This is a genomic window from Sinorhizobium fredii USDA 257 (genome assembly GCF_000265205.3).
Lineage (GTDB): Bacteria > Pseudomonadota > Alphaproteobacteria > Rhizobiales > Rhizobiaceae > Sinorhizobium > Sinorhizobium fredii_B.
On record NC_018000.1, the window covers coordinates 514043 to 629385 of the forward strand.

104 protein-coding genes, 1 tRNA gene and 2 pseudogenes (1 of these 107 cut by a window edge) are annotated in these 115343 nt (G+C 63.3%); 67 read left to right on the plus strand and 40 right to left on the minus strand.

Annotated features, from left to right (window positions below):
* Positions 1–40: 40 nt before the first annotated feature.
* Positions 41–114: transfer RNA gene (locus tag USDA257_RS02295), tRNA-Gln, on the minus strand.
* A 248-nt stretch (positions 115–362) separates the two neighbouring features.
* Here USDA257_RS02295 and USDA257_RS02300 point away from each other — a divergent pair.
* Genes USDA257_RS02300 through USDA257_RS02310 form a run of 3 tightly spaced genes read left to right on the plus strand, consistent with a single transcriptional unit; the run spans position 363 to position 3059 of the window.
* On the plus strand, positions 363–1937 hold the full coding sequence (locus USDA257_RS02300) for a Ppx/GppA phosphatase family protein (RefSeq protein ID WP_041413852.1): 1575 nt from the start codon (positions 363–365) through the stop codon (positions 1935–1937).
* Positions 1934–2671 carry an RlmE family RNA methyltransferase gene (locus tag USDA257_RS02305; protein WP_014761260.1) on the plus strand — a complete coding sequence of 246 codons (738 nt, stop codon included), beginning with the start codon at positions 1934–1936 and terminating at the stop codon, positions 2669–2671. The genes USDA257_RS02300 and USDA257_RS02305 overlap by 4 nt, the downstream gene beginning before the upstream one ends.
* A 4-nt stretch (positions 2672–2675) precedes the next feature.
* On the plus strand, positions 2676–3059 hold the full coding sequence (locus USDA257_RS02310) for a VOC family protein (protein WP_014761261.1): 384 nt from the start codon (positions 2676–2678) through the stop codon (positions 3057–3059).
* Positions 3060–3075: 16 nt separating this feature from the next.
* Here the strand turns inward: USDA257_RS02310 and USDA257_RS02315 are convergent, their stop codons facing one another.
* The gene (locus USDA257_RS02315; protein WP_014761262.1) at positions 3076–4485 is read right to left on the minus strand and encodes a DHA2 family efflux MFS transporter permease subunit; all 1410 of its coding nucleotides are present in this window, start codon (positions 4483–4485) and stop codon (positions 3076–3078) included.
* A gap of 196 nt (positions 4486–4681) precedes the next feature.
* Between USDA257_RS02315 and USDA257_RS02320 the strand changes: the two genes are divergently transcribed.
* The 4 genes from USDA257_RS02320 (at position 4682) to USDA257_RS02335 (ending at position 8877) form a co-directional block, all read left to right on the plus strand.
* A complete protein-coding gene (locus tag USDA257_RS02320; protein ID WP_014761263.1) occupies positions 4682–5665 on the plus strand; it encodes an MBL fold metallo-hydrolase in 984 nt (327 codons plus the stop codon).
* Between the two features lie 189 nt (positions 5666–5854).
* Entirely contained in the window at positions 5855–7357 is a 1503-nt protein-coding gene (guaB, locus tag USDA257_RS02325) for an IMP dehydrogenase (RefSeq protein ID WP_014761264.1), read from the plus strand.
* 70 nt (positions 7358–7427) lie between these two features.
* Positions 7428–7844: an MAPEG family protein gene (locus tag USDA257_RS02330; RefSeq protein ID WP_014761265.1), complete on the plus strand. Its 417-nt coding sequence runs from the start codon at positions 7428–7430 to the stop codon at positions 7842–7844.
* Positions 7845–8001: 157 nt separating this feature from the next.
* Positions 8002–8877: a dienelactone hydrolase family protein gene (locus tag USDA257_RS02335; protein ID WP_014761266.1), complete on the plus strand. Its 876-nt coding sequence runs from the start codon at positions 8002–8004 to the stop codon at positions 8875–8877.
* Between the two features lie 38 nt (positions 8878–8915).
* Here the strand turns inward: USDA257_RS02335 and oxyR are convergent, their stop codons facing one another.
* Positions 8916–9833: a hydrogen peroxide-inducible genes activator OxyR gene (gene oxyR / locus USDA257_RS02340; RefSeq protein ID WP_014761267.1), complete on the minus strand. Its 918-nt coding sequence runs from the start codon at positions 9831–9833 to the stop codon at positions 8916–8918.
* Between the two features lie 113 nt (positions 9834–9946).
* Positions 9947–10897, minus strand: coding sequence for a LysR substrate-binding domain-containing protein (locus USDA257_RS02345; RefSeq protein WP_014761268.1), 951 nt, complete (start codon positions 10895–10897; stop codon positions 9947–9949).
* Positions 10898–11103: 206 nt separating this feature from the next.
* Between USDA257_RS02345 and USDA257_RS02350 the strand changes: the two genes are divergently transcribed.
* Complete coding sequence (locus USDA257_RS02350) at positions 11104–11400, plus strand: DUF1127 domain-containing protein (RefSeq protein WP_014761269.1); 297 nt, start codon at positions 11104–11106, stop codon at positions 11398–11400.
* 296 nt (positions 11401–11696) lie between these two features.
* Here USDA257_RS02350 and USDA257_RS02355 read toward each other — a convergent pair whose 3' ends face one another.
* The 6 genes from USDA257_RS02355 to USDA257_RS02380 form a co-directional block, all read right to left on the minus strand.
* Entirely contained in the window at positions 11697–12515 is an 819-nt protein-coding gene (locus USDA257_RS02355) for a DUF937 domain-containing protein (protein WP_014761270.1), read from the minus strand.
* Between the two features lie 100 nt (positions 12516–12615).
* Positions 12616–13989, minus strand: coding sequence for a glutamate--cysteine ligase (locus tag USDA257_RS02360; protein ID WP_014761271.1), 1374 nt, complete (start codon positions 13987–13989; stop codon positions 12616–12618).
* Between the two features lie 178 nt (positions 13990–14167).
* Positions 14168–14905, minus strand: a complete 738-nt coding sequence (locus USDA257_RS02365; RefSeq protein WP_014761273.1) for a 16S rRNA (uracil(1498)-N(3))-methyltransferase — start codon at positions 14903–14905, stop codon at positions 14168–14170.
* A gap of 11 nt (positions 14906–14916) precedes the next feature.
* On the minus strand, positions 14917–16419 hold the full coding sequence (locus USDA257_RS02370) for an inorganic phosphate transporter (RefSeq protein ID WP_014761274.1): 1503 nt from the start codon (positions 16417–16419) through the stop codon (positions 14917–14919).
* A gap of 114 nt (positions 16420–16533) precedes the next feature.
* Positions 16534–17040, minus strand: a complete 507-nt coding sequence (locus USDA257_RS02375) for an NUDIX hydrolase (RefSeq protein ID WP_041413856.1) — start codon at positions 17038–17040, stop codon at positions 16534–16536.
* Positions 17041–17294: 254 nt separating this feature from the next.
* Entirely contained in the window at positions 17295–18086 is a 792-nt protein-coding gene (locus USDA257_RS02380; protein WP_080605737.1) for a FadR/GntR family transcriptional regulator, read from the minus strand.
* Between the two features lie 210 nt (positions 18087–18296).
* Here USDA257_RS02380 and USDA257_RS02385 point away from each other — a divergent pair, with 210 nt between their 5' ends.
* Positions 18297–19571: a DUF3422 family protein gene (locus tag USDA257_RS02385; RefSeq protein ID WP_014761277.1), complete on the plus strand. Its 1275-nt coding sequence runs from the start codon at positions 18297–18299 to the stop codon at positions 19569–19571.
* Positions 19572–19583: 12 nt separating this feature from the next.
* Here the strand turns inward: USDA257_RS02385 and USDA257_RS02390 are convergent, their stop codons facing one another.
* The gene (locus USDA257_RS02390) at positions 19584–20480 is read right to left on the minus strand and encodes a LysR family transcriptional regulator (RefSeq protein ID WP_014761278.1); all 897 of its coding nucleotides are present in this window, start codon (positions 20478–20480) and stop codon (positions 19584–19586) included.
* A gap of 235 nt (positions 20481–20715) precedes the next feature.
* On the opposite strand from USDA257_RS02390, the gene USDA257_RS02395 reads away from it, so the two are divergent.
* The 4 genes from USDA257_RS02395 to glcF all read left to right on the plus strand — a co-directional run bounded on the left by USDA257_RS02395 (position 20716) and on the right by glcF (position 25145).
* Positions 20716–22155: an FAD-binding oxidoreductase gene (locus USDA257_RS02395; protein ID WP_014761279.1), complete on the plus strand. Its 1440-nt coding sequence runs from the start codon at positions 20716–20718 to the stop codon at positions 22153–22155.
* A complete protein-coding gene (gene glcE / locus USDA257_RS02400; RefSeq protein ID WP_014761280.1) occupies positions 22152–23363 on the plus strand; it encodes a glycolate oxidase subunit GlcE in 1212 nt (403 codons plus the stop codon). The genes USDA257_RS02395 and glcE overlap by 4 nt, the downstream gene beginning before the upstream one ends.
* 44 nt (positions 23364–23407) lie before the next feature.
* Positions 23408–23788, plus strand: a complete 381-nt coding sequence (locus USDA257_RS02405) for a DUF4870 family protein (protein ID WP_014761281.1) — start codon at positions 23408–23410, stop codon at positions 23786–23788.
* 61 nt (positions 23789–23849) lie between these two features.
* A complete protein-coding gene (gene glcF / locus USDA257_RS02410; protein WP_014761282.1) occupies positions 23850–25145 on the plus strand; it encodes a glycolate oxidase subunit GlcF in 1296 nt (431 codons plus the stop codon).
* A 165-nt stretch (positions 25146–25310) separates the two neighbouring features.
* Here glcF and USDA257_RS02415 read toward each other — a convergent pair whose 3' ends face one another.
* The gene (locus tag USDA257_RS02415; protein WP_014761283.1) at positions 25311–26006 is read right to left on the minus strand and encodes a L,D-transpeptidase; all 696 of its coding nucleotides are present in this window, start codon (positions 26004–26006) and stop codon (positions 25311–25313) included.
* A 183-nt stretch (positions 26007–26189) separates the two neighbouring features.
* Positions 26190–26933 (minus strand): L,D-transpeptidase, encoded by a 744-nt coding sequence (locus USDA257_RS02420; protein WP_014761284.1) that lies wholly within the window; start codon positions 26931–26933, stop codon positions 26190–26192.
* Positions 26934–27154: 221 nt separating this feature from the next.
* Here USDA257_RS02420 and USDA257_RS02425 point away from each other — a divergent pair, with 221 nt between their 5' ends.
* Positions 27155–27790 (plus strand): DNA-3-methyladenine glycosylase I, encoded by a 636-nt coding sequence (locus USDA257_RS02425; protein ID WP_014761285.1) that lies wholly within the window; start codon positions 27155–27157, stop codon positions 27788–27790.
* Positions 27791–27838: 48 nt separating this feature from the next.
* Here USDA257_RS02425 and copM read toward each other — a convergent pair whose 3' ends face one another.
* Complete coding sequence (gene copM, locus USDA257_RS02430; RefSeq protein ID WP_014761286.1) at positions 27839–28204, minus strand: CopM family metallochaperone; 366 nt, start codon at positions 28202–28204, stop codon at positions 27839–27841.
* A 304-nt stretch (positions 28205–28508) separates the two neighbouring features.
* Here copM and USDA257_RS35820 point away from each other — a divergent pair, with 304 nt between their 5' ends.
* On the plus strand, positions 28509–28721 hold the full coding sequence (locus tag USDA257_RS35820; protein WP_144051889.1) for a hypothetical protein: 213 nt from the start codon (positions 28509–28511) through the stop codon (positions 28719–28721).
* A 10-nt stretch (positions 28722–28731) separates the two neighbouring features.
* Here USDA257_RS35820 and USDA257_RS02440 read toward each other — a convergent pair whose 3' ends face one another.
* Complete coding sequence (locus tag USDA257_RS02440; protein WP_014761288.1) at positions 28732–29157, minus strand: hypothetical protein; 426 nt, start codon at positions 29155–29157, stop codon at positions 28732–28734.
* 241 nt (positions 29158–29398) lie between these two features.
* On the opposite strand from USDA257_RS02440, the gene hisS reads away from it, so the two are divergent.
* From hisS to USDA257_RS02470, 6 genes and pseudogenes are all read left to right on the plus strand, one after another.
* The gene (gene hisS / locus USDA257_RS02445; protein WP_041414917.1) at positions 29399–30913 is read left to right on the plus strand and encodes a histidine--tRNA ligase; all 1515 of its coding nucleotides are present in this window, start codon (positions 29399–29401) and stop codon (positions 30911–30913) included.
* Positions 30913–32052: an ATP phosphoribosyltransferase regulatory subunit gene (locus USDA257_RS02450; protein WP_014761291.1), complete on the plus strand. Its 1140-nt coding sequence runs from the start codon at positions 30913–30915 to the stop codon at positions 32050–32052. Before hisS ends, USDA257_RS02450 begins: the two co-directional genes overlap by 1 nt.
* A pseudogene (hisG, locus tag USDA257_RS02455) lies at positions 32053–32747 on the plus strand (ATP phosphoribosyltransferase).
* A 109-nt stretch (positions 32748–32856) separates the two neighbouring features.
* Positions 32857–33564, plus strand: a complete 708-nt coding sequence (locus tag USDA257_RS02460) for a glutathione binding-like protein (protein WP_014761292.1) — start codon at positions 32857–32859, stop codon at positions 33562–33564.
* A 144-nt stretch (positions 33565–33708) separates the two neighbouring features.
* The gene (locus USDA257_RS02465; protein ID WP_014761293.1) at positions 33709–34926 is read left to right on the plus strand and encodes an NAD(P)/FAD-dependent oxidoreductase; all 1218 of its coding nucleotides are present in this window, start codon (positions 33709–33711) and stop codon (positions 34924–34926) included.
* Positions 34927–35151: 225 nt separating this feature from the next.
* A complete protein-coding gene (locus USDA257_RS02470) occupies positions 35152–37944 on the plus strand; it encodes a bifunctional diguanylate cyclase/phosphodiesterase (protein ID WP_041413859.1) in 2793 nt (930 codons plus the stop codon).
* A 209-nt stretch (positions 37945–38153) separates the two neighbouring features.
* Here the strand turns inward: USDA257_RS02470 and groL are convergent, their stop codons facing one another.
* Positions 38154–39791: a chaperonin GroEL gene (groL, locus tag USDA257_RS02475; RefSeq protein ID WP_014761295.1), complete on the minus strand. Its 1638-nt coding sequence runs from the start codon at positions 39789–39791 to the stop codon at positions 38154–38156.
* Positions 39792–39856: 65 nt separating this feature from the next.
* Entirely contained in the window at positions 39857–40153 is a 297-nt protein-coding gene (gene groES / locus USDA257_RS02480; protein WP_012706990.1) for a co-chaperone GroES, read from the minus strand.
* Positions 40154–40416: 263 nt separating this feature from the next.
* On the opposite strand from groES, the gene USDA257_RS02485 reads away from it, so the two are divergent.
* The 7 genes from USDA257_RS02485 (at position 40417) to USDA257_RS02515 (ending at position 48990) form a co-directional block, all read left to right on the plus strand.
* Positions 40417–41244 (plus strand): chromate resistance protein ChrB domain-containing protein, encoded by an 828-nt coding sequence (locus USDA257_RS02485; RefSeq protein WP_041413860.1) that lies wholly within the window; start codon positions 40417–40419, stop codon positions 41242–41244.
* A gap of 79 nt (positions 41245–41323) precedes the next feature.
* Positions 41324–42598 (plus strand): chromate efflux transporter, encoded by a 1275-nt coding sequence (gene chrA, locus USDA257_RS02490; protein WP_014761297.1) that lies wholly within the window; start codon positions 41324–41326, stop codon positions 42596–42598.
* A gap of 117 nt (positions 42599–42715) precedes the next feature.
* The gene (locus USDA257_RS02495) at positions 42716–43564 is read left to right on the plus strand and encodes a TIGR01459 family HAD-type hydrolase (protein ID WP_014761298.1); all 849 of its coding nucleotides are present in this window, start codon (positions 42716–42718) and stop codon (positions 43562–43564) included.
* 13 nt (positions 43565–43577) lie between these two features.
* A complete protein-coding gene (locus USDA257_RS02500) occupies positions 43578–44561 on the plus strand; it encodes a bifunctional riboflavin kinase/FAD synthetase (protein ID WP_014761299.1) in 984 nt (327 codons plus the stop codon).
* A 279-nt stretch (positions 44562–44840) separates the two neighbouring features.
* A complete protein-coding gene (gene ileS, locus USDA257_RS02505; protein ID WP_041414918.1) occupies positions 44841–47750 on the plus strand; it encodes an isoleucine--tRNA ligase in 2910 nt (969 codons plus the stop codon).
* Positions 47751–47886: 136 nt separating this feature from the next.
* Positions 47887–48507, plus strand: a complete 621-nt coding sequence (locus tag USDA257_RS02510; protein ID WP_041413861.1) for a hypothetical protein — start codon at positions 47887–47889, stop codon at positions 48505–48507.
* Positions 48508–48510: 3 nt separating this feature from the next.
* Positions 48511–48990 carry a GNAT family N-acetyltransferase gene (locus USDA257_RS02515; protein WP_014761302.1) on the plus strand — a complete coding sequence of 160 codons (480 nt, stop codon included), beginning with the start codon at positions 48511–48513 and terminating at the stop codon, positions 48988–48990.
* 10 nt (positions 48991–49000) lie between these two features.
* On the opposite strand, the gene USDA257_RS02520 is transcribed toward USDA257_RS02515, so the two are convergent.
* Positions 49001–49450, minus strand: coding sequence for a nucleoside deaminase (locus USDA257_RS02520; protein ID WP_041413862.1), 450 nt, complete (start codon positions 49448–49450; stop codon positions 49001–49003).
* Between the two features lie 72 nt (positions 49451–49522).
* Between USDA257_RS02520 and USDA257_RS02525 the strand changes: the two genes are divergently transcribed.
* The 3 genes from USDA257_RS02525 to USDA257_RS02535 all read left to right on the plus strand — a co-directional run bounded on the left by USDA257_RS02525 (position 49523) and on the right by USDA257_RS02535 (position 52907).
* Positions 49523–51364 carry a pseudouridine synthase gene (locus USDA257_RS02525; protein WP_014761303.1) on the plus strand — a complete coding sequence of 614 codons (1842 nt, stop codon included), beginning with the start codon at positions 49523–49525 and terminating at the stop codon, positions 51362–51364.
* 6 nt (positions 51365–51370) lie between these two features.
* A complete protein-coding gene (gene rsmD, locus USDA257_RS02530; protein ID WP_014761304.1) occupies positions 51371–51931 on the plus strand; it encodes a 16S rRNA (guanine(966)-N(2))-methyltransferase RsmD in 561 nt (186 codons plus the stop codon).
* 91 nt (positions 51932–52022) lie between these two features.
* On the plus strand, positions 52023–52907 hold the full coding sequence (locus USDA257_RS02535) for a patatin-like phospholipase family protein (RefSeq protein ID WP_014761305.1): 885 nt from the start codon (positions 52023–52025) through the stop codon (positions 52905–52907).
* Positions 52908–52934: 27 nt separating this feature from the next.
* Here USDA257_RS02535 and USDA257_RS02540 read toward each other — a convergent pair whose 3' ends face one another.
* Positions 52935–54794: a monovalent cation:proton antiporter-2 (CPA2) family protein gene (locus tag USDA257_RS02540; protein WP_041413863.1), complete on the minus strand. Its 1860-nt coding sequence runs from the start codon at positions 54792–54794 to the stop codon at positions 52935–52937.
* Between the two features lie 150 nt (positions 54795–54944).
* On the opposite strand from USDA257_RS02540, the gene USDA257_RS02545 reads away from it, so the two are divergent.
* The 6 genes from USDA257_RS02545 to lpxK all read left to right on the plus strand — a co-directional run bounded on the left by USDA257_RS02545 (position 54945) and on the right by lpxK (position 60716).
* The gene (locus tag USDA257_RS02545; RefSeq protein WP_041413864.1) at positions 54945–56291 is read left to right on the plus strand and encodes a TldD/PmbA family protein; all 1347 of its coding nucleotides are present in this window, start codon (positions 54945–54947) and stop codon (positions 56289–56291) included.
* A gap of 63 nt (positions 56292–56354) precedes the next feature.
* A complete protein-coding gene (locus USDA257_RS02550; protein ID WP_014761308.1) occupies positions 56355–57173 on the plus strand; it encodes a 3'(2'),5'-bisphosphate nucleotidase CysQ in 819 nt (272 codons plus the stop codon).
* 58 nt (positions 57174–57231) lie between these two features.
* Entirely contained in the window at positions 57232–57468 is a 237-nt protein-coding gene (locus tag USDA257_RS02555) for a DUF4170 domain-containing protein (protein ID WP_014761309.1), read from the plus strand.
* A 33-nt stretch (positions 57469–57501) separates the two neighbouring features.
* Positions 57502–58815, plus strand: a complete 1314-nt coding sequence (waaA, locus tag USDA257_RS02560; protein ID WP_014761310.1) for a lipid IV(A) 3-deoxy-D-manno-octulosonic acid transferase — start codon at positions 57502–57504, stop codon at positions 58813–58815.
* Between the two features lie 19 nt (positions 58816–58834).
* Positions 58835–59539, plus strand: a complete 705-nt coding sequence (locus USDA257_RS02565; RefSeq protein ID WP_014761311.1) for an HAD family hydrolase — start codon at positions 58835–58837, stop codon at positions 59537–59539.
* A gap of 136 nt (positions 59540–59675) precedes the next feature.
* Positions 59676–60716: a tetraacyldisaccharide 4'-kinase gene (gene lpxK, locus USDA257_RS02570; protein WP_014761312.1), complete on the plus strand. Its 1041-nt coding sequence runs from the start codon at positions 59676–59678 to the stop codon at positions 60714–60716.
* A gap of 27 nt (positions 60717–60743) precedes the next feature.
* On the opposite strand, the gene USDA257_RS02575 is transcribed toward lpxK, so the two are convergent.
* Complete coding sequence (locus USDA257_RS02575; protein ID WP_014761313.1) at positions 60744–60977, minus strand: DUF2093 domain-containing protein; 234 nt, start codon at positions 60975–60977, stop codon at positions 60744–60746.
* Positions 60978–61114: 137 nt separating this feature from the next.
* Positions 61115–62932, minus strand: a complete 1818-nt coding sequence (mutL, locus tag USDA257_RS02580) for a DNA mismatch repair endonuclease MutL (RefSeq protein ID WP_014761314.1) — start codon at positions 62930–62932, stop codon at positions 61115–61117.
* Positions 62933–63278: 346 nt separating this feature from the next.
* Here mutL and USDA257_RS02585 point away from each other — a divergent pair, with 346 nt between their 5' ends.
* A complete protein-coding gene (locus tag USDA257_RS02585; protein WP_014761315.1) occupies positions 63279–65003 on the plus strand; it encodes a response regulator in 1725 nt (574 codons plus the stop codon).
* Between the two features lie 303 nt (positions 65004–65306).
* The gene (locus tag USDA257_RS02590) at positions 65307–66647 is read left to right on the plus strand and encodes a putative bifunctional diguanylate cyclase/phosphodiesterase (RefSeq protein ID WP_014761316.1); all 1341 of its coding nucleotides are present in this window, start codon (positions 65307–65309) and stop codon (positions 66645–66647) included.
* Here USDA257_RS02590 and USDA257_RS02595 read toward each other — a convergent pair.
* On the minus strand, positions 66620–67588 hold the full coding sequence (locus USDA257_RS02595) for a LysR substrate-binding domain-containing protein (protein WP_014761317.1): 969 nt from the start codon (positions 67586–67588) through the stop codon (positions 66620–66622). The genes USDA257_RS02590 and USDA257_RS02595 overlap by 28 nt on opposite strands.
* Positions 67589–67678: 90 nt before the next feature.
* On the opposite strand from USDA257_RS02595, the gene USDA257_RS02600 reads away from it, so the two are divergent.
* Positions 67679–69229: a trimethylamine methyltransferase family protein gene (locus USDA257_RS02600; RefSeq protein WP_014761318.1), complete on the plus strand. Its 1551-nt coding sequence runs from the start codon at positions 67679–67681 to the stop codon at positions 69227–69229.
* 171 nt (positions 69230–69400) lie between these two features.
* On the opposite strand, the gene USDA257_RS02605 is transcribed toward USDA257_RS02600, so the two are convergent.
* The 6 genes from USDA257_RS02605 to USDA257_RS02630 all read right to left on the minus strand — a co-directional run bounded on the left by USDA257_RS02605 (position 69401) and on the right by USDA257_RS02630 (position 75404).
* Positions 69401–70039, minus strand: coding sequence for a PRC-barrel domain-containing protein (locus USDA257_RS02605; RefSeq protein ID WP_041414920.1), 639 nt, complete (start codon positions 70037–70039; stop codon positions 69401–69403).
* A gap of 291 nt (positions 70040–70330) precedes the next feature.
* Complete coding sequence (locus tag USDA257_RS02610) at positions 70331–72055, minus strand: IlvD/Edd family dehydratase (protein WP_014761320.1); 1725 nt, start codon at positions 72053–72055, stop codon at positions 70331–70333.
* Positions 72056–72184: 129 nt separating this feature from the next.
* Positions 72185–73069, minus strand: coding sequence for an SMP-30/gluconolactonase/LRE family protein (locus tag USDA257_RS02615; protein WP_014761321.1), 885 nt, complete (start codon positions 73067–73069; stop codon positions 72185–72187).
* Entirely contained in the window at positions 73066–73704 is a 639-nt protein-coding gene (locus tag USDA257_RS02620) for a 2-dehydro-3-deoxy-6-phosphogalactonate aldolase (protein ID WP_041413865.1), read from the minus strand. Before USDA257_RS02620 ends, USDA257_RS02615 begins: the two co-directional genes overlap by 4 nt.
* A 12-nt stretch (positions 73705–73716) precedes the next feature.
* Positions 73717–74634: a 2-dehydro-3-deoxygalactonokinase gene (locus USDA257_RS02625; RefSeq protein WP_014761323.1), complete on the minus strand. Its 918-nt coding sequence runs from the start codon at positions 74632–74634 to the stop codon at positions 73717–73719.
* Positions 74634–75404, minus strand: coding sequence for an SDR family NAD(P)-dependent oxidoreductase (locus USDA257_RS02630; RefSeq protein ID WP_014761324.1), 771 nt, complete (start codon positions 75402–75404; stop codon positions 74634–74636). Before USDA257_RS02630 ends, USDA257_RS02625 begins: the two co-directional genes overlap by 1 nt.
* A 128-nt stretch (positions 75405–75532) precedes the next feature.
* On the opposite strand from USDA257_RS02630, the gene USDA257_RS02635 reads away from it, so the two are divergent.
* The 12 genes from USDA257_RS02635 to USDA257_RS02690 all read left to right on the plus strand — a co-directional run bounded on the left by USDA257_RS02635 (position 75533) and on the right by USDA257_RS02690 (position 87406).
* On the plus strand, positions 75533–76345 hold the full coding sequence (locus USDA257_RS02635) for an IclR family transcriptional regulator (protein WP_041414921.1): 813 nt from the start codon (positions 75533–75535) through the stop codon (positions 76343–76345).
* Between the two features lie 202 nt (positions 76346–76547).
* Positions 76548–77288 (plus strand): helix-turn-helix transcriptional regulator, encoded by a 741-nt coding sequence (locus tag USDA257_RS02640; protein ID WP_041413866.1) that lies wholly within the window; start codon positions 76548–76550, stop codon positions 77286–77288.
* A gap of 137 nt (positions 77289–77425) precedes the next feature.
* A complete protein-coding gene (locus USDA257_RS02645; protein ID WP_014761327.1) occupies positions 77426–78199 on the plus strand; it encodes a helix-turn-helix transcriptional regulator in 774 nt (257 codons plus the stop codon).
* A gap of 462 nt (positions 78200–78661) precedes the next feature.
* Positions 78662–79813 (plus strand): iron-sulfur cluster carrier protein ApbC, encoded by a 1152-nt coding sequence (gene apbC, locus USDA257_RS02650; protein WP_041414923.1) that lies wholly within the window; start codon positions 78662–78664, stop codon positions 79811–79813.
* A 360-nt stretch (positions 79814–80173) separates the two neighbouring features.
* Positions 80174–81151 carry a magnesium transporter CorA family protein gene (locus USDA257_RS02655; protein ID WP_041413867.1) on the plus strand — a complete coding sequence of 326 codons (978 nt, stop codon included), beginning with the start codon at positions 80174–80176 and terminating at the stop codon, positions 81149–81151.
* Between the two features lie 16 nt (positions 81152–81167).
* Positions 81168–83069: a potassium transporter Kup gene (locus USDA257_RS02660; protein WP_014761330.1), complete on the plus strand. Its 1902-nt coding sequence runs from the start codon at positions 81168–81170 to the stop codon at positions 83067–83069.
* A gap of 191 nt (positions 83070–83260) precedes the next feature.
* Positions 83261–84445 carry a cell wall hydrolase gene (locus USDA257_RS02665; RefSeq protein WP_080605509.1) on the plus strand — a complete coding sequence of 395 codons (1185 nt, stop codon included), beginning with the start codon at positions 83261–83263 and terminating at the stop codon, positions 84443–84445.
* Between the two features lie 284 nt (positions 84446–84729).
* Positions 84730–85089 (plus strand): AtpZ/AtpI family protein, encoded by a 360-nt coding sequence (locus USDA257_RS02670; RefSeq protein ID WP_041413868.1) that lies wholly within the window; start codon positions 84730–84732, stop codon positions 85087–85089.
* Between the two features lie 60 nt (positions 85090–85149).
* Entirely contained in the window at positions 85150–85902 is a 753-nt protein-coding gene (locus USDA257_RS02675) for a F0F1 ATP synthase subunit A (protein WP_014761333.1), read from the plus strand.
* An 84-nt stretch (positions 85903–85986) separates the two neighbouring features.
* On the plus strand, positions 85987–86214 hold the full coding sequence (locus USDA257_RS02680; protein WP_012707029.1) for a F0F1 ATP synthase subunit C: 228 nt from the start codon (positions 85987–85989) through the stop codon (positions 86212–86214).
* A 75-nt stretch (positions 86215–86289) separates the two neighbouring features.
* The gene (locus USDA257_RS02685) at positions 86290–86907 is read left to right on the plus strand and encodes a F0F1 ATP synthase subunit B (RefSeq protein WP_014761334.1); all 618 of its coding nucleotides are present in this window, start codon (positions 86290–86292) and stop codon (positions 86905–86907) included.
* A 13-nt stretch (positions 86908–86920) separates the two neighbouring features.
* Complete coding sequence (locus USDA257_RS02690) at positions 86921–87406, plus strand: F0F1 ATP synthase subunit B (protein ID WP_014761335.1); 486 nt, start codon at positions 86921–86923, stop codon at positions 87404–87406.
* A gap of 369 nt (positions 87407–87775) precedes the next feature.
* Here USDA257_RS02690 and USDA257_RS02695 read toward each other — a convergent pair whose 3' ends face one another.
* Positions 87776–88474, minus strand: coding sequence for a ribonuclease HII (locus tag USDA257_RS02695; protein WP_014761336.1), 699 nt, complete (start codon positions 88472–88474; stop codon positions 87776–87778).
* 138 nt (positions 88475–88612) lie between these two features.
* A complete protein-coding gene (locus tag USDA257_RS02700; protein ID WP_014761337.1) occupies positions 88613–89770 on the minus strand; it encodes a PA0069 family radical SAM protein in 1158 nt (385 codons plus the stop codon).
* A gap of 175 nt (positions 89771–89945) precedes the next feature.
* Between USDA257_RS02700 and USDA257_RS02705 the strand changes: the two genes are divergently transcribed.
* Positions 89946–90482 carry a glycosyl transferase gene (locus tag USDA257_RS02705; protein ID WP_014761338.1) on the plus strand — a complete coding sequence of 179 codons (537 nt, stop codon included), beginning with the start codon at positions 89946–89948 and terminating at the stop codon, positions 90480–90482.
* Positions 90483–90784: 302 nt separating this feature from the next.
* Here USDA257_RS02705 and moaB read toward each other — a convergent pair whose 3' ends face one another.
* The 4 genes and pseudogenes from moaB to USDA257_RS02725 all read right to left on the minus strand — a co-directional run bounded on the left by moaB (position 90785) and on the right by USDA257_RS02725 (position 95260).
* On the minus strand, positions 90785–91327 hold the full coding sequence (moaB, locus tag USDA257_RS02710) for a molybdenum cofactor biosynthesis protein B (RefSeq protein WP_014761339.1): 543 nt from the start codon (positions 91325–91327) through the stop codon (positions 90785–90787).
* Positions 91328–91330: 3 nt separating this feature from the next.
* Positions 91331–92242, minus strand: coding sequence for a 4-(cytidine 5'-diphospho)-2-C-methyl-D-erythritol kinase (locus tag USDA257_RS02715; protein ID WP_014761340.1), 912 nt, complete (start codon positions 92240–92242; stop codon positions 91331–91333).
* Between the two features lie 4 nt (positions 92243–92246).
* Positions 92247–94079 carry a tetratricopeptide repeat protein gene (locus USDA257_RS02720; RefSeq protein WP_014761341.1) on the minus strand — a complete coding sequence of 611 codons (1833 nt, stop codon included), beginning with the start codon at positions 94077–94079 and terminating at the stop codon, positions 92247–92249.
* A gap of 165 nt (positions 94080–94244) precedes the next feature.
* Positions 94245–95260 (minus strand): annotated as a pseudogene (locus tag USDA257_RS02725) (polyprenyl synthetase family protein).
* Between the two features lie 110 nt (positions 95261–95370).
* Between USDA257_RS02725 and USDA257_RS02730 the strand changes: the two are divergent.
* The 5 genes from USDA257_RS02730 to USDA257_RS02750 all read left to right on the plus strand — a co-directional run bounded on the left by USDA257_RS02730 (position 95371) and on the right by USDA257_RS02750 (position 98751).
* Positions 95371–95592, plus strand: a complete 222-nt coding sequence (locus tag USDA257_RS02730; protein WP_014761343.1) for a putative signal transducing protein — start codon at positions 95371–95373, stop codon at positions 95590–95592.
* Positions 95593–95644: 52 nt separating this feature from the next.
* Positions 95645–96418: a tRNA1(Val) (adenine(37)-N6)-methyltransferase gene (locus USDA257_RS02735; RefSeq protein ID WP_014761344.1), complete on the plus strand. Its 774-nt coding sequence runs from the start codon at positions 95645–95647 to the stop codon at positions 96416–96418.
* Positions 96419–96492: 74 nt separating this feature from the next.
* Entirely contained in the window at positions 96493–97359 is an 867-nt protein-coding gene (locus tag USDA257_RS02740; protein ID WP_014761345.1) for a S49 family peptidase, read from the plus strand.
* A 129-nt stretch (positions 97360–97488) separates the two neighbouring features.
* A complete protein-coding gene (locus tag USDA257_RS02745; protein WP_014761346.1) occupies positions 97489–97680 on the plus strand; it encodes a hypothetical protein in 192 nt (63 codons plus the stop codon).
* A 108-nt stretch (positions 97681–97788) separates the two neighbouring features.
* The gene (locus USDA257_RS02750) at positions 97789–98751 is read left to right on the plus strand and encodes a glycine--tRNA ligase subunit alpha (RefSeq protein WP_014761347.1); all 963 of its coding nucleotides are present in this window, start codon (positions 97789–97791) and stop codon (positions 98749–98751) included.
* Here USDA257_RS02750 and USDA257_RS02755 read toward each other — a convergent pair whose 3' ends face one another.
* Positions 98752–99033 (minus strand): hypothetical protein, encoded by a 282-nt coding sequence (locus USDA257_RS02755; protein ID WP_041413869.1) that lies wholly within the window; start codon positions 99031–99033, stop codon positions 98752–98754.
* 292 nt (positions 99034–99325) lie between these two features.
* Between USDA257_RS02755 and USDA257_RS02760 the strand changes: the two genes are divergently transcribed.
* From USDA257_RS02760 to USDA257_RS02790, 7 genes are all read left to right on the plus strand, one after another.
* Positions 99326–99874 carry a LemA family protein gene (locus USDA257_RS02760; protein ID WP_014761349.1) on the plus strand — a complete coding sequence of 183 codons (549 nt, stop codon included), beginning with the start codon at positions 99326–99328 and terminating at the stop codon, positions 99872–99874.
* Between the two features lie 24 nt (positions 99875–99898).
* The gene (locus tag USDA257_RS02765) at positions 99899–101836 is read left to right on the plus strand and encodes a DUF2207 domain-containing protein (RefSeq protein WP_014761350.1); all 1938 of its coding nucleotides are present in this window, start codon (positions 99899–99901) and stop codon (positions 101834–101836) included.
* A gap of 94 nt (positions 101837–101930) precedes the next feature.
* Positions 101931–104096, plus strand: a complete 2166-nt coding sequence (gene glyS, locus USDA257_RS02770; RefSeq protein WP_014761351.1) for a glycine--tRNA ligase subunit beta — start codon at positions 101931–101933, stop codon at positions 104094–104096.
* Between the two features lie 47 nt (positions 104097–104143).
* Positions 104144–105025: an AraC family transcriptional regulator gene (locus USDA257_RS02775; protein ID WP_014761352.1), complete on the plus strand. Its 882-nt coding sequence runs from the start codon at positions 104144–104146 to the stop codon at positions 105023–105025.
* Between the two features lie 123 nt (positions 105026–105148).
* Positions 105149–105529, plus strand: a complete 381-nt coding sequence (locus USDA257_RS02780) for a cupin domain-containing protein (RefSeq protein WP_014761353.1) — start codon at positions 105149–105151, stop codon at positions 105527–105529.
* Positions 105530–105544: 15 nt separating this feature from the next.
* Positions 105545–106141, plus strand: coding sequence for a LysE family translocator (locus USDA257_RS02785; RefSeq protein ID WP_014761354.1), 597 nt, complete (start codon positions 105545–105547; stop codon positions 106139–106141).
* A gap of 47 nt (positions 106142–106188) precedes the next feature.
* Positions 106189–106695: a DUF523 domain-containing protein gene (locus tag USDA257_RS02790; protein WP_014761355.1), complete on the plus strand. Its 507-nt coding sequence runs from the start codon at positions 106189–106191 to the stop codon at positions 106693–106695.
* A gap of 110 nt (positions 106696–106805) precedes the next feature.
* On the opposite strand, the gene USDA257_RS02795 is transcribed toward USDA257_RS02790, so the two are convergent.
* From USDA257_RS02795 to USDA257_RS02815, 5 genes are all read right to left on the minus strand, one after another.
* Complete coding sequence (locus tag USDA257_RS02795) at positions 106806–107303, minus strand: plant virulence effector HPE1-like domain-containing protein (RefSeq protein ID WP_014761356.1); 498 nt, start codon at positions 107301–107303, stop codon at positions 106806–106808.
* A gap of 101 nt (positions 107304–107404) precedes the next feature.
* On the minus strand, positions 107405–108676 hold the full coding sequence (purD, locus tag USDA257_RS02800; RefSeq protein ID WP_014761357.1) for a phosphoribosylamine--glycine ligase: 1272 nt from the start codon (positions 108674–108676) through the stop codon (positions 107405–107407).
* A gap of 89 nt (positions 108677–108765) precedes the next feature.
* The gene (locus tag USDA257_RS02805; RefSeq protein WP_014761358.1) at positions 108766–111156 is read right to left on the minus strand and encodes a putative bifunctional diguanylate cyclase/phosphodiesterase; all 2391 of its coding nucleotides are present in this window, start codon (positions 111154–111156) and stop codon (positions 108766–108768) included.
* Positions 111153–112193, minus strand: coding sequence for a polyamine ABC transporter substrate-binding protein (locus USDA257_RS02810; protein WP_014761359.1), 1041 nt, complete (start codon positions 112191–112193; stop codon positions 111153–111155). Before USDA257_RS02810 ends, USDA257_RS02805 begins: the two co-directional genes overlap by 4 nt.
* A 178-nt stretch (positions 112194–112371) precedes the next feature.
* Positions 112372–113580 carry an MFS transporter gene (locus USDA257_RS02815; protein ID WP_014761360.1) on the minus strand — a complete coding sequence of 403 codons (1209 nt, stop codon included), beginning with the start codon at positions 113578–113580 and terminating at the stop codon, positions 112372–112374.
* A 109-nt stretch (positions 113581–113689) separates the two neighbouring features.
* Here USDA257_RS02815 and USDA257_RS02820 point away from each other — a divergent pair, with 109 nt between their 5' ends.
* The gene (locus USDA257_RS02820; RefSeq protein ID WP_041413870.1) at positions 113690–114502 is read left to right on the plus strand and encodes an AraC family transcriptional regulator; all 813 of its coding nucleotides are present in this window, start codon (positions 113690–113692) and stop codon (positions 114500–114502) included.
* Between the two features lie 55 nt (positions 114503–114557).
* A protein-coding gene (ubiA, locus tag USDA257_RS02825) for a 4-hydroxybenzoate octaprenyltransferase (protein ID WP_014761362.1) crosses the window boundary here: on the plus strand, positions 114558–115343 show its 5' portion. 174 nt of this gene lie beyond the right edge of the window; only the first 786 of its 960 coding nucleotides appear in the window; it begins with the start codon at positions 114558–114560; its stop codon lies off the right edge, out of view.

The window sequence follows — 115343 nt, forward strand, 5'->3', positions numbered from 1 at the left end:
AACAGATGGGCTAATGGCTTGAATTTTTTGGAGAAAGTGTTGGCTGGGGAACCTGGATTCGAACCAGGACTAACGGAGTCAGAGTCCGCTGGTCTACCGTTAACCTATTCCCCAACTCCTGCTGGCGGTATGGCCGCCCGCGTCGGTGTGGCGGGCTTATAAACAAAAGAACCGCCGATGCAAATACCCTTTGGCAAAAAAATGCGGCCGGGCTGTGGTGAAGGGGCGCAAATGCGGACCGATCCGGCGCCTTAAAAAAAGTTTGGCGAAAAAGGGCGGCGCTGGTACAGTCGCGCCAACGCAAAATCGAGAGAGCGCCTTGAGCGGCCGGAAGGCTTCGCGCGGCGCGATGGTTGAGACAAGTGAAAGACCCCGAACACGGCGCAAAGCCGTCTGAATCCGGGGCGTCGGCAGCAGATCGTGGCGAGGCGCATAAGCTTGTGCCGCGCGGCGGCAAGGGCAAGCGGAGGCGGCGCAAGCCGACCGGTTTGTCGTCTGCAATTGCCAGCCGATCCGGGCTTCCCGGAGAAGCAGGGCGTCCCGCAGCACTGAACGAGGCGGAGCCGGCGCGCAAGCGCAAGCGGCGCCGACGTTCGAAGGCCGCAAGGCCGCAGGGCCAGGCTCCCGCCGCCGTTTCCGGCGCAGCTGCGGCCCACGAGACACCGATCACTGACAAGAAGGGCCAGAAGCGCGGCAAGAAGGCGCGCCATCGGCGCGGCCTGCAGGGGCGGCCGCTGGCAACCGGCGGCAAGCCGTTGGCCGCCGAGCGGCCCGCCGAAACGCAGCGACCGCGCGACGTGTCCGCCGCGCCTCAGCAGTCGCGCAAGGATGAGTTGCGGGCCCCCTATGTCGCGCCGAGCGAACCGCCGGCGCCGCTTTATGCGGCGCTCGACCTCGGCACCAACAATTGCCGCCTTCTGGTCGCCCAGCCGACCCGGCCGGGACAGTTCCGCGTCGTCGATGCCTTCTCGCGGATCGTCCGGCTCGGCGAGGGCTTGGGCGCCAGCGGCAGGCTTTCCGACGGTGCGATGGAGCGGTCCGTAGAGGCGCTGAAGATTTGCGCCGGCAAGCTCAATGCCCGCTCGATCCGCCGTCGCCGGCTGATCGCCACCGAGGCGGCGCGCGCCGCCGAAAATGGCGAGACTTTCCTGCAGCGCGTTGCCGAGGAAACCGGACTCGATCTCGAAATCATCGATCGCGAGACCGAGGCGCGGCTCGCCGTATCCGGCTGCTCGTCGCTCGTCGACCGCGAGACCAAGTCGGTCGTCCTCTTCGACATCGGCGGCGGCTCGTCGGAAATCGCGGTGATCCGCATCGGCGACAACCGCTCGAGCCGGCTCGCCAACCACATCACCCATTGGACCTCGCTGCCGGTCGGCGTCGTCACGCTTTCCGAACGGCACGGCGGCGAGCACGTGACGCCGCAGAGCTTCGAGACGATGGTGCGCGAGGTCGAGGGCATGCTCGACCGGTTCGACGGCCCGTCGGTCGAAACGCTCGATAACGCCGCCGGCAGCGGCTTCCATCTGATCGGCACGTCGGGGACCGTGACGACGCTGGCCGGCGTCCATCTCGACCTGCCGCGCTACGATCGCCGCCGGGTGGACGGGCTGTGGCTTTCCGACGACGAGGTTTCGGCCATGCAGGCGCGCCTGCTCTCCTGGGATTTCGCCGCCCGCGCCGCCAATCCATGCATCGGCCCGGACCGGGCCGATCTGGTGCTCGCCGGCTGCGCAATCCTCGAGGCGATCCGCCGCCGCTGGCCGTCGACGCGGATGCGCGTCGCCGACCGGGGTCTTCGGGAGGGTCTGCTGACCGACATGATGGCCGATGACGGTGCCTGGCGCCGGGCGCGTCCGCGCCGTTATCAGCGCGGCCCCGGCCACGCGCCGGCAGGCGAGGAGCGGCAAAGGCCCCATGAAGGGAACAAGGCATGACGAAATCCCCGATCGGCGGCAACCGCAGCGGCCGCAAGCTCGGTCAGAAGGTCAAGAAGGGCAAGCTCAAGGCGTCCTCGCGCCGCTGGCTGGAACGGCACATCAACGACCCTTACGTGCAGCGCGCCCAGCTCGAGGGCTATCGCGCCCGGGCGGCCTTCAAGCTCCTGGAAATCGACGAGAAGCACAAGATTCTATCGGGCGCCCGACGCATCATCGATCTCGGTGCCGCACCCGGAAGCTGGTCGCAGATCGCCGCCAAGGTGACGAACTCGACCGATGCGGACCCGCGCGTGGCGGCAATCGACTTTCTCGAAATGGACCCGATCCCGGGCGTCCGCTTCCTGCAGATGGATTTTTTGGATCCGCAGTCGCCGGAAAAACTGAAAGAAGCGATCGGCGGCACCCCCGATCTCGTTCTGTCCGACATGGCGGCGCCGACCACCGGTCACCGCCAGACCGATCATCTGCGCACGATGCATCTCTGCGAGGTGGCGGCGTATTTCGCCGTCGACGTGCTGGCGAAAGGCGGGCACTTCCTGGCAAAGACCTTCCAGGGCGGCACCGAGCGCGATCTTCTCAACATGCTGAAGCAGAATTTCCGCCAGGTCATCCATGTGAAGCCGGCCTCGTCGCGCGCCGAATCGGTCGAGATGTTCCTGCTTGCCAAGGGTTTCAAGGGCCGACAGGCGGCCGCGAGCGAAGAGGCGTCGGAGGACGCCGCGGCGGAATAGGACCATGCTGCTTTACGTGACCCTCGGTACGAACGACCTTCGACGGGCCGGCGCCTTCTACGACAAGACCCTTGCGACGCTCGGTCTCAAACGTCGCAAGGAAGATGAGGTCGAGATCGGCTATGGAGCTGAGGACGACTTTCGCTGCCGCCTCTGGCTGGTGACGCCCTTTAACCGCAAGGCAGCGACCATCGGCAACGGTTCGATGGTGGCGCTCGAAGTCGAGAGCCGCGCCGCCGTCGATGCGTTTTACGCCGCGGCACTCGCCAGTGGCGGTACGGATGAGGGCGCCCCGGGCTTGCGGCCGTTCCACCCGAATTTCTACGCGGCCTATGTCCGCGATCCCGACGGCAACAAGCTCTCGGCGGTCTGCGAGCGGCCTGAATAGCTCTACATGAATAGCCCTACTTGCCGGCCGTCGCTTCGGCTTCCCGAATAGCCTTTCGATGGCCGGATACGGAAGCGCCGGCATTCTTCGCCATGGTCAGGAAGGGGATCGCCGCCAGCAGATTGGCGACGGCGATGATCATGAAGGCGATGTGGAAGTCGTCGAGCGCCAGCGGTCCGCCGCTGATCGACGTTTCGATCTCCAGGATGGCGCCGGCCACCGCCACGCCCAAGGCGAGACTGATCTGCTGCAGCACGGCGCTCATCGATGTCGCCTTGCTGGCATCCTCGTCCTCGATATCGGCGAAGGAAAGCGCATTGACGCTGGTAAAGAAGAAGGAGCGGGCGAAACCCGCGACGAGCAGAATGAGCAGCATGGCAAGATAAGGCGTCGCCGGCGTGAAGAAGCCGTTCGCGAAGGTGGTGACGGCGGCGATCGCGGCTGCAACGATCAGGGTCGTGCGGAAGCCGGCAAAGGCGAGCACGCGGCGGGCAAGGAACTTGGTGGTGATGGCGCCGACTGCGCCGATGAAGGTGATCAGCCCCGACTGGAATGGATTGAGGCCGAAGCCGATCTGCAGCATCAGCGGCATCAGGAAGGGAACGGCGCCGACTGAAATGCGGAAGATCGTGCCGCCGATCGAGGCGACGCGGAAAGCGCTGTCGCGAAACAGCCGCAGGTCGAGCACCGGTGCCGGATGCCGGCGCGCGTGGAAAATGTAAAGGAACGTCGCTGCCACGCCGGTCGAGACGGACGCGATGCCGATCGCCGGCGGCAGCGCCGGCAGGCTGATGACCGACAGGCCGAAGACGATGCCCGACGCGGCGATGCCGCCGAGCAGGAAGCCGAGGATATCGACCGGCGGCGGGTTTCGGCGCTCCATCTCCGGCAGGTAGATGCCGGAAAGCACATAGCCGGCGATGCCGACCGGCACATTGATCAGGAAGATCCAGTGCCAGGAGAAATAGGTGGTGATGAAGCCGCCGAGCGGCGGACCCGCCAATGGGCCGACAAGGGCCGGGATGGTGAGCAGCGCCATGGCCGAGACGAGTTCGCTGCGCGGCGTGCCGCGCACCAGGACGAGGCGGGCGACCGGCGTCATCATCGCGCCGCCCATGCCCTGCAGGAAGCGCGACAGCACGAAGGCGACGAGGCTGTCGGCGACGGCGCAGAACACCGACCCGACGATAAAGACGAGGATCGCTGCGCGGAAGATGCGCTTGGCGCCGAAGCGGTCCGCCATCCAGCCGCTCAACGGAATGAAGATCGCCAGCGCCACCATGTAGGCGGTGAGCGCCAGCTTCAGCGTGATCGGCCCGACGCCGATGTCATGCGCGATCGCCGGCAGCGACGTTGAGATGACGGTGGAATCCATCTGCTCCATGAAGAGAGCGACGGCAAGAATGATCGGGACGATGCGATTCATGAAGGGGAGCCTTGGCGTGATCGTCTAGTTGGACGCGTGGCCGTAGAGGTCGCGCCGATAGAGAGTTGCGATGGCTTTGTAAGGGCCAAGGGTGCGGTTGCAGATCAAAAGCCTGTGATGTGGCTGATCTTTTCTGTCAAGACCGCTACTTCTTGCTTGTCGGCGAGTAGGGCAGCGCCAATCAACAGGAGCGATCATGATCAGACATAGTTTGAAGCGCCGAACTTTGTTCGGGGCAGGGGCGGCTGCCTTGGCGGCGCCAGGGCTCCTGGCTGGAATCGCAAATGCTCAGGAAAATGCAGAAAACGGCGCCTTGACGAAGGACTCGGCTTTCAAGACGTTCAAGCTCGGCACCTTCAAGGTGACGGTGATCAGCGACGGCACGCGCGCCTCGGAAAATCCGCACGAGACCTACGGCACCAATCAGCCGGCAGACGCGGTCTCCGCATTGCTCGAACAGAACTTCTTGCCGACCAGTGGTTTCATCAACGGCTTTTCCCCGGTTCTCGTCGATACCGGCTCGCACGTCGTGCTGTTCGACACCGGGCTCGGCGAAGCCGGACGGGAGACGGGGACCGGAAAACTCGCTGAAGGCATCCGCGCCGCCGGCTACGGGCCCGAGCAGGTCTCGGTCGTCGTTATCACCCATATGCACGGAGATCATATCGGCGGTCTCATGGAGGGCGGCAAGCCGGCCTTTCCAAGCGCCCGCTATGTGACCGGCCAGATGGAATTCGATTTCTGGAAGGATGGGGCTCGCGTCGGAACGCCGGCCGAGAACGGCCACAAGGCGGTGCTGCAGAACGTCGTGCCGCTGGAGGAAAAGACTACTTTCATAGCGGACGGTGCCGAGGTCGTATCGGGAATTACCGCCATCGCCGCTTTCGGCCACTCTCCCGGGCACATGATCTACAGGCTCGAATCCGAGGGCAAGGCGCTGATCCTGACCGCGGACACGGCCAATCACTACGTCCTGTCGCTGCAGCGGCCGGATTGGGAGGTCCGCTTCGACATGGACAAGGCTGCGGCCGGCGCGACACGGCGAAAGGTGTTCGACATGATCGCCACCGACCGGCTGCCCTTCATCGGCTATCACATGCCGTTCCCGGCGGTCGGCTTCGTCGAGCGGCAGGACCAAGGCTACCGGTTCGTGCCGGTAACCTACCAGTTCGACATTTGAATTCAGGGCTTTGTTGCTCTGCAACAACAAATATGCGGGCCCGGGAGATTTCCGGGCCTTAACTATTTCCATTCTGACATATCCGTGTTACGAGCCCTCGCCAACTTCCAAGACAAGCTTTGAAGTCACCCGGTGGACAAGTCGCTGATCGTCCCCGGGGATTTTCGTATATTCGAAGAGGAACTGGCCATGGCGCGCATCATCGAAACGGCAACCGGTCTGGAGGCTCTGACCTTCGACGACGTCCTGCTCCAGCCGGGACATTCCGAGGTGATGCCGGGCCAGACGAACATCGCCACCCGCATCGCGCAGGATATCGATCTCAACTTGCCGATCCTTTCCGCCGCCATGGACACGGTCACCGAGGCGCGCCTGGCGATCGCCATGGCCCAGGCCGGCGGCATCGGCGTCATCCACCGTAACCTGACGCCCGCCGAGCAGGCCGAAGAGGTGCGCCAGGTGAAGAAGTTCGAAAGCGGCATGGTCGTCAATCCGGTGACGATCGGACCGGACGCGACGCTTGCCGATGCGCTGGGCCTGATGAAGGCGCACGGCATTTCCGGCATCCCGGTCGTCGAAAACGGCGGCAGCGGGGGCCAGAAACAGGGCCGCCTCGTCGGCATCCTCACCAACCGCGACGTCCGCTTCGCTTCCGATCCGGCACAGAAGATCTACGAGCTGATGACGCGGGAGAACCTGATCACGGTCAAGGAGAACGTCGACCAGCAGGAGGCCAAGCGCCTGCTGCACAAGCACCGGATCGAGAAGCTGCTGGTCGTCGATCCGGAAGGCCGCTGCGTCGGCCTCATCACGGTCAAGGACATCGAGAAGTCGCAACTGAACCCGAACGCCTCCAAGGACTCGCAGGGGCGGCTTCGCGCCGCCGCGGCTGTCAGTGTCGGTGACGACGGCTTCGAGCGCGCCGAGCGGCTGATCGATGCCGGCGTCGACCTGATCGTCGTCGATACCGCTCACGGTCATTCGCAGCGCGTGCTCGACGCGGTCGGCCGTGTGAAGAAGCTGTCGAATTCGGTCCGCATCATGGCGGGCAACGTCGCGACGGCGGATGGCACCAAGGCGCTGATCGACGCTGGCGCCGATGCGGTCAAGGTCGGCATCGGTCCCGGCTCCATCTGCACGACGCGCATCGTCGCCGGTGTCGGCGTACCGCAGCTTGCCGCGATCATGGCGGCGGTCGAGGCGGGGCAGGCGCTCGACATCCCGATCATCGCTGATGGCGGCATCAAGTATTCCGGCGACCTTGCCAAGGCGATCGCCGCCGGGGCGTCAGCCGTCATGGTCGGCTCACTGCTCGCCGGCACCGAGGAAAGCCCCGGCGAGGTCTTCCTCTATCAAGGTCGCTCCTTCAAGGCCTATCGCGGCATGGGGTCGGTCGGCGCCATGGCGCGCGGTTCGGCAGACCGCTATTTCCAGGCGGAAGTCCGCGACACGCTGAAGCTTGTGCCGGAAGGCATCGAGGGCCAGGTTCCCTACAAGGGGGCCGTTGGCGGCGTCCTGCATCAGCTCGCCGGCGGCCTCAGGGCGTCGATGGGCTATGTCGGCGGCGCGACCATCAAGGACTATCAGGAACGCGCTACCTTCGTGCGCATCTCCGGAGCCGGCCTTCGCGAAAGCCACGCGCATGACGTGACGATCACCCGCGAGAGCCCGAACTATCCGGGCGCCGCCTGATCTCTTCGTGGGACGCCGCCCGGCGTCCCACTCACCGCTTTCCCATCCGAGAATTTGAAGCGGAGCACCGATGACGGGGTTTGAGATATTCTGGCCCGTGGTCGCCCACGTCGCACTGGTCTTCATGCTCTATGCGCTTCTGTCGATGCGCCGGTCTGCGGTCGTCCGCGCCGGCAAGGCGCAGGCGTCGCAGTTTCGCGAAAACCGTCAGGAGCCGAGCGAGAGCCTGGTGGTGCGCAACAGCATCGCCAACCAGTTCGAGCTGCCGGTGCTCTTCCATGCGTGCTGCGTCCTGCTCTACGTCACGGAGGCTGACAACCTTCTGTCCGTCGGCCTCGCCTGGCTTTTCGTCGCGCTCCGGTATGCCCACGCCTTCGTCCACGTGACGAGCAACCGGCTCCGCCATCGCGGTCCTCTCTTCCTGGCCGGCTTTGTGACGCTCGCAGCAATGTGGGCGTGGCTGTCCCTCTGGATGGCGATGAACTGACGATCGCCGTCTGCCGGCTCCTCGATTTGAACCGCGGGCCCGAGATCACGACAAGTAACGCAGTTTTGACGTGTGCCCGCCGCCTGCTGACCTATTCTGTCGGCGGGCGGTGTGGCCATCGCTGCGCCGCCTTCGGAAAACGCCGAAGGAGTGCGTCATGAACAAGCCTGTGATCACCCAGGCAATGATCGATGCCTATGACGAATACACGCATCTGACACTGGATCGCCGCCGCTTCATGGAGAGGCTGACGGCGCTTGCCGGTACGGCGGCGGCCGCCGCGGCAATCGCCCCGATGCTGGCCGCCAACAGCGCCAAGGCGGAAATGGTCGCCGCGACGGACGAACGGATCAAAGGAGAGGATATCACCTATCCGGGTGCCGATGGCGAGATGAAGGGCTATCTGGTCAAACCCGCCAACGCGTCCGGAAAGCTCCCGGCAGTCATCATCATCCATGAGAATCGCGGCCTCAATCCGCACATCAAGGACGTCGCGCGTCGCGCCGCCCTCGACGGATTCCTCGCACTCGCTCCGGATTTCCTGTCGCCAGACGGCGGAACGCCCGCCGACGAGGACAAGGCGCGCGAGATGATCGGCGCGCTCGACGCGGGTAAAGCCAATTCCAATGCGGTGGCGACCGTGACCTTCCTCAAGGGGCACGCGGAAAGTACCGGCAATATCGGCGCGATCGGCTTCTGCTGGGGTGGCGGCATGGTCAATCGCCTTGCCGTCAATTCTCCGGACCTCAAGGCCGGCGTCGCCTATTACGGCTCCCAGCCGAAGGCCGAGGATGTGCCGAAGATCAAGGCCGCGATGCTTCTCCACTATGCCGGCCTCGACGTGCGCATCAATGCCGGCATCGACGCTTACCGCAAGGCGCTGACGGAGAACGGCAAGGACGCCACGATCTATGTCTACGACGGCGTGAACCATGCATTCAACAACGATACCTCGGCCGCCCGCTACGACAAGGCTGCAGCCGATCTCGCCTGGGGACGGACCATCGAATTCCTGAAGACGAAGCTTGCCTGACGCGCGACGAATTTGGGTAGGGACCGCGGCGCGTTCTCCTATCCCGTAGCGTCAGTCTCCTTGGATATCGAGCGGGCACAATCGACGATCGCTTCGGCCAGCGCGTCCATATCGCGCCGGCGCGGATTGCTGCGCCGCCAGATGAGCCCGATCTCGCGTGCCGGCCCCGGGGCGGCAAAGGGTACGATGCGGATGGCATTGCGTGCCGCTTCGCTCGGAATGGCGATCTCGGGAATGAGCGTCATGCCCATGCCGTTCGCCACCATCTGCAGAAGTGTCGCCATGGAGGTGGCGCCGAAGCTCATCAGTTGCCGCTTGCCGGCGGTATTGCAGACGGCCAGCGCCTGATCGCGCAGGCAATGGCCCTCCTCGAGCAGGAGCAGTTGCGAGATATCGACCTGCGCCTCGGTCAGCGGCGACATCAGCACGTTCCGGTCGTTGTCTGCGACCGCCATGTAAAAACGGTCCGAAAACAGCGGGCGCGTGGTGATGCCATCGGCATCGATCGGCAACGCGGCGACGATTGCGTCGAGCCGACCGTCGCCAAGATCGGCGACCAGCCTGTCGGTCAGCGACTCCTTGAGCTCGATTTCGATCCCTGCGTATCGGGCGCGCAGATAGGGAATGAGCTGCGGCACCAGGTAAGGCGCCAGCGTCGGAATGATACCAAGGCGAACGCGCCCTTCGAGCGTTCCGGAGTTCGCCCGGGCACTCTCCTCAAGCCTGTCGACATCGGACAGGATGGCCCGCACCCTCGCCAGGACGTCTTCGCCCTTGCCGGTCAGAAACACGCCGCCGCGGCTTCTCTCGACCAGCTTGACCCCGAGATGCCCTTCCATCTCCATGATCTGCGCCGAAAGCGCCGGCTGGCTGACATGGGCGAGCTCGGCCGCGCGGCCGAAATGGCGGGCGGTCGCGAGAGCATCGAAATAGCGCATCTGTCGAAGCGTCAGCATGATAGGAAATGCTTATTGAAAAAAAGACATGAGCACAATTGCAGATTATCAAAATAGAATATGGCCACGCCTGGCAAAAGGCGTGGCCTTCGTCCAATTGCCTGTGAGGCGGCTTACCAGCCCGGCAACATATGGCTCTGCCTGAGACGCGGGTAGCGCGGATAGCCCTTGATATCGTTGTCGAGGTCGTCGTTGACCGCAATCGGCGTGATGTTGTCGAGGCAGGCGGTGATGTGGCTGGTGATCGCGTTCGACAGCGACGGCGAAAGGCCGGGCCGCTTCATGATGCCGATCTGTACGGGCGCGAGCGCCGGGAACCCGTCCGCGAGCGTCAGCACCTTCATGCCGGGACGGAGAGCGGACTCCGGCAGCACGGAGACGGCCATGCCGGCGAGCACCGCGGCGGCGACGACGGTCGATGACCAGCTTGTGAACAGGATCTGATACTCGCGGCCCGTCGCATCGAGCGCGGCACAGGCAGCCTGCCGCCACAGACAGTCGCGGCGTCCGACGGCGAGCGGGATCGGCGCATTTTCCGGAAGCGGATGGTTGATCGAACTGACCCAGCAGAGCGGTTCGGTCCTGACCACGTCCGATGCCCGCGCCCGCGGGTTGTGAGTAACGAGCGCGATGTCGAGGTCGCCCTTCGCCATCTTCTCGGCGAGATCCGCCGAAGGCTCGCAGACGATGTAGAGTTCGACATTTGGATGCGTTTTCGCGAAGCGGACGATGATCTCGGGCATGTAGCGATCGGCATAGTCGTCGGGTGTGCCGATCCGAAGCGTACCTTCGAGCCTGTTGTCGTCGAAGGAGGCGATCGCCTCGTTGTTGAGGCGGAGCATCCGCCGGGCGAAATTCAACAGCCTGTCGCCCTCGACGGTCAACCGGTTGCCGCGCCCGTCTTTGATGAACAGCGGCTTGCCGATGCGTTCCTCCAGGCGGCGCATCTGCATCGACACCGCCGACTGGGTCTTGAAGACGCGGTCGGCGGCCTTGGTGAAGCTGCCCGTATCGGCAATGGCGACGAATGTTTGCAACTGATCGATATCGAGCGGTGCGGACATGGCCGAATACCCATAAAATTGTTTGATGAATATCATTAGAAACATTCGTTGGACTGATCAATAAGCATTTGCGATTCATAGCGTGCAAATCACGTCAATCTTCCCGGCGACGTCACCGCCGACCAGCCAAACCGTTCCCGCCTACCCCTGCGTCTGACCTCCCCGCAGGGGGCGGGCATCTTCGTGCCTGAAAAAGGAGTACCGTCATGCGCACGACCCAACACGCCCTCGATCTCGACCTCGCTGCAGGCAAGCCGTCGCTTGCGTCCCGCACGGCAGGTGTCATCGGCGTGCTGACGGCTGTCTGGCGCCTGTACCGAAACCGCTGTCAGATTGCGCGTCTCCACGATCTCGACGATCGGCAACTGCTCGACATGGGGCTGAAACGGGAAGATCTGCACGAGGCCATGACCTCGTCCTTCTTCGAGAATCCGGGCAGCTTCCTGACGCGCGCGTCGCGAAATCGGGCATGCCTCTTCTACAGGGGTGTCCGCCACGATTGATGAGCCCATGGCGCGTCCCCCCGCCTCGGATGCGTCATTTGCGGCATGATCCGGCGAAAGCCTGCCGCCATCGCGCGGATCATGCCGCGAAATTCCAGTTACGGTGGTGCTTATCACCGATCCGTTCCCCGCAGGGTATAAGCCAATAGACCCTGCCGCTTGCCCGGTACATGCCAAGACATGTACCGGGCTTTTTTCTGGCGGCTTCACCGAGGGGCACAAGACTGCATACAGGGACGGTCCCCCTCATACCGCTCCCTTCTCTCCGCGCTCGGCGAGAGGACTAGGTGGCAAATTCAAGCCTTGTCTTCGGAGCCCTTCGTGTAGCTCTCGAAAAGGGCATCGATATTCTTCTGGTATTCCTTCTGCATCTCCAGACCCGTGTCGAACATGCTGTTCATCATCTGCGAGAACTGCGCGAAGGCAGGGTTTTCCTGAGGCGGCTTCTCGGCCGCCGAACTGCTGCTGCGCATCATGTCCTGATACGCCTTGAAGAAGGGATTGTCGGCGAAAAGGTCAGGCGTTTTTGCTTTTTCTTGTGTCTTGCCGGCACTGAAAAACCCCTGCATCGCCTGGGTGAAAGGGTTGTCGAACGGGTTCGGAATAGGCTCGGGCTTCTTGGCGAAGCCGGTCGCCTCCATCCATTGCCGCATCAGCGTCATCATCGGATTGTTGGCGAGCGCTTCGTTCACCTGGCTGGTCGTCTCCTTGAAGAGACCGCCCATGAGTGTGGTCGCCATCACCGGCAGCATCTGCTTGTAGACTTCCTGGCCGATGCCGGTCATCTGCGCCGCCTGCGCCGCGATCGCCCGCGACATCTCCTTCGAGCCGAATAGCTGGCCGAGGATGTCGTTGCCGTCCGCCACCCCCTGAGGTGTGAAGGCCTGCCTCATATCCTCGAAATACTTCACATAATTGCCGGTCGAGAGTGCCGTGAGCAGCGCCCCGAAATCATAGGGATTGGCGGTGTTGCGCTTGAAACCCGTGGAAAAGGCCGGCATCAGCGCCGCGGTCGCCTTCGCCATCTGCTCCTGGGCCAAGCCGAATTGCTTCGCCATCAGATCGATCGCCTGGCCATTCTGCGCTTGTGCGAACATGTCAAAAAGCGGTGCCATGGCGATTCCTTCCCGGGCGAGTGACGCATGTCATTGCACTATAACGGGAATCGAGGCTCTGGAAACGCTTTTTGTTCGGGGGCTGGGCGTGTTCCTCTGCTTAGTATTGGTATTCCGTGAAGACCGGATCGACGGAGCGGTTCCAGCGGCCGTTGTAGAGCGCCAGCAGGTCCTCGGCGAGCGTCGCCTTCTTCGCCAGAACCTCGTCGAGCGGTTCCAGGAAATGACTCTCGTTAATGCCGTCGCCATTCAGGCGGTTGCGTCGTCTCAGCCCGGCGCGCGAAATCGCCAGCACCTCGCGGGCGATGTCGAGCAGCGACGCCGTTCTGAACTTCGCGGCCAGCCCCTCAGCGGGGACTGCGTCCCTCAGCGCCTGAACCTCGTCGTAGCTCCAGTCACGGGTCAGCGCCTCGGCATCGGCCAACGCCTGCTCGTCATAGAGCAGGCCCACCCAGAAGGCAGGCAGCGCACAGATGCGCCGCCATGGTCCGCCGTCGGCGCCGCGCATCTCGAGGAAGCGCTTCAGCCGGACGTCGGGGAAGAGGGTCGAAAGATGATTCGTCCAGTCGCCCATGGTTGGCTGCCAATCGGCGATCTCACCCTTCAACGCCCCATTCATGAACTGGCGGAAGGTAACATGGGTACAGTCATGATAATGGCCGTCGCGTACGACGAAATACATTGGCACGTCGAGCGCCCATTCGACGTAATCGGCGAAGCCGAAGTCCGGCCTGAAGGACGCCGGCAGGAGACCGGCGCGGCGGTTGTCGGTGTCGCGCCAGATCTCTCCCCGCCACGAGAGCAGTCCGTTCGGCTTGCCCTCGGTAAACGGCGAGCTGGCGAAGAGGGCGGTGGCGAGCGACTGCAGCTTCATCGAGACCTGCATCTTGCGTCGCATGTCCTCCTCGGAGGAGAAATCGAGATTCACCTGGATCGTGCAGGTGCGGTACATCATGTCGAGGCCCTGGGTTCCGACCTTCGGCATGTAGCGCGTCATGATCGCGTAGCGCGACTTCGGCATGCGCGGCGTCTCTTCAAAGGTCCACTTGGGGCTGCCGCCGATGCCGAGGAAGCGGATGCCGAGCGGCTCGGCGATTTCGCGGAGCACGGCAAGGTGCTGGTTCGATTCCTTACAGGTTTGATGCAGGTTCTCGAGCGGCGCCCCGGAAAGCTCGAACTGGCCGCCGGGCTCCAGCGAGATAGCGCCATTGCCCTCGCGTTCGGCAAGGCCGATGATGTTGCCCTCGTCGACGATCGGCTCCCAGCCGTTCCTTTCAGCCATGCCCTTCAAGAGGGCCTGGATGCTGGCCTCGCCGAAATAGGGCACCGGGCTGTTGTCCGCCTTGAAGAAGGCGAATTTCTCGTGCTCCGTGCCGATCCGAAACCTCTCCTTCGGCTTCGATCCGGACGCGAGGTAGGCGGTCAGGTCGGCAACAGAGGTGACCGGCGTCTGATCGGTGGTGTCTCGGGCCATATTCGTCTTCTTCGTATGTGCGGGATCCCGCCGGCAGCAGGACTGGATGGAGGGTGCTTGAACCGTAATCAAGTGCGGTGCAAGTCAATTTCTTTCAAGATGCCCTCAAAAAAACTCCGCGCAAGCCCTCCGCCGTCGCACGCCCTGTGAGACGGCCAAAGCTCCCAGCATCGGGGCTTCATTTCCAGTCGCCAAGCGTTGCCTGGATGAGCGCCAGCGCGGCCACCGCCGCCGTATCGGCGCGCAGGATTCGCGGTCCAAGCGGGATGGCGGTGACGAAATCGAGGCTGCGCAAGAGCACCCGCTCTGCTTCCGAGAAACCGCCCTCCGGGCCGATCAGCAGGGCGAGCCGACGCTCGCTGATCCCGCCCAAGATCGGCAGCGGGTTCTGGCTCTCGTTGCTCTCGTCGCAGAAGATGATGCGCCGATCGCGCGGCCAGTTCGCCAGGAGCTCTTCGAGCTTTCGCGGCGTCTCCACCTCGGGAATGCCGAGAACCCCGCATTGCTCCGCGGCCTCGATGACATTGGCGCGAAGCCGGTCGAGATTGCCGAGCTTGCCCTGCACATGCTGGGTCATCACCGGCTGCAGCACCCCGGCGCCCATCTCGACAGCCTTCTGAACAAGGTAGTCGAGCCGGCCCACCTTGAGCGGAGCAAACAGATAGGCGAGGTCTGAGGGGGCGGGCTGCGGACGCGTCTGCTCGGTTGCGGTGAGAACCAGGTGCTTTCGGGACGGCAGGGACAATTCCGCACGCCACTCGCCGTCTCGTCCGTTGAAGAGCAGGATCGACGAGCTCTCGTCGAGGCGCAGTACGTTGACGAGATAGTTGAACTGCTCCTTGGTGGCCTCGTGCCTTGCTCCCGTGTGAAGCGGGCTTCCGACGAACAGTCGCTGCATGCGAAAATTGGCGCGCATTTCGATTGCCCTCACAGAAACAGGCCGGCGAGGAGGCGATAGAAGAGCGCCGAGAGCAGTGCGGAGGCGGGAAGCGTGATCACCCAGGCGGCGACGATCGTCAGAAAGTAGGAGCGGCGCACCAGCCGGCGGCGGCGCACTTCGGCAAAATTCGTTTCGATCGCCTCTTCCATGAAGTCGCTTTTCCCGGACTTCCGCCGGACATGTTGCAGCCGGCGTCGGGAATGGCGCGTGTACCATTCGCGGAAGAAGCCGACGCCGAAGACGGCGCCGACCGCCGTATGGGTGGAACTGATCGGCAAGCCCAGAGCCGATGCCAGGAGGACGGTGACCGCCGTCGCCAGTGCGACGCAGAAGGCGCGCATCGGATTGAGGCGGGTGATCTCCTCGCCGACGACGCGGATCAGGATCGGGCCGTAGAGGAGCAAGCCCAGCGCAATGCCGAAAGCGCCAATAAGCAGCACCCAGAAGGGTGCCAACGAGCGCGCCGTCGACATCGTGCCGTTCACCGCCGAGACGATTGCCGACAGGGGCCCGATGGCATTCGATACGTCATTGGCTCCGTGGGCGAAGGAAAGCAGCGCGGCGGAGAAGATGAGCGGCAGGCGGAACAGCTTGCGAAGCGACTGGTTGCGGTTCTCGAGCCCCTCGGACTGGCGATGAATCCACGGCTTGCACAGCCCGTAACAGGCAATGCCGGCGAAGGCGCCGATAAGGAGACCCGTCCGGAGCGAAATCACCTGCAGATGGGCAAGCCCGAAGGTCGCCACATAGGCGGTGAAAGCCCCTGCCGTGACGCCGAGCACGATCGGCATCCAAAGCCGTGCCGCCTCGATCTTGTCGTCGCGGTAGATGATGAATTCCTTGAGGAATGCAAGGAAGAGGGCGGCGATGGTGCCACCGAGCAGGGGAGAGACCGACCAGCTCGCGGTGATCCCGGCGATCGTCCACCATTTGACGCTGGCAAAGCCCTCCGCCGCCAGGCCGGCGCCGATGATGCCGCCGACGATGGAGTGGGTGGTCGAGACCGGGGCGCGGGCGTAGGTGGCGATGTTGATCCAGACTGCCGCAGACAGCAGCGCCGCCATCATCACCCAGACCAGGATCTCGGGGCTGAGTAACCGTGCTCCGTCGATGATGCCGGCCTCGATGGTGAGCGTCACCTTGCGCCCGGCGATCACGGCTCCGGCAATTTCGAAGACGGCGGCTATGCCGAGCGCCGTCGCCATCGTCATGGCCTTCGCGCCGACCGCGGCTCCGACATTGTTGGTTACGTCGTTGGCGCCGATGTTCATCGCCATATAGGCGGCGACAGCGGCCCCCGCCACGACAATGGCCGTGCCGGACGCGCCTGTGAAATAGCTCGCGGCGAATGCCATGCTGAGGATCAGGAAGAGCAGCCCGAAGCCGGGGGCGGCAAGCCCGCGCATCACAAACTGCGACGCCTCCTCGGCAAGGCTGACTTTGTCGAGATCCTTGTCGAGCGTCAGCTTTTCGAGGCGCGGCCTGGCCACAAATATTTCTCCATTGTCATATTCGCCAGTAGCTGTCCGCGACGGCGCATTCAAGCGGTTTTGAAAAGGTTTGTGGCGGAAAGGCGGACCAGGTGGGCATTGGCCGCCGGGCCGTCAGTCTTCGGATGCGGCGGGTTGTGGCGGCCGGGCGGCGGCCATTCGCTTTCCGAAGCCGAGTATAAGTTCCTTCAGCGAAGGTTCGGCGACGCGCCTGGCCGCCTCCTCGTAGTCGACCCACTCGAGCTTTCGCTCGCCCTTCTCGGGAAAATTCTTGCAAAGATTGTCGACTTCGAGGGCGTGGACCTGAACCTTGCAGGGAATCTTCAGCCCATGGTCCATACGCTTCTGGTAAACATAGGAGCCGATCGCGGCCTTCTGCACCGTCCCCTTGACGCCGGCCTCTTCATAGGCCTCGCGTTCGGCGACTTCATGCGCCCATTTGCCCTGCATCGGCCAACCCTTGGGAATGACCCAACGGCCCGTGTCGCGACTGGTGAGCAGGAGAATTTCCGGAGACTTCGTCTTCTTGCGAATGCGGTAGCACAGCGCGGCATATTGCATGCGCGCAGGTCGACGTAGCATCAAATGCACATCAGAAGCTAGCCGGTGCAAGAGGTTCAAGGGAATCGATACTCCTCTACGAATCACATTTCTCAAAATCAGCCATTCGAAATTATGGCGCGTCTGACTTGCGTGTAAATGACGTCCGCCGATCAATAACCGATAACAAGCGTTGTGGTTCCGTGAGCGGAACCTCGTTGCGAATACATGTAATGCTTCTCCGCGCCGCTTGCCAGAAAGCGACATCGTCGGTCGTATTCATTTCCAATGGAGTCTAGGAACGTTGGGGCGGGCGCTCCCGGGGGATCCTGAGCCTATGAGCCGGCGCGGTCGCGCTGCTTGAGGCGCAGCCGCGCGATGCGGGCCCATTCGCCGCTGCGCTCCGCCTCGCGCGCCGCGGCGGCGACGAAGTCGATATGGCTTTGTGCTGCCGCCTTGGCGGCATCGGGGTCGCGCGCCATGATGGCGGTGTAGATCGCCTCGTGCTGCGCAAGCAGCCGGTCGCGCGCGCCCGGTGCGCCGAAGACCGAGCTGCGATGAAAGAAGATGCCTTGGGTCAGGAGCCGATAGCAGGCCCTCAGCGTGTGCAGCAGAATGATGTTGTGGGCGCTTTCGCCGATCGCGTTGTGCAGTTCGACGTCCGCTTCGAGCTCGTCGTCGAAATTGCCGCTCGCGTGCGCCTCGCGCATGCGCTCGATGAGGCGGGTGAGAAGGTCGCGGTCGAAGTCCGTGGCGCGCGTCGCGGCGAGTTCCGCCGTCAGGCCCTCGAGCTCGCGCCGGTATTCGAGATAATCCTGTGTCGCCTTGTGATGACGGCCGATGAGCTCGATCAGCGGTTTCGAGAAGATCTGGCCGACCACGTCGGCGACGAAGGTGCCCCCACCGTGGCGGCTCTCGACCAGCCCGCGCGCTTCCAGTTCCTTCAGCGCCTCACGCAGGATCGGCCGCGATACGTCGAGCCTTTTCGACAGGTCCCGTTCGCCCGGCAGCCGGTCCCCGTCGCGCAGCACACCCTCCAGGATCAGAAGCTCGATCTGCTGGACGACCTCGTCCGCCGTGCGGCTGTGGCTGATACGCGCATAGAGGTCGCTCTGGTCTTCGGTCACGGCAAATTCTCCCACGGACGGAACGCGCATGGCCCCACCTGTTCCCGTCACCGGCAGCAATCTAGCAGGACCTATCAAGTGGTCAAATTGATTGCCCACTTGGCGAGCCGCCGCTGACAAAAGTCAAACTGCGTCAATGCGTCCTGTTCTTTTTGCTCCCCCGGTTGATAAGTAAACGGTTATGAACGCGTGAGGGGGATGAAACGCTTCATGGCGAAGGCAAGTTTTGGATTTCCAGCGGCGCCCCTGCGCGCCCAGGCGCTCGGCGAAATTCATTCGCGGCCCTATGCGCTGGTGACGACGCCACGCGTCATCTTTCAACTCGCCTTCATCACCGAAGGCGGCTCCACCGTCGACCATGCCGTGCTCGCGGAACTGTCGCGCTCGCGCGGCATCGCCCCGCCCGGTCGCGATGCAAACCACCACGCCATGCCCTGGGGGCAGGGGACGTTGCGCTGGGAACGGCACACCGAGTTCTCCACCTATTTCTGGGACGCGCCAGCGCCGGAACGCTTCGGCGGCGAGGTGCCGATCCACCCCTTCGGCGACGGCTTCTCTCCGCCGGGTCTGCTGATTGCCGGAATTCGCCTCGAAATCCGTCCCGATACGCCTGAAACCCGCGAAGCGATCAAGGCCTTCGATCCGACGAGCCTCTGTTACAGCGAGACCAAGAACGGCCAGGCCGTGCTGCTGACCGACTTCCGGCAGAACGGCGATGGTCTCACCCAAATCCTCATCATCGACCGGGGCATGACGGAGGCGGGCACGGGTGCCCTGGTCCAGCGCCTGCTCGACATCGAGACCTATCGCACGCTGGCCATGCTCGGCCTGCCGCTGGCGCAATCGCTGTCGCCGGCAATCCGCCGGACCGAGGATGGCCTGACCGCCGTCACCCAGCGCATGAAGGAGAATGTCCGCGAGGAAGCGGACGAGATGCTGGCGGAAATCACCCGGCTTGCCGCCGACCTCGAAGCCGGCGCTGCGCTCAGCCTCTATCGCTTCGGAGCGAGCCGCGCCTATTACGGCATCGTCCAGGAACGCATCCGCACGCTCTCCGAAATGCCGGTACCCGGTTACGAGACGATCGGCACCTTTCTCGAACGCAGACTGGCGCCGGCGATGCGAACCTGCCAGTCGGTCGAGGAGCGGCAGGCCAATCTTTCACGCAAGCTCGCCCGTGCAACGGCGCTGCTGAGAAGCTGGATCGACGTCGAACTCGAACGGCAGAACAGTGCCCTGCTCAACTCGATGGACCGGCGGGCGAAACTGCAGTTGCGCCTGCAGCAGACGGTCGAGGGCCTCTCCGTTGCCGCGATCTCCTACTATGTCATTGGGCTGTTCGGCTATCTCGCCAAGGCGGTGAGCCACGAGATTCCAGTCGATCCTGGCGTGCTGACCGGCCTTGCGGTGCCTTTTGTGGTCACCGGTGTCTGGCTCATCGTCCGCCGTATTCGCCGCCATCACGAGGAAAGCGCGCAGAAATAGCGGCTCGCCGGACTACTGCTCCCAATAGGGAACGGGGCCATAGAGGGCCGCAAGATAGTCGACGAAGAGCCGCACCTTGGCGGGCAGAAACTGCCGGCTCGGATAGATGGCCGAGAGCGTCAGTCCGTGTGATCCTTCCCATTCCGGCAGCACCTGGACCAGGCGCCCGTCGCGCAGTTCCGTGCTGATGTCCCAGGTCGAGCGGAGCGCGATGCCCGCTCCGGCGATCACCGCGGCGCGGATGATCTCCGACGAATTGGTGACGAGCGGCCCCTCCGGGCGGTAGGCGAGCGAACCGCCCGGACCTTCCAGTTTCCAATTCTCGTTGTTGTGGGCCGGCAGGCAGATATGCTGCGCCAGGTCGCCGATTTCCTTGGGCGCGCCGTGCCGGGCGAGATAGTCCGGTGCCGCGCAGAGCAGGCGACGGACCGGCGCGAGCTTGCGGGCGACGAGGCTCGAATCGGTGAGCTCGCCAATCCGAATGGCAATGTCGTACCCCTCGGCGACAATATCGCTGAACGCGTCGCTGAGCACGATATGGAGCTTCAGGTCGGGATGGTCCTTCATGAAATCGGTCAGATGCGGCGCGATGTGCATGCGACCGAAGGAGGTGGGCGCCGTGATGCGCAGGGTGCCCTGAGCCTGCGACGAACGCCCGGACGCATAGGCCTCCGCTTCCTCTATGCCGGTGAGGACGCCAAGGACACGGTCGTAGAAGCCCTGTCCGGCTTCCGTCAGGGAGACCTGCCGTGTCGTGCGCTGCAGAAGACGCGTGCCGAGCCTCTCCTCGAGCCGCTTGACGCGCTTGGAGATCACCGCCGCGGAAAGGTCGAGCGCGCGTGCCGCCGCCGACATGCTGCCGGTCGCAACGACTCGCGCAAAGACTTCGAGATCGCCAAGGTTCGTCATCAATCGTGACCATTGTTTCCGGAAAGGAAAGGATGAATAGCAGTTGGCCAATGCCTCTACCAGCGTATCCTGCTTTCACAAAGCGGACGAAATGCTCTAGATTCAAATCATAAACGTGATCGATTCTGAGAGGTTGCGGCGAAGGATACGGGCGGAAGCGACTTGCACTGTTCCTTGCGTCGCTCCAGTGGTAAACAAAAAAGACCACTGGTGACGCATTTGGTTGGAGGAGATCATGACGGAGACGATCGGATTCCTGAAACCCAGGCAGGCCGTCCTCGACCGCCGCGGGGAGATCATCGCCGACCTCGCCGACCTCTTGCCGGAAGGCTGCCTGATCAGCGACGAGCGGGGGCTGAAGCCCTTCGAGACGGACGCTTTTCTCGCCTATCGCCGCCTGCCGCTCGCCGTCGTCCTGCCGGAGACGACCGAGCACGTCTCCGCCATCCTCAAATATTGCAGCCGCTACGGGATCCCGGTCGTGCCGCGCGGCGCCGGCACCTCGCTCTCCGGAGGCGCCATCCCGCAGGAGGACGCGATCGTCGTCGGCCTCTCGAAGATGTCGCGCATTCTCGATGTCGACCTCTTCAACCGCACGGCCACGGTTCAGGCGGGCGTCACCAATCTCAACATTTCCGAGGCGGTGAGTGCCGACGGCTTCTTCTATGCGCCCGATCCGAGCTCGCAGCTTGCCTGCACGATCGGCGGCAACATCGGCATGAATTCCGGCGGCGCCCATTGCCTGAAATACGGAGTCACGACCAACAACCTGCTGGGCGCCAAGATGGTGCTCTTCGACGGCACGGTGATCGAGCTCGGCGGCAGGGCGCTCGATGCACCCGGCTACGATCTGCTTGGTCTCGTCTGCGGCTCGGAGGGCCAGCTCGGCATCGTCACGGAGGCGACGGTCCGGCTGATCGCCAAGCCGGAAGGCGCGCGCCCCGTCTTGTTCGGCTTCGCCTCGTCGGAGGCGGCCGGTTCCTGTGTGGCCGATATAATCGGGTCGGGCATCATCCCGGTGGCGATCGAATTCATGGACAGGCCGGCGATCGAGATCTGCGAGGCCTTTGCCCATGCCGGCTACCCGCTCGATGTCGAGGCCCTGCTGATCGTCGAGGTCGAGGGCTCCGAGGCGGAGATGGACGCGATGCTTCAGAGCATTATCGAGATCGCCCGGCGTCACAGCGTCATGACGATCAAGGAATCGCAATCGGCGCTCGAGGCGGCGCTGATCTGGAAGGGCCGGAAATCCGCCTTCGGCGCCACCGGCCGGGTCGCGGACTATATCTGCATGGACGGCACGGTTCCGCTGAGCCAACTTTCTCACGTATTGCGCAGGACCGGCGAGATCGTCGCGAGCTACGGGCTCCGCGTCGCCAATGTGTTCCATGCCGGCGACGGTAACATGCATCCGCTGATCCTCTATAACATCAACGATCCGGCGGATGCGGCGCGCGCCGAGGCGGCCGGCAATGACATCCTGAAGCTCTGCGTCGAGGCGGGCGGCTGTCTGACGGGCGAGCACGGGGTCGGCATCGAGAAGCGGGACCTGATGCGGTATCAGTACAACAAGGCCGATCTCGACCAGCAGATGGCGGTGCGTGCGGCCTTCGATCCGCAATGGCTTCTGAATCCGTCGAAAGTATTTCCGCTCGAAGGACGGCCTGCCGCATGATCGTTCATTTCGAACCGGCAAGCGAGGAGGGGATCGCCTCCGTGGTGCGCTCGGCAGCGGCAGAGCGCGTCACGCTTGCCATTGTCGGCGGCGGGACGCGCTCGGGGCTCGGAAATCCCGTGCGGGCGGACCGGACGCTTTCGACGCGGCGTCTTTCCGGCATCGTCACCTACAATCCGGCGGAGATGACCATGAGCGCACTCGCCGGGACGCCGCTTGCGGAAGTCGAGGCGGCGCTCGCGGCCAATGGCCAGATGCTGTCATTCGAACCAATGGATCATCGCCCGATTTTCGGAACGACCGGCGACCCAACGATCGGCGGTGTCTTCGCGGCCAATATCTCCGGTCCCCGCCGCTATGTTGCCGGGGCCGCCCGCGACAACCTGCTCGGCGTGCGTTTCGTCAATGGCCGCGGCGAGCTGATCAAGGCCGGCGGCCGCGTCATGAAAAACGTCACCGGGCTCGATCTCGTCAAGCTGATGGCGGGCTCCTACGGGACGCTCGGCATCCTGACGGAAGTTACCTTCAAGGTGCTGCCAGTACCGCCGGCGGCCGGCACTGTCGTTGTCTCGGGTCTGAACGATGCGGAAGCAGCCGCCGTCATGGCCGAGGCGATGGCTCAGCCAGTGGAGGTGTCGGGCGCGGCGCATCTGCCCGAAAGCGTGCGCGGCCGCTTCATCGATGGCGTGTTGCCCGAGGGAGCGGCGACCGTGCTGAGGCTCGAAGGCTTGGCGGCGTCGGTAGAGATGCGCTCCGAAAAGCTCGTCGCGGCGCTGTCGCGTTTCGGTCCCGGCTCGCAGCTCGATGCCAGCCAGACGAAGGCCCTCTGGACCGAGATCCGCGACGTGAAGCCTTATGCGGACGGTACCGCAAGGCCTCTGTGGCGTGTCTCGGTCGCCCCGTCCGCCGGGCACCAGCTCGTTGCCACACTGCGTCTTCAGACGGGTGTGGATGCATTCTACGATTGGCAGGGCGGTCTTGTCTGGCTGCGCATGGAAGCCGAGCCCGAAGCCGAACTCGTTCGCCGCTACGTCCGAGCCTTGGGCGGTGGACATGCGATGCTTGTCCGCGCCGAAGGCGGAGCGCGGGCCGGGATACCGGCCTTCGAACCGCAGGCTGCAGCGGTGGCGCAACTGAGCGAACGCGTTCGTGCCTCGCTCGATCCGGCGCGGATTTTCAATCCGGGGCGGCTGGCGGCCGTCGCCTGATCGCAGGCGGGTCGCAATTCGCGTCAAGGCGAAAGGAGAATTCGATGAGTGATCCGGGTCCGCAGACGCCGCTTTCCCGTGACACCGATCGCTGGCTGGAGCCGGGCAAGGTCAATATCCAGATCATCTACCTGCTTTATCTGGTCGGTTTCGCCATTGGTATTACCCCGCTCGTCGGCATCGTGCTCGCCTATCTCAACCGCGACAAGGCTGAAGGCTGGGCGAGGACGCACTATATCTGGGCGATCCGCACCTTCTGGATCGCCTTGCTGTTCGCCGTCATCTCGGCGCTTCTGTCGGTGTTGCTCATCGGCGTGCTCGGTTTCGTCGCGACGGCGGTCTGGATCGTCGTGCGCTGTGTCATCGGTCTTCAGAAGGCGGCTCGCGAGGAGCCGATCACCGATCCCGAAAGCTGGCTGGTCTAGAGCATTGCGGCTCTGCCCCGGCAAGAAGCGCCGCCTTGAGAATTGAGAGTGGAGTATTCGGTTGCAGACAAATTTCTCCCCAGAGCAACTCGCCGACCCGCATGTCGCCGAATCGGAAAAGATCCTGCGCAAATGCGTCCACTGCGGCTTCTGCACCGCCACCTGTCCGACCTATGTGTTGCTCGGCGACGAGCTCGACAGTCCGCGCGGGCGGATCTACCTGATCAAGGACATGTTGGAGAACGGCCGCGCCGCCGATACCGAAACCGTTACCCATATCGACCGATGTCTCTCCTGCCTTTCCTGCATGACCACCTGTCCATCGGGTGTCGATTACATGCATCTCGTCGATCATGCCCGTATCCACATCGAGGAGACGTATAAGCGGCCGCTCAAGGACCGTTTCGCCCGCGCCGTCATCGCCGCGACCCTACCCTATCCTTCACGCTTTCGGCTGGCGCTCCGGGCGGCGCGGCTTGCCCGCCCCCTCGCGGGCCTGCTGAAGCGCATTTCATCGCTGAAGACCTTCGGCGTCATGCTCGATCTCGCACCGCGCGCGGTGCCGGCGGCATCGGACGGGGCGAGGCCGGCCGTTTATGCGGCCAAGGGCACGCCCCGCGGCCGCGTGGCGCTGCTCGCCGGCTGCGCTCAGCCGGTGCTGAGACCGGAGATCAACGAGGCGACCATCCGGCTGCTCACCGGACAAGGGGTCGAGGTCGTCGTTTCTGCGGGCGAGGGCTGTTGCGGCGCGCTGGTCCATCACATGGGGCGCGAGGAGCAGGCGCTGGCCTCTGCCCGGCACAACGTCGACATCTGGCTGAAGGTCGCGGAGGAGGATGGTCTCGACGCGATCGTCATCACCGCATCCGGCTGCGGAACGACGATCAAGGACTACGGCCACATGCTGCGGCTGGACCCGGTCTATGCCGAGAAGGCGGCGAAGGTGTCCGCGCTTGCTAAGGACGTAACCGAATATCTCGCGGGACTCGACCTCCCCGAGCGGGGGGCGCGCGGCCTGACCGTCGCCTATCACTCCGCCTGCTCGATGCAGCACGGGCAGAAGATCACGCTCGCGCCGAAGCAACTGCTGAAGCGGGCAGGCTTTGCGGTTCGCGAACCGGCGGAAGGCCATCTCTGTTGCGGCTCGGCCGGAACCTACAACATCCTGCAGCCGGAGATATCGGCGAAACTCAAGGCTCGCAAGGTGAGGAACATCGAGGCAACCAAGCCGAACGTGATCGCAACCGGCAATATCGGCTGCATCACCCAGATTGCCAGCGGGACGAATATCCCGATCCTGCACACTGTCGAGCTGCTCGACTGGGCCTATGGTGGGCCGAAGCCGGCGAGGCTGTGAGCGGTAAGCGCCGGCCCCTCAACCAGCCTGCCGGCCACCTTCTCCCCGCAGGCGGGGCGAAGGTGACGCGCGGTGGCGTCTTGCCCGCACGCAGCATTCAGGGATGCCCCCTCGCCCCGCTTGCGGGGAGAGGGCTAGGATGAGGGGGCAACGCTTCCCGACTCGTCAGCCGCCGAAGATATGGCGGAAGATGTCGACGCCGCGGTCGTCGTAGCTGACGTCGCCCTGCTTGTTGCCCGGGCCGATCACGATGACCTTGGTGCCGATCGGCGCCCGGTCATAGAGGTGCTCGACGTCCTCGTTCATCATCCGGATGCAGCCGGACGACATGTTCTGGCCGATGGTCCAGGGCAGGTTCGTTCCATGGATGCGGAAAATCGTGTCGCGGCCGCCCTTGTAGAGGTAGAGGGCGCGGGCGCCGAGCGGATTGTCGATGCCGCCCTCCTGGGTGATCGGCAAGATGCGCCCCTTTGCCCTTTCGCGCTGGCGCATCTCCGCCGGCGGTGTCCAGCTTGGCCACTCGGCTTTGCGGCCTACCTTGACGACGCCGGACCAGCCGAAGCCCTCGCGGCCGACGCCGATACCATAGCGCGTCGCGCGGTTCGGGCCGTCAATGTAATAGAGATACTTGTTGTTGGTATCGACAATGACCGTGCCGGGCGCCTCGTTCGTGCGGAACCGTACCTTGGTGCGCCAATATCTTTGCGGCGGCTTTTTCGGCTGGGCAGCCAGCACGACGTCGGAGCGCTTGACCTTTGCGCCGACCATGTCGGCCGGCGAGAAGGCGGACGCGTTTGCGGCAGCCAGAAAAGCAGCGGCCGCGACGGTGAGCGCGGCCAGCCTGGTGGCGTGAAGTCTCATTTATGATTCCCTCTGAACCCTCGTTGCGGGCAAGCTATGTATTTTTACCGCAAGTGCAAGCCCGTGAAACATCCCATAGAACAAGGCGAGGGCCGGAACTTGCATCGAAGGGAACAGCTGTTGCTCTTAGATCACGATCCGGCACAAGCAAGTGCTCGAAAAGTACTTTATGGGCGGCTGCCGCTATATAACGATAACCTTGGTGCCGACTTTGACGCGCTCGTAAAGATCGACGACATCCTCGTTGCGCATGCGGATGCAGCCGGACGAAACGCCATAGCCGATCGTCCAGGGCGCATTGGTGCCATGAATGCGATAGAGCGTGGAGCCGAGATACATGGCGCGGGCGCCGAGCGGGTTCTGAGGACCGCCGTCCATGCGGGCCGGCAGATAATGACCCTTGGCCGCTTCGCGCGCGATCATCTCCTCAGGCGGCGTCCAGTTCGGCCACTCGGCCTTGCGGGTAATCTTGTGCGCGCCGGCCCATTCGAAGCCTGGCTTGCCGACGCCGACGCCGTAGCGCCGCGCTTGTCCGTCACCGGTGACGAGATAGAGGAAGCGATTATTGGTGTCGATCACGATCGTGCCTGGCTTCTCGCCTGTCTCGTAGGTCACCATCTGCGGCAGGAATTGCGGGTCCAACTGCGACTTCGCCGGCCTTTGCGCGCGAGCGGCGGCGGGCTGCAAGGCCGCCGTTTCCAGCCGGCGCTTCATTTGGCGGCGCTCCACCTGTTTTCGGGTGGCAGCCGGGGCCTGCGGCCGGTAGACGGCCGGACGCACCCCTTCGCCGGTCAACTGCATCACCCAGGGAGCGGTGAGATCCGGGCTGACGATGACCGGCGGGCGGTTCCGATATCGATCTCGCGCGCCGGCGCCGGTGGGGAGTGTGCAGACAAGGCACGTGGCAAGCAAAAGGAACTTCTTCATCGAACGGACTCGCTACCTAACGCCGAACAAACTTCTGGGGCAGCGCGGCAGCTGCACCTCAACGGCGCGATGCTCTCACTCCTCCGCCACCGAACAGTAAACGCCGGTTCGATAAAATGCTGCGATGTGGATAAAGCTTTGGGTAGGGTTATTCCCCGCTTTATGAATCTGGTTTGCAAATGGTAAATGGAACAAAAGAGAAACGAGGCGAGGGAGCGGTGATGTCGGCAAGAGGCTTGATTACGGGCGATGACGGGCTGCAGCGTTGTGCCTGGCACGGCAATCTCGAAGACTACCGCCGCTATCACGACGAAGAATGGGGCCGCCCGGTCACCGACGATCGCCGGCTGTTCGAGAAGATCTGCCTGGAGGGCTTCCAGTCGGGCCTCTCCTGGCTGACGATTCTAAGGAAACGCGAGGCGTTCCGGTCAGCCTTCGCCGGCTTCGACGTCGATCTGGTTGCCGAATTCGGCGACGCCGACATCGAGCGCTGCCTTGCCGATCCCGGCATCGTCCGCCACCGCGGCAAGATCGTTTCGACGATCAACAATGCACGGCGGGCAAAGGAATTGCGTTCGGAATTCGGCTCGCTCGCCGCCTATTTCTGGGCGCACGAACCGGACGGCAGCGAGCGCCCGAAGGTCATGGACTATGAAACACTGATCGCCAATCCGACGACGCCGGCCTCGGTCCGGATTTCGAAGGACCTGAAGAAACGCGGCTGGACCTTCGTCGGTCCGACGACCGTCTATGCCTTCATGCAGGCCATGGGGCTCGTCAACGATCATCTGGAAGGCTGTTTCTGCCGTGCCGGGATCGAGGAGATGCGGCGGCAATTCGCAAGGCCCGCTGTATGACTATTCGAGCGGGCCTCCCCGATTCTGAGGCGGGGAGGGCGGTCTCATTTAGCCGCCGTGCTCGGATAGCCAGTCCTTCATCATTGTGATCTCGGCCTCCTGGGCCTTGATGATGTCTTCCGCCAGCTTACGGATCGCTTCGTCCTTGCCGTGCTCGAGCTCAACCTTCGCCATGTCGATTGCCCCCTGGTGGTGAGCGATCATGCCACGCACGAAATCGATGTCTGCATTGCCGGTGAAGACGATGTCCATATCCTTGTGCATCTTGGCGCTCGCTTCGGCGAAGGCCTTGCTCGACGGTGCCGACGCGGCCGCCGTCGAATCGTGATGCATCTTTTGATGTTCCTGGGCGAGTGCGGGGATGCCGACCGATGCGGCCAGCATCAAAGCTGCGGTGATCCTTTTCAGGGTCATAATGCGTACCTTTCCATTCTATGGGAGTCGATGCGGCGCGCGGCGTCTTCGTGTCCGGTCGGAGGCGCCAGCACTAGATGGAAACGTTGCGTCTGGGCGGTGGGCACGGGGGTTCGATGACCTGATCGAGCAGCGCCGCATGATGCTGCGGCGAAAGCCGCGTCGAGCGCCCCGCGGATCGCGTGAGCCCAATGGGCGCTGCATGGATCGCGACGCAGGCCGAGCAGAGCAACGGGTGGTCCGATTTTGCCGGGCCCGGACAATGGGCCCGCTGCGCACAATGGCTGTCACGGCCCGAGGACGCGTGCTGCATGGTATCGGAGATCACCATGTCGTGCTGGTGTGTGCTCACTGTCTTCGCCGCGAGATCGCGCGCCTGCGCAATCGCGGGAAGGGCTCCGCCGAGCGGAGCCGACAGAAGCAGAAGGATGATGGCGAGCCAACGCAGCATGCGGGCAAGATAGGCTACTCGATCTCGAAGAAGAAGGGGCGATACGAAAACACCGCCGAGTCGTGATCACCTTGCATCAGCCCGGCAATGCCGCTCCGCTTCCGGGAACGGCGAACACGCCCTGCAGGGAACCTCCCGCACCCTCGTCGATCGTCGAATTTCCGATGCAGCAAAGCTGGTGTGAGCTTCCGCCTGGCCGGCGGACCATCGCAGAAAAACAGAAGGACGAGGACGCCGCCGTCGCCTGTTCCAGGATACTCAGGATTGTCGCCCGGTCTTCTTCATCATAGGCCCGCACGAGGTCTATGACGCCGCAGGGATTGTGCCTCAGGCCCAGAAGCGACAGGGTCCGGTGGCCGACCACAAAGGCGCCACTGTCGACGTCACAACGCCACGGGTCGATCACATAGCCTGCCTTCGCGAGCACGCGCGTCCAGGCCCCGTGGGCTTCCGGATTGAGCGGCCTTATCGCTGCCGCCCCGGGCGTCATGACAGTCAGCATTTTGCGAAAGTCTCCGTTGAAGCCCTTGTCTCGATCGCCCTAACTTATAAGGGTAACAAGAGCAATTTACAATCACGGCGTTGTGATCGTAACTGAAAGCGGAACGCTTTTGCGCGCGGCCTGGTTCCGCGACCTTTCCGGATGCGGGCTGTCGGCCCTTTGTCGGCCGCTGCCCTTGCCGCCCTTGGCCTGATCCGGTAGGGAAGGCACCGACCAAGCTTCACAGCCCGGAATGCCTTCCATGAACGACAAACCGAAGAAACAGCAGAAGCTCAAGGCGCGCCTGCCGCGCGGCTTCGTCGATCGTTCGGCCGCGGATATCCGTGCCGTCGACGAGATGATCGCGAAGATCCGCGAGGTCTATGAGCGCTACGGTTTCGATCCCGTCGAAACGCCGCTGTTCGAATATACCGATGCGCTTGGCAAGTTCCTCCCCGACAGCGACCGCCCCAATGAAGGCGTGTTCTCGCTGACGGACGACGACGAGCAATGGATGAGCCTGCGCTACGATTTGACGGCGCCGCTTGCTCGCCATGTGGCGGAGAACTTCAACGAGATCCAGCTTCCCTACCGCACCTATCGCGCCGGTTATGTTTTCCGCAACGAAAAACCGGGACCGGGGCGCTTCAGGCAGTTCATGCAGTTCGATGCCGACACCGTCGGCGCCGCCGGCGTCCAGGCCGATGCCGAGATGTGCATGATGATGGCCGACACGATGCAGGCGCTCGGGATTGCACGCGGCGACTATGTGATCCGGGTCAACAACCGCAAGGTCCTGGACGGCGTGCTTGAGGCGATCGGTCTCGGGGGCGACGGCCAGGCGAACGCGCGGCTGACGGTCCTGCGCGCCATTGACAAGCTTGACAAGTTCGGGCCGGAGGGCGTGCGCCTGCTGCTTGGCGAGGGGCGCAAGGATGAGAGCGGCGACTTCACCAAAGGCGCCGGGCTCGATGAGGAGCAGATCCGCAGGATCCTCTTCTTCGTCGGCATCACCGACTACGCGAAGAGCGCCGATGAGCTCGCCGAACTCGTCGCCGGCACCAGCAGGGGTGCGGAAGGCGTCCAGGAACTCAACACGATCCGGAGCCTCGTGCTCAGCGCCGGCTATGAAACGGATCGCATCAAGATCGACCCGTCGGTCGTGCGCGGTCTCGAATATTACACCGGCCCGGTTTTCGAGGCCGAACTGCAATTTTCCGTCACCAACGAGAAGGGCGAGAAGGTCGTCTTCGGATCGGTGGGGGGAGGCGGCCGCTATGACGGCCTCGTCTCGCGCTTCATGGGCCAGCCGGTGCCGGCAACGGGCTTCTCGATCGGCGTGTCGCGGCTGATGACGGCGCTGAAGAACCTCGGCAAGCTCGGTGTCGAAGAGGTGGTGGCACCGGTCGTCATCTGCGTCATGGACCGCGACATCGACAGCATGGGCCGCTACCAGCGCTTCGTCCAGCAACTGCGCCATGCCGGCATCCGTGCCGAAATGTATCAGGGCAACAAGAAGAATTTCGGCGACCAGCTCAAATATGCCGACCGGCGCGGCTCGCCGATTGCCATCATTCAGGGCGGCGACGAGCGCGCATCCGGTACCCTCCAGATCAAGGACCTGATCGAGGGCAAGCGGCTCTCCGGCGAGATCGAGGACAACGTCGCCTGGCGCGAGGCACGCGTCGCCCAGGTTTCCGTTCCGGAAGGTGAACTCGTCGCAAAAGTCCGTGAGATTCTGGCAGAGCAGACCGAGGACCGGAAAAGGGCAGGCTGATGCCTCTGATCAACCTTCCCGCCTTTGCCGGTGATCTGCTTGCCGATTTCGAGCGGCTGAAGACGCTGCGCGTCGACACGCCGGTCATCCAGCCGGCCGAGCCTTTCCTCGACATGGCTGGGGAAGACCTGCGCCGGCGAATCTTTATGACGGAAAGCGAGACCGGCCAGAGCCTCTGCCTGCGTCCGGAATTCACCATTCCGGTCTGTCTCCGCCACATCGAGACCGCCACAGGGACGCCGCAACGCTACGCCTATCTCGGCGAGGTGTTCCGGCAGCGCCGTGAGGGCGCGAGCGAATTCTACCAGGCGGGTATCGAGGATCTCGGCGACGTCGACACGGCCGGCGCCGACGCGCGGGCGATCGGCGACGCGATGCTTGTGCTTGCCAACCGATTGCCGGGCCAGCGGCTAAAGGTAACGCTCGGCGACCAGTCCGTCTTCGAGGCAGTCATTGCCGTCTGCGGATTGCCGGCCGGCTGGCAGAAGCGACTGATCCACGCCTTCGGAGACCAGAAGCAGTTGCAGAAGCTCCTCGGTGAGTTGGCCGACCCCAAGTCCCCTGGCGTCTTCGGTCACGAAGTCGAGCGGCTCGCCATCATGGGCATACTCGACGACGAGGAGCGGCTCGTCGCCCGAATTGGCGAGACGATGGAGGCGACCGGCTATTCCACCAATGCCAGCCGTTCGCCCCGCGACATCGCCCGCCGGCTCAAGGAAAAGATGGAGCTTGCGACAACGCGGCTCGACAAGGCGGCGCTCACCGTCATGCGTGAATTCCTCGCGTTCGACCTGCCGCTTTCCGAAGCTCCAGCGGCACTGCACGCTTTCGCCAAGAAGTCGAAGCTGAAGATTGACGATGCTTTCGCGCTCTTCGATGCGCGCGTCGCGGCGCTCGCGAAAGCGGGCGCCGATCCCGACCTCATACGCTATCGGGCCGCTTTCGGCCGTCCGCTCGATTACTATACGGGCCTCGTCTTTGAGATCGAGGTTGAGGGAGAGCCGGCGGTCCTGGCCGGCGGCGGCCGCTTCGATCGCCTGCTGACGCTGCTCGGCGCTCGCGAGCACATTCCGGCGGTCGGTTTCTCTCTCTGGCTCGACCGGATCGAACGGGCCGTCGCTACCGGAGGGGGCGCTTAAATGACGATTACCATTGCGCTTCCCTCCAAGGGTCGGATGAAGGACGATGCCTCGGCAATCTTCGAGCGCGCCGGGATGAAGATCGTCGCCGTCGGCAACGACCGCTCCTATCGCGGCCGCGTCGAAGGTTGGGACGACGTCGAGGTCGCCTTTCTGTCGGCCTCTGAAATCTCCCGCGAGGTCGGCAGCGCCGCCGTCGATTTCGGCGTGACCGGCGAAGACCTGGTGCGCGAAGGCATCGCCGACGCTGACGCGCGTGTCGAGTTCGCGGCCCGTCTCGGCTTCGGCCATGCCGAAGTCGTCGTAGCGGTGCCGGAGGTCTGGTACGACGTCGATACCATGGCGGACCTCGGCGATGTGGCCGCCGACTTCCGCGCCCGCCATGGCCGCCGGCTCGCCATCGCCACCAAATACTGGCGGCTCACCCAGCAGTTCTTCTCGGGCAGCCACGGCATCCAGCTCTATCGCATCGTCGAGAGCCTGGGCGCAACCGAGGGGCGCCCGCCTCCGGCTCGGCCGATATCGTCGTCGACATCACTTCGACCGGCTCGACCTTGAAGGCAAACCATCTGAAGATCCTGTCGGATGGTGTGATCCTGAGATCCGAGGCCTGCCTCGTCCGTGCCCGCAACGCGGCGCACGAGGGTAACCCCACCATCGATCGGATCATGTCTTCCGTGCGCTCGGTTCTCTGAAGCCGGCGGATCGGAAATTTCGTCCCGGGTCTGACAAATGCAACCGGAGCCACCTATCTAGGGACGGCAGACAACTCATCTTCCCATTATCCCACCTCGAGGCATCCTTATGGCTGATCTTTCCTCCTTCCCGATCACGAGCCGCTGGCCGGCGAAGAATCCCGACATCATCCAGCTCTACTCGCTGCCGACGCCGAACGGCGTGAAGATCTCGATTGCTCTGGAAGAACTTGGGCTGCCCTATGAGGCGCACCGCATTGCCTTCGATACGAACGAGCAGAAGTCGCCCGAATTCGTGTCGCTCAACCCGAACGGCCGTATCCCGGCCATCATCGATCCGAACGGACCGGACGGCAAACCGATCGGCCTGTTCGAATCCGGTGCGATCCTCGTCTACCTCGCGGAAAAGACCGGCAAGCTCATTCCGGCCGATGCGGCCGGCCGCTACGAGACGCTGTGCTGGGTGATGTTCCAGATGGGCGGCGTCGGGCCGATGTTCGGCCAGTTCGGCCATTTCTTCAAATTCGCGGCCGACAAGGTCGCCAACAATCCCTATCCGGTTGAGCGCTATCGCGACGAAGCGAAACGCCTGCTCGGCGTTCTCGAAGCGCGCCTCGAAGGCCGTGAGTGGCTGATGGGCGACGAATACACCATCGCGGATATCGCCACCTATCCGTGGGTCGAAGGCGCCCGCAAGTTTTATGGCGGCGCCGAGGTGCTCGAGTACAACAACTTCCCGAACGTCATGACTTGGGTGGAGCGCGGCTTGGCGCGCCCGGCCGCGCAGAAGGGCATCGAGATTCCGCGCAAGGAATGATCCGGGCGATGCGCCGGCCCGAGTTGACGAGACTCGGGCCGGGAGGCTACGGGTAGCAGAGCCAGATGAGGAAAGGTGTGGTGCGACTTTCCGCCCGCACCCGCTCCTGGCTTATGGAATAGACGGTCCAAACGGGTGGAAAAGGTGTCGGGAAGACTTGTTGTTGTCGGTGGCGGTCAGGCCGCCTTCGCTTTGATCGCCAAGCTTCGCGCGCTCCAGGACGAGCGTCCGATCACCGTCATCGCCGCGGAAGCGAGCCTGCCCTACCAGCGGCCGCCGCTTTCCAAGAAATACCTGCTGCGCGAACTCACTCTCGATCGGCTGCTCTATCGGCCCGAGGCCTGGTACGCGGAACACGGGATCGACATTCGCCTGTCGACCAAGGTCACCCGGGTGGAACGCCGCGCAAGAGAGGTCATGCTCAGCGACGGCTCGAGGCTGGATTATGAAACGCTGGCCTTCGCAACCGGTGCCACGCCGCGCCGCCTGCCGGCTGCGATCGGCGGCGATCTCGCAGGCGTCTATGTGGTGCGCGACTTCAGGGATGCCGACCGGCTTGCCGAGGAGATGAAGCCGGGGCGCCGGGTATTGGTGATCGGCGGCGGCTATATCGGCCTGGAGGCGGCGGCGGTCGCACGCACTTGCGGGCTCGAGGTCACTGTGATCGAGATGGCGGACCGCATCCTGCAGCGTGTGGCTTCCGCCGCGACCTCTGCGATCGTCCGTGAGATACACCGCTCGCATGGGGTCGATATCCGCGAACGCATGGGCATTCATCGGCTGATCGGGGAGGACGGGCGGGTGACGGCCGCGGAGCTCGCCGACGGCTCGATCATTCCGGTCGACGTCGTGATCGTCGGCATCGGCGTAGCGGCGAATGATGCCCTGGCGCATGATGCGGGCATCGAAACCTCCAACGGCATCCTCGTCGACAGCTACGGCAGGACTTCCGATCCGGCGATGTTTGCGATCGGCGACTGCGCGGTCCTGCCCTGGCAGGGAATGCGTATCCGCCTTGAATCAGTCCAGAACGCCGTGGACCAGGCAGAAGCGGTCGCTGCCATTCTTGCCGGCGGTTCCGCTCCCTATGATCCCAAACCTTGGTTCTGGTCGGACCAGTATGACGTCAAGCTGCAGATCGCCGGCTTCGGGCTTGGCCACGACGAAACCCTGGTCCGCCCGGGCCAGCGCGAAGGCAGCGTTTCGGTCTGGTATTTCCGCCAGGGCAAGTTGATCGCCGTCGATGCCGTCAATGACGCCAAGGCTTACGTGACGGGCAAGAAACTGCTCGAAGCGGGCGTGACGCCCGAGCCAGCGCTCCTGGCCGATCCCCAGGTCGATCTCAAATCCTTGCTGGCATAGCGGCTGCACCGCATCGGCGAGGACGAGAGCGGAACCGGTCGAGGGCGGCGGCGTCCCTCGCAATTTTAGCTCGCGTGACTCGGCAATTCATTAACACTGTCCGCTTGGAAACAGCGGTCGATGGCTGATTTTTCATCCTTCCTTAAAGGGCGCAAAGCGAACTGCTAGCGACCCGGCATGCGGACAAGCGCGTGCGGGGCTGTGCGTTTATTTGGGCGACCTCCGATGTTCAAGATACTCTCGTGCCTCGTCGTGGAACATGATCTGCGGTTGGTTGCGCTGGCAGCGGTGATTTGCGCCCTGTCCAGCTATGGCGCAGTGACACTGCTTCAGCGCGCACGGCTTTCCCGCGGCAGGCCCCGGGCGATCTGGCTGGCGGCGGCAGGCATCGCCAGCGGCTTCGGCATCTGGGCGACCCATTTCATTGCCATGCTCGCCTATGACCCCGGTGTCGTGCTCGGTTATCAGGCAGGCTTCACGACATTATCCCTGGTTGTCTCGATCCTGCTGACGACGTCGGCCCTGGCGATCGCCACCTATGCGACAGGCCGCCCCGCATGGGTGCTGGGCGGCCTGGTGCTGGGCGCCGGGGTGGGCTGCATGCATTTCCTCGGGATGGCCGCGCTCGAGGTGCCCGGCTCCATTCGCTGGGATTCGACGCTCGTCGTCGCTTCGATCTTGGCCGGGGTGCTCTTCGACATGGTTGCGATCTTTACGATCAATCGGAGCGGCCACACGCCGAAGGCTCATTTGGTCGCGACAGTGGCGATGACGCTCGGCATCGTCGTGCTGCACTTCACCGCGATGGGCGCAGTTGCGGTCGAAGTCGAGTTCGCGACCGGGATCCAGGAAGGCATGATCCAGCCGAATTTTCTGGCCTTCGTCCTTGCCGGCACTGCCTTCTTTCTTCTGTCCGCCGTGCTGATTGCCGCCGGCTTTGCGCGCCAGGGCGAAATCCTCGCCGTCGCTTCGGAAAAGGAGTTTTCGCGTTTCGTCCGCAGCGTCAAGGACTACGCCATCTGCATGCTCGATGTCGACGGCCGCGTGGCGAGTTGGAACGCGGGGGCAGAAGCCAACAAGGGTTATGTGGCCGAGGAGATCGTCGGCGAGAACTTCGCCTGCTTCTATTCGCCGGAGGAGCAGGCAGCCGGCCTGCCGCAGCAGGCGCTCAACACGGCGCTTGCCGAGGGAAGATACGAAACCGAAGGCTGGCGTTACCGCAAGGACGGCACCCGGCTGTGGGCGAATGTCGTCATCGATCCGCTTATCGATGATGTGGGGCGCCATGCGGGCTTCATCACGATCGTCAAGGACATCACCAAGCGAAAAGAGGATGCCGATTGCATCGCCGAAGTCAGCAAGAATCTCGACATTGCGCTTGAGAACATGACGCAGGGCATATGCCTGTTCGACCACGCCGATCGCTTGCTGATTTCAAACCGCCGCTGCCTCGAGATCTTCGAACTTCCTGACTCGCTTGCCGGCATGGGACTGACCTTTCGCGAAGTTCTCGATCGCATGTTTGCCCGCACCTACTCGGATCCGGCGATCGCGGAAGCGAAGGCGGAAGAGGCCTACCGCAAACACAGGCTTGATATCGCCGCCAAGGGCGGCGGCGACTTTGTCGAGAAATTGTCGAATGGCCGCTCGATCCTGGTCAAGCATCGCACACTTCCCGATGGCGGCTGGGTCTCCACCTACGAGGATATCACCGAGCGGCTCGACTCCGAGGAGCAGATTTCCTTCCTTGCGCGCCACGACAGCCTGACGGGGCTGCCGAACCGGTTGCAGTTCAACAGCTACCTCGACGACGAGCTCGATGCGGCCGCCTGGTTCTCGCGCAAGGTGGCGGTGGTCGGGATCGATCTCGACAGGTTCAAGGAAGTCAACGACCTGCACGGCCATGCGGCCGGCGACTTCGTGCTGGTCACGATCGCGCAGCGGATGAAGGAACATCTTCAGGAGGGCGAATTCATCGCCCGCTTCGGGGGCGACGAGTTCGCTGCAGTCAAACGCTTCGAGGAACTCGCCGAGGTCCACGACTTCCTGCGACGGATCGAGAGCTGCCTGCAAGAGGAGATGCGCTTCGGCGATTTCGAGTTGAAATCCGGCGGCAGCATGGGGGTGGCCATCTATCCGCAGGACGCCGAAACCGCCGACGCGTTGATCAACAACGCCGACCTCGCAATGTATCGCGCAAAAGCGGCGCTCAACCAGACAATCTGCTTCTACGAGGTTTCGATGGATGAGGCCGCGCGCGGCCGCAGGGCGCTCGCGAACGATCTCTGGGAGGCGGTGGAGAAGAACCAACTGGCTCTGCACTATCAGGTCCAGAAATCGGTCGCGACGGGAGACGTGATCGGCTACGAAGTCCTGCTGCGCTGGAACCATCCGGAACGCGGTATGGTACCGCCGAACGAATTCGTTCCGCTCGCCGAGGAATGCGGCGCCATCCTGCCGATCGGCGAATGGGTGCTGCGCGAGGCCTGCCGTGAAGCGGCAGCCTGGGACCGTCAGTACAAGATCGCCGTAAACCTGTCGCCGGTGCAACTGGCGAACGGCGACCTTGTCAGCCTCGTCAACGCGATCCTCGTCGAAACCGGGCTCGACCCGAAACGGCTCGAGCTCGAGATTACCGAATCGACGATCATCGACGACAAGGAGCGGGCGCTATTGACGCTTCGCGAGATCAAGGCGCTCGGCGTCACGATCGCCATCGATGATTTCGGCACCGGCTATTCCTCGCTCGAGACGTTGCGGTCGTTCCCCTTCGACAAGATCAAGCTCGACAAGAGCTTCATGTCGGAAGTCGAAGGCAGCCCGCAAGCAAAGGCGATCATCCGCGCCATCCTCGCCCTCGGCCAGAGCTTGCACGTTCCGGTTCTCGCCGAAGGGGTCGAAACGCAGACGCAGCTCGACATTCTCCAGGCGGAAGGCTGCGACGAGGCGCAGGGCTACCTTCTTGGCCGGCCGGCGCCGATGGGGTCGGTGATCGGTATCCGAACCCAGGCCGCCTGAGGCGGTCCGGAGGGCCCACCCATCGCGCTATTCGTCGCTGGCGTCGTGATGGCGGCGGCCTTTGCCGCCCAGCGTGAAGGTCCGGCGGAAAGATCGCCTCATCAGCACGCGGAAAAGGCGCATGGCTTCACCTCGAACAACAAAAAGGGCGGCCCGAAAGCCGCCCTTCAGATCCGGATGGATCTAGCTGTGCTAAGGCTGACGCCTTATCACATCATGTCCATTCCACCCATGCCGCCCATGCCGCCAGGCATTGCCGGAGCGTCCTTCTTCGGCAGTTCGGCGATCATGGCTTCGGTCGTGACGAGAAGGCCGGCAACCGAGGCTGCGTCCTGGAGCGCGGTGCGAACGACCTTGACCGGGTCGATGATGCCCATGGCGATCATGTCGCCGTATTCACCGGTCTGCGCGTTGTAGCCGAAGTCGTCGGTGTTCTTCTCGAGGATCTTGCCGACAACGATGGAGGCTTCGTCACCAGCGTTTTCAACGATCTGGCGGGCCGGAGCCTGCAGAGCGCGGCGAACGATGTTAATGCCGGCTTCCTGATCGTCGTTTTCGCCCTTGACGGTGATCTTGACAGAAGAGCGCAGCAGGGCAACGCCGCCGCCCGGTACGATGCCTTCCTGAACTGCAGCGCGCGTCGCATTGAGAGCGTCGTCGATGCGGTCCTTCTTTTCCTTCACTTCGACTTCGGTCGAACCGCCGACGCGGATGACGGCAACACCGCCAGCGAGCTTGGCAAGACGTTCCTGCAGCTTTTCGCGATCGTAGTCCGAGGTGGTTTCTTCGATCTGCGCCTTGATCTGGGAAACGCGGCCTTCGATGTCCGACTTCTGGCCGGCACCGTCGACGATCGTGGTGTTTTCCTTGGAGATCGAGACCTTCTTCGCACGGCCGAGCATGTCGAGCGTGACGCTTTCGAGCTTGATGCCGAGGTCTTCGGAGATCACCGTGCCGCCCGTCAGGATGGCGATGTCTTCGAGCATGGCCTTGCGGCGGTCGCCGAAGCCCGGAGCCTTGACAGCGGCGATCTTCAGGCCGCCACGCAGTTTGTTGACGACGAGCGTTGCGAGAGCTTCGCCTTCGACGTCCTCAGCGATGATGAGGAGCGGCTTGCCAGTCTGGACGACGGCTTCGAGAACCGGGAGCATCGCCTGAAGGTTAGAGAGCTTCTTCTCGTGCAGGAGAACGAAGACGTCGTCGAGGTCGGCGATCATCTTTTCCGGGTTGGTGACGAAGTAAGGCGACAGGTAGCCGCGGTCGAACTGCATGCCTTCGACGACTTCGAGTTCCGTTTCGGCGGTCTTGGCTTCTTCAACCGTGATAACGCCCTCGTTGCCGACCTTTTGCATCGCTTCTGCGATGTCGAGGCCGACTTGGCGCTCACCGTTGGCCGAAATCGTGCCGACCTGGGCAACTTCTTCCGAGGTGTTGATCTTCTTGGCCTTGGCGAGGAGGTCCTTGACGACTTCGGTGACGGCGAGGTCGATACCGCGCTTCAGATCCATCGGGTTCATGCCGGCAGCAACGGCCTTGGCGCCTTCGCGAACGATCGCCTGGGCGAGAACCGTTGCGGTCGTGGTGCCGTCGCCGGCGATGTCGTTGGTCTTCGAAGCAACTTCGCGGACCATCTGGGCGCCCATGTTCTCGAACTTGTCTTCGAGTTCGATTTCCTTGGCGACCGAAACGCCGTCCTTGGTGATGCGCGGAGCGCCGAAGGACTTATCGATGATGACGTTACGGCCCTTCGGGCCGAGCGTTACCTTGACCGCATCGGCGAGGATGTCTACGCCGCGAAGCATCTTTTCGCGCGCGGTACGGCCAAATTTGATCTCTTTAGCAGCCATGTGAGAAAACTCCCGGGCTCATTGCCCTTTGGTTGTCATGAATGTGGAGAAGTGGGGCCGGCCGATCAGCCGATGATGCCCATGATGTCGGCTTCCTTCATGATCAGAAGGTCTTCGCCGTTGATCTTGACCTCGGTGCCGGACCACTTGCCGAACAGGACGCGGTCGCCAGCCTTGACGTCGAGCGGAACAACCTTGCCGCTTTCGTCGCGGGCACCCGAACCGACAGCCACGATTTCGCCTTCTTGCGGCTTTTCCTTCGCGGTGTCCGGAATGATGATGCCGCCCTTGGTCTTTTCTTCAGACTCGACGCGGCGAACGACAACGCGGTCGTGCAGCGGACGGAAATTGGTGCTTGCCATTGTCTAATCCCTCGATCAAATGACATTGCGGATCGTTAGAGACCCGGTGGATGGGTGTTAGCACTCTTGGTTGAAGAGTGCTAGCGCCGCCGAGATAAGGCTGGCTTCGGAACGAGTCAAGGATTGGCTTCGAGATTTTTTTGCCGGTTGCGAAAGTTGACAAGAAATCCCGTTTTTTGTTTGATGGGTTATGGGGTAAGCGAATGCCCCACGAGGCGTCATGCTGGAATTTCGCGTCCAACAGCAATCAAGGACGTCGTATCATGGCCTCGTACAACTCCATCTCCCCTGAAAAACTCGCCCGGCTCGTCGGAACCGCGAAGGCACCCGTCCTCATCGACGCGCGCGATGAGGACGATTTCGCTGCTGATCCCTTCCTTGTACCGGCGTCGTTTCACCGGACCCATTCCGATGCCCCGCAATGGGCGGACGAATACAAGGGCCACTGGGTCGTCGTGCTCTGCAAGCACGGCGGCAAGCTCAGCGAAGGCGTTGCCGCCTGGCTTCGGCTCGCCGGCGCGTCTGCGGAAATACTGGAAGGCGGTATTGAAGCGTGGCGCGAAGCGGGCTTGCCGCTCGTGCCGGTGGCCACCCTGCCGAATGCCGATCCTTCGGGCGGCTCGGTGTGGGTCACGCGATCCCGACCGAAGATCGACCGCATCGCCTGTCCATGGCTGATCCGCCGCTTTGTCGACCCGCGTGCCAAATTCCTCTACGTCACACCGGCCGAGGTCGAGGCAGTCGGCGAGCGTTTCGGCGCAACGCCGTTCGACATCGAAGGGGTGTTCTGGAGCCATCGCGGCGACGATTGCACCTTCGATACGATGGTGAAGGAGTTCGGTCTTTCCTTCCCCGCCTTGGAGCACGTCGCCCGTATCGTTCGCGGCGCCGATACGGACCGGCACGATCTCGAGCCGCAGGCGTCCGGCCTTCTTGCCGTTTCGCTTGGCCTGTCCCGCATGTATGCCGACGACCTCGAACAGCTCGAGGCAGGGATGACGCTCTATGACGCGCTCTACCGGTGGGCGCGCGACGCGACACAGGAAAAGCACGATTGGGTATCCCACGGCGGCAAGGGGAAGCGGACGTGAAGAACAAGCTTCGGCGGGCCTCGCGCCCGCCCATCCGTCTTTTGCCGAGGCCACCAGGGTCTAGGCGAAGATCGGCCTGTTGAGTTTCGGCGGGCCGGCCGGACAGATCGCGCTCATGCACCGGGAACTCGTCGAGGAGCGCCGCTGGATATCGGAAAGCCGCCTCCTGCACGCGCTCAACTATTGCATGCTGCTGCCGGGACCCGTGGCGCAGCAACTCGCCACCTATATCGGCTGGCTCCTGCACGGCACGCGAGGCGGGGTGGTGGCCGGCACCCTTTTCGTCATCCCGGGCTTTGTCGTCATTCTCGCCCTGTCTTCGGCCTATGCCCTCTTTCAGGAGACGGATTGGCTCGCGAGCCTCTTCTTCGGCTTGAAGGCGGCGGTGCTTGCGATCGTCATCGACGCGCTGATCCGGCTCTCCCGCAGGGCGCTGAAAACCGGCTTCGATCGATGGCTCGCACTCCTGGCCTTCCTTGCGCTGTTCGCTTTCGGCCTGCCTTTTCCGCTGGTGGTCGTTGCGGCCGGCATCGCGGGCTATGTCGCCGCCCGGCATGCGCCGGGGCGGCGCGAGGCCGCCCATGCTGCGAAGGCTCCGGATCTTCCTTCCGTAATCGGCGCCGATTACCCCGAAGGCAATCCGACCTGGGGGAGGGCCGCGGCGGTCATTGCGGTGTGGCGGGCTCTTTGGCTGGCGCCCTTCCTCCTGATCGCGGCCACCCTCGGCAGCTCCAACGTCTATAGCGATATCGGCGTCTTCTTTTCGCAGATGGCGGTGGTCACCTTCGGTGGCGCCTATGCGGTTCTCGCCTATGTGGCACAGCAGGCGGTCGAGACTTATCACTGGCTGCAGCCCGGCGAGATGGTCGATGGCCTGGCGCTGGCGGAGACGACGCCGGGACCGCTAGTGCTCGTGCTCGCCTTCGTCGGTTTCATGGGCGCGTACCGGGCGCCGATCGGTGTTGATGCGTTGGCGTCCGGCGTGCTTGGCGCGACGCTCGCGACCTGGGTCACCTTCATCCCATGCTTTCTCTGGATCTTCCTCGGCGCGCCCTATGTCGATCGGCTGCGCGCCAACGCCGCGCTCTCCGGCGCATTGTCGGCGATCTCGGCGGCGGTCGCCGGCGTCATCCTCAACCTTGCGGTCTGGTTCGGCCTGCACGTCCTCTTTGGCCGCGTCGAGCGATTGGAGAGCGGGCCCCTTTCGCTTCCCTATCCGGATCCGACGACACTCGACCCTCTTGCCCTAGTCCTGACCATATTGGCGGCCGCTTCGCTTCTGTGGTTGAAGCGCCGCATTTTCCAGACTCTCGCAATTTGTGCTGCGGCTGGCTGGTTGCTGATGCTTGTCTGATATCGCGACGTTCGCCGCCGAATCTTGGGAAGTGCGGCGTTTTTCTATGTGCGAGGCTTGTATTCTTGGCCCTTCCTTGCGATGTCAGCCGAGAAGCTGAGTTTGCAGGAAGCCAGGATGGCCGTCAGGATCAACAGTTTTCGGGAAATCGCCAGCCGATACGACGTGGTGCTTTGCGACGTTTGGGGCGTGCTTCACAACGGCGTTCAGGCCTTCGCCTCCGCCTGCGAGGCACTGGCCGAGGCGCGCGCCCAGGGGGTGACGGTTGTCCTTATCACCAATTCGCCGCGGCCGCATCCGAGCGTCAAGGTGCAGATCCGCGGTCTCGGCGTTCCCGACGAGGCCTATGATCGGATCGTCACCTCCGGCGACGTCACGCGGGCATTGATCGCTTCCGCAGCGAAGCGGATTTTCTTCATTGGCGCCGATCGCGACCTGCCACTGCTCGAGGGCCTCGGCACCGAGATCGTTTCGGCGGAAGAGGCCGAGACGATCGTCTGCGCCGGCTTCTACGACGACGAGACCGAAACCCCCGAACACTACCGCGTCACGCTGGTTGGCCTCGCCAGACGCAAGATACCATTCATCTGTGCCAACCCCGATCTTGTCGTGGAACGCGGCCATCGGCTGATCCCCTGTGCGGGCGCCATCGCCAAGCTTTACGAGGAACTCGGCGGCGAGGCGCGCATTGCCGGCAAGCCCTACAAGGCGATCTACCGCGCTGCTCTCTCGGAAGCAAAGGCCGTAAGAGGTAACTTCGACCTCGCGCGCGTCATCGCCATCGGCGACGGCATGCCGACCGATGTGAAAGGGGCGCAGGACGCCGGTTTCGATCTGCTCTATATCAGTGCCGGCATCCACGCGCAGGAATACATGCATGAAAGCCGCACCGACGAGGCGAAGCTCTTTGCCTTCCTGAAGCAAGAAGGAGCGACGCCGAAGTGGTGGATGCCTCGGCTCGCCTGACAGGACGACGGCAATGACGGTTTTTCATCGCAACGAAACCCGTGATCCGCTTCCCGAACGCCTCCGCGGCGGCGTGATCGCGATCGGTAATTTCGACGGGGTTCACCGGGGCCATCAGTCGGTGCTGAACCGCGCGCTCGATGAAGCTAGAGGCCGGGGCGTTCCGGCTCTCGTGCTGACCTTCGAGCCGCATCCGCGCACGGTTTTCAGGCCCGACCAGCCTGTGTTCCGCCTGACCCCGGCACCGCTGAAAGCCCGCATCCTGGAGGGAATGGGTTTTGGCGCCGTAATCGAGTATCCCTTCGACCGGACCTTCTCCGAGCTTTCGGCGTCCGATTTCATCCACCGCATCCTGCGTGAATGGCTGCACGCCTCGCACGTCGTCACCGGCTTCGATTTCCACTTCGGCAAGGGACGGGAGGGCGGCCCGGCCTTCCTGATGGCGGCTGGCGCCGAGGAAGGCTTCGGCGTGACGCTGGTGGACGCCTTCCGCGACGAGAACGCCGCGGTGATCTCCTCGAGCTTCATCCGCTCCTTGCTTGCCGAAGGCGACGTCTCGCATGCGGCCGGCCTGCTTGGCTATCGCTACACGGCCGAAGCGGAGGTGATCGGCGGCAAGAAGCTGGGGCGCACACTCGGCTATCCGACTGCGAACATGCGCCTGCCGCAGGAGGCCGAGCTCCGGAACGGCATCTATGCGGTGCGGTTCCGTCGGGCGGACGGTTCTCTTTATGACGGCGTCGCAAGCTTCGGCCGCCGCCCGACCGTCGACAGCGACGGCGAACCGCTGCTGGAGACCTTCGTCTTCGATTTTTCCGGCGACCTCTACGGCGAGGTCTGCGCCGTCTCCTTCTTCGGCTATCTTCGCGACGAGCTGAAATTTGACGGACTCGAGCCCTTGATGGTGCAGATGAGAGAGGACGAGAAAGAGGCGCGCGCCCTTCTGGCCGGGGTGCAGCCGTTGAGTGAGATCGACCGCCAGATCAATTTCGCCTGATGTCGGCCGGGAGGCGGGCCGGCTTGCCAAAGAATTGAGCCATGCAGCGCACGCGGACCTTTTCAAAACACTGAAAACGCCTTAAACAACCGGCCACTATGATCAGGCATCGTCGATTGACCATCGATCAGCGAATTATCGGCCCGGCTTTCCGCGCGCGCTAGAGCGCGCCGGAAGGTCCGGGATTTCGGCGTTTCACGCCCTTCCAGTCATCTTCGATAGACCGAACCCTTCCGCCTGCGTGACGATCCCGCGCGGAAAAGACGAATGCAAAAGACCATGACAGAGACCGCTGAAAAGATCGACTATTCCTCCACGCTGTATCTGCCGCAGACGGAATTCCCGATGCGCGCAGGCCTGCCGCAGAAGGAGCCGGAAACTGTCGCCCGCTGGCAGAAGATGGAGCTCTACAAGAAGCTTCGCGCTTCCTCCGCCGGCCGCGACAAGTTCGTGCTGCATGACGGCCCGCCCTATGCGAACGGCAACATCCACATCGGCCATGCGCTGAACAAGATCCTCAAGGATGTCATCAACCGCTCGTTCCAGATGCGCGGCTTCGACGCCAGTTATGTTCCGGGCTGGGACTGCCACGGCCTGCCGATCGAATGGAAGATCGAGGAGAAGTATCGCGAGAAAGGCAGGAACAAGGACGAGGTTCCGGTCAACGAGTTCCGCCGGGAATGCCGCGAATTCGCCAGCGGCTGGATCGGCGTGCAGACCGAGGAGTTCAAGCGCCTCGGCATCGAGGGCGACTTCGAAAACCCTTACACGACGATGAATTTCCACGCCGAGGCCCGCATTGCCGGCGAACTGATCAAGATCGCCAAGGCCGGCCAGCTCTATCGCGGCTCGAAACCGGTCATGTGGTCGGTCGTCGAGCGCACCGCGCTCGCGGAAGCCGAAGTCGAATATGCCGATGTCGAAAGCGACATGATCTGGGTGAAGTTCCCGGTCGTCGAAGGACCGGATGCGCTAATCGGCGCCTTCGTCGTCATCTGGACGACGACACCCTGGACGATCCCCGGCAACCGCGCTGTCGCCTATTCGTCGCGCTACGCCTATGGCCTCTACGAGGTCGCTACCGCCGAGAACGACTATGGGCCGCAGCCGGGCGAAAAGCTGATCTTCGCCAAGCGTCTCGCGGAGGAGTCGGCCGCCAAGGCAAAGGTCACCTTCAACTTCGTCCGCGATCTCGAGGCTGACGAACTGTCGACCGTTACCTGCGCCCATCCGCTGCATGGTCTCGGCGGCGGCTATGCTTTCAAGGTGCCGCTGCTCGATGGCGACCATGTGACCGACGATGCCGGCACCGGCTTCGTGCACACCGCGCCCGGCCACGGTCGTGAGGACTTTGAAGCCTGGATGGACAGCGCCCGGGCACTCGAAGCGCGCGGCATCTCTTCCGCGATCCCCTTCACCGTCGACGATGCCGGCTATTTCACGGCTGATGCGCCCGGCTTCGGCCCGGAGGCCGAAGGCGGCGCCGGGCGCGTCATTGATGACAAGGGCAAGAAGGGCGACGCCAATGACCGCGTCATCAAGGCACTGATCGCCCGCCACGCGCTGTTTGCCCGCGGTCGGCTGAAGCATTCCTATCCGCATTCCTGGCGCTCGAAGAAGCCGGTGATCTTCCGCAACACGCCGCAATGGTTCGTCTACATGGACAAGGACTTCGGCGACGGCACGACGCTGCGCGGGCGGGCGCTCAACGCCATCGACGAAACCCGCTTCGTACCCGGCGCCGGCCAGAACCGCCTGCGCGCCATGATCGAGCAGCGCCCGGACTGGGTACTGTCGCGCCAGCGCGCCTGGGGCGTGCCGATCGCGATCTTCGCCGACGATCAGGGTGAAATCCTCGTCGACGAGGACGTCAATCTGCGCATCCTCGACGCCTTCGAGAAGGAAGGGGCCGACGCCTGGTTTGCCGAGGGCGCAAAGGAGCGCTTCCTTGGAAACGACTACGATCATGCCCGCTGGCATCAGGTCATGGACATCCTCGACGTCTGGTTCGATTCCGGTTCGACCCACACCTTCACGCTCGAAGACCGTCCGGACCTGAAGTGGCCCGCCGATCTCTATCTCGAGGGCTCCGACCAGCATCGCGGCTGGTTCCATTCCTCGCTTTTGGAAAGCTGCGCAACGCGCGGCCGTGCGCCCTACAACGCCGTCGTCACCCATGGTTTCACCATGGATGAGAAGGGCGAGAAGATGTCGAAGTCGAAGGGCAATACCGTCACGCCGCAGGAGGTGATGAAGGATGCCGGCGCCGATATCCTACGCCTCTGGGTGATGACGACGGACTATTGGGAAGACCAGCGTCTCGGCAAGACGATCATCCAGACCAATATCGATGCTTACCGCAAGCTCAGGAACACCGTCCGCTGGATGCTGGGCACCCTGGCCCACGACAAGGGCGAGGTGGTCGCGGTCGCCGACATGCCGGAACTCGAGCAACTGATGCTGCATCGTCTTGCAGAGCTCGACCGGCTGGTGCGCGAAGGCTACGACGCCTTCGACTTCAAGCGGATCGCGCGCGCCCTGATCGATTTCTCGAATGTCGAACTGTCGGCCTTCTATTTCGATATCCGCAAGGACGCGCTCTACTGCGATGCGCCGTCGTCGCTCCGCCGCCGCGCCGCGCTGCACGTCATCCGCACTTTGTTCGACTGCCTGGTGACCTGGCTTGCGCCGATGCTGCCCTTCACCGCCGAGGAAGCCTGGCTTTCCCGCAACCCGGAAGCCGTCTCCGTGCACCTCGAGCAATTCCCGGCCGTGCCGGCGGAATGGCGTAACGATGCGCTTGCCGAGAAGTGGCGGAAGATCCGCGAAGTGCGCAAGGTGGTCACCGGGGCTCTCGAGATCGAGCGCAAGGACAAGCGCATCGGCTCCTCGCTCGAGGCCGCGCCGATCGTCCACGTCGCCGATCCGGATCTGAGGGCGGCGCTCGACGGCCAGGACTTCGCCGAGATCTGCATCACCTCGGCGATCGAGCTCAATGGCGCTGAGGGGCCGGACGGCGCCTTCACGCTGCCGGAAGTGGCAAAGGTCAGCGTCGTGCCGAAGCTCGCCGAAGGCCGCAAATGCGCGCGCTCCTGGCGGATTACCACGGATGTCGGATCCGATCCGCTCTATCCGGATGTGTCGGCGCGCGACGCCGCCGCATTGCGGGAGCTCGGCTTCAAGCCTTAATCGACATTTCACCGGGTGAATTGCACTTGGCGCATTCATCCGGTACAAACTGCCCGAAATTTGGCGGATTTTTCCGCCATGGGGGCGTGTAATGGCCGCGCGGCGGGCGCGGTCCGGCGGGGCTGGAAGGAAATTCATGGAAATGGCGCGAGCGTTGCGGGTGTTTGCGAGCATTGCTGCTGTCGTGGCGGGTAGCCTGGTGCTTACCGGTTGCATCGGCGGCCCGACCTACGGCACGGATAAAACGGCGGGCGAACAGTTGGTCGATGACCTCGGCAGCGCCATCAGCCTGGCTCCGCCGAAGAAGGACCCCGTCAAGTACCAACCGCGTGCAGGCCTGGTGTTGCCGCCGCAAGGAGAGCAAGCCGCGCTGGTCCAGCCGCAGCAGTCGCTCGCAAGTCGCGAGACCAATCCCGCCTGGGTCGAGTCGCCCGAGGAAGTGCGGCAGCGGCTGCGCGAAGAGGCCGACGCCAACAAGAACAATCCCAACTACGTCTCGCCGCTTGCAAAGGCGAGCGCCAACGGTCGCCGCCTGTCCGCCAAGGAGCAGCAGGCGGCCTATCGCGAAGCCCGCAAGATCGAGATGGGCGCCTATTCCGACAAGCGCCGTTTTCTGAGCGACCCACCGCTCGAATATCGCCGCCTGCCGGAGGGCTCAGAAACGGATCTTGGCGAGTCGGAGAAGGACAAGGAGCGTCGGCGCAAGAAGGCGGCGCAAGTCGCCAACAGCGGCAGCAAGTGGTACTGGCCGTTCTAAGCGATGGCACTCAGCATTCGCGACGCGGTCCCGGAAGATGCGGCGACGATCCTGCGCTTCATCACCGAACTCGCCACTTATGAGAAGGCCGAGCACGAGGTCGAGGCGACAGTCGAGCTTCTGACCGCGTCGCTCTTCGGGTCGGGCTCGATCAGCCGCGCGGTGATCTGCGAAGTCGATGGCAAGCCGGCCGGCTTCGCCATCTGGTTCTACAACTATTCGACCTGGCAGGCGCGCAAGGGCCTCTATCTCGAGGATCTATACGTGACGCTCGAGCATCGCGGTTCGGGAGCGGGAAAGATGCTGCTCAAGCATCTGGCCCGCATAGCGCTCGCCGAGGGCTGCGGCCGCTTCGAGTGGAGCGTTCTCGATTGGAACGAGCCCGCCATCCGTGTCTATGAGGCGATCGGCGCGGAACCGCTGACGGAATGGACCCGCTATCGGCTGACGGGCAAGGAACTCGAGGCGCTCGCCGCCAGCTGATTCCTATCCGTCAACGCCGGGCGGCAAAAAACCGGCGCAGGAGATCGGCGGCCTCGCGCTCGGCGAGGCCCGAATAGACATCCGGAACATGGTGGCATGTCGGCGAGCCAAAGAACCTGACGCCGTTTTCGACGGCGCCGCCTTTCGGGTCCTCGGCGCCGTAGTAAAGGCGGCGTATGCGCGCGAAGGAGATCGCCGCCGCGCACATGGTGCAGGGCTCAAGCGTCACATAGAGATCTGCGCCCGAGAGTCGCTCGTCGCCGACGGCGGCCGCAGCCTGGCGGATCGCCTCGATCTCGGCATGGGCGGTAACGTCCCGCAATTCGCGCGTGCGGTTACCGGCCGCAGCGACGACTTCGCCGTCGAGCACCACGACGGCGCCGATGGGCACCTCGCCGCGCGCCGTCGCCTTCCGTGCCTCGTCGAGCGCCGCATCCATGTAGCGCGTCGTTTCCGCCATCACTTGCTCATAATTTCTCTTAACCCACGGCCTTCGACCTGATAGGACAGCCGCAAAAGGCAGGCAACAGAAATGACATCCAAAGACAAGTCCACCGGGCCCGGCAAGGGAAAAGATCGCAAGGGTAATTTCCCTTCCGGCGACAAGAAAGCCAACGCGGCACGACCCGTCAAGAGCGCGGCGCCCAAAGCTGACGTCGGCATCGACGAGCCGCAACGCATCTCGAAAATCCTGTCGCGCGCCGGCGTTGCCTCGCGCCGCGACGTCGAGCGGATGATCATGGAGGGACGCGTTAAGCTCAACGGCGTCGTGCTCGATACGCCGGTCGTCAATGCAACGCTCGCCGACGGCATCGAGGTCGACGGCCATCCGATCCGCGGCATCGAGCGGACGCGCCTCTGGCTCTACCACAAGCCGGCTGGCTTGGTGACGACCAATTCCGATCCGGAGGGCCGGCCGACGGTGTTCGACAACCTGCCGGACGATCTGCCGCGCGTGCTGTCGATCGGCCGCCTCGACATCAATACCGAGGGCCTGCTGCTGTTGACGAACGACGGGGGGCTTGCCCGCGCTCTCGAATTGCCGTCGACCGGTTGGTTGCGGCGCTACCGCGTCCGCGCGCATGGCGAGATCGATCAGGAAGCGCTTGACCGGCTGAAGGACGGCATCGCCGTCGAAGGTGTCCTCTACGGTGCGATCGAGGCGACGCTCGACCGGGTTCAGGGATCGAACGTCTGGATCACCATGGGCCTGCGCGAAGGCAAGAACCGCGAGATCAAGAACGTGCTCGGGGCGCTCGGGCTGGACGTGAACCGGCTGATCCGCATTTCCTATGGTCCGTTCCAACTGAGCGAGCTGCCGGAGGGCCATGTCCAGGAAATCCGTGGCCGCACGCTCCGCGATCAGCTTGGCCCGCGCCTGATCGCGGAAGCGAAGGCGAATTTCGATGCGCCGCTCTACAACGACCAGCCGGCCGCGGTGGAGGCGGAGATCCACAGCGACGGTGCTGCCGACAAGGGCAGGCCGGAGCGCAGCACTTGGCGCGAAAAGCCGGAGGACAAGCGCGAACGTGCGCTTGCACGCCTCGATACGCAGCGTGATGACAGCCATTCCCGCGATCGTCGAGACCGTCCCCGCGAGAGATTCGAGGATCGTCCGGCCCGGGCGCCGGCGAAGCGCAGCCGAACCGCGAATGTCTGGATGGCGCCTGGCGCACGGCCCGTCGCCGAAAAGAAGCCAAAGGCGGCCGAGGAAGACGTTTCAGCGAAACCAGCCCGTCGCGAGCGTCCGGAAGGTGCGCCGAAGACGAAGCGTTATGGGCGCACGAAGGATGGTTCGGCCACGAAGACATCGGCAAAGTTCGATCCGGATCGCAAGACAGGTGCCGCCAAGGGTGCTGCTCGGCCGGATCGCGCCCCGCGTCCATCGGTCAAACGCACCGACGAGGACGGAGACTGGATCAGCGCCAGCGAGCCGGTTCGCCGCAAGGACGACGCTCGCGACGGCGGTTTCGAACGGCGCCGTCCCTTTGATGCCGGAGAACGGAAGTCGCGCGACCATGGCGATCGCCCGCCGCGGCGTGAAGGCAGCGAGCGCCCTCGCGGCGAACGTCCGGCGCGGGCTGCAGGCGAGGGTCGCGCATTCTCCGAAAAGCCGCGGACAAGCCGCAGCAAGGCCGACCGCCCCAAGGGCCGCGAAGGCGGAGATCGGCCGTTCGGCGATCGGCCCACCGGCAAGCCGCCCGGCGGCAAGCCGGCGGGGGGCAAGTCCTTCGGTCAGCGCTCCAGCGGTCCCCGCGGTGGCAAGCCCGGTGGCGGCCGTCCTGGCGGAGGCAAACCCGGCGGCGGCAAGCCTGGCGGCAGCAAGCCCGGCGGTCGCACGGGCGGCGGCAAGCCCCGCGGCAAGGGGAAGTAATCGGCCGTGCGCATCGTCGGCGGAGAGTTTCGGGGTCGCACGCTCGCCGCGCCCAAGTCCAACGATATCCGGCCGACCACCGACCGGACGCGCGAAAGCCTGTTTAACATCCTGAGCCACAGCTACCCCGAGGCGCTCGACGGCGCCCGCATGCTCGACCTCTTCGCCGGCACTGGTGCGGTTGGACTCGAGGCCCTGTCGCGAGGCTGCCGGCAGGCGCTTTTCGTCGAACAGGGGGTCGAGGGGCGCGGGCTCATCAGGGTCAATATCGAAGCGCTCGGCCTGCAGGGCCGTGCCAAGATCTTTCGCCGCGATGCCACGGATCTCGGCCCGGTCGGTACGATAGAACCGTTTCATCTGGTTTTCGTGGATCCCCCCTATGCCAAGGGGCTCGGCGAACGCGCGCTCGAGCAGGCGGCGGCCGGCGGATGGCTCGTGCCGGGCGCCCTGGTGGTGCTGGAGGAGCGGGCCGATGTGCGGCCGCAATTGTCCGGCGCCTTTGAGCCGCTCGACGATCGCGCCTTCGGCGACACGCGAATGCATTTCTACCGATTTCTTGGCGCTTGATCTAAGTTGGGTCGGACGACCGTAAGGCCTGTCTGGTCCCGCCCTGATAGCGGCACCGGCTGGAGTGGACCTGACGGAACGGAGAAGATCGATGGAGCAGCACGTATCTGCACGGCGCAACCGGCCGGACACGATAGGTGAACCGACGATCGCCGTCGCGTTTGGCGGCGGCGGCGCGCGCGGCCTTGCCCATATCCACGTCATCGAGGCACTCGACGAGATGGGCATCCGGCCTATGGCGATTGCCGGCTCGTCAATCGGCGCGATCATGGGTGCTGGAATGGCCGCCGGCATGACCGGCAAGGAAATCCGCGACTACACGTTTTCGACCGTCGGCAATCGCGGCGAAGTGCTCAACCGCCTTTGGCAGCTCCGTCCGGGCAGTCTGTCGGAGGCCGTGTCTAGCGGTTTCCGCTTCGGGCAATTCAACATCGAACGGGTACTGAAAGCCTTTCTCCCGGAGGCGATCCCGACGCGCTTTTCCGACCTGCTGATACCGTTGAAAGTCACGGCGACCGACTATTACGGGCAAACCGAGCGCGTTTGCGAGAGCGGCGATCTCCATCAGGCGATCGCTGCGTCCTGCGCCCTGCCGGCGATCTTCATTCCCGTGAAGATCGCCGGCCGCGTAATGATCGATGGTGGCATGTACAATCCGGTTCCCTTCGACCACCTGCGTGAACTCGCCGACATCGTCGTCGCCGTCGATGTCGTCGGCGGGCCGGACGGCGACGGCAAGACGATACCGAGCCGCATCGACAGCCTGTTCGGCGCGAGCCAGCTGATGATGCAGTCGATCATCGCCATGAAGATGAAAGCCGGCGCCCCGGATATTCTGCTCCGCCCGGATGTCGGCCGCTTCCGCGCATTGGATTTCCTGCGTGCCCGTGAGGTGCTTGCCGCCACTGCCGCGACGAAGGAGCAACTGAAGCGGGCGCTCTGTGACCGGATCGATCAATGGCAGGCGGGGCGCTGATTCTGCCCAGCCGCACCGCGTTCTCGCTCAGTCGGCACTGGCCAACGTTTCGCCGGCCCGCCGGTTGTCGCCGGCCGGAAGCTGAGGCAGGATTCGCCCTTCCGTCTCAGCAGTGTGGTTGACGTCCCGTTTCGGCTTGACCAGCGGTTCCGGCCGTACCGGCTGCGAATGCAGCATGTGGCGGCCGGCCGTGATGCCCTCGGCCTCCTGCAGCACCAGCCGCGCCTCGTCGCGGCGGCGGATGTCGTCCATGATGGCGATCGCTTCCTCGCCGCCGACGCCGAGCGCCTCGATCGTCTTGCGGCCGAACAGCAGGCCGGACTCGAACGTCTCGCGCAACTCGTACTCGACTCCCATGGTGCGCAGTTCCAGCGTATGCAGGCGATCGTAGGAACGCGCGAAGATGCGGGCGTTCGGGTATTCCGCCTGAACGAGACTGATGATCCTGTCGGTGATCTCCTTCTTCTGCGTACAGACAGCGACGATCTTCGCCTTCTCGATGCCGGCCGCCCGCAAGACGTCGAGCCGCGTGCCGTCGCCGAAATAGATGCGGAACCCGAAAGTCGCAGCCTGACGAACGCGTGCAGCCGAATGGTCGATGATCGTAACGTCACGGCCGCCGGCCAGAAGGATCTGCGCGGCGATCTGGCCGAAGCGCGAAAAGCCGATCATCAGGACGTCGGCGCCAGCGCCTTCGAAATCCTCCTCAATCTCGTCTTCCAAATCATCCTGTTTACGCAGCAGCCGCTTCGAAAGCAGCGCCGCCACGGGCGTCAATGCCATGGATAGCGTGACGATCGCGACGAGCAGGGAGGCGACCCCTTGCGAGAAGACGCCGGCAACGGCGGCGGCCGTGAAGAGCACGAAGCCGAATTCGCCACCCTGTGGCAGAAGCAGGCTGATGCGCACGGCATCATTGTGATGGGAACCCGTCGCGCGACAAAGCCCATAGAGGACCAGGCTTTTCACCGCCATGAGCAGCGGCACGGCGACCACAATCAGCAGATAGTTCTCGGCGATGACGCCGAGTTGCAGCGATAGCCCGACCGCCATGAAGAACAGCGCCTGGAGGATACCGCGGAACGGCTCGATGTCGGCTTCGAGCTCGTGGCGATAGGAAGATTCGGCGAGCAGCACGCCCGCCAGAAAGGCGCCCATGGCCATCGAAAGGCCCGCCAACTGCATCATCGTCGCCGCGCCTATGACGACGAGCAGCGCTGCGGCGATCATGACGTCGCGGGCTCCGGTGCGGGCGATTACCTGAAAAAGGGGGTTGAGCAGGTAGCGGCCGGCCGCGAATAGCGCAGCGATGGCCGCGATCGCGATCGCGAAGGCCTCGAGCGGCGTGGTCGTGGCCTCCGGTGCCCGCGCCGCCATCAAGGGGATCAGCGCAAGGAGAGGGACGATTGCCAGGTCCTGGAGCAGGAGGATGGAAAAGGCGCGCTGACCGTAGCGCGTGTTCGTATCGTTGCTCTCATCGAGAATCTGCATGGCAAAGGCCGTCGATGAAAGCGCAAGGCCGAATCCGGCGATGACGCTTCCGCCCGGCGGCAGCAGATCGAAGAACGCGATTAGGAAAGACAGTACGAGGCCTGTCACCGCGACCTGCGCCGTGCCGAGGCCGAAAATGTCGCGCCGCATCTGCCATAGTCGCGATGGCTTCAGTTCGAGACCGATGATGAACAGCAGGAAGACGACGCCGAGTTCCGATACGTGAAGAATTTCTTCGCCCTCGGTAATCGACTGGGCGACCGGGCCGATCACGATACCTGCGGCGAGATAGCCGAGAATCGTACCGAGTCCGAGACGTTTGAACAGCGGCGCAGCAACGACGGCGCCGCCGAGCAGCATCAGCGCCTGAGTATAGAGGATTTGTGTGGTTTGCATTGCGCGCGGTCTTTCGTCATGGATGCTCTCGACTTCCCTTGGCGGGGAGGCGAGGCGGGATGTCATACTATGTGGAGGGGGGAATCATCGTGATGCCCTTGATGCATGCTCCAGTGCACAATAAATGGGGCAGGAATGAAAGGCCTAATCATGTCCGAGACGATCGATTCCGCCATCCTCGAAAAACGCGCCGCCGAACTTGTGGACCGCGCCCGCCAGGCCGGTGCGGAGACCGCCGACGCTGTCGTCGTACGTGGTCGCTCCCGCTCGGTTTCGGCTCGGCTCGGCAAGGTCGAGGCGACGGAAGCCTCGGAAAGCGACGATTTTTCGCTTCGCGTGTTCGTGGGCCGGCGCGTCGCCAGCGTCTCGGCCAATCCGGGCTTCGATCTGAAGGTCCTGGCGGAGCGCGCGGTCGCGATGGCCAAGGCCTCGCCGGAGGACCCCTACGCCTCGCTCGCCGATCCCGACCGGTTGGCGAGATCCTATCCGGATCTGGACCTCTTCGACACGCGCGAGGTTTCGAGCGAGGCGCTGACCGAAGCGGCGCTTGCGGCCGAGGCGGCGGCGCTTTCGGTGTCCGGCGTTACCAATTCGAGCGGCGCCGGCGCCTCCGCCGGCATGGGCGGGCTGGTGCTCGTGACATCGCATGGCTTCTCGGGTTCCTACATGGCGACCCGGTTTGGCCGTTCCGTCAGCGCGATCGCCGGCGAAGGCACCAAGATGGAGCGCGACTACGACTATGACAGCCGGCTCTTTTTCGACGAGCTTCGCAGCGCCGATGATATCGGACGGGTTGCCGGCGAACGGGCCGTGGCGCGTCTCAATCCGCGGCAAGTTCCAACTGCCAAGAACGTCACCGTTGTCTTCGATCCACGCATGGCGCGCGGTTTCGTCGGTCATCTGGCGGGTGCCATCAACGGCGCGTCCGTCGCGCGCAAGACGAGCTTCCTGCGCGACATGATGGGCAAGCAGATCATGAAGGCAGGGATCGCCGTCACGGACGATCCGCTGATCGTTCGCGGCTCCTCCTCAAGGCCTTTCGACGGCGAAGGGATCACCGGTTCGAAGCTGTCGATGGTCGAGGATGGCGTCCTCAAGCACTGGTTCCTGTCGACGTCCGCGGCGCGTGAATTGGGGCTCGAAACCAACGGGCGGGGCGTACGCGGCGGCCCGGCGGTCAATCCGGCCTCGACCAACCTTGCCCTCGAGCCGGGGACGATTTCCCGCGACGATCTGATCCGCGGCGTCGGCACCGGATTCTACGTCACCGAGCTCATCGGCCAGGGCGTCAATATGGTGACGGGCGAATATAGTCGCGGCGCCTCTGGCTTTTGGATCGAGAACGGCGAGATCACCTTCCCCGTCTCGGAGGTGACGATCGCGTCCAATCTCAAGCACATGTTCATGGCCTTGACGCCTGCCGACGACATCGACAGGAAGTTCGGCATCGCCGCGCCCACCTTTGCCATCGAAGGCATGACGCTTGCCGGAACCTGAGTGCGGGCCGTACGTTCCGCCAGACGAAGCGCGCGGACGCGTCCCGGCGCTTAAAGGAGTCGAATGTCAGAAGCTGCCCTCCAGACCGCGCCCAGCTGGGACGAGGATCTCAAGCTCATTCTCGCCGCGGCGGTGGCCGCGGGCGATACGGCGCTCGGATATTTCCGAAAGTCCATCGATGTTCGCTGGAAGAACGAAGGCCGCTCTCCGGTGAGCGAGGCCGATCTCGCCGCGAACGACATCCTGAAGACAAGGCTGCTTGCCGCGCGGCCCGATTACGGCTGGCTCTCCGAGGAGACCGACGACGATGCGACGCGTCTTTCGCGCGACACCGTCTTCGTCGTCGACCCGATCGACGGCACGCGCGCCTTTATCTCCGGCAAGGACCTCTGGTGCGTCAGCGTCGCCGTCGTCCACCGGGGTCTGCCGACGGCGGGCGTGCTTTATGCACCGGCGCTCGGAGAAATCTTCCAGGCGACCCGTGACGGGGAAGCGCGAAAGAACGGCGCGGCGATTGCCGTGCGCGACCCGGTGCCCGACGAACGGCTGCAGGTGGCGATGGCCGAAGATATCGCCGGCAAGCTCGCCGTACCCTATCGCGAGCGGCTGGCACGCGTGCCGCACGTGCCGTCGCTCGCCTATCGGTTGGCGATGATCGCCGATGGCCGCATCGACGGCACGATCGTCAAGAAGAACGCGCATGACTGGGACCTGGCCGCCGCCGACCTCATTCTGGCACGGGCAGGCGGGGCGCTCTGTGGCCTCGACGGACTGCCCTTGTCCTACAATCGCCCGATTGTCAGTCATGGAGTCCTGGGCGCCGGATCCGCTCTGGCCCTGCCGGCATTGCTGGCCGCCTCCAGGCCGTTCGACTCCCATTGACCTTTGGGTGCGAATGCCGCAAATCAACGCCGACGTTTCAAGGAACAATGGGAACACAATGGCTCAGAACACCGAGAAGAAGCAGCTTCTGCACCTCGTCTTCGGCGGCGAGTTGACGACGCTTACCGACGTGCAATTCCGCGATCTCAACAACCTCGACATCGTCGGCATCTTTCCCGATTACGAGAGCGCCCACGTTGCCTGGAAGGCCAGAGCGCAGATGACCGTCGACAACGCCCATATGCGCTACTTCATCGTCCACATGCACCGGCTGCTCGACCCGGAAAATGATTGATGAGTTGGTAAGCGCGGGTGAAAGCGAGCGTTCATGAGTAGCCTGCGCGCACGGCTTGCGCTTTCCAGCTATCGCTGGCTTGGCACGGCGATCTACCCCTTCGTCGGGCCGTATCTGGCCTTGCGGGCGGCCAAGGGCAAGGAGGATCCGGCTCGGCGCCGCGAGCGGTACGGCCATGCGAGTGCGCCGCGCCCCCCGGGGCCGCTCGTCTGGTTTCATGCCGCCAGCGTCGGCGAAACGGCTGCAGTCACCCCACTGATCAAGGAGATCCGCCGCCGCGGCATCGCCGTGGTCCTGACCACCGGCACGACGACCTCGGCGCGGGTTGCCGCCGAACGCCTGGGCACGGGCGTCATCCATCAATATGTTCCGCTCGATTTCAAGCCGGGGGTGAGCCGCTTCCTCGAATATTGGCAGCCGGATCTGGCGATCATCGCCGAGTCGGAAATCTGGCCGATGACGATTGTCGAACTGGGCCGACGCCATATTCCGCAGGTTCTCGTCAACGGGCGCCTTTCGGATCGGACCTTCGCCCGTTGGAAAAAGCGGCCGTCGCTCGCCGATGCGCTCTTCGAGAACCTCGCGCTCGTCATCGCCCAATCCGATATCGATGCGGAACGCTTCCGCACGCTCGGCGCGCTCCCGGTGATGGTTTCCGGGAATCTCAAGGTCGACACCGACGCGCCGCCGCACGATCCGCAGGTGCTGCGCGAATATTCCCAGCAGATCGGTTCGCGCAAGACCTGGGCGGCGATCTCCACCTTCGAGGGCGAGGAAGAGGCGGCGGGGGTGGTTCACCATGCCCTGAAGCAGCGCCACGGCCTGCTGACGATCGTCGTCCCGCGTCATCCCGAGCGCAGCGATGCCGTCGAAGCGGCCTTGGCGGCCAAGGGACTGAAGGTCGCGCGGCGCACGCGCGGCGATCGCCTGACGCCCGACGTCGACATTTTTCTCGGCGACACGATCGGCGAAATGGGCCTTTATCTGCGGCTGACCGAGGTCGCCTTCGTCGGCCGTTCGCTCTTCGCCGAAGGCGGGCAGAACCCGCTGGAGCCGGCCATGCTCGGCTGCGCGGTGCTTTCGGGCGCCAATGTCCAGAATTTCCGCGAGACGTACCAGATGCTCTCCAAGAACGGCAGCGCCAAGATCGTCCGCGATGTCGAAATGCTGGCGAAGGGTGTCAACTACCTGCTCGGCAACGACGATATGCGTCGTTCGATGATCGACGCGGGACTTGAAACCGTGCAACAGATGCGCGGCGCACTGACGGCGACGATGAGGGGACTCGAACCCTATATCAACCCGCTGATCGTGAAGGCGCGGCTGGAGCCGCGCGCGGAAAGCTGACACCAACTCGGATGGGACCATGGCTGCGGGCAACGGCATCGCCGGTATTTTGTTCGACAAGGACGGCACGCTTCTCGACTATGTGAAGAGCTGGGTTCCCGTGAATTACGAACTGGCGCGCATCGCCGCCAGGGGCGATGAGAGCCTCGCGAGAGTTTTGCTTCAGGCCGGCGGCATGGACCCGGATACGGGCCACGTCGCGCCCGACAGCCTGCTCGCCGCCGGCAACACCGTGGAGATTGCGACAGGCATGGTCGATGCCGGTGCGCCGTTCACCGTGGAGGAATTGACGACGCTGTTCGACGGGATGTTTGCGCATTCCGCCGACTATGCGGTGCCGGTGACCGATCTAGGCGCCTTTTTCGCCGCACTGCATGCGAAGGGCTATCGCCTCGGCGTCGCCTCGAGCGACAACGAACGGTCGATCCGGGAAACGGCCAAGCGCTTCGGTTTCGAAAACTATCTGCACTACATCGCCGGCTATGACAGCGGCTATGGCGTCAAGCCGCAGCCAGGCATGGTGCTCGGCTTCTGCGCGGCGACCGGGCTGACGCCCGAGCAGGTGGCGGTGGTCGGAGACAACAATCACGATATGCATATGGGCCGCAATGCCGGCGTCGGCATGACCATTGCGGTGCTGACAGGCACCGGCTCGCGCCAGTCGCTGGCCGAGGCTTCCGACCATTGCCTGGCCGATATCACCGAACTTGAAGCGGTGCTCTGACTCCGTTCACCCGCTTGCCTTTTTTTGCGTTCTGAAGTCTCTTGTGGCGTCGCCGGCCGGCGGCCGGCAAGAACACGGCCAGAAGCGCCTCGTGGCCGATGGAGTTAGCAAAACCGCGGAGGCAACACAGTCGAAAATGGTTTCCGAAGCGCCTCCGTTCTGGTGGACAAAGGCCGACTGGCGTGCCTATGCGCTTTGGCCCTTCTCCTGGGTCTATGGCCGCATCGCCGCAATCCGGATGGATCGGGCGCGCCGCGCCATGCCGGCCGTGCCGCTGATCTGCGTCGGCAACTTCACGGTCGGCGGGGCAGGCAAGACGCCGACCGCCATCGCGCTCGCACAGGCGGCCAAGGCGCGGGGACTGAAGCCGGGTTTCCTCAGCCGCGGCTATGGCGGCTCGCTGGACGTCACGACGGTCGTTGATCCTGGTCATCATCGCGCCCGGGAGGTCGGCGACGAGCCGCTGCTGCTTGCGCGCGAGGCCCTGACGGTCGTTTGCCGCCGCCGCGTCGACGGTGCCCGCAGGCTCGCCGCCGAAGGCGCCGACATCATCATCATGGACGACGGCTTCCAGAGCGCTCGTCTTACCTTCGATTTCGCGCTGCTGGTGATCGATTCGGTCCGCGGCATCGGCAACGGCCATCTGGTGCCCTCCGGGCCCGTCCGCGCGCCGATCGCCGACCAGCTTCGTCACGCGACGGCGCTTCTGAAGATCGGCCACGGTCCGGCCGCCGATCGCCTCATTCGCCGCGCGGCGCGGGCCGGCAAGGCCATCTATGTCGCGGACACGGTGCGGGTGGAAGATCAATCGCTGTTCGGCGTCAAGGTTCTGGCCTGGGCGGGCATTGCCGATCCGGAGAAATTCTATCGGACGGTCCGCGAAACGGGCGCGATCGTCGAGGAGACGCGGAGCTTTCCGGATCATCACCACTTTTCCGAGGACGAGATTGCCGATCTCGTCGATCGCGCCGCAAGCCGGGGCTATACGCTGGTGACGACGGCCAAGGACATGGTCCGCCTTGAATCCGGCCACGGACGGGCGGGGGAACTGGCCGCCAACAGCAGGGTCATCGAGATCGAGGTGCGTTTCGATGATCCCTTAGCGCCCGCCAAGATCATCGAGGCGACACTTGCCGCCGCGCGGGCACGCAAATTGCGTGCAAATGGGAAGAGTTGAAAGGTTCTGGATCTCGGCGCAGGGCCGTCAGGACTGCTGCGTCGGTAGCGTTCCGGCACGCCGTTCCGCCTCGAGCGAGGCGGCCGCGTCGATGTAGGGCTCCTGCCGCTCCACGCTCCAATAGCGAAGCTCATCCACTGGAATGGCCTTGCCAGTCATGGCGCAGACGACATGCGAGCCGGCCAGGACGATCTGGAAGTCGCCGTCGAGATAACGGATTTTCGCTTCGCGAGAGGAATTTCCGTCAAAACGGTTCATCATTTTGCGTGTTTGCCTCGTCAATGCTCGTTGCCTGATCTCTATCCCGCCCATGGCGAAATGACCAGTGCAATTCCGAATCCGGCGCCATCATGACCGCGAGGTCGCAACGTTCTCGCGTTCTCACAGGCGCCCGGTTTTCAGCTCCGGCCAAAGAGCCTTTCGATATCGGCGAGCTTGAGCTCTATGTAGGTCGGCCGGCCGTGGTTGCACTGCCCCGATCCGGGTGTCGCCTCCATCTGGCGGAGCAGCGCGTTCATTTCCTCCGGCCGCATGCGGCGACCGGAGCGGACGGAGCCGTGGCACGCCATGGTCGCGGCCAGATATTCGAGCCGCCCGGCAAGCCCGTTGGCCGTGTCCCATTCGGCCAGTTCGTCGGCGAGTTGCCGCACAAGCCCTGAAGCGTCCATCTCGCCGAGCATTGCCGGCGTTTCGCGCACGGCGATCGCGCCCGGCCCGAAGCGCTCGATCGAAAGCCCGAGCCGCAGGAGTTCTTCGGCATGCGCCATCAGCCGGTCGCAGTCGTCCTCGGCGAGATCGACGATCTCGGGGATGAGCAGCGCCTGTGCCGGCACTGGCCGAGAATGCAACGCCGTCCGCATCGCCTCGAACACGAGACGTTCATGCGCGGCATGCTGGTCGACGATGACGAGGCCGTCTTCGGTCTGGGCAACGATATAGTTCTCGTGGAGCTGCGCACGTGCGGTGCCAAGCGGGAAGGAGGACCCGCCGCTGCCGTTCGGGGCTTTCGTTTCGGCTGCGGCTGCCGCGGCACGTGCCGATGGCTGCGCAAAATCCGCAAATATTGCTTGCGGTGTCTCGGCAAAGCCGCGGGCGGGCTCGTCGAACTGCATCGGTCGGTAGGGCGAGGCGGCAGCCGTCCAGGGCGCCTGCGCTCGCCGCGGTTCTGGTCGGTAGGCTTCCGTGCGGAAGGCGCGCATCATTCCCTGGGCCCCGGTCGTTGCTGCCCGGGCGCCGCCGCGTGTCAAAGCCTCGCGGATCGCGCCGATGATAAGTCCGCGGATCAGCCCCGGGTCGCGGAAGCGCACGTCCGATTTGGCCGGATGGACGTTGACGTCGACGAGGGCAGGGTCGATCAGGATCGAGAGCACGGCGACCGGATAGCGCCCTTGCGGAATGGTTTCGGCATAGGCGGCGCGGATGGCGGAGAGGACGAGCTTGTCCTGCACCGGGCGCCCGTTGACAAAGGCATATTGCTGCAGCGAGTTGCCGCGGTTGAAGGTCGGCACGCCGGCAAATCCGGTGAGCCGCACCTCTTCGCGCTCCGCATCGATCTCGATGGCATTATCGCGAAAGTCCTTGCCGAGCACCTGTGCCATGCGCGCCAGCCGATCGTCGCCGGTCGCCGGAAACTCCAGGGTCGAGCGATCCGAACCGGACAGCACGAACCGCACCTTCGGAAAGGCGATCGCCATGCGGCGGACGACTTCGGAAATCGCCGCGGCTTCGGCCTTTTCCGATTTCATGAATTTGAGCCGCGCCGGCGTGGCGAAGAACAGGTCAAGCACCTCGACAACCGTCCCGACATTGGCGGGCGAAGGACGGACCGGCTCGGTCCTGCCGCCAGTCACCGAAATCGCCGCCCCCTCGCTGGCGGTCGCGGTCCGGCTGGTGATCGACAGGCGCGCCACCGATCCGATCGAGGGGAGAGCTTCGCCGCGAAAACCGAGCGTGCGGATGTCCGTGAGGGCGTCGCCGATCTTGGACGTACAATGCCGGCGGATCGCCAGTTCGAGATCGGTGGGTGACATGCCGCTGCCGTTGTCGCTCACCCGGAGCAGCGTCTTGCCGCCCCCGGCCGTCGCCACCTCGATCCTGGTCGCGCCCGCGTCGAGGGCATTTTCGATCAGTTCCTTGGCGGCGCTGGCGGGTCGCTCGATGACTTCACCGGCGGCGATCTGGTTGATGAGCGTTTCCGAGAGTTGTTTGATGGCCATGGCCCATTTTCCAGGATTCGGCGAAGGAGGGAAAGGGCTCTCGCGCCGGAATCGGCGCTCGGCCTCAGGTGGATCGGCAAAAATGGAAGCCGATTTAATTCGGCCTTAACGTTCTGCTGCGATTTTCCACAACAACCTGAATGATCACGGGTTTTGTTCTTTGGAGCATCGCGGCGTTGCTGGGCGCCGCTCGAATCCCGCCCGAAGAGTGCCGTCGAACGGCCAGCCAGCATGTCCCGAAACAAAACGCCGCTGCAGCGCCGCCAGGCGCAGGTCGCTGCAACATTTCAGATAGCTGCATGGCCTTTCAAGGAACTCATGCGGTCGGCGAGACGAGGGCAGTGTAATGAACGATGTGGCGTCGGGCGGCGCGGACATCAACAGGATCGTTCTGGAGTCGAGTTGCGATGCGCTTGGCCTTGCTCTGCTCGTCTGCGGGCGGGACGACACGATCCTCTATGCCAGCGCCTCGATGTTGCAGTTCTTCCCTGTCCAGCCTCACCTGTTGAAGACCGGTACGCGGCTTCGCGATTTTCTCGGCGCTGTCTACGATACCGGCCTGCGACCCGGAACGCTGCCCGAAAGCAGCCGGCGCCGAGCGAACCGGGAGGACTGGATCGCCGAGCAAATGGGCCTCCATTGGCGCGAGCGATACGAAAATGTCGAGCGGGCTGGACGGACGCGCTGGGTCTGCCTGCGCAAGCGCCGCCTGTCGAGCGGTATTGGCATTTTGTCGGTCAGCGACGTCTCCGACCAGAAGAAGCGCGAGGAACAGCTCCAAACCGACCTCGAACGTGTCGAACTCACCGAGCAGATCCTCGATGCGCAACCCAATCCGATCTGCGTCAAGGACCGCAATCTGCACTACATCGCCGCCAACAAGGCCTTCTGTGCCATTCACGACGTGGCGCCGGAGGCGATCCTCGGTCGTTCGGCCTGGGATGTAGTCGACGCAGAACTTGCGGAACGCTTCGAGCAGTCGGATCGGCATGTGCTGGCGACCGGACGGCCGCATTCAGAGGCTGAGCATATCGTCCGCGCCGATGGCAGCGACTTATGGGTCGTGACGCGCAAGTATCGTGTCGGCGTGCCGGGACGCCACTTCGTCGTCACCTGCATGAACGACGTCACCGACATAGCCGCCTGGTATCACGGTGCGGAAGATGGCGGCGGCAATTCGGGGCTGCAGATCCGCGACTACAGCATCTTCACCCCTGCCCAGAATTTCTACGATCCGTTCCGGGCCCTGAACGTCCAGCAGCTCGTCGAAGCCGGTTCGATGATCGAGACGCTGCCGGCCCGGGGTCTGCGCGTCCTCTTGGCGACGGCGGACAGGGAAATGGAGGCGCGGATCGTCGCACGGCTGCGCGGTTCGGGCCTCGATGCCTGCGCCGTGCGAAATCGCGACGAGCTCGAAGCTTTTGCGGCCGCCGCCGAGGACCGGAGCGTAAAGCTCGATATTTTGGCGTTGGACACGGCATTTCCGGCCAGGGGCGCCATTCTCGGCGGGTGGAAGGCTTGTCCGGTGCTCGAGATCCCGCCGGAGGCGGACGGCACCACTCTGCTCGGCGAGATCTTCAGGGCTAGCAGCGACCGGCAGCAGGCGCGTTCGCAGTTGCCGCAAGCGGATTGGGAAGTCTCTTTCGAGGGGGATGCAGCGGCCCGGACAGGGGCACCCGAGGTGGAAGTGCTCGTCGCCGAGGACAACCAGATCAACCAGTTCGTTTTCGCGCAGATACTGGACGGTCTCGGCGTCTCCTATCGGATTGCCGCGAACGGCCGGGAAGCAGTCGAACTCTGGCACGAGCTCCAGCCGTCCCTCATTCTGATGGACATATCGATGCCGGTCATGAACGGCTTCGAGGCCGCCGCGGCCATTCGCGACGCGGAACGGCAGACAGGACGCCGCACGCCCATCGTCGCCGTCACCGCCCAAGCCCTCGACATCGACCTTCAGCGGTGCGAGGCGGCGGGCCTGGACGATCACATCATGAAGCCGATCAGTCCGGATATGATCGAAGCGTTGCTGCGTAAATACATGCGCAGCGCCAGCGTGCGGATGACAGTTTGATCGGTCGGTAGCGCCGGCGACGAGCCTCGTCGCCAGATTTGACGTTCGGTCGATATAGGATTGTTAACCGCCGATTGTCATCGTCTGCTGCAAGGTTCCTTTCTTAGGCGCCATCACCCGGGAGAAACTGCCCAGCCGTTGGAATTCGGTAGCAATCCATGTCCATTGAACGTGCAATGATGCCGCTCCAAGTCTGCAAGAGTTGAGTATTACAGGAATGAGCACGTCAGCCACACAGCTATTTCCCCGGACGGACATCGGTTCCGGCCGACGGGGCGTGCTGCGTGCCGGGAGCGCACCGCAATGATGCTCGCGGAGCTCGCGACCGAACGCTATGGTCAAGAGAGGCTTCCCTCTGTCGATCCGCTGACGGGGCTGGGCAATGCCCAGCGATTGCGACACAAGGTTTGCGAGCTTGCCGCCGAACGTGCCAGCGATCCGGCCCCGTTCACCATAGGCCTCGCCAATCTCGATGGCTTCAAGCCGATCAACGATCTCTTCGGGCCGGAGGCAGGCGATCGGATCCTTTGCCAGGTGGCGCAGAGATTGACGGCCTGCGTTCCAGAAGGCGCGACGGTGATACGCACGGCCGACGACGAGTTCGCCCTGGTGCTGCCGCTGGTCTTCGAGCGCAAGGGCGCCGAGAAGCTTGGCCAGATGCTGAAGGAAATCCTCTCTGCCCCCTTCGATCTCGGCGACCGCACCGTTCGGCTGTCCGCGTCCTTCGGTTTTGCCGTCTATCCCTTTGCCGGTGCCGCGTTCGAGGATCTTTTGAAAAGCGCCGACACGGCCCTTTACCGCTCGAAACGGCGTGGACGCGGCCAGATCACGGTTTACTCGCAGGAGATCGCCCAGGAGATGAAGCGGGCGACGCAGCTTGAGCAGGCTCTGCGCAACGCGATCATCGCCGAAGAGATTGATGTTCATTTCCAGCCGATCGTCGACCTTCGCAACGACGGCGTGGTCGGTTTCGAAGCGCTCGCCAGATGGTGCGATCCGGACTTCGGCTATGTCTCGCCGTCCGTCTTTGTACCGCTGGCGGAGGAGCGCGGCTTCATCGAGGCGCTCGCCGAAATGCTGCTGCGCAAGGCGGCACAGGCGGCCTTGGCCTGGCCGAAGGAATTGTTCCTCTCTTTCAACCTGTCGTCGGCCCAATTGATGGACCCGGCGACGAGCGGCCGCCTCCTGGCCATCGTCAACAAGGTGGGCCTCGACCCGCGCCGCCTGGAGCTCGAGATCACCGAAACGGCCGTGATGGCGGATGCCGATGTGGCCCAGAAGATCGTCTCCGAATTGCGGGCGGCCGGCGTGCGCGTGTCGCTCGACGATTTCGGCACCGGACAGTCGAGCCTCTGCCGCTTGCGTGATTTCTCTTTCGACAAGGTCAAGATCGACCGCGCTTTTGTCTCGCGGATTTCAGCGGATCGCGCCTCGGAACATATCGTCAGGGCGATCGTATCGATGTGCGAGGGCCTCGAACTCGAGGTCGTCGCCGAGGGCATCGAGAATTTCTCCGAAGTGCTGAAGCTGAAAGCGCTCGGCTGCGGCATGGGACAGGGCTACTTCTACGGCAAACCGGCCGATGCGGTCGCCACCATGCGCTATCTTTCCGATCGTCACCGCGATACCGCTGTGGCGCGCTGACGGTCGTCCGCAGCGTCATCGATCTGTGAACGGTCGCGCGCACCTTCTCTCAGCAACCAGTCCCGAATCCGCCCCGCCTGGCTGTTGAGTTCGCGCGATCTCGGCCAGACGACGTAAAAGGCCTGGCCGGTCCTGAGCACGTGCCCTCCAACCGGTACGAGGGCACCGGAGCGCACCTGTCCGGCGATCAGATGGTCCCAGCCAAGCGCGATGCCTTCGCCGGCAAGCACGGCCTGGATCACCAGAACATAGTCGTTGATCGCCAGCCGCTTGCCCTGTGCCGGATAGGCGATGCCGGCACTGGCGAACCACTCGGTCCAGTCACAGGCGCGCCTGACCGGCTCTTCGAGGTGGATGAGGCTATGCCGCAGAAGATCCGCCGGCGTCTCGGGCATGCCATGCGCCTCGATATAGGATGGCGTCGCCACGGCATTGATCACCTCGTCGGCCAGCAACGCGGCGTGGTAGCGCGGCCATTGGCCGGGATCGCCGCCGCGAATACCCAAGGGTATGGGCTCTTCGTCGAGATCCAGATCGCGCACGCCTGTCTGGATGCGAAGGTCGATCTCCGGCAGATCCTCGCGCAGCCGGGTGAGGCGCGGCAGCATCCACATGGAGGCGAAGGCCGTCGACGCGGCCAAGGTGACGTTCGTCTCGCGGCCCTTGGCGCGAATGTCTTCCGCCGACTTCTGGATGCGCGCCAGCCCGACCGACACATCGGCATGGAACTTCTCGCCGGCCTCGGTGAGTTCGACGGCCCTGTGTACGCGATGGAAGAGCGAAACGCCGAGCTGGTCCTCAAGACCTCTTATGGCATAGGAGACCGCCGCCTGCGTCATGCCGAGCTCGCTGGCGGCGCGGGTGAAGTTCTGATGGCGGCCGGCCGCCTCGAAGATGATGAGGCTGGCGGCGGACGGGAGCAGGCGGCGCAGGCTTTCCATAAATAGTGCTTATATCATGCTTAGAATTTTTCCAGCGTTACAATGGTCTTTCCGGAACATACCATCATCGCAAATCATGGGAGGACGACGATGGCATTGGCAAGCGCGGGGGCCGGCGAGGTCACGAAGCGAACGCGAGGCGGACGGCCGCATCGGCGGGAAGGCGGCGCCAGAAATCTCGGCGTTCCCTATATCGTCCGCAACATACCAACTTACGACATCCTCGGGGAGGAGAGCCTGGAGCGGATCGAACGGACCGCCGATCGCATTCTCGCCGAGGTGGGTATTGAATTCCGCGACGATCCGGCGGTCCTCGACCACTGGCGGCGCGCTGGCGCGAAGCTCGACGGCGTCCGCGTCACCTTCGAGCCCGGCATGCTGAAGGAGATCGTCCGCTCGGCGCCCTCGCAATTCACCCAGCACGCCCGCAATCCCGCCCGCAGCGTCGAAATCGGCGGCCGAAACGTCGTCTTTTCCCCGGCTTACGGCTCTCCATTCGTCATGGATCTCGATAAGGGCAGGCGCTACGGCACGATCGAAGATTTCCGCAATCTGGTGAAGCTCGCCCAGTCGAGCCCTTGGTTGCACCATTCCGGTGGAACGATCTGCGAGCCGGTCGACGTGCCGGTCAACAAGCGCCATCTCGATATGGTCTACAGCCACATCAAATATTCCGACCGTGCCTTCATGGGCTCGATCACCGCCGAGGAGCGGGCCGAGGATTCGATCGAGATGGCCCGCCTCCTCTTCGGTGTCGAATTCGTCGACAACAACGGCGTCATCCTCGGCAACGTCAACGTCAACTCGCCACTCGTCTGGGACGGGACGATGACGAAGTCGTTGCGCGCCTATGCGCGTGCCAATCAGGCAGCGGTCATCGTCCCTTTCATCCTCGGCGGCGCCATGGGGCCGGTCACCAATGCCGGCGCCATCGCCCAGTCCTACGCCGAAACGCTTGCCGGCTGCGCGCTGACGCAGTTGGAGCGCAAGGGCGCCCCGGTGATCTTCGGCAATTTCCTATCGTCGATGTCGCTCCGCTCAGGCTCGCCGACCTTCGGCACGCCCGAACCGGCGATCGGCAGCATGGTCGTCGGCCAGCTCGCACGCCGGCTGGGACTGCCGTTGCGCTGCGCCGGCAACTTCTCCAATTCGAAGCGGCCGGACGCGCAGGCGATGCAGGAAGGCGTCATGTCGATGCTGTCGGCCGTCCATTGCGGCGCGAATTTCATCCTGCATTCCGCCGGCTTCGTCGACGGTCTGCTCGCCATGTCCTACGAAAAATTCGTGATGGATACCGACTTCTGCGGCGCCCTCCACTCCTATCTCGCCGGCGTCGTCGTCGACGACAATTCGCTTGCCATGGATGCGTTTGTGGAAGTGGGGCCGGGAAGTCATTTCCTTGGCTGCGAGCATACGATGCGCAACTATCAGACCGCCTTCTGGGACAGTGCGCTGTCCGATAACGAGCCGTTCGAGAAATGGGTCGAGGAGGGAGAAACCGACATGGCGCTGCGTGCCAATCGTTCCTGGAAGAAGACGCTTGCCGAATACGAAGCGCCGCCCTTGGATGCGGCGATCGACGAAGCGCTGGTTGACTATGTCGCCAGACGCAAGGCGAGCATGGCGGACGCCTGGTATTAACGTGGAGACGGTTTTCGGATCAATCCCGCAGGAAGTGGGCCGCAGGCGGAGCTCCAAGCGACGAGACTCGCAACGCCCGAGGACGCGCCGAGACACGCCTGTTCTCGTCTGACAAAAAAGCGGCGCCGTTGAGCGCCGCTTTCTGTTTTGGCCAGTCGGCCCGCATCTGGCTTACTGCTGAGGTGCGGGTTCGGCCGGAGCCGGTGCCGGTGCCGGGGTCGTGCCGGTGGCCGAGGTGGTCGACGTATCGACCGGCTGTGCTGCATTGCGCTCAGCCATCAACTGCGACTTCGTCTTGAATTCCGGCGCTGCCTTCAGCGACTCCGCCGTTTCGGTCGTTGTCAGCTTCAGGGCATCCGAGTCTGGCTGTTCGGTGACTTCGATGCTTTCGAAGGGAACCGCGACGTTCTTCTCACCGATTCCGAGGAAACCGCCGACGCCGACGACAGCAGCAGCGATACCGCCTTCCTTCTTGATGATCAGGTCGTTGATCTCGCCGATGCTTTCATCGTTGGGGTTGTGCACCGATTGACCGATATAGGTGTTGGCGGAAATCTGGTCCGCGGCCTGCTCGGTCAAGTAGCCGGATCCGGCAGCCATGTCGGTCGTCTTGTCCGCAGGAGCCGGTGTCTGCGCCTGATCAGCCGGTGCCGGTGTTACCGGCGGCGTTGCCGGAGCAGGGTCCATGGTCTGCGTCTCGGGCGCCGGGGCAGGCGGTGTGGTGGTTTCCTGCGCGAAGCTCATCGGAGCGACGGCAACGCCCACGAGAAGCGCGCCGGCGGCAACGGAAGATATAAATTTGTCGGTCATATCAGTCTGCCTTTCGTTGACGTTGTCGGGCAAGGCGCAGCCCCGAGTGCTCCCGGTTTGTGCTGCGCCGGTGGTACTCAAGCAACGTCCGGCAGCGAAAACTGTTCCGGAAAAAATGAAAATCTGAAGCTGCTGGTTGTCTCGACTCCAAGCCTGCTCAACCCAGCGGTATAAGGCGATTTAGCGCGGACGCGGACCGCGCCAGGGCGACCCAATCTCATCTCGGACGAACAGAAAACGCCGCGTGTCGAAGCCGGCACGCGGCGCCCAGATATCCCTGGCCAAAGGGCTTCAGTGGCTCTCGCGATGCACCTCGCTGCCGCTACTGCCGACGAGAAAATCGAGGTCGGCACCCTTGTCGGCCTGCAGCACGGTGTCGTGATAGAGCTTGTAGTAGCCGCGCTGCCATTTTTGCTCCGGCGGCTGCCAGGCCGCCCTTCGAGCCGCGAATTCCTCCTCGCTGATCAGGAGGTTCAATTCGCCCTTCATGGCGTCGAGCCGGATGCGGTCGCCGGTCTTGACGATCGCCAGCGGACCGCCGGCATTGGCTTCCGGGCTGACATGCAGCACGACGGTGCCGAAAGCGGTGCCGGACATGCGCGCATCCGAGATGCGCACCATGTCGCGAACCCCCTTTTCGACGAGCCGGCGCGGGATCGGCATATTGCCGACCTCGGCCATGCCGGGATAGCCCTTCGGGCCGCAGCCCTTCAGCACCAGGATCGTATCCTCGGTGACCGGCAGGTCCGGATCGTCGATCTTCGCCTTGAGGTCTTCGATGGTTTCGAAGACATAGGCCGGGCCTTCATGGGCAAGCAGGTGTTCGCTTGCCGCCGACGGCTTGATCACAGCCCCGTTCGGCGCCAGGTTGCCCTTCAGCACCCGGATGCCCGCGGCAGCGCGGAGCGGATTGTCGAGCGGCCGAATGACGTCGTCGTTGTAGACCTCCGCATCCTCCCAATATTTGCTGATCGGGACGCCGAACACAGTCGGCGCATCGGCATGCATCAGGTGCTGTATGCGGTTCATCACCGCCGGCAGGCCGCCCGCATAGGCGAGGTCCTCGATCAGGTACTTGCCCGACGGCATGCAGTTGACGATACAGGGCACCTGGCCGCCGACGCGGTCGAAATCCTCCAGACAGAGATCGACACCGGCGCGTCCGGCGATCGCCAGAAGGTGCACGACGGCGTTGGTTGATCCGCCGACGGCGGCATTGGCGATGATGCCGTTCTCGAAGTTCTTCCGCGTCAGGATCTTCGAGAGTCTCAAATCCTCGTGCACCATGTCGACGATCCGCTTGCCGGTCATGTGCGCCAGCGCCATGCGGCGCGCGTCGACGGCCGGCAGCGCCGCATTGGTCGGCAGCGACAGGCCCATCGCCTCGACCACCGAGGCCATGGTGGTCGCCGTGCCCATCGTCATGCAGACGCCGGGAGAGCGTGACATGCCGCTTTCGGCGGCCATGAACTCCTGCAGACTCATGTCGCCGGCACGCACCGCTTCGGAGAATTTCCACACATCGGTGCCCGAACCGATATCCTTGCCCTTCCATTTGCCGTTGAGCATCGGCCCGGAGGAAACAACGATTGTCGGCAGATCGACGGAGGCCGCACCCATCAACTGGCCTGGCGTCGTCTTGTCGCAGCCGCCGAGAAGCACCACGCCATCGATGCCGTAGGCGCGGATCGCCTCTTCCACGTCCATCGCCAGGAGATTGCGGAACAGCATGGCCGTCGGTCGCATCTGCGTTTCGCCGAGCGACGAGACGGGAAATTCGACCGGGAAGCCGCCGGCCTCCCAGACGCCGCGCTTGACGCCCTCTGCGAGGATGCGCAGGTGGCTGTTGCAGGGCGTCAGCTCGGACCAGGTGTTACAGATGCCGATGATTGGCCGGCCGTCGAAGACATGATCCGGAAATCCCTGGTTCTTCATCCAGGACCGGTGAATGAAGCCATCCTTGTCTGTGCCGCCGTACCAGTGCCGGCTTCTCAGGTCTTTCTTCTTTTCGCTCATCCGAGCACTCCCTTTCCACGCGCGATTCATCGCATGGATTAATTGTATGACTTTTTCTCGGCGCCGCCAGCATTTGTTCAACTTGGTGACGCCGAATGAAAGGATCGCCTGCCGCCGGTATTCCTAACTCTAGAGCCGGAACGACGGCTCTAAGCGGCCCGTGACTTCGATGCCGAGCTCGAAGGTCTTGCCGGCGTTGGGATCGGCGGAGTGTGCCGCGTCGTCGAGATCCTGCCATGCCGAGGTGACCAGCAGCCTGTCTGCCCTCACGCCGATGAAGGCCGGGCAACTCGGCTGTGTCGCCGGAACGGCATAGCGGGCGACCTTCCGGCCGTCGGGCTTGTACACCTCGATGGCGCCGGCACCCCAGCGCGCGTTCCAGATCAGGCCGTCGGCATCGCAGACCGAGCCGTCGATCCCGCCCGGTGCGGCGCTTTCGTCGGAAAGAATGACGGCGTCGCCGGTCGGCAGTGCCGTTGCCGGGTCGATGACGACGCGCATCAGGTGATTGACGTCCGTGTCGGTGAAATAGGCGGTGGCGCCATCCGGCGAAAAGCAGATCCCGTTCGGGATGGTGATGTTGCTGTAGAGCTTGGTTATCCGATTGCCGGCGACGTGATAAATCGCGCCGGCATGCTTCTCGGCGCTCCGCCCCATCGTGCCGATCCACAGCGCGCCCGAGGCATGGACGCGTCCGTCATTGGAGCGATTGCCCGGCTTGTCCTCAAGCGTTGCGAAGGGGCTGAGCTTGAAGCTTGCCGTGTCGCGGACAAACAGACCCTGGTCCGATGCGATCAATTGCCGGCCGGGATCGATGGTGGCCAGCACGCTGCCGAGAAAGGGCAGGGGATGAATGGTCTTGTGTCCGCTTTCGAGATGGAGCTCGTGCAGCTCCTGGCCCTTGATATTGAACCACCAGGCGGTATCGGTGCGGGGATCGTAGGTTGGGCCTTCGCCGAGCTCGGAGGCGAAATCGCAGAGGATGCGGCCGGAAAAGGCGGCGAGGTCGGTCATTCATGGCCTCCATAGACGGCATCATAGGCCGCGAGCGTGGCTACCGCCCGCTGCCTGACATCCGCAGCACTCATTCCGGGCTTATAGAGGCTCGAGCCTAGTCCGAAGCTGCGCACGCCGATCTTGGCGTAGTCGGCGAAATTGGTCTCCGAGACGCCGCCGACGGCGGCGATCTCCAGATCGCTCGGAAGCACCGCGCGGATCGCCGCGATGCCGGAAGGCCCGAGGACGCTCGCCGGGAAGAATTTCAGGCCGCTCGCACCCGCCGCCACAGCCGCGAGCGCCTCCGTCGGCGTGAAGACGCCAGGCATCGTCACCATGCCCTTCGCCGCGGCAAGCCGAATAACCGATGGTTCGACATTGGGGCTGACCATGAGGCGCCCGCCGACGTCGTCAAGCTGTTCGACGTCAGCCGTCGTCAACACCGTGCCGGCGCCGATAAGGCAATGGGCCGGCGCCATCTTCACCGCTGTTTCGATGGATCGGAAAGGGTCGGGCGAATTCAGCGGAATCTCGATCGCCGTAAAGCCCGTTTCGATCAACGCGCCGACGACGCTTTCAGTCTCCTCTGGCTTCAACCCGCGCAGGATCGCAATCAGCGGATATTTCATCGGTGGCAAGGGAATGCGGTTCATCATCTTCTTCCGTCAAAGGGGCCAAATGGCCTGGGCAGCGGTCGAAAGGCCGGCTCGCACGGCCTCATCGGCGTCGACAAGCTGGACTGCGAGCCCCTGGCTTTCGAGCGCCGCGCGATAGAGCGCGCCGAGCCGTCCCGAGCCGACGAGGCAAATGCCGTTCACCGAGCCCGCCGAGGCGAGCGCCCCGGCGATCTCCAGGCCGATCAGCGTGCCGGACAGGTGAGCCTTCGCGTCGGCGGCGCTCAAACCATGGAGCAACTGCCCCGCCCGGACGGAAAAGAGGAGGTTCGTCGCCAGCCCCGGCTTTTCCCGTGCCCGGGTGACGGCTTCGGCAAAGGCAGCGCTGTCGGCGGCGATGGCGTCCGCCTCCGCCACGGCATGGCTCAAGATCGTATGCTTCGAAATGGCGTCGAACAATTCGCCGGTCATGAAGGTGGAAAAGCCCTCGACCGTCTGCCGCGAAAGCCGGACCCACTTGCTGTGGGTGCCCGGCATGCACACGAGATGGCGTCCGTCGTCGAGCATGCCGGCCGCTCCGAGCAGCTGCGTCTCCTCGCCGCGCATGACATCCGGGTGCCGATTGTCGCGTTGCGCCAGGCCCGGCAGGATACGGATGTCGCGATCCACGTCCGGAACGGCAATCGCGTTTCCTGCGATGGCGCCAAGCGTTGCCGGCGTATCGAGATAGCCCGCCTCTCTCCAGCCCTGCCGGGCGCCGGCCATCCCGCAGATGATGATCGGCAGATGGAGAGGTGCCGAAACGGCGGCAAGATGGCTGTCAAGGACGGCATGGAAACCGGTTCTTGCCGCCGTCGTCATGCCTTCCGCACTGCGGCGCTCGGCGAGCACCGCCCCGTCTTCTCCGATGATCCACAAGCGGAAGCTCGAGGTCCCCCAGTCCACCGCGGCATAGTAGCCTGCCGTCATCAAAACACGCCTCCATCGATGATCATGGTCTGTGCCGTCATCGCCCCCGAGCAGTCCGACGCCAGAAAGAGGCAAGGGCCGACGAGATCCTCGGCGACCAGAACGCGTTTCAAGCACTGCCTCTCCTGCATCCTGTCGATCGAGTCCTCCGTCAGCCAGAGCCGCCTCTGCCGTTCGGTAACGATCATACCGGGCAGGATGGCATTGACGCGGATATTGTCCGGCCCCAGCTTTCCGGCGAGCGACTTGGTAAGACCGATAATGCCAGCCTTTGCGGTAGCATAGGCCGGTATTTCGGGCATGTTCAGCATGAAGGCGATGGACGAGAAATTGATGATCGAACCGCCGCCCGTTTGCCGCATGACCGGCGCGATTGCCTGGGAGAGAAAGAAGAAATGCCTGAGGTTGACCGCAAGGCTTTCGTCCCAGCTTTCCCTCGTCACCGCCTCGAGCGGCTGCCGGTCGTCCCGTGCGGCATTGTTCACGAGCACGCGAATGGAGCCAAGCGCCGCGACGGCAGCATCAGCGGCCCTTTTCGCGTGCTCGACGTCACTAAGATCGGCGTGAATGAATTCGGGCCGCCGTCCCGTTTCGGCGGCAAGCTTGTCTGCGAGCGTCCGGCTCGCATCCTCGGCAATATCGATGAAGGCGACCCGCGCCCCCTGGCGCAGAAAGCCCTCCACCAGAGCGGCGCCGATGCCCGATCCTCCGCCGGTCACCAGCACGCCTCGATCGCGCAGGTCGGGAAACTGACTGCTCGGCAGCGTCATGGATCGGGAGCCTCCTTATGTTATCGCGGACAAGCATGTTCCATTATGTGGAACTACGCTTTATTTTCTGGAATTATCGCGCCGGAGCTTTTATCCTGTCAAGGTCGATGCAGGCGAAAGCGGACGAAATGGACCGTAAGATTGTGACCGATCTGGAAAGTGAAGGGCCTGGGACCGGCACCCTAGGGAAGGCGATGGCGGTGCTCGAGGCCGTCGCGACGGCGGACCGGCCCTTGCGTTTTACCGACATCCTTCAATCCGTCCGTCAGCCGCGCGGCACGCTGCACCGGCTGCTCGGGCATCTCATCGACGAAGGCCTGGTGGTGCAGCGAAACGATCTTTCCTACGAGCCCGGGCTGCGCCTGCTGAAGCTGGCCTATCGCTCCTGGTCCGGCAATCAGTTTCGCGATATCGCCGAACCGCATCTGCTGCGTCTGCATGAACTGACCGGCGAAACCGTCCATCTCGGCATATTGCGCGAAACCGAGATCATCTATGTCGACAAGGTCGAAAGCCGTCAGACGGTGCGGATGAGTTCGCAGATCGGCAAGGCCTCGCCGGCCTATTGCACAGGTATCGGCAAGGCCGCCCTGTCATCGCTTGCGCGGGGCGAGTTGGAGCGAATCGCCGCAAAGACGCAGTTCGTCCCGTTCACCGAGCGCACGCATCGCTCGGCCACGTCGTTGCTAGCCGAGATTGAAGAGATTCGCCACCAAGGGCATGCCTTCGACCGCGAGGAGCATGAAGCCGAAATCTGTTGTGTGGCTGCGCCGATCGTCGTTCCGGAGCATGAACTGGTTGCCGGCATATCGGTAACCGGGCCTTCCTATCGCGTCACCATGCCGCAATTGGCGGCTTGGGCCGCGGATGTGCGCAATGCCGCGGGGAAGATCGAAGAGGAGGCCCGATTCCGGTTGGGACCCGGGCGAGTCGGCCGCTAGCATTGCTTTACGGTAAATTAGAAGTTTCGACTGGACGAGGCGGCTATAGATCGCTAGCTTCAACTTCACAGACCCGGTTCCACGACTGGTTGCAGGCTCACGCGGGATCCTGGTCCTTGGCGGAAGCGCCAAGAGCGGTTTATGACGGTGAACCAGCCCGACTCGCAACGGAGCGAGCAAGCTGTGGGAGGCGAGCGGAACGATCATGGATTTCAACGCGGACATTACCTCACTGGCCCTTCCCAATGGCCGTTTCATCAACGGCGCGATCGGCAATGAAGACGATGTCAAGCGCGCTCTCGACCAGATCGCGGACGCTTTCGGATTCCGCGGCTTCATGGTGTTGGCCATTCCGGATTCCGGTTGTCACAGCCTGGCTGCGCAGGCGCTGCTCACCTCTTGGACGGCGGAATTCCTGCGGCGCTACGACAGCGCCGGCCTGATCGAGGGAAGTCCCGTCATTCAGCGGTTGCGCCGGAGCACCATTCCCTTCACCTATGACGCCCATCTCCTCGCGCGCAGGCGCGTGGATGGCAAGGGTGAGGCCGCCATCAGCGTCTTCGAGCAGGCTGGAATGCCGCGCGGTCTCTATCTGCCGGTTCACGACGCGAAGGGAGGTCGCGCGGCCATTGCCTTTGGCGGTGACAGGGAGGTGGTCTCGAGCGACGAAATGCAGGTGCTCAACCTCTGGGCAGGGCTTCTCTACAGCCGGCTTTGTGAAGTCAGGGCGGGTGACAGGCGCCGCCCGGGCAGTCTTTCGCGGCGCGAGATCGAATGTCTGCGCTGGGCCGCGGCCGGAAAGACGACCGTCGAGATGGCGCGAATCATGGCGCTCTCCGAATACACGGTGAACCACTATCTGAACCGCGCGACGCGCAAGCTCGATTCGGTCAACCGTGTTCAGACGGTCGCCAAGGCGATGCGGGCCGGCCTCATCAATTAGTAGAACGAGCCTCGTTCCGGCCCCGCGGGCGTCAGGCCGCGTGAAACGAAATACACAGCCTTTTGCCTCGCAAGGGACATCATTGCCGATCCTCTGTTGGCAATCATGCGCGGCTCGGGCTATGTGATATTTGATGAATGTCATGGAACGCGCGAATGCAAGATACGATGACGACCGGGATGTCTGACGTCGATCTACCCCGGGGCGGTGATTTCGCGTCTGAGATCGCAAAGCTGGAGACTCAGTTCGATATCATCCGCTATATGCGGCGGATTACGCAGATTTTCGGCTTCAAGACATTTCTCATCTGCTCGATTCCGCCGATCGACATGGAGCGGCTCTCGGCCGCTACCGTTATTTCCAATATGCCGGCCGAGCTTCTCAACAAGTACGACAGCCTGTCGATGCTGCGCTTCAGCACGGGCGTTCGTCGCTTGAGAGAGACCACCACGCCCTTCCGGATCACGCTTGAAGACTGGGAGAGCGAGGGTGGCAAGCCGGCCACCGCCACGGATTATATTGTGATGCTGCGCGAGAACGGCATCTTCCAGGCAAACTACTTTCCGGTCCACGATGCCGAGGGCGGTCGCGGTGCCGTCATTCTCATGGGGCCGGAAGCCGATTTGCCGATGACCGCGGCGATGGAACTGCAGATGATCGCGATCCACGTCTACAACCGCCTCGCCGAGATCGGTTCCGTCTGGAAAAACAGCAACACAACCCTCTCAGAGCGGGAAATCCAGTGCCTGAGCTGGACGGCAGCCGGTAAGACCAGCGCTGAAATCGCCGGGATCCTCGGCCTCTCCGAGCATACCGTCAATCATTACCTCAATCACGTCACCAAGAAGCTCGACGCCGTCAACCGCACACAGGCGGTCGTGAAGGCGATGAAAAAGGGCTATATCAGCTAGAGGCCGCTGTTACAGGCTGCATTGCGGCCGGGGTGTTGTGCCTAAAAAGCACGCATGCACAGGAATTAAGCGAACCTTTGCCCTGCGTCCGCGCCACCTTGGGCCTTTTTATTGATATCGCTAGCATTTCCCCGATGTTTGGAACTGGCACGTTTTCTGCATCTCCATTGCCAGTCCGCAGAGGGGACTAAAATAAGACAGCGCCCAAGAAGGTCGCGAAAGCAAAAAGGGCCGCCGCCGACCGCCTGTGATCCCGGATGTACGGACATGGGCGGTGGGCTGGCGGCCCTTCATTTTCTCGTCTCTAACATTGGCGAAGCGCCCCGCCTCGATTATCTACTGCAGATGTACCTTAAATCGGATTCGATTTGAGGGTTACCGATGCAGGCATTCAAGCGTTTTGAGCAGCGCCTCGCCCATAGGCGGGGAATTGCCGAGGCGGCAAAGAGACAAGAGGGCGACATGCCGGACGTGACCAGGGAAATGGTTCTTGAAAAGCTGCGGAGCGTGCGTGGCCCGGACATGGAAGGCAACATCGTCGATCTGGGCTTGGTCTCCGATGTGTTCATTTCCGACGGCAAGGCTTATTTTTCGATCACGGTGCCGGCAGACCGCGCGAAGGAACTCGAACCGATGCGGGCCGCTGCCGAACGCGTCGTTCGCGAGATGCCCGGAGTGAAGGCAGCCATGGTCGCGCTGACCGCCGACCGTAAGGCGGCGCCTCAGGCGGCCCCCGCACAACGGCCGGCGCCGCATTCCGGGCACGCGCATGCGCCGCGACCGGCTGGCGGCGCGCCGGCGAAGGCGGGCATTCCGGGCGTTGGCGCCATCATTGCGGTTGCCTCCGGCAAGGGCGGCGTCGGCAAGTCGACGACGTCGGTAAACCTGGCGTTGGCGCTTCAGGCGAATGGTCTCAAGGTCGGGCTGCTCGATGCCGATATCTATGGCCCCTCGATGCCGCGCCTCCTGAAGATTTCCGGCCGCCCTCAGCAAATCGAAGGACGGCTCATCCGGCCGATGGAAAACTACGGGCTGAGGGTGATGTCGATGGGCTTTCTTGTCGACGAGGAGGTCGCGATGATCTGGCGCGGCCCGATGATCCAGTCCGCTCTCCTGCAGATGCTGCGCGAGGTGGCCTGGGGCGAGCTCGACGTGCTCGTCGTCGACATGCCGCCCGGCACCGGCGATGCGCAATTGACGATGGCACAGCAGGTGCCGCTCGCCGGCGCCGTTATCGTCTCGACGCCGCAGGATCTGGCGCTTGCCGACGCGCGCAAAGGCATCACGATGTTTCGCAAGGTCGAGGTTCCGGTGCTCGGAATCGTCGAGAACATGAGCTATTTCGTCGCCCCCGACACGGGAAAGCGTTACGACATTTTCGGCCATGGCGGCGCCCGCAAGGAGGCCGAGCGGATTGGCGTGCCCTTCCTCGGGGAAGTCCCGCTAACCATGGCAATCCGGGAAACTTCAGATGCAGGCACGCCATTGGTGGTCTCCGAGCCCGACGGCGAGGTGGCGCGCATCTTTCGTGGTATCGCTGAGCGGGTCTCAGAGCAACTCTCGACCCCCGAGGGGAACCAAAACCGCGCAATGCCGAACATCGTCTTCGAATAGACCATCGGTGAGGCGCCTTCGCGCCAAACCCTATGCTTTTCTTTCACAAGAGCATACCGCTTGCAGAAATTATGAAGTAGGGTCCGGCCCTGTTCGGAACGATACGCGACGTGCCGCCGAGGTCGGCATGCGTGAAAAGCATTGATTTTACCTGAGCGTTGCGCCATATGCCTTGCCGCTCGCGCAGAGGCAGGCGCTCAACGCCGCTCGCCGGAGATTTCGGCCCGGATGATAGCCAAGGGGACATGTCGTGGGGCGGAAGTCTGCATCAGAGAATCGGCATTGTGGAAATCCTGTGGCGGCTGATCGTTTCCAACCTTCATGGTTCGTCCGCATCGGTGCCACCCCAAAGGCGGCCGCATGATCTCAGGCTATTGCGTCAATGGCGAAGCTGTCGCTCTCTCGACGGCCGAACCGCCCGCCTTCCTGCGCCCGGAGATCGTCTGGATCGACCTCGTCGAGCCGACCAGGGCCGAAGAACTGATGATGGAAGAACTGCTCGGAATTTCCATTCCGACCCGGGACGACCTCAAGGGCATAGAGCCGTCGAGCCGCCTCTATGTCGAGCAGGATGCCGTCTTCATGACCGCCTCGCTGGTCTACCGGAGTGAAACGCAGATCCCGGGCCTGACGGATGTCGGCTTCATTCTTTCCGGAGGCAGGCTCGTGACGATCCGCTACGCGGAGCCGCGCGCCTTCGGCCTCTTCAAGGCCGGTACGCATCGGATTCCCGGTGGCTGCAGGAACGGCGTGGTGATTTTGACCCGCCTGCTCGAAGCGATCACCGACCGGACCTCCGAAATCCTGGAGCAGGCCGTCGACAAGATCGATGGCCTGTCGATCGAAGTGTTCGGCGACCGGGCTGCCGGCCGGCGCAGGCCGCCGCAACTGCTCGAGGCACGTCTGCGCGACGTGGCGGGCTTTCACAGGCTGGTTGCGAAGACGCGCGATAGCCTCGCTTCGCTGTCAAGGCTGCTCACCTTCGTCTACACCGTACCGGAAGTGCAGGCGGACAAGGATAGCCGCGAGCTTTGCCGCTCGATCTCCCGGGACATTCAGTCGCTCTCCGAACATGCAGCCTTTATCTCCGGCAACATCACCTTCCTGCTCGATGCCTCGCTCGGTCTCATCAATGTCGAGCAGAATGCCATCATCAAGATCTTCTCGATCGCTTCCGTGGTTCTGCTGCCGCCGACCTTGGTTGCCTCCGTCTATGGCATGAATTTTCGGGTAATGCCGGAACTCGAATGGCAGTTCGGCTACCCCTGGGCGCTTGCGGCCATGGTGCTTTCGGCCGTCATCCCCTTCTTCTTCTTTCGTTGGAAAGGCTGGCTCTAAGAGCCTGTTGGATACCATGTCTCAATTGTCTGCCCCTGCCGTGCATGGATCCGAGAACATGCGCCGCCTGCTCGCGCTTGGCCTTGGCTCGATCGGCGTCGTCTATGGCGACATCGGCACGAGCCCGCTCTATGCCTTTCGCGAAGCGCTGCGCCCGGTTGCGCATGACGGCGTGACGGATGTGGAGATCATCGGTCTGATTTCTCTGATGATCTGGTCGTTGACGATCATCGTGACGATCAAATACGTGCTTTTCCTATTGCGAGCCGACAACCAGGGGGAGGGCGGCACGCTCTCGTTGCTGGCCTTGCTGATGAAGACGGCCAACGGCCACACATGGATTCTGTTCTTCATGGGCGTCGCTGGAGCGGCGCTCTTCATTGGCGATGCGATGATCACGCCGGCGCTCTCGGTTCTATCGGCCGTCGAGGGCCTGAAGCTGGTGACGCCGGCGCTCTCGGACTATGTCGTCCCGATCGCCGTCGTCATCCTGCTGCTCCTGTTTGCCGTGCAATCGAAAGGAACGGCGGCCGTCTCCAATTTCTTCGGGCCGATCACGCTCATCTGGTTCCTGGTGATGGGCGGCATAGGGCTCGTGCATATCGCCGACGACCTGTCGATCTTCGCGGCCTTCAACCCGTTCTACGCCGCAACCTTCCTGTTCAACGAGGGCTATGTCGGCATCATCGTGCTCGGCGCTGTCTTCCTGACCGTGACGGGAGCCGAGGCTCTCTATGCCGACCTGGGCCATTTCGGCCGCCGGCCGATTCAATGGGCCTGGTTTACCATAGTCTTTCCGGCGCTCACCCTGAACTATCTCGGCCAGGGCGCCTTTATCCTCGAGCACCCCGAGGCGATGTCCGATCCGTTCTTCCTGATGTTCCCGAAATGGGCGCTGCTTCCCGTCGTCATTCTCGCGACTGCGGCGACCATCATCGCCAGCCAGGCCGTGATCACGGGTGCCTTCTCGCTCACCCGTCAGGCGATTCACCTCGGCTTCCTGCCGCGCATGGCGATTTTCCACACGTCCGAGACCCATACGGGCCAGATCTACCTGCCGAACGTCAACACGCTGCTGATGTTTGGCGTCATGGCGCTCGTCTTCCTCTTCGGCTCGTCCGAGGCGCTCGCCACCGCCTATGGCATTTCTGTCACCGGCGCCATGGTGGTGACCACCATGCTTGCCTTCGAATTCCTGCGCGCGCGCTGGAACTGGTCGGCCTGGTGGGCCGCCGCGGCGCTGCTGCCGCTCCTCACGCTGGAATTCGTCTTCCTCGGCGCCAACATGCTGAAGATCCACGACGGCGGCTATGTGCCGATCCTGATCGCAGCGACCTTCATCATCGTCATGTGGACCTGGAAGCGCGGCACCGAGATTCTTCACGCCAAGACGCGCCATATCGACATTCCGCTGGCAAGCTTCATCAAGTCGATCGAACGCAAGAGCGAGCATGCGCCGGTTTCCGTACCGGGCACGGCAATCTTCCTGACGAGCGATCCGGATTCGACGCCCGCCGCCCTCCTGCACAACATCAAGCACAATCACGTCCTGCACCAGCAGAACTTCATCCTGACGGTCCGCACCGCCAACACCCCCAAGGTGCCAAAGGAGGAGCGCGTCAGCGTCCGGCCGCTGTCGGAACGCTTTACACTCCTCGAGATGAAATTCGGCTACATGGAGACGCAGAACGTTTCGCAGGCGCTCGGCCTCTTCCGCAAATCGGGCCTGAAGTTCGACATCATGTCGACGTCCTTCTATCTCGGCCGCCGCAAGCTCGTGCCCGACGCCCAGTCCGGCATGCCGCACTGGCAGGATCGCCTGTTCATCGCGCTCGCCAATGCGGCCATCGATCCGTCCGACTATTTCCGCCTGCCGACCAACCGCGTCGTCGAACTCGGCTCCCACGTAATCATCTGACAAGCCTTCGCCGGACCGCTCCGCATTAACCAAACATCAAGGTTAATGCTTCATTTTCGAGGCTCAAACGGAGCGATCCCGGTCAACTGTCCGGACGCTTCAAGATCTTAGCATCCCTGCATGGCATCTTCAGGCCCGCTTTCAGCCGGCTTGCGAGGACGCGTGCGCGAGTAAGAGTTGCGTGGAGCTGTATGATGCGTAGGAGTGAGATGTCGCGTCGCAAGTTTCGCATGTCCCTCTCGGTCTGGCGCGCCCCGGCTATCATCGGGCTTGCCATTTTCCTCGGCTTTCCGTCGGTCGCAGCCTATTCCGATCTCGCGACGTTTCTCTCCGGCGTCAACCGCGGTGACGGCGAACGCTGGCGCATGTATCTGACCCGGTCACCGGCCGGATCGGTTCACGACGTCGACATGGTGTTTGCCGACCCGATCACGACCGGCGGACTCGACGGCGGCGCCGGCATGACGCTGCCCGACGGCAGGCGAGTGGCATTGACCGCCGAATCGAAGCATCAAGAGGGGACGCCGGATGAGGACCGCGTCACCCGCAAGCTGAAAAAGGGCCGCATCGTCGCCGTCAGTCCGGTGACGCCGCCAAAGGACTTCAGCGCCGGCTCGATCCTTCAGCGGACGGGCTTCCTGATGGAGCCCGATTTCGACGGGGCCGAGAAGATGGCCTTCGCCAAGCCGAAGATCAAAGGCAAGGAAATCGAGATCGCCACGGCCTTCTATCGAAGGAAGCCTCCACAGCCGGATCCCGGTGTTTCGCCCGTGCTTGCCAAGCTCGTGACCAACAGCGAGGCCGATATCCTGGCAACCGCCTATGTCCGGCCGGAGCCGGACTATGCGCGTGTATCGCCGTTCGATTCGATTCTTCGCGAAGACAAGAATGGCGGGCGTTTCATCCCGGATATCGCGCCCGACGATCACGCCTGGGCGGCGACTGCCTTGCCGGCGACGGTGTTCGGCAAGGAGGAACAAACCTGCCTTGCCGAAGGCATTTATTTCGAAGCGCGAAGCGAGTCCGTGAAAGGGCAGGCGGCGGTCGCCCAAGTGATTCTCAACCGGGTGCGCAACCCGACCTATCCGAAGACGATCTGCGGCGTCGTCTATCAGAACAAGGCCTGGCGCAACCGCTGCCAGTTTTCCTTCGCCTGCGACATGATCCGTGACCTCATCTACTCGCGGTCGCATTGGAAGACCGCGAAGGAGGTCGCCATGGCCGTCACCGCCGGAAAGATCTGGCTGCCGGAAGTCGGCTCTGCGACGCATTACCATGCGACCTATGTGAAGCCCGCCTGGGCGAAGACCATGAAGCGCGTGGGACAGATTGGCTTGCACATCTTTTACAGAACCTATGGCGGCGGCTGGAGTTGATCGGCGCTCGATTCCGCACAAGGCGCGCTACATGGCGAAGATAAGCTGCGACGAACGCGGACGATTCCGTTGCAGCTTTGTCGCAGGTGTCGCAAGTTTCCTGTAACTGATTGAAATTCAAAGCATATATTGTCCACGCCCAATACCCCCGCATGCCTTGACTATGCGGGTGCCTAAAACTATGTTGCGCGCGACTTCAAATGGGGCCGAACCGTGGCTTGAGCGCCGGCCGTTTGTATGACCGAGATCGCGTTCGACCGCGTGGGGCTGCAAAGGGGAGCCATGTGACGGAGAAGCCGGAAGAAAGTCTGGAAGCGCGGCTGAAGCGCCTTGGCGAAAATATCGCGTCGAAGCGCGTGAAAGTTTCGGACGAGGCCGAGGTCCGCAGTGCGGAAAGCCGCAAGGGCTACGCAGCAGCGATGAAACTCTCGAGCGAGTTCATCGCCGGCATCGTGGTCGGAGCGTTCCTGGGCTATCTTTTGGACCATTTTGCGGGTACAGGGCCGTGGGGCATGATCGTCCTCCTGCTTCTCGGTTTCTGTGCCGGTGTGTTGAATGTGCTGCGTTCTGCCGGTCTGGTGGCGACACCCGACCAGCGCGGAAGTGGCTCAGGGAATAGCAAGAAGGACGGTGACGACGCCTGAGGCGTCGTCCGGAAGAACACGGTTTCCGCTTGCGGGCGGGCAGAACGAAAGAGAAGCGCGGTGTCAAACGATCCGACCCACCAGTTCCTGATCAACAAGATTGTCCCGATCGAGCTTGGCGGAATTGACCTTTCCTTCACCAATGCATCGCTGTTCATGGTGGCGACCGTCGGTGTTGCTGCAGGCTTTCTCTACCTGACGACCTCTCAGCGCGGCATCATCCCGACGCGCATGCAGTCGGTCTCGGAACTGTCCTACGAATTCATCGCCTCGATGCTTCGCGAAGGGGCGGGCAGCCACGGGATGAAGTTCTTCCCGATGGTCTTCTCGCTGTTCATGTTCATCCTGACGGCGAACCTGCTGGGCATGTTCCCCTATTTCTTCACCGTCACCAGCCAGATCATCGTGACCTTCGCGCTCGCCGTCTTCGTGATCGGCACGGTCATTCTCTACGGCTTCTACAAGCACGGCCTCGGCTTCCTGCAGCTCTTCGTGCCGCACGGCGTGCCGGGCGTGCTCCTGCCGCTGGTCGTGACGATCGAAGTCATCTCGTTCCTCTCCCGTCCCATCAGCCTCTCGGTCCGTCTCTTCGCCAACATGCTGGCCGGCCACATCACGCTGAAGGTTTTCGCAGGCTTCGTCACCTCGCTCAGCGCCCTTGGTGCGCTCGGCATCGGCGGCGCGATCCTGCCGCTCATCATGACCGTCGCCATCACCGGTCTTGAATTCCTCGTATGCTTCCTCCAGGCCTATGTCTTTGCGGTGCTGACCTGCATGTACCTCAACGACGCTGTCCATCCGGGAAGCCACTAAGGAATACAGTCGCTGGCTTTCGGTCGGCTGACGCCGCCGGAGGCACAAATCCAAGCCGCAACACCATTTCGAAGGAGTTCAATCATGGAAGCGGAAGCAGCAAAGTTCATCGGTGCAGGTCTTGCATGCCTTGGTATGGCCGGCACGGCTCTCGGCCTCGGCAACATCTTCGGCAGCTACCTGTCCGGCGCTCTGCGCAATCCGTCGGCTGCCGACGGCCAGTTTGGCCGCCTCGTATTCGGCTTCGCCGTTACGGAAGCTCTGGGCATCTTCTCGCTGCTCGTAGCCCTGCTCCTCCTCTTCGCCGTCTAATAACGGCTGAAGTCTCGGCCGCGATCCCTCGGGATCGCGGCCGCGCATATCTTTAAGTGCACCTTGGAGGTGAGCATGTTTGTGACCGCGGCCTATGCCCAGCAGTCAACCACCACTGAAGGCGCCGAAGCACACGATGCCCCTGCGGCCGGTGAGGTGCACACCGAAACGGGTGTGGCCCACGAAGGCGAGCATGGTTCCGGCGTGTTCCCGCCCTTCGATTCGACCCATTTCGCTTCGCAGCTGCTCTGGCTGGCGATCACCTTCGGGCTTTTCTATCTCGTGATGTCGAAGGTCATCATTCCGCGCATCGGCGGAATTCTCGAAAAGCGCCACGACCGCATCGCCCAGGATCTCGACCAGGCCTCCCGCCTCAAGGGCGAGGCCGATGCCGCGATTGCATCTTACGAGCAGGAACTGGCGAACGCCAAGGCCAAGGGCCACTCGATTGCCGACGCGGCCCGCGAGGAAGTCAAGAGCAAGGCCAATGCCGACCGCACCGCCGTCGAGGCCGAGCTCACAAAGAAGATCACCGCTGCCGAAGCGCGCATCGCCGAGATCAAGTCCAAGGCGCTTGCCGATGTCGGTGCCATCGCCGAGGAGACGGCGACCGCCGTCGTCAAGCAATTGATCGGCGGCAACGTCACCAAGACCGAGATCGCCGCGGCGGTCAAAGCGTCGGCCGGCAACTGAGGAGCAGGGAACAATGGCACTTGATGCAACTTTCTACGCCCTCGTCGGCCTGATCCTCTTTTTCGCTCTCATCGCCTATCTCAAGGTGCCGGGCAAGATCGCCGAAGCGCTCGATGCGCGGGCCGACAAGATCGGCAACGAACTGGCGGAAGCCAAGCGTCTGCGCGAAGAGGCCCAGAGCCTGGTTGCCGAGTACCAGCGCAAGCGCAAGGATGCCGAGGCGGAAGCCGCCAACATCGTCGCCGCCGCCCAGCGCGAGGCGGAGAGGCTGACTGCGGAAGCCAAGCAGAAGACCGAGGACTATGTCGCCCGCCGTACGGCGCTTTCCGAACAGAAGATCAAGCAGGCCGAGAGCGACGCGATCAACGCGGTTCGCGCGGCTGCCGTTGATCTCGCGATCAGCGCGGCGGAGAAGGTGCTTGCCACAAAGGCCGACGCCAGCGCCCAGGAGACGCTGTTCGAGCAGGCGCTCGGCGAGGTCAAGGGACGCCTCAACTAAGTTCAACCATAATTCGCGAAGTTGAGAACCCCGCTTCGGCGGGGTTTTTCGTTTGGGCCAGGGCCTGTCAAGCGGGCGAGTCCGGGCCTGCGAGGCCGCGCCGTGCCTGGATGCGCAATCGCTGTTGGTTCGTCCGCGGCCTCCTGCCCGCCCGCCGCCGGCTGGTCCGAGCGGTTGCCGTTCTCGCTCATTCTGCAAGGCGCTGCGGGCGTTCCTGCCGCATACCGACGCTACCGGAGTGCGGACCAGCCTACCGAGAGTCTCTTAGATCGGAGTCGGTTGGGAATCAGGCATGCAGCAATCCAGATTGTTGCAGCGACCCTCGCTTCCGGTAAGACGCACCGCGCCGGGGGAGCGATGGCCTTGCCGTCACGAATTGACGTCGAGTGGTTCAGCGCTGATTGCAACGGGCTGTTCCTGGGCCTCTCGAAAGGGGCGGAAGCTCATGCGATGCAACGAACATGGTCCGTGACTGTCGATGGCGCTGCGGTGTTTGACGGTCGCATAGCCCGCGTGGAGCGCAAAGCCATAGGCGGGAAAGGTCGCATCGGCTCGGGTCATCATGCGGTCGCGGGTGACCTTCGCGACGATCGAGGCGGCGGCGATCGACACGGAACGGGAATCTCCCTTGATGATCGCCTTCGCATGGCAGGGGAGGCCCTGTGGAACATCGCGGCCGTCGATGAGCGCGAAGCGCGCCGCAATCGAAAGGCCGTCGATCGCGCGACGCATGGCGTCGAGGCTCGCCTTGAGGATGTCGGTTGCATCGATACGCGCGGCGGAAGATGAGGCGATGGATATGGTCGCCGTCGCCATGATTTCCTCGAATAGCGCCTCGCGCTGTTCGGCGGTCAGGAGTTTGCTGTCGTTGAGACCGGCCGGCACGGCATCCGGGTCGAGGATGACCGCTGCTGCGACCACCGGACCGGCGAGCGGTCCACGGCCTGCCTCGTCGGCGCCTGCGACCGGCCAAAAACCATCCCGCTTTGCGGCGATTTCGAAGCTGAAGTCCGGAAGCACCGGCTCGAGCGGAAAAAGCGGGGAATCGGGCGACTTGCGACGTGACATGCGGGGGACCCTCGCATATTCGCCCGATTCCCTTCAAGCCCCCCGGTACGTGTGCGGCGGTAAACCGGGAGGAAAGCCAGCGCCATCCTGAGGCGGGAAGGCGCCGGAACCAAAATATGGGGCTCGTCTGGCGCCCTCCTACAGCAACGACAATTGCACCCCCGTCCCCAACGGGGGCACGAAGATATCGTGCCGCAGTTGGCGGCGGGTGAGATTCAGCTCCAAGCGCTTGGCGGCAAGTTCGAACCGGCGGCCGATCTGCCACGCATAAGGACCGGCGCCCTTCATGCGCTTGCCGAACTCCGCATCATAATCCTTGCCGCCGCGCATCGAACGGACGAGCGACATCACGTGTCTGTAGCGGTCCGGATAGTTTCGCAGCAGCCAGTCGCGGAAAAGCGGGCTCACCTCGAGCGGCAGACGCAGGAGCACATAGCTCGCCTCCGTAGCGCCCGCAGTTTTCGCGGCGTCGAGCACACGCTCGATCTCGTGATCGTTGAGAGCAGGGATGATCGGCGCCACCAGGACGCCGGCCGGAATGCCTGCTTCCGAGACCGCGCGAATTGCCTCGAGCCGCTTGGGCGGCGTCGACGCCCGCGGTTCCATGGTACGTGCCAGCTTGCGGTCGAGCGTCGTTACGGAAATGCCTACCCGTGCCAGACCCTTTTCCGCCATCGGGGCGAGCAGATCGATGTCGCGCGTCACCATGGCCGACTTGGTCACGATCATCACCGGGTGATTGGCCGCCTTCAGCACCTCGAGGATCTGGCGCATGATGCGCCACTCTTTCTCGATCGGTTGATAGGGGTCGGTGTTGGTGCCGATCGCGATCGGACGCACCTTATAGTCCGGCTTCGCCAATTCGCGTTCCAGCAAGCGGGGCGCGTCCGGTTTGGCGAAGAGCTTCGCTTCGAAATCGAGCCCGGCCGAAAGCCCCATATAGGCATGGGTCGGCCGCGCGAAACAGTAGATGCAGCCGTGCTCGCATCCTCTATACGGATTGATGGAGCGATCGAACGAAATGTCGGGCGACTCGTTGCGCGTGATGACGTTGCGGGGTTTTTCGATCTGAACTTCGGTCTTGAATGGCGGCAATTCCTCGAGCGTCTGCCACCCGTCGTCGAACACCTCGCTCGTCTGCGGTTCGAAGCGGCCCCCCATGTTCAGGGCTGCTCCGCGTCCCCGGCGGCGATCGATCTCTATTCTGACGCCGGTGCCGGTGACGATGGCTTCCGCCAGCTCTGCGCTATTGCCGGGCGCGAAAGCACCCTGCCTGAGTTGAGACAGCTCGGTCATGGAAATCTCCTCGGAACCGATTTGGTATCTCCGTTCCGCTCTGATTATTTTCCTAACGCACAAAGTAGAACAAAGCAAGAACAAAAATTGCTGCGCTGCGCAATCGCCGCCGCTACGGTCGCTAATACCCCTGAAGAATTGTGGTATTTGTTGTGCCGATGCGTTAGGAGACGGTATGCTGACGATCATAATGGAGACGCGGGACAATGAAGCGGAACTCGCGCAGACATTGTCCGTACTTGTCGCCGGGGCTGTCGAAGGGCTCGTCAGTGACGTGATCATCCTGGACCACGGCTCCAGAGATGGTTCCGTGCATGTCGCCGATGCGGCCGGCTGCCGTTTCTGCGCCGAATGGGATCTCGCCGATGTCGTCCGTTCCGCGCGCGGTGATTGGCTGATGCTGCTGGAGCCGGGCGCCCGTCCCATCGGGCGTTGGGTGGACGAGCTCATCGAATATGTCTCGCTCCACAGGGATCCGGCGCGGTTCTCCCCTTCTCGCCTGCATAGGCGGCCGCTCCTCAAGCGTTTGTCGCAGCGGACCGCGCCGCTCGAGGCCGGGTATCTGATGCGCAAGCAGGATGCCGTGGCGGTTGCACGCGCCGATATGCAACTCAGCGACATCGCCAACGCTCGGGCGGTCCGCAAGTTGGCGACCGAACTCGTTCCGGCCTGGGTTGCTCTCGGCAATCGATCTGCGGCCGAGCGGGCTTGAAACGGCCCAAGCCTTTCAGTGTGGTATTGCCGTCACAAGAGGGGCGTGCCTTGCGGCACCCCCTGAAGCGACTCTCAAATGACCTTGTCTACGAAAAGGGCTTGCCATGCTGCTCCATCTCCTTGTGGTGGGCACCATGTAACATGTTCTGTAAATCTCTCTCCGCAGGGAAAGGGAAAGAGGCGTCTTCGCTTCGCCCGATGCAAAGGCTCGCTACGTCCACTGCCTTCTGGTGGGCTGACGAGTAGCAATCTAGCGACTTCAACCGTGCGTGGCTGTTCCAAACGGAACAGGTCGGGCAGTCAGCCGCGCTTCAGGTGTTCATCCAGCCGCGGCATGATCTCGACGAAGTTGCAGGGCATGTGCCGGTAATCGAGCTGCTGCTTCAGGATCCCATCCCAGGCGTCCTTGCAGGCCCCGGGCGAGCCGGGCAGCACGAAGATGAACGTGGCGTTGGCGACGCCGCCCGTTGCCCGCGACTGGATCGTCGATGTGCCGATCTTGTCGTAGGAGATCCGGTGAAAGACCTCGGAAAACCCGTCCATGCGCTTTTCGAAAAGCGGCTCCAGCGCTTCGGGCGTCACGTCTCGGCCGGTGAAGCCGGTTCCGCCGGTGGTGATGACGACGTCGATCGACGCATTCAGCGTCCAGGCCCTCACCTGATCGTAGATCCTCTGGCGGTCGTCGGGCACCAATGCGCGCGCCTCGAGCCGATGGCCGGCCTCGCGTATACGTATCTCGAGCGTGTCGCCGGACTTGTCGTCAGCGCGCGTGCGCGTATCGGAAACCGTGAGAACGGCGATCCCGACGGCAATGAAGGGGCGCGTTTCGTCGATGTCGGGCATTTCCTATCCTCGCTTCCCGGCGGTTCGGGTGGCTAGAACGTACCATCCCGGATGATCGGCGGAAATGCGTTGCGCGGCCGCAGCCGCCTTTTCGTCGCCGTCGAACAGACCGAAGCAGGTGGCGCCGGATCCGGACATCCGTACGAGATCGGCTTCCGCGGCGTGCAATGCCCCAGACACCGCCTCGATCGCCGGCTGCAACGCTCTCGCCGGTCGCTCCAGATCGTTGCGCATCCCGGCCAGTGCCTTCAGCCAGTCCGCTGCTGTGCGGATGCCTTGCGGAACGGTGAGCGGAGGATTGCGCTTTTGGGCGAGCATCCGGAAGATGACGGGCGTCGAGACTGCGATGAGCGGATTAACGAGGACGACCGGGAAGGACGGCAGGTCGCCTAGGGGGGCAAGCTCTTCGCCGATCCCCTTGGCAAGGAGCGGCCTGCCGTCGAGGCACATCGGCACGTCGGCACCGAGTTCCAGGGCGAGGCTCGCGAGCCTTTGCGGCGCAAGCTCGGCCTTCCACAGCGAAAGCAGACCTCGCAGCGTCGCAGCTGCGTCCGCCGAGCCTCCGCCGATCCCGGAGGCGATCGGCAGGTTCTTCTCCAGATGCAGATGGACAGGGCCCGCAGCATCGCTCCGATCAATCAATTCCCGCCGCAGCAGGTCGCGGGCGCGCAGCACCAGATTGCCGCTCTTGGCATCGGCCGAAACCTGCAGATCGCGCGAAAAAGGGCCGGATACGGTGAAGTTGTCGACGTCCGCCGGCGCGAATGCGACGCGGTCGCCGTCATCTGCAAAAGTGACCAGGCTTTCCAGGAGATGATGTCCGTCGGGACGTTGGCCGACGACATGCAGTGCCAGGTTGATCTTGGCCGGCGCCACACGGGTCAGCGCGAAGCCGGCTATGCCGTCCACTTGCATGCGGTCAGGATTTCCTGCCCGGCGCGGCGACCTCGGGGCCTGGCTTCTTCGGCAGCGTCTCCTTGGCATCCGCCGCGGCCGGGACATCCTGCTTGAGCGGCGGCAGGCCGTTCTCGATCTTTGCCTTGATCTTTGGAACTTCCGCTTCCTCGGGCTTCATTTCGAGCGCCTGGTTCCACTGGAAGACCGCCTCGAGCTTGCGTCCGACCCGCCAATAGGCATCGCCAAGATGGTCGTTGATCGTCGGGTCGCCGGCCATCAGTTCGGCGGCGCGCTCCAACTCGGTCACGGCCTCCTCGAAGCGGTCCATCCGGAAATAGGCCCATCCGAGCGAATCGACGATGTAGCCGTCATCGGGCTTGAGCTCAACGGCCTTGCGGATCATGTCCAGGCCCTTGTCGAGATTGATGTTCATGTCGACCCACGAATAGCCGAGATAATTCAGGACCTGAGGCTGATTGGGATTGAGCTCCAGCGCCTTGAGGAAACTCGGTTCCGCCTTCGCCCAGATTTTCTGCCGTTCGTAGGCGATCCCCCGCTGGAAGAACACCGTCCAGTCGCTGCGCTTCGGCACCGGGCCGATCGCCTCGACGGCGCGGTCGTAGAGTTCGCCCATCTCCTTATACGCTTTAGCGTCGGAAAGGACGCTGCCATAGGCGAGATAGTTGCGGATATTCTCCGGATCGACTTCGATCAGCGCCTGCAGATGTTTCTTCGCCTCGTCGACCTTGCCGACGCCGGCTAGCGCCAGGCCAAGCTGAAGCTCGGACACGCGGCGCATCGGCGAATCTGCCGGCACGCTCTTGTAAAGCGCGATGGCCTCTTCCTGTTTCTTCAGATTTTCCGCGATGCCGCCGAGCATGACCAGGATGTCGGCGCTTTCCGGATCGAGGCGGCGCGCCGTCTGCAGATAAAGCGTAACGATGTCTTCCGCTCCCTCGCGGTTAAGGGCGCCGCCGATCGAAAAGAGGACGGCGGCGGCCCCCTGAGCGGCATTGCGCACCTGCTGTTCCTGGGGCTCGCCCTCTTCGATGCTCTTTCTGAGCGCCTCGAGCGGCGTGTAGTTGTTGACGAGGCTCTCGCCGACGGAAACCGTATCCAGTGCCTTCTGCTTGTTGCCCTCACGGGCTTCGAAGCGGGCCAGCGCCTCGACCGCGCGCATGAACGTATCCGGAGCGGCGCTGCCGCCCTCCCGGTCGAGAATGGCGTCGTTCAGCCTGGCGCGTGCGGTCGTCTTGTCGCCGGCCGCAAGAGCGATCGCGCCGGCGTGATAGTTCTTGAACACCCGGAACCATTCCGGCCCCTCGAGCGCCTTGATCTGGGCAATCGCCTCCTTGGGTCGGCCCTGCCCGGACTTCGCCCAGGCCGAGAGAAGCGTGCTCATCAGCCGGTCGAGATCGTTCGGGCCTTGATAGTTCAGGAGCTTCTGGGCGCTGCGATATTCGCGCTTGCGGATCGCTTCGATGGCGCGGACGGTCGTGGTGATCCGCTCGACGGCCGGATCGGATTTCAACGCTTCGGCAATCTTGACGCCTTCGTCGAACTTGCCGCTCATCAGCAGCGTGATCATCAGCCGCTGCTTGACTTCGATATTGTCCGGTTCGAACCGGAGGGCAATGCGATAGAGCTCCGTTGCCGTTGCGAAATCGCGATCGACGTCGGCCGTCCGCGCCGCCAGGAAGGCGCCGGCGAAGGTGTTGACGCTCCTGATGTCGAAAGGCCGGGCCTCCTCGACAGCCGCCTTGTCTTCAGCAAAGGCTTGGTGGCTGCCGGTCACACACAGGAGAGCCAGCATTGCCGCGCCGCCGAGGAGGCGAAGGAGTGTATTATGCCGCATGTCAAACCTTTCGTTGCCGATCGTCTCGGCTCGCCGCGTCTTTACTGTTTGTTCCGGGGTCGATCGCAAGTTGCCGAACGCAAGTATTGAAGAATAGAATGGCTTTTTTGGCGCAACGCGGCAAGAAATTCCTCCGCGGGAGAATATTGCTTCTCGGCCTGGCGCTCAGCTCACCCGATCGATGCAGAAATCGATGACTTCGATCAGGGCCGACTTCCAGGGAGACGCCGGCAACGGCGCGAGAGCGTCGCGCGCAATCGTCCCGTAGTGCTGGGCGCGTGCGATTGTGTCGGTCAGTCCGCCGTAGCGGCGGATGAGGCCGAGCGCCTTTTCGAGATTTGCTTCATCGCTGGCGCCGCCTTCGATCGCCTCGCGCCAGAAAGCCCGATCCTCCGGCGTGCCGCGACGGTAGGAGAGAATGATCGGGAGTGTGATCTTGCCCTCGCGGAAGTCGTCGCCGACATTCTTGCCGAGGTCGCTCGACGAGCCGCCATAGTCGAGAACGTCGTCGACGAGCTGGAAGGCGAGACCGAGATTCATGCCGTAGGACTTCAGCGCGTTGCGGTCTGCCCTGCTGGCGCTCGCAACGATCGGACCGACTTCCGCCGCCGCGGCGAATAGCGCCGCGGTCTTGGCCCGGATGACCTGCAGGTAATCGTCCTCAGTCGTCTCCATGTTCTTGGCCACAGAGAGCTGCAGGACTTCGCCTTCGGCAATCACCGAGGCGGCGGTCGACAGCACATCGAGCGCGTCGAGCGAGCCGACGTCGACCATCATGCGGAAAGCCTGTCCAAGCAGGAAGTCGCCGACGAGCACGCTCGCCTGGTTGCCCCAGATCGTCCGCGCTGTCGACTTGCCGCGTCGCAGGTCGCTTTCATCGACGACGTCGTCATGGAGGAGCGTCGCCGTATGCATGAATTCGACGCTGGTAGCGAGCTTGACATGGGCGTCGCCCTCGTAGCCGAACATCGCAGCGGCGGCGAGCGTCAGCATCGGCCGCAGGCGCTTTCCCCCGGAGGAAATCAGGTGATTGGCGACCTCCGGGATCATCTGCACGTCGGAGCCCGCTTTGGAGAGGATGAGCTGGTTGACGCGCTCCATGTCGGACGATGTCAGGCCGACGAGCGGCTTCACGGAAGCCTGTTTGTTTTATTGTCTTCCAGCGGTATCACTACGCCCAACGCCCCGGACTCCTGCTTCGTGTCGGCTTCGACAATAGAAAGTGGGGCTTCGGGCGGCAAGAGGCGAATTGCCTCGCCCTCTGCAATTTAAGACGGGATCATCAAGGCGAATGAAGGAACTGATCCGCACCAACGACGCCGTGCTGCTCTCCTTTGCGGAAAGCCTGATGAAGGATGCCGGCATTGTATGCCTCATCGCCGATCGGGACATGAGCATCCTCGAAGGCTCCCTCGGCCTTTTGCCGCGGCGTTTTCTGGTGGCCGACGAGGATGCCGATAGGGCCAGGCGCATTCTGGTCGATGCCGGCCTGGAAAAGGAATTGCGGCAATGATGTCTCCCTTGCCGCAACGCGGTCGCGGCCTGTCGGCGGGGCAGTTGCCGCAATGACGACAGCGGAAACTGTCGATGCGTTTCACCGCGGCAAATTTCATCTGATCCAGCCGCTCGGCCAGGGTCATCGCTCCGGGATGGATGCGATGCTGCTCGCCTCGCTTGTCTCATGTGAGCGTCCCTGCCGCGTCGCCGATCTCGGTGCGGGCGCCGGCGCGGCCGGCATGGCGGTCGCCTCGCGTCTGGCAGGGGCCGAGGTGCTGCTCGTCGAGCGTTCGCCGATCATGGCGGATTTTGCCCGCCGCAGCCTTGCCTTGCCGGAGAACGCGCGTTTCGCCGCGCGGGTCGCCGTGCTCGAGGCGGATGTGTCGCTGAGCGGCAAGGCGCGTGCTGCAGCCGGCCTGCCGGACGACGCCTTCGATCACGTGATCATGAATCCGCCGTTCAACGACGCAGCCGACCGCAGGACGCCGGATCGCCTCAAGGCCGAAGCGCATGCGATGAGCGACAAGCTCTTCGAGACCTGGATCAAGACGGCCGGGGCGATTATGCGGCCGGGCGGGCAGCTTTCGCTCATCGCCCGGCCGGAATCGATCGCCGAGATCATCGCGGCCTGCGGCCGCCGTTTCGGCGGCATCGAAATTACGCCGCTCTTGCCGCGTGCCGGCGAGAATGCGGTCAGGATTCTGGTGACGGCAATCAAGCAGAGTCGCAAGCGGCTGGCACTCCGGGCGCCGCTGACCATGCACGCGGAACGGACGCACCGTTTCTCGCCGGAGGTCGATGATCTCAACAACGGCCGCGCCGCCTATCGCCGCCGTGATTAACGGTAAGTAGGCCATTGCGTTTGCTGCGCCAATGCATACATGCAGGATCGAGTTCGTATCGGGCAGGAGTTGAAATGGCGAGGTTCTTAAGAAAACTGATGCCGAGGCGTTTTCGCATGGACGGGATTGCGATCCCGGCGATCCGGCTTCACGGCACGATCATGTCCGGTGGCGGGCAGTTTCGCCCGGTCCTCAATCTCGCGACCGTCGCGCCTGTTCTCGAAAAGGCCTTCTCGGTCAAGGAAGCGCCGGCTATTGCCATTTCCGTCAATTCGCCCGGCGGCTCGCCCGTCCAATCCCGGCTGATCTACCAGCGCATTCGCGATCTTGCGGATGAGAAGAAGAAGCGCGTGCTGATCTTCGTCGAGGACGTCGCTGCCTCGGGCGGCTACATGATCGCGCTCGCCGGAGACGAGATCATCGCCGATCCGAGTTCGATCGTCGGCTCGATTGGCGTCGTTTCCGGCGGCTTTGGCTTTCCGGAACTGCTGAAGAAAGTCGGCGTTGAACGGCGCGTCTATACTGCAGGCGAGAACAAGGTCGTGCTCGACCCGTTCCAGCCGGAAAAGGAGCGTGACGTCGAGTTCCTCAAGAGCTTACAGCTGGATATCCACGATACCTTCATCCAACTGGTCAAGGCCCGCCGCGGCTCGCTGCTTGCCGATCATCCCGATATCTTCTCGGGTCTTTTCTGGACCGGGCGGCGCGGCCAGGAACTGGGCCTCGTCGACGCTCTCGGCGATATGCGCGGCGAGGTGAAGAGGCGCTACGGCGAAAAGGCGCGCCTCGAACTGATCCAGCCGTCCCGCAGCCTCTTCGGACGCCGTCAGCCGGGTGCGACCGTGGACGGATCGATTGCCGCACCCCTGGCCGCGTCGGCCGCTGCGGGCCTCATCGAAGCGATCGAGGAAAGGGCACTTTGGGCGCGCTTCGGCCTATGAGACAATGGCAACTGATCGGGGGGCATCTGGTCGGGGCCTCTGGTCAGGCGTGCACGGCCGCTGTAACAAAAGCTGCCGCATCTCCTGTCCGAGATCCCGTCTGATCCAAGGAGGAGCAGAGGAGAAACCATGCCGCAGATCATCCTGCTCTTGATTGTCGCCCTCATCGCCTGGATCGGCTACCGCAAGTTCATCGCCGATGCCCAGAAAGTGACGCGTCACCAGGAACGCTTGCGCCGGGAGCGCGAGACCGGCGCCAACGGGACGCTCGTCAAGGATCCGAAGACCGGAGAATATCGCCTGAAGCGCGACGACGAGTGACGTCTGCCGAACGGGTCGGTCTGGCCGTCGGATCGGCAAGGCGCTTGACCCTTGCCTTGCGGCATGGCACCTGTCCGGCAAGATTTCGAAGAATTCGGACGTGATCCCATGACCATCGCCTCCCTTCCGGACCATATGAACCCGAAGCGTTCCTTCCAGGCTCTGATCCTGACGCTGCACAATTACTGGGCCGACAAGGGCTGCGCCGTGCTCCAGCCTTACGACATGGAGGTCGGAGCCGGTACGTTCCATCCGGCGACGACGCTGCGTGCGCTCGGCCCGAAGCCGTGGCGTGCGGCCTACGTCCAGCCCTCGCGCCGCCCGACCGACGGTCGCTACGGCGAGAACCCCAACCGGCTGCAGCATTATTATCAATACCAGGTGCTCCTGAAGCCGAACCCGTCCAATCTGCAGGAACTCTACCTCGGTTCGCTGGAAGCGATCGGCCTCGATCCGCTGCTGCACGATATCCGCTTCGTCGAGGACGATTGGGAAAGCCCGACGCTCGGCGCCTGGGGACTTGGCTGGGAGTGCTGGTGCGATGGCATGGAAGTCTCGCAATTCACCTATTTCCAGCAGGTCTGCGGCATCGAGTGCTCGCCGGTTTCCGGCGAGTTGACCTATGGCCTCGAACGTTTGGCGATGTATGTCCAGGGCGTCGACAATGTCTACGACCTGAACTTCAACGGCCGCGAGGGTGCGGAGAAGATCAGCTATGGCGACGTGTTCCTGCAGGCCGAGCAGGAATATTCGCGGCACAATTTCGAATATGCCAACACGGCCATGCTGCATCAGCACTTCATCGACGCCGAGAAGGAGTGCGTGGCGCTACTGGCCGCCGGCGCTCCAGGCGATGCCAGCAACAACCGTCTGCACAAATGCGTCCTTCCCGCCTATGACCAGTGCATCAAGGCGAGCCACGTCTTCAACCTACTGGATGCGCGCGGCGTGATCTCGGTCACCGAGCGGCAGAGCTATATCCTGCGGGTTCGCACGCTGGCCAAAGCCTGTGGCGAGGCCTTCCTGCTGACCGACGCAGGCGGTGCAAACGGGGCGAGAGACGCGGCCTGATCAAGCGGCGACGCTGATCCTTCGGCCGCATGGCAGGACGGCCAGGTTGGCTGGCGGCCGCGTGCCGGTGGACGATTCCCCGTGTTGCGTGCAGAAGAACTGGGTGCCATCGAGCCGCAACATCGGTTCCAGTGTGATTGATCGCCCATTCGTCAATTCGCCGGCGTAGATTTGCAGGGCGCGGCGAACGCCCGCTGGCCTCTCGACCGGTGCTGCGCTCGCATGGGCAGTGAAGAGGGCCGTAAAGGCGACGACGTTGATGAAGGTTGCGAGCGAAGTCATGGTCCTGTCTGCATGTTGCGGTTGTTGATGATTTGAGTATCGGCCACAAGCGCCCATCGCGCCGTTACCGGCGGAACAGTTCGGCGCCGGGGTCTGGGCCGCTGCAATCTGCTGCAAAATAGTGATTTCGGCGGGTCCAAAATGGCGGGCGGCGATCTTGCCGTTGAGCCTGTTTGATTGCAGAAAAGCCTTCGAATTGGAGCGGGGAAATGTATGCTTTTTGCCTGCGCGTCCTGTATCTCGCGGTCGGAGTCGGTGCTAACCTCCGGCGGGTTCTGAAGGAGGGCATTGCATGATCGGGCTGGCAATCGGGGTCGCCGTGATCCTTTACCTGGTTTTCGTCTACAACGGACTCGTTAAGGCACGGCAGATGGCCGAAGAGGCCTGGTCCGGTATCGACGTGCAGTTGAAGCGTCGCGCCGACCTCATCCCCAACCTGATCGAGACGGTGAAGGGTTACGCGGCACACGAGAAGTCGACGCTTGAGGAAGTCGTCGCCCTGCGCAACCGGGCCCAGGCTGTCCCCGAGGGCGACATCACCGCACGAGCGGCGGCGGAAGGGGCGCTCTCGCAGGCGCTCGGTCGCGTCTTTGCGCTCGCCGAAGCCTATCCGGATCTGAAAGCCAATGAGAACTTTGCCGAGCTCCAGGGCTCGCTGGAAACAATCGAAGGCGAGATCCAGATGTCGCGCCGCTATTACAACGGCGCCGCCCGCGATCTCAACGTCAAGGTCGAGAGTTTCCCGTCCAACCTGATCGCCAGCGCGTTCCGCTTCGCCAAGGCCAGCTATTTCGAGATTACCAACGAGACAGATCGCGCTGTGCCGTCGGTCAAGTTCTGAGACGGTGCGGAAGAGGAAATCCTGATGAAGCGGCTTCTCGCTGCGCTTGCGTTCGTGGTTCTTTTCCTTGCCGCGCCCTTTCCGGCTGCTGCGGAAGAGATCATTTCTTCCTACCATTCGGTCATCGATGTCGACAGGGACGGCACCCTCACGGTGACCGAAACGATCACCGCGAACGTCGAAGGCAATCAGATCCGCCGCGGCATCTATCGTGATTTTCCCCTGACGTTCGTCGACCCGGACGGCCGGCGCGTCCAAGTGGATTTCAACCTGGTTTCCGTCGAACGCGATGGCGAGCAGGAGGAATACCGAACCGAATCGGTCAACGGCGGCATCCGCATCTACACCGGCAACGCCGACGTTTTCCTGCCGCGCGGCGAGCATATATTTCAGATCACCTATGAGACCGGCCGCCAGATACGCTTCTTCGATGATCACGACGAGCTCTACTGGAACGTGACCGGAACTGAATGGGCGTTCCCGATCGAGGAAGCGACCGCGACCGTTACTTTGCCGGATGGCGTCGTGGCGCAGGCGCTCGACGTCTTTACCGGCGGCTACGGTGCGACCGGCAAGGATGCGCGCGCGGTTGAGGAGGGCGGCGAAATCTTCTTTGCCACCACGCGCAGGCTTCGGCCCCAGGAAGGCCTCACCATCGCCATCAAGCTGCCGAAGGGGAGCATCGACCGGCCGAGCGCCTCGCAGCAGAACATCTGGTGGCTGCGCGATCACCTGGCGCTGGTCATCGCCGGCGTCGGCTTCGTCGTCGTGAGCCTCTATTACGGGCGCGCCTGGGTCCGCGTCGGTCGTGATCCCGCCCGCGGCGTCATGGTCCCGCGCTGGGACCCGCCGGACGGGATTTCGCCCGCCCTCGTCAACTATATCGACAGCAAGGGCTTTTCCGGCGAGGGTTGGACCGCGCTCTCGGCAGCCGTACTCAACCTGGCGGTCAAGGGATATGTCGTCCTCGATGATCTGAAGAACGCCATCATCGTCTCAGCGACGGGCAAAAGCGGTGGCGAAAAGCTTCCGACCGGCGAGGCGGCGCTGATGAAGGCGGTCGACGCGGCCGGTGGGACGCTCAAGATAGATCGGGCGAACGGCAAGGCGGTGGCGGCCGCCGGGTCCAGCTTCCGCAGCGCCATGGAGCGCGAGCATCGCGGCAAATACTACCGCGCCAACACCGGCTACATCATCGGCGGCGTCGCGCTTACGATCGTTGCGCTGGCGGCGCTGTTCATCTTCGGCGGGCTCAGCGAAGCGACGATCCCCTTCATCATCGTCCCGGTTTTCGCCGGAGTTTTCGTTTCAGGGTTCGCCGTTTCGATCGGCAAGTCTCTGAGGCGCGGGTCGAGCCTCGTGAGGCGCATCCTGTCGATCGTCGTGCTGGCCTTCATCGGCTTCGTGCTCATCGCCGTCTTTTCGAGCATCCTTGCGGTGGTCATCTTCTCGGCGACCGAAGCGGACGACCTGCCGCTGTTCTTCGCGATCGGCGGCATCGTGCTCGCCAACGGGCTGTTCTACTACCTGATGGGAGCGCCGACGCCGCTCGGCACCCAGATGATGGATGGTATCGACGGGCTTCGGCAATATATGACGCTGGCAGAGCAGGATCGGCTCAACATGCAGGGTGCCCCGGAAATGTCGCCGCGGCACTTCGAAACGCTTCTGCCCTACGCCGTGGCGCTTGGCATCGAAAAGCCCTGGACCGAGACATTCGATCGCTGGCTGCTTGCGGCAGCCGGGGGGGCGGCAGCCGCCGCCTACCAGCCGAGCTGGTACCATGGCGATAGCTTCGGCCCCGGGTCCTTTTCCGACACGATCGGGGGCTTCGCCGGCTCGATGGCCGATACCATGACCTCCTCGCTGCCCCCTCCGCCCAAGAGTTCCTCCTCCGGCTTTTCTTCCGGCGGCGGCTTTTCCGGCGGCGGCGGTGGGGGCGGTGGTGGCGGCGGCTGGTAGATGATGCCGATTTCCTCGCCGCACTTGATGACAATTTCGCCGGGGCTTGCTAAGTCCCGGGGCGACCGACCGGAACAGAAAAAAGTCTGGATTCATGCCCGATCTTCTTATTGAACTGCGCTCAGAAGAAATTCCTGCCCGCATGCAGCGCAAGGCGGCCGGCGATCTGAAGAAGCTCGTAACGGACGCGCTCGTCGAGGCGGGTCTCACCTATGAAGGCGCGCGTGAATATTGGACGCCGCGCCGGCTGACGCTCGACATACGCGGCCTGAACGCGCGCTCCGCCGATATCCGCGAGGAACGCAAGGGGCCGCGCACCGACGCCAACGAGAAGGCGATCGAAGGTTTTCTGCGCGCCGCCGGCCTCTCCTCCATCAGCGAGGCGCATGTCCACAGCGACGCGAAGAAGGGCGATTTCTACGTCGCCCACATCGTCAAGCCCGGCCGCGACGCGGAGGTCATCATCGCCGAGGTGATGCCGGCGATCATTCGCGACTTCCCCTGGCCGAAGTCCATGCGCTCCGGTGCCGCCTCGGCGAAGCCTGGCAGCCTGCGCTGGGTGCGGCCCTTGCAATCGATCGTCTGCACCTTCGGCGCCGAAACCGAGGAGACCAGGGTCATCCCCTTCGAAGTCGACGGCATCGTCGCCTCGAACGTCACCCATGGCCACCGCTTTCACGCGCCTGAGCCGATCACGGTGCGCCGCTTCGCCGACTATGCCGACAAGCTCGAAAAGGCGAAGGTCGTGCTCGACGCCGAGCGCCGCAAGGAGATCATCGCCGCGGATGCCCGCAACGTCGCCTTCGCCAATGGCCTTGAATTGGTCGAGGACGAGGGCTTGCTCGAAGAAGTGGCGGGTCTCGTCGAATGGCCGCGGGTGCTGATGGGCAGCTTCGAGGAGAGCTATCTCCAAATTCCCTCCGAAATTATCCGCCTGACGATCAAGACCAATCAGAAATGCTTCGTGACGCGGCAGCCGGGCGCGGAAACGCTGTCGAACCGGTTCATCCTCGTTTCTAATATCGAAGCCAGCGACGGCGGTCGTGAGATCGTCCATGGCAATGGCAAGGTCGTGCGTGCGCGCCTTTCGGATGCGGCGCATTTCTGGAAACGTGACCAGGGCGACCTGCCGGACCTCGAGACGCTGCGACCGTCCGCCGAGAAGTTCGGTCTTGATCTGAAGAAGCCGCTCGATCAACGCATGGCGAAGCTCGATGCGCTGAACGTCACCTTCCATGCCAAGCTCGGAACGCAGGGCGAGCGCGTCGCCCGCATCCGCTCGATCGGCTTGGCGCTTGCCGAGGCCACCGGCGCCGACAAGACCCTGGTCGAGCGCGCCGCCGTGCTTGCCAAGGCGGATCTGCGCACCGAGGCCGTCGGCGAGTTTCCCGAGCTGCAGGGCATCATGGGCCACAAATATGCGGTACTGCAGGGAGAGAATGCCGCGGTCGCCAACGCGATCGAGGACCATTACAGGCCCCAGGGTCCGTCCGATCGCGTGCCGACGAACCCTGTCTCGGTCGCGGTTGCGCTCGCCGACAAGCTCGACACGCTGGTCGGCTTCTGGGCGATCGACGAGAAGCCGACCGGCTCGAAGGATCCCTATGCGCTGCGCCGTGCCGCGCTCGGCGTCATCCGGCTCATTCTCGAGGGTAGGGCGCGTCTGCCGCTGCTGCCGTTCTTCGACGTCGCGCTCAAGGCTCTGAGGGCGCAGCGGCCCGATCTGGCCGGCGATATTGCCGCGGACCTTCTCGCCTTCTTCCATGATCGCCTGAAGGTCTACCTGCGCGATCTCGGGGCGCGCTACGATCTGATCGACGCGGTCTTGACCTCAGAGGCCGACGACCTGTTGATGATCGCCCGCCGCGTCGAAGCGCTGACCGCTTTCATCACCGCCGAGGAGGGCAAGAACCTGCTCGCCGGCACGAAGCGCGCCACGCAGATCCTCGCGGCCGAGGAGAAGAAGGGCACCGAGGTCGCGGACAACGTGGACGAGAAGCTCTTCCGGCTCGACGCCGAAAGGACGCTTCACGCCTCGATCAAGCTTGCCTCCGGGGATGCCCGCGAAGCGATCGTCAAGGAGGATTTCCGCTCCGCCATGGCCGCGCTCTCCAAATTGCGCGAGCCGGTCGACGTGTTCTTCAACGACGTACTCGTCAATGACGAAGACAAGGCGATCCGTGCGAACCGCCTGGCGCTCCTGGGGCTGATCCGCGCGGCGACCGGCGAGGTTGCGGACTTCTCGAAGATCTCGGGATGAGAGGCTAGGCTGTCGACAACCGACAGGCTCGATCCTATCTCTGGAGAATGACGAGCGACAATCCGAGCGCAGGCGCAGGTGTGATCGAACCTCCGGGCACGAAGCGGCGCGGCGACTGGATCGACGTGGCCGAAGACGCCATTCCGTTCGAGCGTATTGAAGCCTTCTTTGCCGGGCGCGCCTACGAGCCGCACCGGCACGATACCTATGCCGTCGGCCAGACACTCTCGGGCATTCAGAGCTTCCATTATCGCGGCGCCGAGCGCACGAGCCTTCCCGGCGGCACGATGGTGCTGCATCCCGACGAGGTGCATGACGGCCAGGCCGGCGGCGAGCACGGGTTTCGCTACCGCATGATCTATATTGAGCCGGCGGCCGTTCAGCGCGTTCTCGGCGGCCGGCCGCTGCCCTTCATCAAAGACGGCATCTCATCCGATCCGCGACTCTTCGCGGCGGTGCATGCTCTCTTACCGGCGACGGATGCCCGGATCGAGACCCTTGAGTTCGAGGACGGCCTCTTCGAACTTGCCCATGCACTGGAAGCCGCGGCCGGTGGGCCTGCGAAGGTTGGCGGCGCGCTCAATTATCGCGCCGCCGAGCGGGCGCGCCTCTACCTCCATGACTTGCCCGACGGTACCATCACGCTTGAGACGCTCGAGGCGGTCAGCGGCCGGGACCGCTGGGGCCTCAGCCGCGACTTCCGCCGTCTGTTCGGCACCAGTCCCTATCGCTACCTGGTGCAGCGGCGTCTCGAAGCCGCAAAGGTCAATCTTCGTCACGGTGTCCCGGCCGCGCAGGCTGCGGTCGATGCCGGCTTTGCCGACCAGGCGCATCTGAGCCGCCATTTCAAGAAGGCATTCGGCATCACGCCGGGTCGATGGCTGCGCATGGCGGAAATGCCTGCGGGCACAGAGGCGGAGCAAGCCTGAAGCGCGAGCGTCTTATCAGACGCACAAAGGCCGCTGTGGCACTTTGAATGGCTGCACGATCGTTCAAGACCCGATCACCGGAAATGGCTGTAATTACTCCCGAAACAACGCGAGGAAACAGCCATGAACGTGTCCAGTCGTCCCCACGCACCTATCAATTTTGCCGAGAAGCTGGCGCGGATTGCCGATCAGTGGCAGCCACGCGTGATCGCCGAACTCAACGACTATCAGTTCAAGATCGTCCGCATCGAAGGCGACTTCATCTGGCACGACCATCCGGAAACGGACGAGGCCTTCATCGTCCTCGAAGGCATGCTTCGGATCGACTTTCGCGACGGTTCGGTCACGCTCGGTCCGGGCGAAATGTACGTCGTGCCGAAGGGCGTCGAGCACAAACCCTATGCGGCAAGTGAAGTGAAGATGCTGCTGATCGAGCCAAGAGGCACGGCAAATACCGGCCAGGCGGGCGGTGAACGCACGGCTGCGAATGACATCTGGATCTGACCGGGGGCTGGCACCATGGTCGGCGACCTCGCGCTTCTTGCCCTTGCGGCCTTGCCGCTGATGGGCAGTCCCGGGCCGGCAACACTCAGCCTCGCCGGCATGGCGGCCGCCCATGGCGTTTCCAACACTCTGCGCTACGCCGCCGGTATCAACATCGGCACCATTGCAGTCGTGTTGCTGATCGCAACCGGCGTCACCGCAATGGTTCTCGGTCTGCCGGGCATGAAAGTGGCGATTACTGTCCTCGCCGCGGTCTACATGCTTTATCTGACATGGCACATTGCCACGGTGCCGCCGGTCGCCGCCGCTGAACAGGGATCGCCGAGACCTTCGTTTCTCGGCGGCTTTGTGCTGGCGATCGCCAATCCGAAGGCCTATGCGGCGATCGGCGCCGTCTATGCCGGCAGCCTGATCGAGCCTGGTCAGGGGGTCGGGGCGGCCATTGCGAAGGTTCTTGTCCTCGCATTGGTGGCGATCGTCGTGAATACGACCTGGCTTGCCTTTGGCGCGGCCATTGCCAAGGTCCTACGGGATCCAAGGCAGGCACGGATAGCCAATGTCGTCTTTGCCAGTCTGCTGCTTGTCTCGCTTGCTCCGCTGCTGCTTGGATAGCGCGTTTTCCCTTGTAGCGGCACCGTTCGGGACGCTATGAACGCGGCATGACCGCCAAGATACTCGTCAGCGCCTGTCTCATGGGCCATGCGGTGCGCTACGATGGCGCGGCGAAACCGCTGTGCCATCCGGCAATAGAACGTTGGCGTGCGGAAGGTCGGCTCGTGACCCTCTGTCCCGAGATGTCGGCGGGAATGCCGGTTCCGCGACCGCCGGCGGAGATCGAGGCAGGCAGGACCGGTGCGAGCGTCCTTTCCGGCGTGGGACGCGTCCTCGAAAAGACCGGCGGCGATGTGACCGAGGCGTTTCGCCGGGGCGCGGAAAACGCTCTTGCTCTTGCACTGACAGCAAACTGTCGTTTCGCGCTGCTGATCGACGGCAGCCCGTCCTGTGGCTCCAGCTTCGTCTACGATGGCAGCTTCAGCGGCGAGCGCGTCCCCGGCGAGGGCGTCACCGCGGCGCTGCTACGCAAGAACGGCATAGAGGTCTTTTCCGACCGCGAAATCGGGCTGCTGGTCGAGAGACTTGGCCGTGAAGATGAGGCTGACCCATAAAGATTACGCCCCTGCTTCTCTCAGGGGCGCAACCTTTCGCCATTGCAGCGAAACGCCCATCAGCCTTGAATATTCCGGCCGATGGGGCAGGGAACCTTATGTATATGGTGTTAATCTAATCTAAGTTCGAACCCCGACGGATCAAATTCCTGTGAAGCGCTGCCGGCCATCGAGGCACTCACCGGTTCGGCGCGCGACACGATCCCGACGGCGGCGGTCTTTGCCGTCTGGTCGACGTCCGCGATCGCGGCGAGCGAGGCGGCGGTAACGCCCGTCGCCGCCGGATCTGCTTTCACGGCGGCGGCCTTGATCACGTCCTCGGATGCCTTGTTGACGAAGACGACCGGCGATCCTCCGAGCCAGGCCTCGGTGCGGACCGACTTCATTTCGCCATCGATCTGCTTGAGCTCGAGCTTGGCGGTGCCGGGCGTCAGCTCAGGAACGACATAGGAGGCCTTCTTCTTGGGCTGCAGCGGCGGGCACTCTGCGCAGGAGATCGTCGCGACGCTGGAATTGACGGCCTTTCCGGACGCCACGTTCTCGACCGACGACGCTGCCGCTGTGCCGGCGGCAAGCGTAAGGACGGCGGTGATCAGCAGGGAACGCATCGGCTTCTCCTCGAATGTATCGAGGAGGAGAATATGAGACTGCCCTTACCTTCTCGTCAGGAGAATTGGTAAAAATTGAATGATGCCGCGATTCCGGGGGGTTACGCCTTTTCGCGCTCGACCGCGCGCCATCCGATGTCGCGACGGTAGAAGCCGTTCTCCCAGGAAACGCCGTTCACGCCTTGATAGGCGGCATCCTTTGCGTCGCTGACGGTCTGGCCCATGGCTGTGACGTTCAGCACACGGCCACCCGTGGCGACCAGGCGACCATCCTTGATCGCCGTACCGGCATGAAACACCCTTGTCGTGGCGGATGGTTCGGGGACGGCCGCGATCGGCGTGTTCTTTTCATAGGCTCCCGGATAGCCGCGCGAAGCTATCACGACCGTCAATGCCGCTTCGTCATGCCATTCGATTTGCATGCCGTCGAGCGTGCCCGTCGCTGCGGCGTAGAGCAGGGGCAGCAGGTCGCTTTTCATGCGCATCATCAGGACCTGGCATTCCGGGTCGCCGAAACGGACATTGTATTCGATGAGTTCCGGCCCTTTCGCGGTGATCATCAGTCCGGCGAAAAACACGCCCGAGAACGGATGCCCACTTTCGGCCATGCCGCGCACGGTCGGCTCGATGATCTCCTTCATCGTCCGCCCGACCATCTCGGCCGTCATCACCGGTGCCGGCGAATAGGCGCCCATACCACCGGTGTTCGGTCCCGTATCGCCGTCGCCGACGCGCTTGTGATCCTGCGCCGATGCCAGCGGCAGCACGGTCTTGCCGTCGCAAAGGCAGAAGAAGCTTGCTTCCTCGCCATCGAGGTAGGCTTCGACGACGACCTCTGCCCCGGCGGAGCCGAAGGCGCCGGAGAAACAGTCGTCGACGGCGGCGAACGCCTCGTCGAGCGTCATCGCCACCGTGACACCTTTGCCGGCGGCGAGCCCATCCGCCTTGATGACGATCGGCGCGCCCTGTTCGCGGACATAGGTCTTGGCCGAGCTGGCTTCGGTAAAGCGTCTGTAGGCACCGGTCGGGATTGCGTACTTGGCGCAAAGATCTTTGGTGAAGCCTTTGGAACCTTCAAGCTGGGCAGCGGCGGCAGAGGGGCCGAAGACGGGGATGTCGGCGGCACGGAGTGCGTCCGCGAGACCGGCAACAAGGGGCGCCTCGGGGCCGACCACGACGAAATCGATCGTCTTCTCGCGGCAGAAGTCGACGACAGCTGTGTGGTTGTCGACGTCGAGCGCGACGATCGTCGCCTCTTCGGCGATGCCGGGATTGCCTGGCGCTGCGTACAGCGTGGTGAGCTGCGGCGACTGCGTGATTTTCCATGCAAGCGCGTGTTCGCGTCCGCCCGATCCGATCAGAAGAACCTTCATTGCCATCCCTGCCGTCAGCGCATTGATGCGCTGCGGTTAGGACGTCGGGCGGGGCGAGGTCAAGAAAAAACCGGCTCCGCGCGCAAGATTCACCACCGTGCTTTGGATGTCGAGTTCCGACGGCTGCTGCCGGAGTGCTCGTCGGCGGGGCGTTCCTTGACATGCTGCGCCGTCCGGGTGAGCGCCCAGATCGCCAGGTCGTCGAGCGAAAGCGGCTTGCTGATCAGATAGCCCTGGAAGCGGTCGCAGCCGGCTGCCGTGAGCATAGCCAGCTTTTCCGGCGTATCGACGCCTTCGCCGATCACCGCCATGTCCTTCGCATGGCAGAGTGCGACGACTGCCTTGAGGACGGAAAGGGAGTGCGACGCGGTGAGGTTGGTAACGAGCGCCCGGTCCAGCTTGATGGTGTCCGCGGCGTAGTCGATGATCTGCTCGATCGAGGTGTAGCCGGCGCCGAAGTCGTCGATCGACAGGCGGAAGCCCTTGTGGCGCAGCTCGTCAATGTTCTGCCTCAACTGGTCGCTGATCTTGACGGCGAATGTCTCGGTGAGCTCGATGTCGATCGATCGCGTTTCGAGCCGATGGCGGGCCGCGCAATCCGACAGATAGTCGCCGAGCGCGCGTGAATGCAGCTCCGCCGAAGAGATGTTGATCGCCAGCACCGTATCTTGCCCGAAGAGTGCCTTCAACTGACGGCAGTCGGACATCGCCTTGTTGATGACCCACCAGTCGATCTTGGTGAAAAGACCGGAGCTTTCGGCAATCGGTACGAATTCGTCAGGCGTAACGGTGCCGAGAACGGGCGAATGCCAGCGCAACAGCGCCTCGCAGCCCGTGACTTGGCCGCGCACGTTGACGATCGGCATGTAGACAAGGCGAAACTGCTCGTCAGGATCGAGGCCCCGCAGTTCCTCCTGGATCTGGCGCAGCCGGGTACGCTTGTCATGCAGCGCACGAGAGAAGCGGGAGGAGCGGTTCCTGCCGCCGGACTTCGCCTGGTACATGGCCGCATCTGCATTGGATATCAGTTCGGCGACATTGGTCGCATCGTCCGGGCAGATGGCCACGCCGATGCTCGCCGTCACCGGATAGCGTTTGCCGGAAACTTCGAAGCCGCCGTCAAACAGGGCGAGGATCGCGTCCGAGATCTCCCGGACAGTGCCTTCGCCCGGGTTCGATCGCACCAGAACCGCAAATTCGTCGCCGGAAAGGCGAGCGAGGATGGCCGTCTCCAGCTGCCTCCGCCGCGTGATGGTCTCGACGGTTTGTCCAATGCGCACCGCAAGCGTCTTGAGCAAATCGTCCCCGATATCGTGGCCGTGCTTGTCGTTGACGAATTTGAAATTGTCGATGTCGATGAACAGCAGGCTGCACTTCTCGCCGCAAGCGATGGCTTGCTCGACGACGCCGGCCGCGAGTGTGTTGAAACGTCCGCGGTTGTGGATGCCGGTCAGCGTGTCGGTCCACGACTTCTGCTGCACGAGCCGCAGGGCATGGGCGGACTGGGAATGAAGCTCGCGGATGTTATGGGTCAGGCGCCCGATCTCACCCGCTTCGTCCATGTCCCTGATGTCGTCACGCTCGCCGTTCATCACCGCCGTGACGTCGGCGTCGAGGCTGGCGATCGGCCCGGTGATGAAACGCCTTAACAATAGCACGATCAAGAAGATGCAGATCAGGCTCATGGCGAGAGCACCGCAAGCAAGCAGCACCTTTCGGCGCAGCACTTGAGCCTCGAAATAGGCGTCCGGGACGACGATCGTGGCGTAAAGCTGCGTTCCGAGCGGCGTACTCGCGGAAAGCTTATCGGTGACGGCGAGCGGCCATGGCTGGAGAACGATGTCGGCTCCATACTCCTTCTTCAGAGCTGCCTGCATTGCGAGGAACCGGTCCGGCAGGACGGCTATCTGCATCAGCAACGCACTGGCCTTGTTGTTCGGCATGGGACGGCCAAAGGTAACCGGGTCGACGAAGAGGGAGTAGACGATCCGCGGACGGTCGCCGGTTGGCTCAAGATAGGTCAAGTCGCTCAGCCGCTTGCCGGCGATCAACTTTCTTGCAAGATCGCGCTGCGGTTCGTCGATCTCGGCAAAGGGATCCCAACTGTTCTCGAAATAGTATTCGGTCTCTGTTCGCGAGTTGAGGACGGCAAAGGAGATATAAGCTATCGGATCCTCGGATAGCGATTTTATGCTCTCCTGCAGACGCGCGCCGAGCGCGGTGGCGCGGTATCGCTCGTCGGTCTCGGCGACGAATTGGCGCAGAACGTTACCGTTCAGGATAGCATTGAGAAAACTCTTGCTGCGCTGGACCTCGTTCTGGAAAACCGCGGCAGCGTGCTCCAGCCGTTGGGAAAGCTTCGCCTTCTCCAGTGCCTGAATGGAGCGCTCCTGGGCGAAATAGACCGAGAGCGCTGCGAGAAGGTAGCCGAGCAGCACGACGGGAAAGATTAGGAAAAGTGCGCGCTTGCTGAGGGTCACTGAAAATTCGCCAATGTGCTGATGATGCGTCGGCGCGCCTGGACCGACTGGATTGAAAGTTCCTGCTGGTACTGGCTTTTTGCCAGCGTCGCGGCCGGCGGGTAGATCTCCGGATCGGAGCGCATCGCCTCCGGCAGAAGCTTCAACGCCGCGCTGCTCGTGGTCGGCATGGTCAAGGCGAGGGCATTGGCGGCGGCGCTTTCCGGCGAACCTATGAAATCGAGGAACTCCAGGGCGCGCTGCTTATGAGGTGAACTGGCGATAACCGAAACGCAGTCGAGCCACGAAAGCGTCCCTTCCTGGGGGACCACATAGCGCCACAGGCCCCGCCTATCGACCTTGTCGTTGAGGACGTGCTGATCGCCGCTGTAGCCGAGCGCCATATGGATGTCTTTGCCGGTCGCCTGGTCCTGGATGGCGGTAATGACATAGTCGTAGGTCAGCACGGCTGGGGCCTGTGCCTTTAGCAGATCGAACGCAGCCTTCAGGGTCCCGGTATCGCTGGTATTGATGGACGCGCCGAGCAGCATCAGCGGTGGCACGAAGAGTTCGGTGTGGTCGTCGAACATCGCAACATGCTTCTTGAGCGACGCTGCGGGGCGCATCAGGTCCTGCCAGGATGTCGGCGGCTGCGCGATAACATCGGAGCGATAGAGAATGCCGACCGTTCCGGAGAAATAGGGAAGCCCGTATCCGGCGCATCGATCCCGCCATTCTGGCGCGTAGTCTGCGAGCGCGGGCAAATTGTCTTCACGAAGGGTTTCGAGAATGCCCTTCTTGCCGAAAAGATGCGCGCCGTTCTCATCGACGACGACGAGATCGATACTGTTGCTGGGATTGGCGAGAATCTCATCGCGTGCGTCGTCGCTATCGAAGTTTATCTGTCGGATTGCGACGCCCGTCTCCTGCGTCCAGCGGTCGATGAGACCCTGGTCGATATAAGCTTCCCAGATCAACAGGTTGAGCGTTTCGGCACGGCTTGCGGCCGCGCACAGCAATGTCGCCAGGAAGAAGGATGTCGCCGCACGCCTTCTCATTCTCTTCCCCCCGCTGAACGACCCCCACTGGCAGACGGTAAGCGGCAATAATTTAGGAATGCTTACGGCCAGCGCGTGCCGTAGCGCCGACTACAGCGCCGTGCGTCTATTCAGACGCACAAAGGTCGCTGTAGCACTTTGAATTGCTGCATGTTCTTCTCCTTAAATCGGCTCCGATTTAAGGAGACATGCAGCGGCGCGACGGTATTTTCGGCAGGAACACGGTGAAGATGCCGAGCAACGGTAGATAGGAGCAGAGCTGGTAGACGAATTCGATCCCATGGCTGTCCGCGAAGATGCCGAGCACCGCCGCGCCGATGCCGCCGAAACCGAAGGCAAAGCCGAAGAAGACGCCAGCGATGAGGCCGACGCGGCCGGGGACGAGCTCCTGGGCGAAGACGACGATCGCGGAGAAGGCCGACGAAAAGACGAGGCCGATCACCACGCTGAGCACGCCTGTCCAGAACAGGTTGGCGTAGGGAAGCATGAGCGCGAAGGGAATGACGCCGAGGATCGACAGCCAGATGACGAAACGCGCGCCGTAGCGGTCGCCGATGGGCCCGCCGAGGAAGGTTCCGGCCGCCGCGGATCCGAGGAAAAGAAACAGCATCAGTTGCGCCTGCTGCACGCTGGTGCCGAACTTTTCGATGACGAAGAAGGTGAAATAGCTGGAGACGCTGGCGAGATAGACATTCTTCGTCGCCGTCAGCAGCACGAGAATCGCGACCGTCCAAAGGACTCGGGCTTTCGGCAGGGGCAGGGCCCGGCTCAGGGCGGCGCGGCTCATTGTCGAGCGGCGATGCCGCACGTACCAGGTGCTCACCCAGGACAGCACGAAGAAGCCGATAATGGCGACGATCGAAAACCAGCTGAGGCTGCCCTGCCCGAAAGGCAGGACGATGAAGGCGGCAAGGAGCGGGCCCAATGCGCTGCCGGCGTTGCCGCCGACCTGAAACAGTGACTGCGCCAGCCCGTGGCGACCGCCCGAGGCGAGCCGCGCGACACGCGACGACTCGGGATGGAAGATCGCCGAACCGACGCCGATCAGGCTTGCCGCCAGCAGGAGCATCCAGAAGTGATCGGCATGGGCGAGAAGAATCAGTCCCGAACAGGTCGACAGCATCGCAACCGGCAAGGTGTAGGGGAGTGCCCAGCGGTCGGTGACGATGCCGACGGCTGGCTGCAGCATCGAGGCCGTGACCTGGAAGGTGAAGGTCAACAGGCCGATCTGCACGAAGTCCAGAGCGTAGTTCGCCTTGAGCAACGGATAGAGCGCCGTCAGCAGCGATTGCATGATGTCGTTCAGCATATGGCAGAAGCTGACGGCAAGAATGACGGAGAAGGCCGTCTTTTCCGGATTGATGCTGCCCGCCGTGACCGAAGACATGAGGTGTTTCCTTCCGAACGGCCCGCTTCGGAGCCTTTCCTCCATCTGTAAACGCCTTGCTGCTGGCCTGCTTTTGTGTTTTGGTCGAATTCTTTCGCAAGCGGGCCAGATGGTGAGATCGAACCGAAATTACTTGCCGGAACTGCCGGATGCGGATCACTTCAGGAATCTGGAGTGGATCGAGAAGGCGAATGCTCCCGTCCTGGCAATCGGAAGAGACTATGGCTGCGGGCTTATCGTGCCGCTGCACAGCCACACACGAACACAGCTCTGGTGGGCGCGCTCCGGTGTGGTTCTCGTGCACACGGCAGAGGGGCGATGGATGATCCCTCCCGGCCATGCCCTGCTCATTCCTGCCGGCATGGAGCACTCGGCCGAGATGGTCAGCGACGTTCGGATGCATTCGATCTACATCGCGGCCATGAACCGGGCGCAGCGGCCTCTGGTGTTGGAGATCTCGGCGCTGGCCGGCAGCCTCATCGACGAACTGGTCCGTACCGAGAACGAGACTTCGTCCGAACGGCGCGAGCAACTGATCATGGACCTGTTGCTCGAAGAGATTCCGCGTCTCGCGGTGCGGCCGCTGGGTCTGCCCTTTCCACAGGACCGCAGTCTCGCCAGCCTCTGCCGGAAATTCCTGGAGGCGCCTTCGGCCAGCGCCAACATCGATCAGTGGGCCGATGTTCTCGGCATCAGCCGGCGTTCCTTTACGCGGTTCTTTCGGCGCGAGACGGGCATCAGCTTCGTCACATGGCGTCAGCAGGCCTGCATCTTTGCCTCGCTGCCGCGCATTGCCGATGGCGAGCCGATCACCACTGTCGCGCTCGATGCCGGCTATGAGAATGTGGCTGCTTTCACCACCATGTTCCGCCGCATGCTGGGTGCCCCGCCGAGCCTTTATCTGCGCGGCCGCGATGTCTGACTGCGAAGATCATGCGGACGCTTGACCGGCCGGCCCAGCGGGGCCAAACAGGGCCATGAACACGTCATCCGTCGATTCCGGCCGCGTGCACGATGCGCCGTCGAAGAACTGGGTCTACCGCGTGCTGCCGCGGGCGCTCTGGCCCTATGCGCAACTTGCCCGTTGGGATCGGCCGATCGGCTGGCAATTGCTGATGTGGCCCTGCCTTTGGTCCGCCGCGCTGGCGGCGGGGACCGCAGCGGCGCTCGGCAGCTTCTCCCCGGCACGCTTCCTCTTCCATGTCCTTCTCTTCGTTGCCGGGGCGATCGCCATGCGCGGCGCCGGCTGCACCTATAACGATATCGTCGATCACGAGATCGATATGGAAGTCGCCCGCACCCGTTCGAGGCCGCTGCCGTCCGGTCGCGTCACCCGCACCCAGGCGAAGGCCTTCATGGTGCTGCAGGCGCTCGTGGGTCTCTTCGTTCTGCTGCAGTTCAATGCCTTCACGATCCTTCTCGGCATCGTCTCGCTGGCTCTGGTGGCAATCTATCCTTTCGCCAAGCGGTTTACCGACTGGCCGCAATTCTTCCTCGGTCTGGCATTTTCCTGGGGCGCCATCATGGGGTGGTCGGCGGAATTCGGGTCGCTGTCGTTCGCCGCCGTCCTGCTCTACACCGCAGCAATCGCCTGGACCATCGGCTACGATACGATCTATGCATATCAGGACAGGGAAGACGACGAATTGATCGGCGTCCGCTCGACGGCACGCCGCTTCGGCGACAATCCGCGCCCCTGGCTGATGGGGCTCTACGGCTTGACCGTTCTCCTGATGTTTTTCGCATTTCTGGCTGGCGGGGCT

Coding starts and splice junctions, on each gene's coding strand:
- oxyR (WP_014761267.1), bottom strand. CDS start 9,833: ATGCTGACGCTTCGACAGATGCGCTATTTCGATGCTCTCGCGACCGCC.
- USDA257_RS02355 (WP_014761270.1), bottom strand. CDS start 12,515: ATGGCACCGCTTTTTGACATGTTCGCACAAGCGCAGAATGGCCAGGCG.
- USDA257_RS02665 (WP_080605509.1), top strand. CDS start 83,261: ATGATGCGTAGGAGTGAGATGTCGCGTCGCAAGTTTCGCATGTCCCTC.
- USDA257_RS02810 (WP_014761359.1), bottom strand. CDS start 112,193: ATGAGAAGGCGTGCGGCGACATCCTTCTTCCTGGCGACATTGCTGTGC.
- USDA257_RS02315 (WP_014761262.1), bottom strand. CDS start 4,485: ATGAATCGCATCGTCCCGATCATTCTTGCCGTCGCTCTCTTCATGGAG.
- USDA257_RS02715 (WP_014761340.1), bottom strand. CDS start 92,242: ATGCAAGTGGACGGCATAGCCGGCTTCGCGCTGACCCGTGTGGCGCCG.
- groES (WP_012706990.1), bottom strand. CDS start 40,153: ATGGCAAGCACCAATTTCCGTCCGCTGCACGACCGCGTTGTCGTTCGC.
- USDA257_RS02595 (WP_014761317.1), bottom strand. CDS start 67,588: ATGGAAAGCCTGCGCCGCCTGCTCCCGTCCGCCGCCAGCCTCATCATC.
- USDA257_RS02545 (WP_041413864.1), top strand. CDS start 54,945: ATGTCCGAGACGATCGATTCCGCCATCCTCGAAAAACGCGCCGCCGAA.
- USDA257_RS02615 (WP_014761321.1), bottom strand. CDS start 73,069: ATGACCGACCTCGCCGCCTTTTCCGGCCGCATCCTCTGCGATTTCGCC.
- USDA257_RS02305 (WP_014761260.1), top strand. CDS start 1,934: ATGACGAAATCCCCGATCGGCGGCAACCGCAGCGGCCGCAAGCTCGGT.
- USDA257_RS02495 (WP_014761298.1), top strand. CDS start 42,716: ATGGCCGTCAGGATCAACAGTTTTCGGGAAATCGCCAGCCGATACGAC.
- apbC (WP_041414923.1), top strand. CDS start 78,662: ATGCCGGACGTGACCAGGGAAATGGTTCTTGAAAAGCTGCGGAGCGTG.
- USDA257_RS02795 (WP_014761356.1), bottom strand. CDS start 107,303: ATGCGTTCCCTGCTGATCACCGCCGTCCTTACGCTTGCCGCCGGCACA.
- USDA257_RS02685 (WP_014761334.1), top strand. CDS start 86,290: ATGTTTGTGACCGCGGCCTATGCCCAGCAGTCAACCACCACTGAAGGC.
- USDA257_RS02415 (WP_014761283.1), bottom strand. CDS start 26,006: ATGAGACTTCACGCCACCAGGCTGGCCGCGCTCACCGTCGCGGCCGCT.
- lpxK (WP_014761312.1), top strand. CDS start 59,676: ATGGTTTCCGAAGCGCCTCCGTTCTGGTGGACAAAGGCCGACTGGCGT.
- USDA257_RS02655 (WP_041413867.1), top strand. CDS start 80,174: ATGATCTCAGGCTATTGCGTCAATGGCGAAGCTGTCGCTCTCTCGACG.
- groL (WP_014761295.1), bottom strand. CDS start 39,791: ATGGCTGCTAAAGAGATCAAATTTGGCCGTACCGCGCGCGAAAAGATG.
- guaB (WP_014761264.1), top strand. CDS start 5,855: ATGGCGCGCATCATCGAAACGGCAACCGGTCTGGAGGCTCTGACCTTC.
- USDA257_RS02765 (WP_014761350.1), top strand. CDS start 99,899: ATGAAGCGGCTTCTCGCTGCGCTTGCGTTCGTGGTTCTTTTCCTTGCC.
- USDA257_RS02620 (WP_041413865.1), bottom strand. CDS start 73,704: ATGAACCGCATTCCCTTGCCACCGATGAAATATCCGCTGATTGCGATC.
- USDA257_RS02750 (WP_014761347.1), top strand. CDS start 97,789: ATGACCATCGCCTCCCTTCCGGACCATATGAACCCGAAGCGTTCCTTC.
- USDA257_RS02420 (WP_014761284.1), bottom strand. CDS start 26,933: ATGAAGAAGTTCCTTTTGCTTGCCACGTGCCTTGTCTGCACACTCCCC.
- USDA257_RS02635 (WP_041414921.1), top strand. CDS start 75,533: ATGGACCGTAAGATTGTGACCGATCTGGAAAGTGAAGGGCCTGGGACC.
- copM (WP_014761286.1), bottom strand. CDS start 28,204: ATGACCCTGAAAAGGATCACCGCAGCTTTGATGCTGGCCGCATCGGTC.
- USDA257_RS02515 (WP_014761302.1), top strand. CDS start 48,511: ATGGCACTCAGCATTCGCGACGCGGTCCCGGAAGATGCGGCGACGATC.
- USDA257_RS02310 (WP_014761261.1), top strand. CDS start 2,676: ATGCTGCTTTACGTGACCCTCGGTACGAACGACCTTCGACGGGCCGGC.
- USDA257_RS02585 (WP_014761315.1), top strand. CDS start 63,279: ATGAACGATGTGGCGTCGGGCGGCGCGGACATCAACAGGATCGTTCTG.
- USDA257_RS02360 (WP_014761271.1), bottom strand. CDS start 13,989: ATGGCCCGAGACACCACCGATCAGACGCCGGTCACCTCTGTTGCCGAC.
- USDA257_RS02395 (WP_014761279.1), top strand. CDS start 20,716: ATGACGGAGACGATCGGATTCCTGAAACCCAGGCAGGCCGTCCTCGAC.
- USDA257_RS02760 (WP_014761349.1), top strand. CDS start 99,326: ATGATCGGGCTGGCAATCGGGGTCGCCGTGATCCTTTACCTGGTTTTC.
- USDA257_RS02540 (WP_041413863.1), bottom strand. CDS start 54,794: ATGCAAACCACACAAATCCTCTATACTCAGGCGCTGATGCTGCTCGGC.
- USDA257_RS02745 (WP_014761346.1), top strand. CDS start 97,489: ATGCCGCAGATCATCCTGCTCTTGATTGTCGCCCTCATCGCCTGGATC.
- USDA257_RS02695 (WP_014761336.1), bottom strand. CDS start 88,474: ATGTCACGTCGCAAGTCGCCCGATTCCCCGCTTTTTCCGCTCGAGCCG.
- USDA257_RS02700 (WP_014761337.1), bottom strand. CDS start 89,770: ATGACCGAGCTGTCTCAACTCAGGCAGGGTGCTTTCGCGCCCGGCAAT.
- USDA257_RS02575 (WP_014761313.1), bottom strand. CDS start 60,977: ATGATGAACCGTTTTGACGGAAATTCCTCTCGCGAAGCGAAAATCCGT.
- USDA257_RS02820 (WP_041413870.1), top strand. CDS start 113,690: ATGGTGAGATCGAACCGAAATTACTTGCCGGAACTGCCGGATGCGGAT.
- USDA257_RS02720 (WP_014761341.1), bottom strand. CDS start 94,079: ATGCGGCATAATACACTCCTTCGCCTCCTCGGCGGCGCGGCAATGCTG.
- USDA257_RS02755 (WP_041413869.1), bottom strand. CDS start 99,033: ATGACTTCGCTCGCAACCTTCATCAACGTCGTCGCCTTTACGGCCCTC.
- hisS (WP_041414917.1), top strand. CDS start 29,399: ATGAACGACAAACCGAAGAAACAGCAGAAGCTCAAGGCGCGCCTGCCG.
- USDA257_RS02625 (WP_014761323.1), bottom strand. CDS start 74,634: ATGACGGCAGGCTACTATGCCGCGGTGGACTGGGGGACCTCGAGCTTC.
- USDA257_RS02735 (WP_014761344.1), top strand. CDS start 95,645: ATGACGACAGCGGAAACTGTCGATGCGTTTCACCGCGGCAAATTTCAT.
- USDA257_RS02405 (WP_014761281.1), top strand. CDS start 23,408: ATGAGTGATCCGGGTCCGCAGACGCCGCTTTCCCGTGACACCGATCGC.
- USDA257_RS02780 (WP_014761353.1), top strand. CDS start 105,149: ATGAACGTGTCCAGTCGTCCCCACGCACCTATCAATTTTGCCGAGAAG.
- USDA257_RS02385 (WP_014761277.1), top strand. CDS start 18,297: ATGGCGAAGGCAAGTTTTGGATTTCCAGCGGCGCCCCTGCGCGCCCAG.
- USDA257_RS02550 (WP_014761308.1), top strand. CDS start 56,355: ATGTCAGAAGCTGCCCTCCAGACCGCGCCCAGCTGGGACGAGGATCTC.
- USDA257_RS02775 (WP_014761352.1), top strand. CDS start 104,144: ATGACGAGCGACAATCCGAGCGCAGGCGCAGGTGTGATCGAACCTCCG.
- USDA257_RS02610 (WP_014761320.1), bottom strand. CDS start 72,055: ATGAGCGAAAAGAAGAAAGACCTGAGAAGCCGGCACTGGTACGGCGGC.
- USDA257_RS02320 (WP_014761263.1), top strand. CDS start 4,682: ATGATCAGACATAGTTTGAAGCGCCGAACTTTGTTCGGGGCAGGGGCG.
- USDA257_RS02705 (WP_014761338.1), top strand. CDS start 89,946: ATGCTGACGATCATAATGGAGACGCGGGACAATGAAGCGGAACTCGCG.
- glcE (WP_014761280.1), top strand. CDS start 22,152: ATGATCGTTCATTTCGAACCGGCAAGCGAGGAGGGGATCGCCTCCGTG.
- USDA257_RS02390 (WP_014761278.1), bottom strand. CDS start 20,480: ATGACGAACCTTGGCGATCTCGAAGTCTTTGCGCGAGTCGTTGCGACC.
- USDA257_RS02470 (WP_041413859.1), top strand. CDS start 35,152: ATGTTCAAGATACTCTCGTGCCTCGTCGTGGAACATGATCTGCGGTTG.
- ileS (WP_041414918.1), top strand. CDS start 44,841: ATGACAGAGACCGCTGAAAAGATCGACTATTCCTCCACGCTGTATCTG.
- USDA257_RS02365 (WP_014761273.1), bottom strand. CDS start 14,905: ATGCGCGCCAATTTTCGCATGCAGCGACTGTTCGTCGGAAGCCCGCTT.
- USDA257_RS02520 (WP_041413862.1), bottom strand. CDS start 49,450: ATGGCGGAAACGACGCGCTACATGGATGCGGCGCTCGACGAGGCACGG.
- USDA257_RS02590 (WP_014761316.1), top strand. CDS start 65,307: ATGATGCTCGCGGAGCTCGCGACCGAACGCTATGGTCAAGAGAGGCTT.
- USDA257_RS02740 (WP_014761345.1), top strand. CDS start 96,493: ATGGCGAGGTTCTTAAGAAAACTGATGCCGAGGCGTTTTCGCATGGAC.
- USDA257_RS02510 (WP_041413861.1), top strand. CDS start 47,887: ATGGAAATGGCGCGAGCGTTGCGGGTGTTTGCGAGCATTGCTGCTGTC.
- USDA257_RS02330 (WP_014761265.1), top strand. CDS start 7,428: ATGACGGGGTTTGAGATATTCTGGCCCGTGGTCGCCCACGTCGCACTG.
- mutL (WP_014761314.1), bottom strand. CDS start 62,932: ATGGCCATCAAACAACTCTCGGAAACGCTCATCAACCAGATCGCCGCC.
- USDA257_RS02600 (WP_014761318.1), top strand. CDS start 67,679: ATGGCATTGGCAAGCGCGGGGGCCGGCGAGGTCACGAAGCGAACGCGA.
- USDA257_RS02485 (WP_041413860.1), top strand. CDS start 40,417: ATGGCCTCGTACAACTCCATCTCCCCTGAAAAACTCGCCCGGCTCGTC.
- USDA257_RS02645 (WP_014761327.1), top strand. CDS start 77,426: ATGTCATGGAACGCGCGAATGCAAGATACGATGACGACCGGGATGTCT.
- USDA257_RS02815 (WP_014761360.1), bottom strand. CDS start 113,580: ATGTCTTCGGTCACGGCGGGCAGCATCAATCCGGAAAAGACGGCCTTC.
- glyS (WP_014761351.1), top strand. CDS start 101,931: ATGCCCGATCTTCTTATTGAACTGCGCTCAGAAGAAATTCCTGCCCGC.
- USDA257_RS02660 (WP_014761330.1), top strand. CDS start 81,168: ATGTCTCAATTGTCTGCCCCTGCCGTGCATGGATCCGAGAACATGCGC.
- USDA257_RS02690 (WP_014761335.1), top strand. CDS start 86,921: ATGGCACTTGATGCAACTTTCTACGCCCTCGTCGGCCTGATCCTCTTT.
- USDA257_RS02460 (WP_014761292.1), top strand. CDS start 32,857: ATGGCTGATCTTTCCTCCTTCCCGATCACGAGCCGCTGGCCGGCGAAG.
- USDA257_RS02450 (WP_014761291.1), top strand. CDS start 30,913: ATGCCTCTGATCAACCTTCCCGCCTTTGCCGGTGATCTGCTTGCCGAT.
- USDA257_RS02440 (WP_014761288.1), bottom strand. CDS start 29,157: ATGCTGACTGTCATGACGCCCGGGGCGGCAGCGATAAGGCCGCTCAAT.
- USDA257_RS02350 (WP_014761269.1), top strand. CDS start 11,104: ATGCGCACGACCCAACACGCCCTCGATCTCGACCTCGCTGCAGGCAAG.
- waaA (WP_014761310.1), top strand. CDS start 57,502: ATGAGTAGCCTGCGCGCACGGCTTGCGCTTTCCAGCTATCGCTGGCTT.
- USDA257_RS02605 (WP_041414920.1), bottom strand. CDS start 70,039: ATGACCGACAAATTTATATCTTCCGTTGCCGCCGGCGCGCTTCTCGTG.
- USDA257_RS02535 (WP_014761305.1), top strand. CDS start 52,023: ATGGAGCAGCACGTATCTGCACGGCGCAACCGGCCGGACACGATAGGT.
- USDA257_RS02630 (WP_014761324.1), bottom strand. CDS start 75,404: ATGACGCTGCCGAGCAGTCAGTTTCCCGACCTGCGCGATCGAGGCGTG.
- USDA257_RS02555 (WP_014761309.1), top strand. CDS start 57,232: ATGGCTCAGAACACCGAGAAGAAGCAGCTTCTGCACCTCGTCTTCGGC.
- USDA257_RS02335 (WP_014761266.1), top strand. CDS start 8,002: ATGAACAAGCCTGTGATCACCCAGGCAATGATCGATGCCTATGACGAA.
- USDA257_RS02790 (WP_014761355.1), top strand. CDS start 106,189: ATGACCGCCAAGATACTCGTCAGCGCCTGTCTCATGGGCCATGCGGTG.
- USDA257_RS02525 (WP_014761303.1), top strand. CDS start 49,523: ATGACATCCAAAGACAAGTCCACCGGGCCCGGCAAGGGAAAAGATCGC.
- moaB (WP_014761339.1), bottom strand. CDS start 91,327: ATGCCCGACATCGACGAAACGCGCCCCTTCATTGCCGTCGGGATCGCC.
- USDA257_RS02680 (WP_012707029.1), top strand. CDS start 85,987: ATGGAAGCGGAAGCAGCAAAGTTCATCGGTGCAGGTCTTGCATGCCTT.
- USDA257_RS02500 (WP_014761299.1), top strand. CDS start 43,578: ATGACGGTTTTTCATCGCAACGAAACCCGTGATCCGCTTCCCGAACGC.
- purD (WP_014761357.1), bottom strand. CDS start 108,676: ATGAAGGTTCTTCTGATCGGATCGGGCGGACGCGAACACGCGCTTGCA.
- USDA257_RS02785 (WP_014761354.1), top strand. CDS start 105,545: ATGGTCGGCGACCTCGCGCTTCTTGCCCTTGCGGCCTTGCCGCTGATG.
- USDA257_RS02730 (WP_014761343.1), top strand. CDS start 95,371: ATGAAGGAACTGATCCGCACCAACGACGCCGTGCTGCTCTCCTTTGCG.
- USDA257_RS02345 (WP_014761268.1), bottom strand. CDS start 10,897: ATGTCCGCACCGCTCGATATCGATCAGTTGCAAACATTCGTCGCCATT.
- USDA257_RS02425 (WP_014761285.1), top strand. CDS start 27,155: ATGTCGGCAAGAGGCTTGATTACGGGCGATGACGGGCTGCAGCGTTGT.
- USDA257_RS02565 (WP_014761311.1), top strand. CDS start 58,835: ATGGCTGCGGGCAACGGCATCGCCGGTATTTTGTTCGACAAGGACGGC.